Below are 115,343 nucleotides of genomic sequence, written 5' to 3' on the forward strand. Positions count from 1 at the left end.
GCTGTGCCTGTTTCACCATATGGAGGTGCATCACGGGGGCTGGTCGATCCGGATGGTGCACGGGATCCCGGAGTTCATCCCACCCAAGTGGCTGGATCAGGAGCAGGTCCCGATCCGCAACCTCGCCCATGTTCTCCCCCATGAGCAGGCCGCCTGACCGCGACGACCTCGATCGTCATCGCGGCCAGCGGCCCGCCCGGGACCTCTGCCAGTGTCACCCCGGGTCTGAAGCGGTGGCAGTACGGCGGCGTCACCACCGGCGGCGGGGTGAGCAGAGGTTCCATGCCGGATGGGTGTTTTCGCTGCCGCAAGTCTCACCAAGGTGATGCGAGGAGCGAAAATATCCATCCGGACCACCTGAAACCTAACCACCAAAAACCACCACCCAAAGCCGAGCAGAAAGACAGCGCCATCTGCCGACAGATGACACCGCCTTTGCTCGCCGACTTCTTACCCGCCACTGCGTCAACCGAAGATGCCGGCGCCGGGGATGGCGTCCAGGAGTTGCCGGGTGTACGGGTCGGAAGGGGAGCTCAGGACCTCGTCGGTGGGGCCCTGCTCGACGACCCTGCCCTCCTTCATCACCACGACGTCGTGCGCGATCGACCGCACCACCGCCAGATCGTGCGAGATGAACAGGTAGCTCAGCCCCAGCTCGTCCTGCAGCGTGGCGAGCAGGCGCAGGATCTGGTCCTGTACCAGCACATCCAGCGCCGACACCGCTTCGTCGCACACGACCAGCCCCGGTCCCAGCGCCAGCGCGCGGGCGATCGCCACCCGCTGGCGCTGCCCGCCGGACAGCTCGTTCGGATACCGCTGCGCGAGCGACGTCGACAGCGAGACCTGGTCCAGCAGCTCCTGGACGCGGGTACGCCGGGACGTCTTGTCGCCGACGCCGAAGACCCGCAGCGGCTCGTCGATCAGCCGTTCCACCGTGAACATCGGGTCGAGCGAGGCGTACGGGTCCTGGAAGACCGGTTGCATGGCTTTGCGCGCCGCCCGCAGTCGCGCGCCCCGCAGGCCGACGATCTCCGACCCGTCGAGCCGGATCGTGCCCGAGGTCGCCCCGACGAGCCCGAGCACCATCTGCGCGGTGGTCGTCTTCCCGGAGCCGGACTCGCCGACGATCGCCGTCGTCCGGCCGCGCGCCACGGAGAACGACACGTTGTCGACGGCCTTCAGCACGCTGCCGTGCCCCCGGATCTTGTACTCCTTCGACACCCCGTCGACCACCAGAACCGGTTCATCGGCAGGCGCTGAAACGGTTCTGGTCCGGCGCGCGGTGGCGAGTGAGGGAGCCGCGGCCACGAGCCGCCGGGTGTACTCGTGCTGCGGATCGGTCAGGATCTGCCGCGCGGGCCCGGCTTCGACGACCTTGCCCTCGGACATCACCACGAGCTGGTCCGCGCGGTCGGCGGCGAGCCCGAGATCGTGCGTCACCAGCAGCAACGCCGTGCCGAGCTCGTCGGTCAGCTTCTCCAGATGGTCGAGGATCTGGCGCTGCACGGTGACGTCGAGCGCGGAGGTCGGCTCGTCGGCGATCAGCAGATCCGGGCGGCACGCCAGCGCGATGGCGATCAGGACCCGCTGGCGCATCCCGCCGGAGAACTCGTGTGGATACTGCTTCGCCCGGCGGGCAGGCTCGGGCAAACCGGCTTCGCCGAGGATCTCGATGGCACGCTTCGGCGCCTCCCGCCGCGTCGCGAGTCCGTGCACGATCAGGGTTTCCGCGACCTGACGCCCGACGCGCGAGACCGGGTTGAGGTTGGACATCGGATCCTGCGGCACCAGGCCGATCTCCTTGCCCCGCAAGCTTCGCCGCCGTTTCTCGTCGGCATGCGTGATGTCCTCGCCCCGGAACCGGATGCTGCCGCCGGTCACGCGACCGGAGCCGGGCAGCAGCCCGATCACCGCGTGCGCCGACGTCGACTTCCCGGAGCCGGACTCGCCCACCACGGCCACGCGTTGTCCTGGCAGTACTTGGAAACCCACGCCGCGCACGGCGTCGACGGAGCCGAATGACACCGCGAGGTCGTCCAATTCCAGCAGTGGCTCCGTCATCGCTTGCCTCCGGTCTTCGGGTCGAGGGCGTCGCGCAGCGCGTCGCCGAAGAGGTTGAACCCGAGGCAGATCAGCGCGATCGCGACCCCGGGGAACACGCCGGGCCACGCCGTCCGGAAGAGGTACTGCTGGGCGTCGGAGAGCATGATGCCGAGACTCGGGTCCGGCGGCCGGATCCCGAGGCCGAGGAACGACAGGATCGCCTCGCCGATCACCGCGGTCGGCATGATCACGGTGGCCTGCACGATCACCGCCGACAGCGAGTTCGGCAGGATGTGCTGCCCGAGGATCCGCCAGGTCCCCGCGTTCATCGCGTGCGCCGCGAGCACGAAGTCGGATTCCTTGAGCCGCAACGTCTCCGCGCGCACCACCCGGATCATCGTCGGGATGTTCGCGATGCCCAGCGCGATCGCCGCGTTGGTGAGCCCGCCGCCGTTGATCGCGGCCAGGCCGACCGCGATGATCAGGAACGGGAACGCCAGCATCAGGTCGGCCAGCCGCGAGACCACGGCGTCGAGTTTGCGCCAGTAGCCCGACAACAGTCCTAACGGGACACCGACGACGATCGCCAGCAGCACCGAAAGCACGCCGACTTCGAGCGACGCCCGCGCGCCGTAGAGCACCCTGGACAGAATGTCGCGGCCGAGGTCGTCGGTGCCGAGCGCGAAACCGACGGTCGCGGGCTGCTGGAACGGCGTCGTGAAATGGACTTCCGATGGCGAGTACGGCGCGAGCCAGGGCGCGAAGATCCCGGCCAGCGCGACGATCAGGATCAGTGCTCCGCCGAAGACACCCATCGGGTTCCGCAGCAGTTTGCGCGTCACGCGGCCGCGCACGCGGCCCAGGTCCGACGGCTTCGCGACCACTTCGGTGACTGTGCTCATCGGGCCCTCCCGGAGACTCGCATACGGGGGTCGATCACCGAGTAGAGGGCGTCGACCAGGAGATTGATGACGATGTAGGAAGCCGTGATGACGAGCACGACGGCCTGGATCACCGGGTAGTCGCGGGTGAACACCGAATCGAGCGTGAGCTTCCCGATGCCCGGCAGGCTGAAGATCCGCTCGGTCACCACCGCACCGGCGATCAGCCCGCCCAGCTGCAGGCCGACGATCGTCGTCACCACGATCAGGCTGTTGCGCAGCCCGAACCGGAAGATCACCGCGCCGCGGCCGAGTCCCTTCGCCCGGGCGGTGCGCACGAAATCGGCGGTGAGGGTTTCGACCATCGACGCCCGGGTCTGCCGCTGCACGACCGCCGCGTGCGAAAGCCCGAGGATCAACGCGGGAAGCGTCAGGTAATACAAGCCGCGCAACGGATTCTCGAACGGCGAGACGTACCCCGACGCCGGAAACCAGCCCAGCTGCACCGAAAGATAGAGCACCGCGAGGATCCCGAGCCAGAAGTTGGGCACGGACAAGGCGAACAGCGAAAAGCTGTTCGCGCCCCACTCGGGCCAGCGGCCGCGGAACACCGCCGCGAGGACACCGAGGCCCATCCCCAGCAGTACCGCGATCAGCATCGCGAACACGGCCAGCTGCAACGTGACCGGCAGCGTCGCACCGAGCATGTCACTGACCGGGGTCCCGGTTCGGATCGACTTGCCGAAGTCGCCGGTGACCGCGTCGCCGAGGAACTTGAAGTACTGCACGGGCAACGGTTGATCGAGACCGAGCTGGGCGCGCACGGCGGCGATCGTCGCGGCGTCGGCCTCCTCGCCGGCCATGCTCGTCGCCGGATCCCCTGGCAGCGCCCGGATTCCGACGAAGACGACGATCGAGGCGAGCAGCAGCGTGAGCGCGGACTGCCACAGGCGATGGAACAGGTAGCGGGACACGGATCAGCCCTCCCGGCCGGAAACGAAGGCGGCCTTGCCGAGCCGGACCACGCCGTCGGAGAACACCTGGATGCCGGCGACCCCCGCGGTGTGCACGGTGATGTTGCGGATCCGGTAGGTGTAGACGATCGGATTCTCGCGGTGGATGAGCTGCACGGCCTGCCCGTAGAGCTCGGCGCGCTGCGCGGGATCGGTGAGCTTCGCGGACTGCGTGAGCAGTTTGTCGAGCTCCGGTGAGGAGAACCCGCCGTAATTGCCGCTCGACGTCGTCGACAGGAATCTCGACGTGTTCGCGTCCGGGTCGACTCGCCCGGACCAGCCGAGCTGCAGGAGCTCGAAGTCGCCGCGTTTCTGGACGTCGAGCAGGGTCGAGTACTCGACCGGGACGATCCGCAGGTCGAAGCCACCCTCGGCGACGCTGGCCTGGAGCGCCTGCGAATACCTGAGCGCGTCCTGCTCGTTGCTGACCTGCAGCGTCACCGGTAGCGGCACCGGCACGCCGGCTTCGGCGAGCAGCTGACGCGAACGCTGCGGGTCGAAGGCCGGGCAGGCGTTGCTCGCGGGGGAGGCGTACGGCGTCTGCGGGGCGATGGGGGAGCACGCCACTTCGAACCAGTTGTTGAAGACGGTGTCGACCAGGGTTCGCCGGTCGATGCTCGCGGCGAACGCGGCGCGGACGCGCGGGTCCTTCCCGAGCGGGGTATCGAGGGGTTTCGGGGGTTTCCCGGCGCCGTCGACGTTGCCGGTGTTGATGGTGATCCCTTGGTAGCCAAGGGAACTCGACTGGAGCACCCTCAGGTCCGGGTCCTTGATCAGCGCGTCGACGTCCTGCGGGGAGATGGTGTCGGCGACCTGGATGTCGCCGGAGCGGAGGTTCGCCGCGCGGATGTTGGCGTCCGACATGATCCGGTAGGTGATCGTGTCGAGGTGGACGTTCGCGGCGTCGTAGTAGCGCGGGTCGCGGGCCACCGAGATCGACGTCTGCGGGACGCGTTTGACGAACTTGAACGGGCCGACGCAGACCGGGGCTTCGCCGAAGTTGTCGCCCTTCGCGGTGAGGGCGACCGGCGACATGATCATCCCCGCGCGGTCGGCGAGCGCGGCGGTGATCGGCGCGAACGGGCGTTTGTAGCGGAGCACGACAGTGCCCGCGTCCGGTGCCTCGATGCTCGCGATGGGCCCCATTTCGCTGGTGCGCTGGGAACTTTTCAGCGTGAAATGGCGCTCGAGGCTGGTGCGCACGGCGTTCGCGTCGAACGGGCTGCCGTCGGCGAAGACGATGCCCGTGCGGACGGGGATCGTCACGGTGAGGCCGCCGTCGGCGATCGTGGGCAGGCCGGTGGCGAGCTGCGGGACGATCTGGCCGTTCGGATCGAGGTCGTAGAGTTTCTCGCAGATCGACGACATGACGAAGCGCGTGTAGAGCGAACTGGACGTCGTCGGGTCGAGTTTGTCGGGCTCGGCGGACAGGCCCATCACGAGGTCGCCGCCTTGTTCGACCTGCTGACCGGCGAGGGAGACGCCATAGTTGTCGGTATGGTCCCCGCGGGCGGCGGCCTTCTGGATCGGGACGCAACCCGTGAGCAGGACGAGGGCCGCGAGGGCCGCCAGGGTGAACCGGGTACGGAGCAAGAGCATGGACAGCTACTTTCCGTCAGCTGATTGTATGCAGTAGCCGACCCTAGTGGGTTGGTCCGGGTATTTTGTTTCGTTTGCGTAACTAACGGTTAAGGGAGCAAACTGCCGCGGCGGAATGCGAGTGCTAACCTGCAATCTAATTCGGATTAGAATGATTGCGGCAGTTGGAGGAGACGCATGGCGCCCGAAACCGTCGCGAAAGTGCCGGGAGCCAACGACTTCGGGCTTCCAGAGGTCGCGGAGACGCCGGAGCTGCTCGAACGGCGGGCGGCCGTGGCCGAGCTGGGTGGGGAACTCCGCAAGCTCATCGACGCCGTCGTGCGCACCGAAGTGCCTGCCGAAGCCATTCGCCACGCGGCCGAAGCCGTCCGCGAGCTCACCGGGCCACTGACCGAGGATTCCCGCCCGGTCGGGCGCCCGCCCGCCGTCGACAACCTGGTCGGCGGCCTGCGCATGCTCAACCCGGTGATCGGCGAGGGAAACCCGCTCGCGCCGCCGCTGGTCGTGAAGACGACCCGGGGCACCGCCGTGGGGGAGTGCACGCTCGGGCTCGCCTACGAAGGCCCGCCGACCTACGGCCACGGCGGGATCAGCGCGCTGCTGCTCGACCAGGTGCTCGGGCACGCGGCTTCGTCGATCGACAAACCCGGCGTCACCACCGGACTCACGCTGCGCTACCGCAGGCCTGTGCCGCTGGACGTGCCGATCCGCGTGTGGGCCGAGGTGGTCGCCGTCGACGGCAGGCGCACCACGGTCAAGGGCGGGATCACCACGGCCGCCGAGCCCGAGGCTCAGCTTGTCGAGGCCGAGGGCGACTTCCTGCAGCTGCGGCCCGACCAGGCCAAGCGACTGCTCTCGCAGGTGCCCCCGGACGCGGCCCACGACTGAGGCTCAGCGGGCGGTGGTCACCGGTTTCTTCTCGGCCTTCTTTTCGGTCGGTTGTGGGGTCCCCAAACCGTTGCGCACCATGGACTGCGCCGTCCGGCCGACGACGTCGAGTGAGCCGCGGCGCGGGTTCCACCATTCGACGGCCCAGTTGAGAGCGCCCAGCACCAGCATGCGGGCCGCCCCGGCCTCGAGCTCCGGCCGCAGGAGCCCGGCGCGCCCGGCGTCGGCCACGAGCCGGCGCCAGATGTCGCTGTACTTGGTGGCTGCCGCGGAGTAGCGCACGAGGATGTTTTCCGGTACCTGCCCGGCGTTGCGGATCGACGCCGTCGTGTAATCGGAGATCTCCAGCTCGTACCGCAGATGCGCGTCCACCGCGGCGTCGATCCGGCCCATCGGCCCGGTTTCGTCCGGCAGCGCGGCCAGGATTCGGTGACGTGGGTGTGCATCAGCGAAATGCCCGTCCACATGACCTCTTCGATCAGGTCCTCGCGGGACGGGAAGTAGTAGTAGATCGCGGGCGCCTGCAACTTCGCCTGATCGGCGACGTCGGTGAGCCGGGTACCTGCGTAGCCCTTCCGGCTCAGCACGTGGGCCGCGGCGTCCAGGATCCGCTCCCGGGTGCGCGCGGATTTCGAGCCGACGGCATCGTCGGGTTACCTACTCACGATTCGATTATAGGCGCGGCAGTCCGCCCCGCGAGATCAGCTGGCCGATGATGACGTTGCGCTGGATCTCGTTGGTGCCCTCACCGACGATCATCAGTGGGGCGTCCCGGAAGTAGCGCTCGACGTCGTACTCGGTGGAGTAGCCGTAGCCGCCGTGCACGCGTACCGCGGCCAGCGCGATCTCCATGGCGGCTTCCGAGGCGAACAGCTTGGCCATGCCCGCTTCCAGATCGCAGCGCTCGCCCGCGTCGTAACGATCGGCGGCGTGCAGCACCAGCTGGCGGGCCGCGGTGAGTTTCGTGGCCATGTCGGCGAGATGGTTGCCGATCGACTGGTGCTTCCAGATCGGCACGCCGAAACTCTCCCGCTCCTGGGCGTATCGGAAGGCATCGTCGAACGCGGCCTGCCCGACACCGAGCGCCCGCGCCGCGACCTGGATGCGCCCGGTCTCCAGACCTTTCATCATCTGGGCGAAGCCTTTGCCCTCGACGCCGCCGAGCAGGGCGTCGGCGGGGGCGTGATAGTCGTCGAAGGACAGTTCGCAGCTCTCGACGCCCTTGTAGCCGAGCTTGCTCAAGTCGCGGGAGACCGTGAGTCCTTCGCCGTGCTCGACCAGCAGGATGCTGATGCCTTTGTGCCGCGGGCTGGCGTCCGGGTCGGTCTTGCAGAGCAACGCCAGCAGCTGTGAGCGGCGGGCGTTGGTGATCCACGTCTTCGCGCCGTTGATCAGGTAGCCGCCCGCGTGCGGCCGCGCGACCGTGGTCATCGCCTGCAGGTCCGAGCCGCCGCCGGGTTCGGTGAGCGCCATCGTCGCGCGGATCTCCCCGGTCGCCATTTTGGGCAGGTACCGGGTTTTCTGCTCCTCGGTACCGAAGAGCAGCAGTAGTTTCGCCACCACGGTGTGTCCGCCCATCGCGCCGGCCAGGCTCATCCAGCCCCGCGCGAGCTCCTCGGTGACGCCCACATAGCAGCGCGCGGACACCGGTGAGCCGTCGTAGGCCTCGGGCACGGCGAGACCGAAGATCCCGAGCGCCTTCATCTGGTCGATGAGCTTGCCCGGGTACTCGTCGGCGTGTTCCAGTTCGCGTGCGACCGGCCGGACCTCGCGGTCGACGAACTCGCGCACGGTGTCGACGATGGCCCGCTCTTCCTCGGTCAGACTGCTCACGCCGCGCCCCTCTCGTAGATTGAAGCCGTGACGGGAACGTACCTCGCGCGCCGGTGCTGTCTGTCCGTGCCGGGCGGCGATGAGCGCAAGATCGAGCGGGCCAGCGAGTCGGACGCGGACGAAATCGTGCTGGACCTCGAGGATTCGGTGCCGCCGGGCGCGAAGGAAGACGCTCGCGCCGCTGTGGCGAAATGGCTGGCCTCGGCGAGTCGTCCGGGGGTGGCGATCCGCGTCAACGCGCCGCGCACGCCTTGGTGTCACGAGGACATCGTGGCCTGCGCCCAGCCCGGCGGTCCCGAGCGCTCGATCGTGGTGCCGAAGGTCGAATCCGCCGGTGATCTCGCGTTCGTGGACAGGCTGCTCGACGGCGTCGAACATGCGTCGGGGCGGGAAACGCCGGTGACGGTTCAGGCGCTGATCGAGACCGCGACCGGGCTGGCGAATCTCGCGGAGATCGTCACGGCGTCACCTCGGCTGCGGACGGTGATCCTCGGGTACGCCGACCTGGGCGCGTCGCTGGGCCGATCCGCCGCCGCGGGCCTGGACACCTGGCTTCCCGCGCAGCACAGCGTCTTGGTCGCCGCCCGAAGCGCCGGGATCGCGGCGATCGACGGGCCGTATCTCGCCGTCGACACCGGCGCGGAGTTCGCTGCGAGTGTCGAACGGGCCGCGCGGCTCGGCTTCGACGGGAAATGGGCCATCCACCCGCGTCAGATCGAGCCGATCCTGACCGCGTTCACGCCGACAGCGGAGGAGATCGCTTACGCCCAAAGGATTCTCGACGCCCTCGGCGAAGCCCACGGGCGCGGTGTCGGCGCGATTTCGGTGGACGGGCAGATGATCGACGAGGCTCTCGCCGTGTCTGCGCGGCGGACATTGGCACGAGCATGAACACCGCCGAGGGACCGTACTTCGACGAACTAGCCGTTGGTCAGCGGTTCGGCGCTCCGGGCGTCACCCTGACCGGCGGGCACGCGAGCACGCACCAGGCCATCGTGGGGGACAGGCTCAGCCTGCCACTGGATGCAGCGCTCTGTGCCGAGGTCACTGGGACGGCGTCGCTCGCCCATCCCGCGCTGGTCTGGGATCTGGCGATCGGACAGTCCACAGTGGTCACCCACCACGTCAAGGCGAACCTGTTCTACCGCGGCCTGGTGTTCCGCCGCGCGCCCGAACTCGGCGACACCCTGCGGACGTCGACCGAGGTGGTGGCGTTGGGGCAGAACAAACCCCGCGAAGGCCGCTACCCGACCGGGCTGGCCGCGCTGCGGATCACCACGGTGGATCAGCTCGACCGGCCGGTGCTGGACTTCTGGCGGTGCGCGATGCTGCCGCTGCGCGATCCCGACGCGCGGACGGGCCACGACGACGATCTGACTTCCGTGGGCACAGAGGCGGTCTTTTCCACCGCGGCCATCGACGGCTGGGACCTCGACACCTTCGCGCGGCGCGTCAGCGGCCCGCGGTTCGCCGAGCTCGAACCCGGTCAGGCGTGGGAAGTCGGCGGGGGAGACGTGGTGTCGAGCGCACCGGAACTCGCGCGGCTGACGGTGAACATCGCGAAGGTCCACCACGACGGCGCCGCCGCCGGTGGGCGCAGGTTGGTCTATGGCGGGCACACGATCGGGGTCGCGCTTTCGCAGGCCACACGGGCGCTGCCGACGATCGTCACGGTGCTGGGCTGGTACAGCTGCGACCACGTCGGCCCGGTGCACGAAGGCGACACACTGCGGAGCACGGTCATCGTCGAAGCTGTCGAACCGCTGGCTGTCGGCGGCCTGGTGCATCTGCGTTCGCGGGTCTCCGCGGACGGCGTCGGCGAGGTGCTGGACTGGCGGTTCGTCGTCGCCGTGGCTTAGACGGGGACTTCCTCAGTGGCCGCGATGACCTTGGTCAGCGTGGCATGGAGGTCCTTGAGCTCGTCCATGCTCATGCCGAGGCGTTCCACGATCGCGGGCGGCACGAGCAGGGCTTGCTCGCGCAGCTTCTTGCCGCGTTCGGTGAGTTGCACCGACAACAGTCGCTCGTCGTCGGAGTTCCGGCGTCGCTCCAGGAGTTCGGCGCTTTCGAGCCGCTTCAGCATAGGCGACAGCGTGCCCGGGTCGAGCTGGAGAAGCCGGCTGAGCTCGCGGACCGACAGCGGTGCGTGCTCCCACAGCGCGAGCATCACGAGATACTGGGTGTGGGTCAGGCCCATGGGCTCGAGCACCGGCTTGTACAGCGAGACGACGTTCCGCGCGGCGACGACCATCGCGAAGCAGACCTGCTGCTCCAGTGACAAGGGGTCTTCTGGCATTCGTTCTGTGGTCATGGTCCGGTCATCCTTGCCGATAGCGCGCGATGTAGCGTTCGCGGATCTCGGTTTCGACGGCTTCCTTGGCGTCGGCGCGGACGCGTTTGAAGGTGCCGTTCGGGAAACCGTTCTTGAGCAGCCTGTTCTCACCGCTCTCTTCGGCGTAGACGAACGAGTAGAAGTAGCCGACGATCGCCGCCATCAGGCACAGCGCCATGCGCAGGCCGAGCGGGGCGGGGAGCAGGAGCCACCCGAAGATCAGCGGTGACAGCAGCACGGAACTCCGTGCCCCGTGCCGCCACAACCACGTACTGGTCGTGACGTCGTGCAGCACCCAGCTTCGGTGCTTGTCCGGCAGCTTGCCGCCGACCGCGTACCAAAGCCACTGGAAGGGATTGGGCCTCACACGCTTTTCCATGCCCTGAGTGTACGCCAACCATTGGTGTACAAACCATTGGTGTGCGCGCCGCCACGCAACCACGGCTAAGCCCCCGTATGGCCAACCACAAACCCGGTCCACTCTTCGTTCAGAACGTGAGCACGCCAGGTCCCGGGCTACCGCAGTAATCCCGTTGGGCGGCAGGCGAAAAAACCACAGCGCGCAGGGCCGCCGAAAACACAGTGATGCCGCGCCAACCTCAGGACTGGCATGAACGGACCTTTCATCTCAAAAAACGAGATGAAAGGTCCGTTCATGCCACCGGCTAAGCCGGGACGGGCTCGCGTTCCCACAACCAGCCGTGCGAACGTCAACCGGGACGGAACCCAGCCGCGCGCGCCCACGGGATACCCCAATGCGGCGTTGGAGGCACTCAACGCCCCCAACGCCGCATTGGGGTCACATCAGCTCCCAGGCGCCATCTGTCGACAGGTGGCGATCTCTTGGCAACTGAGAGATCACGAGATGGCGACATCTCGTGGCCGGTTAGATGGCGCGTTCGCCTTTGCCGAGGACGACGATGCCGCCGGGGCTGACGTGGTAGCGCTGCCGGTCCCGGTCCAGGTCGACGCCGATATGCGCGCCCGGCGGGACGACGACGTTCTTGTCCAGGATCGCCCGCCGCACCACGGCCCCGGCGCCGACGCGGGCGCCGTCGAGCAGCACCGAGCCCTGCACCACGGCGCCGGTTTCGATCAGGACGTCGGGGGAGAGCACCGAGTCGACGACCTGCGCGCCGGAGATGATGCAGCCCGGGCTGATGATCGACTGGTTCGCCGTGCCGCCTTCGACGAACTTCGCCGCCGCCCGCTGGCCGGGGTGCGCGAGGATCGGCCAGCGCCGGTTGTAGAGGTTGAAGATCGGGTACGTCGAGATCAAGTCGGTGTGCGCGTCGTAGTAGCTGTCGATCGAACCGACGTCGCGCCAGTAGCCGTGGTCGCGTTCGGTCTCGCCGGGGACGACGTTGCCGCTGAAGTCGTAGACGGCCGCATCGCCGGTCTTCACCAGTGCCGGGATGATGTCGCGGCCCATGTCGTGGTGCGACTCGACATTCGTGGAGTCCGCGTGCAGTGCGTCCAGCAGAGCCTGCGTGGTGAAGACGTAGTTGCCCATCGACACGTAGGCCTCGTCGGGCGAACCCGGCAGGCCCGGCGGGTCGGCGGGCTTCTCGAGGAAGGCGTCGATGCGAGTGCCGTCGGTCGTCTGGATGACGCCGAACTCGGACGCCTCCTCGCGCTTGACGCGGATACCGGCAACGGTGACGCCCGCGCCCGACGCGATATGCGCGTCGACCATCTGCCGGGGGTCCATCCGGTAGATGTTGTCGGCGCCGAAAACCGCGATGTAGGCGGGGGATTCGTCGTAGACGAGGTTGAGGCTCTGGTGGATCGCGTCGGCGCTGCCCTGGAACCAGCGCGGCCCGAGACGCTGCTGCGCGGGCACCGGCGTGACGTACTCGCCGGTGATCGACGACAGCCGCCAGGTCGTACTGATATGCCTGTCCAGTGAGTGCGATTTGTACTGCGTCAACACGCAGATCCGCCGCACGCCGCCGTGCACGAGGTTCGACAGCACGAAGTCGATCAGCCGGTGCACCCCGCCGAACGGCACCGCCGGTTTCGCGCGGTCCGCCGTTAGTGGCATGAGTCGTTTGCCCTCGCCGCCGGCGAGGACGATGCCCAGTACGTCCGATCCGTCCATCAAGAAACGCTCCCGCATGACTCGTAGATGGCGACCGTCCGCTCGGCGATCGCGGCCCAGCCGAATTCGCCCACGGCACGGGCGCGGCCGGCGATGCCCATCGCGGCCGCCCGGTCTGGGTTGCCCACCAGTTCGTTGACCCGCGCGGCCAGATCGGCTTCGAAGGCCGTGGTGTCGTTTTCGTCGTAGTGCACGAGCAGTCCGGTCACGCGGTCTTGGACGACCTCGGGAATGCCGCCGACGTCGCTCGCCACGACCGCTGTCCCGCACGCCATGGCTTCAAGGTTCACGATGCCGAGCGGTTCGTATACCGACGGACAGGCGAAGACCGCCGCGTGCGTGAGCAGCTGGACGACCTGCTCGCGCGGCAGCATCTCCGGGATCCAGTGCACCCCGGTCCGCTTCTCCTGCAGCTCGGCGACCAGGCCGCGGAACTCGGCGTCGAGCTCGGGCGTGTCCGCGCCGCCCGCGCACAGCACGACTTGCGTGTTCTCGTCGAAGGCGGCGGCCGCGCGCACGAGATGCGGCACGCCCTTCTGCCGGGTGATCCGGCCGACGAACAGCACGTACGGCCGCGATGGATCGATCCCGTGCGCTTCGAGGACCTCGGTGTTCGGATCCGGCTGGTAGAGCGCGGCGTCGATCCCGTTGTGGACCACGTGGACCCGCTCCGGCGACACCGACGGATAGGCGGCGAGGACGTCTTCGCGCATCCCCTTGCTGACCGCGATGATCGCGTCGGCGTGCTCGAACGCGTCGCGCTCGATCCACGACGAGACCACGTAACCGCCGCCGAGCTGCTCGGCCTTCCACGGCCGCAACGGCTCCAGCGAATGCGCGGTGATCACGTGCGGGATCCCGTACGCCATCTTCGCGAGATGCCCGGCCAGGTTCGCGTACCAGGTGTGGCTGTGCGCGAGGTCGTGTCCGTCGAGGGCGTCGGCCATCGAGACGGCGATGTCCATCGTCTTGAACGCGGGCTGCCGGTAGTCGTGCACGTCGGAATGCCCGTGCGCGTCCGGGCGATCCGGCCCCCAGCAGTGGACGTCGAGGTCGACCAGCGAGCGAAGTTCGCGGGCGAGGAACTCGACATGGACCCCGGCGCCGCCGTAGACGTCCGGCGGGTATTCCCGGGTGAGCAGGCCGACCTTCATGCCTGGAACCCTACGGGCAGTCGCGGCCTGAGTGCAGTCTGGCAGCCGACTCGATCTTGAACTCTGGTGGTATACCGCCGCGTGCTACGTCAGGTCGAACGCGGCCTCGGCGTTGGTGGACATCACGCGGGTCCGGTCCTCCTCGCTGAGCCCGGCCTCCACGATGACGTCGCGCGCCGCGTGCGGGCTCCAGCACGGGTGATCGGTGCCGTAAAGGATCTTGTCCGGGCCGTAGAAGTCGACCGCCGTCCGGATGGTGAGCTCCTGCGGCGCCACGGTGTCCACGAAGATCCTCTTGAGGTATTCGCTCGGCGGCCGGGGCAGTCCTTCGATGCGCGCGTTCTTGTCGATGCGGCCCGCTTGGTAGGGCAGCAGCCCGCCCGCGTGGGTCTGGACGATCTTCAGCCCGGGGTGCCGTTCCATGATCCCGCTGAACACCAGCCGCAGCACGGTGACGCTCGAATCCAGCAGCCTGCCGATCGATCGTTGCAGGCCGTCCGCGTAGCCCGTCAGTACCTCACCGAACGCGATGTCCGTCGGGTGGATGATCAACGGGACGCCGAGTTCGGCGACGCGCGTGTAGAACGGCTCCAGCCGCTCGACGTCGATCTGCTCCTCGCCGGTCATCGCGGGCAGGTTGACCCCGCGCAGGTCGAGGTCGCCGATCGCGTGGTCGAGGACGGCCAGTGCCTGCGCGGTGTCCTGCAGCGGGACGGCGGCGGTGCCGAAGAACCGGCCTTGGTGCGTGCGCTGGGCTTTCGCGATTTCCTCGTTGTACGCGAACGCTTCGTCGACGGCTTCCCGCATCGGCATCTGGTCGAGCAGCCCGGCCAGGACACCGGTGGTGCAGACGACGACGGTGTCCGGCCCGGTCGCGGAATCCGCCACGGCGAACCCGGCGTCGAGGTCGAACCAGACGGCCGGCAGCGGGATGAAGTTGTTGCCATTGTTGAAGTAGTACTTGTAGCCATCGCCGACGCGTTCGGTGCGGGGCTGCCCGGACCGGTTCGCCATGGTTTCGAAATGCGAGCGCGGGAACCAGTGGAAATGCGAATCTACGACGCGCACGGTCTCAGCTCCTCAATCGGTTCTCTTCGAGAATGCCGGCGAAAAGCCGGTCCGCTTCCGGGTGGTATTCGGCGTGCAGGGTGCGGAACAGGTCAAGACAGCGTGCGGCGGGCCAGCCGTCCGGGAGGTGCGCGTCGGGCAGACGCGGGGTTTCCCGGAGCAGTTGCCGCCAGGTCGAAATGAGCAGCAGATCCCGGCCGAGCGCGTCCGCCGCCTGTGGAGCGGGAGCGGGGACATCCCAGTCCCGCAGGAAACTTTCGTAGCGCTCACTGAGTTCTTCGAGTTCCCAAGTCCGCGAGATCATGCCGTGGACGTCCCCGAGTTTCGGATACGCCGTGAACGCTTCGACGTTCTGATCGACGCCCGCCTGCGAAAGCTGTTCCAGGATGTCGCCGAGGTCGTGTTCTCCCGGCGCGATCCAGACCCCGTCCCGCAACAGCCCGAAGCCCTCCCACGCCAGTCTTCGACGCAGCAGGTGCCGTTCCTTCCGGTGTGATTCCGGGAGCGAGAAGCACAGGATCGTCCACGCACCTTCGGGATTGGCCGACTCACCGGCGCCGTGGAAGGTCCGCTGGTCCTGGACGCGGACGACCCGCAGCGCCACGTCGGTCGCGCGGAAATAGGCCGCCCGGCCCTCGCGCAGCCGTTCCAGTAGTCCGCGTTCGGTCATCCGTGACACGGTCAGCCGGGTGGCGTGCGCGGAGACGCCGATCCGGTCCAGCGCGTCGATGTACCCCGCGGTCGAGATCGCCGGGTTTTCTTCGATGCAGTACCGGCCCAGCATCGTCATCAGGACGGTTTGCGGGGTCGGTGCCCGGCTCGGGCCGGGCTGATCGGTGCTCAGGACGAACCCCCAGTTCTCGCGCCGGCCGGCACGGCGCCTTCCAGTGAAGGAACCAAGGTATCGGCCCGCGGTTCCCGGGAAGGACTGCCCAGCAGCGGCAGGAGATATTCGCTCAACGTCGACGGCAGTCCGGCCGGATCCGGATGGAGCAACGATTCCGCCACCGCGTGCGCCTTCTCGTCCCCGAACGATCCCCCCGCGAGGGTGACGAACTTTCCGGTGATCTCGGCTTCCGAGAGCGGGCAGCCCGGGTCGCCCCTCGCGTCGAGCCGTTCGGCGTGGACCGTGCCCGACGACGTGGTGATCTCGACCCGCGCCCCCCATTTCGCCGGGTACGCCGCCGACAGGTCGTCGGCGGTCTCGATCCGGATCTTCCCCGCCAGCGCCAGGAGTTCCTCGTCCCGCAGCGTTGCTCCGTCGAAGTCCGCTGGAGTGCAGCGCCCGCGTAGCGCGGACACCGCCAGCACGAACTGCGCGCTGCCGAGCGCGTTGAGCACCGAACCGAACGGCGGTGGCCGGTCGATGACCTTGGCCAGCTGTGCCGGGAGGTAGCACGTCAAGCGCTCGATCTCGCCGGTCACCTGAGCCCGCAGCGCGAGTACGGCGTCGATGGCGGATTGCAGGTGTTTGGCGCCCGCGTGCGGTTTCAGGCTCGTTTCCGGGAGGAGGTACCCGCTCACGAGCCCGGCGTCGGGGTCCACACGCTGGATGGGGGAGCGCGGATCGTCCAAAATGTCCAGTGGTCCCGTCCACCCGGCGTCGGCCGCGAGCACGGCGGTGACGGCCCGCTCGGCGGCGAAACCGCTGAGCAGATGGCGTCCGTCGGCCCGCTCGGTCGTTCCCGCGATCGCGCCGCCCGCGTGCTGGGCGGCCAGCGCGATCGCCGACGCCGTGCTCTCCGGTGACCGTCCAAGAAGGACGGACACCGCGGCCGCGCCGCCGAGCGGAGCGACCAGCGCCGTCGGCCACCAGCCGCGCTGGATCAGCCGCTCGCCCCGCACCGCGATGGCCGCGGCGAGCGCGACCTCGTACCCGGCCAGGTACGCCCGTTCGAACTGCTCGGTGGACACCGACGGGCAGGCCGGCAGCACGGCCAGCGTCGCCGGGAGCACGATGCAGCCCGGGCAGAGCACCGCGCCGCGGTGGATGTCACCGGTTTCCCAGCAGTGCGCGTACACCCCGCCGACGAACGCCGTCCGCCGCGCGTTGCCCAGCCCGAGACTGTCGGCGAGCCGTTCGACCGGGCCGTGCAGGCTCGTGTGTCCCGCGACCAGTGCCCCGGCCGCGTCGGTGAGGTGGGCCCTGGTCGCGGTCCGCACCGCCGCCGGGATCGGGCCCGCGGCCACGGAGTGCGCGCGGGCGGCGAGGTCACCGACGAGCGACATCTGACCGCAGCTGAAGGGTGGCGGCCTGGTCGACCTCGCCGGCCGCGGAAATCGCGACACCGTAAAGCTCGCGGGCGGCTTCGGCGGATACGAAACCGTCGAGGACGTCCTCGGTGATCTCATCGATCGGCCGGTCGAGCGGGTTGCCCCAGCCACCGCCGCCCGCGGTGCGGAAGGTGACCTTCGAACCGGCTTCGAGCCCGAGCCCGGTGTGCTTCTTGATGTGCTTCGGTTCCCCGCCCGGCTGGACGACGATGGTGTCGTTGACCGCGCCGGGAAGGCCGCCCTGCAGACCCCACGGCGGACAGGTCGTGCGCTCGTTGGCGATATTGGTGAACATCGCCTGCTGCGGTTCGACGTCGATCTCCAGCCCGAGCCCGCCGCGGTGCAGGCCCGCGCCACCGCTGTCGGCGCGCAGCTCGTGGCGGGTGAACACCAAGGGGTAGCGCGCTTCCTGGATCTCGATCGGGATGTTGCGGACGTCACCCTGGCACACTGAGACGCAGGCGCTCGGGCCGTCGCCGGTCGGGCGCCCGCCCCAGCCGCCGCCGTTGATGTTGAGGCAGACGAAGCGCGCGCCGGTCTTTTCGTCGATACCGTGGAAGGTGAACCCGGACATGTCGCCCTTGTGTGCGGCGGGCACCTGCTCGGGCAACGCCGACGCGAGCGCTTTGATGATCGTGTCGACCACGGTGGGCAGCGAGATACTCCATTGCCCGAGCGCTGCCGGGGACTTCGCGTTGAGCAGTTTTCCTTCCGGCAGCACCACATGCAGGTTGCGGAACGAACCCTCGTCGACCGGATGGGTGGGGAGCGTCAGCATCTTGAACGCCACCCGCGCCGCCGCGACGCCGCCGGACTTGCCGGAGTTCAGCGGGCCCTTGACCTGCTCGTTGATGTCGGAGAAGTCGATGGTGAGTTCCTCGCCGGCCACGACCACCTTGATGCCGAGGGTGATGCGCTTGTCGAGGTCCTGGCCGTCGTTGTCCATCCACGACGAGGCGAAGTACTCGCCGTCGGCCATCTGCGAAACCGCGTGGCGCGAAAGGCGTTCCGACTGGTTGCGCATCTCCGCGATGCACGCGAGGACCGTGTCGAGGCCGTAGCGCCCGGCGAGTTCGGCGATACGGCGCTCACCGAGACGGCAGGCCGCGATCGCCGCGCGCAGGTCGCCCATCGACGACTCGGGGATGCGGATGTTGTCGGTGATGATCTGCAGGACGTCCTCGTCCCATTTGCCGGCCTTCATCACTTTGATGGACCGCAGTTGCAGGCCTTCGGAGTAGATGTCGGTGGTGGCCGTGGAGCCGAAGCCGATGCGCGAGCCGCCGATGTCGACCCAATGCGCGCGCACCGCCGGGAACGCGACGACCTTGCCGTCGACGAAGATCGGGGTGTAGACGACGACGTTGTTCAGGTGCTGGCCCGCGACATACGGGTAGTTCATGACGATCGCGTCGCCGGGCTCGAACCCGTCGATGCCGTAGCGCGCGATGCCGTCGGCGACCGAGACACCGAGGTCGGCGAGGAAGATCGGCAGCCCGCCGAGGTTCTGCGCGATGAGCTCGCCCTGGGTGTCGACCAGCCCGACGCAGTAGTCCTGCACCTCGAAGATCATCGGGTTGTAGGCCGCGCGGCGCAGTGCGGTGGCCATCTCGTCGGAATGCGCGACCAGCGCGCAGCGCACCACCTCGAGGGTGATCGGGTCGATCTGGGTCATGCGGGGCTCCCCACGGAGATGACGAGTGAGTGATCGGCGGCGACGGTCAGGACGTCGCCGTCGTAGAAGACGACCGACGAAGTTGCTTCCTGCACCACGGCCGGGCCGGTGACGGTGTGGCCGGGGCTCAGGGTTTCGCGGTCGTAGACCGGGCAGACGACCGGCTCGGGGCCGCCGCCGTGCAGGACCACCGGACGGTTCTCGATCGGCTCGGGAGTGCCGGAAACCGTTGCCACGTCCGTGGTTTCGGCGGTGACGGACTCGGTGTCCAGCGGCATCGAGATGACCGTGCGGACGCCGACGGCTTCCACGGTCTCGGCCGGCGCGTGATGGCCGTAGAGCCGGTCGTGCATCTCGTCGAACAGCGCGCGCACCGACGCGTAGCTGGAGGTGGACAGGCCGTCTTCGGGCACCGGCACCGGGATGGTGAACTCCTGGCCGCGGTAGCGCAGCTCCAGGAAGTGGTGCACGCCCGGCGTCCGGGACGGTTCGCCGACGTCGGCGCGCAGCCGCGTCCACGCCTCGGCACCGAGGGCCTTGAGCGTGATCGCGTACTGCTCGACGGTCGCGGGCTCGAACTTGGCCATCTGCGTCCGCGTCAGGTCGTGGCGGACTTCGGAGGAAAGCATGCCCTTGGCGGAGAACTGGCCCGGCAGCACGGGAATGACAACCGTGCCGAGCTTCAGCTCCCTCGCGATCGACACCGCGTGCAGCGGCCCGGCGCCGCCCGTCGCGACGAGCGCGAACTCGCGGGGGTCCTCACCCTTCTCGACCGACACGGCCCGGACCGCGAGGGACATCTGCGCGTCGGCGATCGTCACGATCCCGCGCGCCGCCGCGATCAGATCGAGCCCGAGCGGCTTGGCGACGTGTTCGAGGATGGCCTTCTCGGCGGCCGCGCGGTCCAGCGGCATCGCGCCGCCGAGGAACCGGCTGGCCCCGAGGCGGCCGAGGATCAGGTTCGCGTCGGTCACGGTCGGCCGGTCGCCGCCGCGCCCGTAACAAGCCGGTCCGGGTGCGGCTCCGGCACTGACCGGGCCGACCTTCAGCGCGCCGACCGGGTCGACCCACGCGATGCTGCCGCCGCCCGAGCCGACCTCGACGATGTTGACCACCGGCAGCGCCATCGGATGCCCGGTGGCGTATCCGCCGATGAAGTACCCCGGGCTGATGTCGACCTCGCCGTCCTTGACCAGGCTGGTCTTCGCCGTAGTACCGCCCATGTCGAACGAGATGAGCTGCGGCATCGCGAGACCCTGCGCGAGCGCGGCGGCACCGATGACCCCGGCGACCGGACCCGACTCCATCATCCGGACCGGGCTGTTCCGCGCGGTCTCGACGGACATGATGCCGCCGTTGGACTGCATGATCAGCAGCCGCCCGCGGAAGCCGCGATCGGCGAGCCGGGTGGTCAGCGAGTCGAGGTAGCGGGACACGACCGGGCCGACGTAGGCGTTGAGGACGGCGGTGGAAGTCCTTTCGTACTCCCGGTATTCGCGCATGATCTGGTGCGACAGCGTCACGTACGCCTCGGGCCAGAGCTCCTCGAAGAGCCGTCCGATGTGGAGCTCGTGCTCCGGGTTGGCGTAGGCGTGCAGCAGGCACACGGCCACGGACTCGACGCCGGATTCCTTCAGCTCCACGATCAGCTCGCGCGCCGCGGCGACGTCGAGCGGGGTCCGCACGCTGCCGTCGACGAGCACACGTTCGGTCACCTCGCGGCGTAACCGCCGTGCTACCAAGGGAACCGGCTTGCCGAAGAAGAGGTTGTAGGGCTCCGAACGGTTTCCGCGCCCGATCTCGTAGACGTCCCGGAAACCCTTGGTGGTGATCAACGCCGTTGCCGCGCCCGCCCGTTGCAACACGGTGTTGATGGCGATGGTCGAGCCGTGCAGGAACAGTTCGGTGTCCGGGAGATGCGCGCCGAGCTTGTCGAGCCCGTCGAGCACTCCTTCGGCGTGGTCGTGCGGGGTGGTGAGGGTCTTGGCCGTGCTGAACACGCCGTGTTCGTCCACGGCGGTCAGGTCGGTGAAAGTCCCGCCGATGTCGGCGGCGATCTGCTTCATCCGGGAATTCCTTCTCTCAAGGGAGGTGCTCGTCTCAAGAAGCGCTAGCGGATGTCGGTGCGCCAGGAGTCGGCGAGACCCTCCAGCCACCGCGCGAAAACGTTGAGGGCGACTCCGGCGACGATGACCACGAACACCGACGCGAGCACTTCGGTGGTGCCGAGGTGACCGGCGACGTAGCTGATGTTGTAACCGATCCCGCCGTCCCCGGCGAAGAACTCGCCGACCACGACACCGACCAGCGCACGCCCGATCCCGAGGCGGAGCCCGGCCATGATCGTGGGGACGGACGCGGGCAGGATCACCTTGCGCAGCAACGCCGTCTCCCCGGCGCCGAAGGAGATCGCGGTCTGGATCAGCTTCGGGTCGACGTTGCGGACGCCTTGGGCGGAGTTGACCACCACCGGCACCACCGACATCAAGAACGTGATGGCGATGACCGTCGGGCTGCCGAGGCCGAGCGTCAAAACCATGAGCGGGAACATCGCCACGATCGGTGCCGAGTACAGCAGCCAGACGTACGGCTCGACGACGTACTCGACATAGCGGTAGCGGCCCATGACCAGCCCGAGCGCCACACCGACGACACCGGCCAGGCCGAAGCCGATGAGCAGCTCCAGCGCGCTCGTGCCGATGCTGCGCAGCATCAGGCCGGAGCCGATCTGCTCGCCGAGCGAACCGGCGATCAGCGCGGGGGACGAGGTGAGGAACGGGTTGACGAGTTCGAGCGACGCGGCCAGCTGCCACACGATTGCGGCGACGACGAGAAAACCGCCGCCCAGCAAGATCGACATCGACTTCTCCGGCAGTTTACGCCGGGAGAGGGCCGTGGTGGCCATGGTCACCTCTTCCACGAAGTGGTCGCGGTGCCGATGGCGCGCAGCAGGCTGCTGACGGCGTAACCGAAGATCGCGACGACGAGGGTCAGGAACAGCAGGGACGCGATGGAGAAGTTCTGCCCGTACGTCGAAATCAGGAGTCCGACGCCTTCCGTGCCGCCGTAGAGCTCGGCGACGATCACCGCGATCACGCCGCGGCCGGCACCGAGCCGGAGCCCGGCCATGATCGTCGGCAATGCGCTGGGAAACAGGACCTTGCCGAACACGGCCCGGTCGTTGGCGCAGAACGCGCGGGCGGCCTGGACGAGTTTCGGGTCGGTCTCGCGGATCCCGGCCATCGCGTTCACCGCGATGGTGATCACGGCTTCGATGAACACCATCGCGATCTTGGAGGCGGTGCCGATGCCCAGTGCCAGCACGACGAGCGGCAGCAGAGCCAGCGACGGCGTGACGTAGAGCGCGACGAGCGCGGGCTCGAAAGTCTGCCGCAGCCGGAGTTTCCAGCCCATCAGCATCCCGACCGGCACACCGATCACCACGGCCAGCACGAGCCCGGTGAAGTACTCGAACAACGTGACCTGCGCGTTGGCCCAGAGCTCGCCCGACTCGATCATGTCGATCCCGGCTTGAAGGATCGCGCTGGGCGTGCTCGTGAACATGACGTCGACGAAGCCTGTCTGCCCGGCCAGCTGCCACAGGGCGAGCACCACGATCACGCTGCCCAGCACGAACCTGGCGCGCACCTTGGGCAGCCACGGACGGCGCTTCCTCGTCACCTGCGCGCGTTGCACCCGGGGAGGTGTGGTCCGCGGCAACTCCTGGACGTCCTGGGTCATGGCGCCACCGGCGAGGCCGTGGTGGCGCCGAAGAGCAGGCCGGCCAGATGCGTGCGGTACTTGCCGAACGCCTCGCTCGCCCGGACGGCGGCGTCACGCGGGCGGGGCAGGTCGATCTCCATGACCTCGACGACCCGGCTCGGGCTGCCGCCCATCACCAGTACCCTGTCGGCCAGGAAGACGGCCTCGTCGATCCCGTGGGTCACGAACAGCACGGTTTTCCGGTCCAGGTCCCAGATCCTGAGCAGTTCGCTCGCCATGAGCTCGCGGGTCTGGGCGTCGAGCGCGCCGAACGGCTCGTCCATGAGCAGGACCGCCGGGTCCATCGCCAGCGCGCGGGCGATGCCGACACGCTGGCGCATACCGCCGGACAACTGGTGCGGGTGGTTGTCCTCCCGCCCGGCCAGGCCGACGAGCTCGACGAAGTGCCGGGCCTTCTCCAGCCGCGTCGCCTTGTCGACGCCCTGCATCTCGAGTCCGAAAGCGACATTCGCGAGGATCGTGCGCCACGGCATCAGCGACGCGTCCTGGAAGACCACACCTCGGTCCGGGCCGGGCTTGGTGATCTTCTTGTCCTGCAGGCGGATTTCCCCGCCGGAGATGGGAAGCAGCCCGTCGGTGGCCAGCAGCACGCTGCTCTTGCCGCAGCCGCTGGCGCCGACGATCGTGACGAACTCGCCCTCTTCGATCTCCGCGTCGAAGCCGTCCACCGCGACGAAGGATTCGTCCTTGCCGGGGTAGGAGATCTGGACCTGGTCGAAGGTGATGTGTGCCATCGGGGTTTTCTCCGCTCAGCTGGTCTTCGGCAGGAAACGGGAGTCCAGCCACTGTGAGTCGGGCAGCCGGGCCTTGAAGACCTTGCCCTGCAAACCCATGTCCCAGAAGGCATCCATCGCGCTGGCCGACGGCATCCGGCCGTCCGGGTAAAGCTGGTCGATCCATTCGGACATGCTGGCCTTGGCGTCTTCCAGTGAGATCTTGTTGGCATTGGCGACGGACTGCGCGGCGACGTCCGGCTGGTCCTTGGTCATCTGCATGGCCGAGGACAGCGTGTCGATGAACCGCTTGGCCCGGTCCGGGTTCGAGTCCATGAACGCCGGCTTGCCCCAGGTGACGTGCATCGGGTAACCGTCGACGAGATCCTTGAGGTCCAGGATCTTGTTGTAGCCCTCTTTTTCGGCGTAGATCGTCTGCGGCTGGGTGAAGATGTTGGCCTGCAGCTGACCGGCCTTCATGGCCGCGAGCCGGGCCGCGGAGGCGCCGCCCTGGACGACCTTGATGTCGCTGTTCGGGTTGAGCCCGGCCTTCGCCGCGGCGAATCGCGTCAGCAGGTCGGTGGACGAACCCAGCGTGGTCACGCCCCAGTTCTTTCCCTTGCCCTCGGCGACGGAGTGGATTTCGGGGATGGCGTACCAGGCGAACGCCGTCATGTCGAAACCGCCGTAGATGACCTTGACGTCCTGGCCGGCTTCTTCGGCCGTCAGCGGGCCGGTGAGGGAGCCGACGGCGACGTCGACATCGCCGGAGAGGACGGCTTTCGCGAGCTCGGCGTCGCCCTTGAAGGTGACCACCTTGACCGTGAGGCCGTGGTCCTTCCACAGGTTCTTGTCGTTCGCGAGGTAAACCGGGGCGAGTGTGGTGGCCTGCACGGGAAGGCCGAGCGTGATGGTGTCACCACCGGAGGCCGAGCCGCTGCCGCTACAGGCACTCGCGGCGAGGGTGACGGCGATCGCGGCGATCGCGAGCCGAGTTCTACGGCTGCGGAACAGTTTTTTCCATGGCACGGGTAAACCTCGTTATCTCCAGAGGGGAGACCGAGTGGGCCGGTGTGCGGGTTCCTGCCTCGGTCTGGATCGGGCGAGGTGATCGACCATGAGAAGCATCGTGACGTGCACCTCTTTGTGCTGTGCCGCAAGTGTTACTCGTGATCCGGACGCGCGTCAAGAACTTGAGAAACAACGAGATCTGCCACTTTTTCGCGCTCGAATTCCGCGTACGACAAATTCCCCGGCGGTCGAATCCCTTGCCCGCCAGGGCTTTCTCGCACACCCCGGGAATATGTCGACACTTTCCCACGGACGCCCCGGGGAATATGTCGACACATTCCCCGGGACGGGGTTCGGGGCCTCCTAGCGGAAGAGGTCGGGGTGGGTGGAGGCGAGGCTGATGAGGCCACCGGCGTCGAGCATGGTGACGAGGAACGGGTCGGCGGCGGCGCCGTGGGTGGTGGCGCCGGTGGTGAGGTTGGTGAACTCGCCGGAGACGAGGTCGACACGGATTTGGTCGCCGTCAGCCGCCAAATCGGGATTCAGGCCGACTTCCAGAGCGGGCAGGCCGACCTCGAAACAGTTCCGGTAGAACGTTCTGGCGAACGTTTCCGCGACCACACAGCCGATCCCGGTCGCCTTGAGCGCCTTGGTGGCGATCGCGCGGCCCGAAGACTGCCCGAAATGCTTACCGGCGAACACGATGTCACCGGGCTGAACTTTGGCCGGGAACTCCGGATTCAGGTCCTCCAGCACATGCCGCACGATGACGTCCATCGGCTCGAACACGTACTGCGTCTTGACGAGCCGGTCGGTCGGGATGTTGTCGCCGAACCGCCAGCATCGGCCTTCGAAGATCACGGCGTCCCTCCTGAGATCGATCCGGCGACCGCAGACGCGGCCACGGTCGCCGAGGACGCGAGGTACATCGACGCCTCGGGACTGCCGTTGCGGCCGGGGAAGTTCCGCGCGTGCGTCGAGATCATCGCCTCGCCCGCCGCCAGCGCGCCCATGTTGTACGCCTGGTTCGAGCCGGTACTGGGCGGAAACCAGGTCGCCCCGGCTTCGTGCAAGGCAAGGACAAGCCCCTCGCGGACTGCCTCGGTGAACACCTCACGGCTCGACGGCACCAGGTTGAACCGGACGTCCGGATGCACTCGGCGGCCATCGAGAATCGATGCGGCCGCACGGAAATCCTCCAGCCGTCCACCGCCGTGGCCACCGAGCTCCGCCCACTGCACGGGCGTCCCGGCGACCTCGCCCACCGGCTTGACGTTGCCCACCGTCGGCGGACACGCCACCTGTACGGAAGCCTCGCCGACGTCGAAACGCAACACTGTCGCCGCTTCCTCGCCGTCGCCATGCACCAGCAAATCGGTGTCAGCGCCGGGAAGTGTCCGCACGAACGCCTCGGTCACCTCGTCCGGCTCGACGAAACTGCATTTCGCCCCGAGATCGACACACAGCAAAGGGAACAGCCATCGGTCCCAAAAGGACAGTCCTCGGACATACGATCCGGCGAACTCCACCGCCCGGTAGTTCAGCTCGCCCTCACCGATTTGGCCGACCAGCCACAGCGCGATGTCCCGCGGCGAGACCCCCGGCTCGGGCGTCCCGTCGAGCTGGACCCGCACGGTCTCCGGGACCTTTAACCACGCCTTCCCGTACGGCAGCACGGTTCCGGCGTGTGAGTCGTTGCCAAGTGCCACCGCCAGCGCGCCCAGCGTCCCGTGCACCGGAGTGTGGCTGTCCGACCCGACGACGATCATGCCCGGCCGGATGAGCCCGTGGCGCACCACGGCGTGGTGCAGGTTGCCGCTCCCGCAGTCGAACAGCGTGATGCCGTGCTTGCGGGCCCACTCGCGGTTGCGCTGCAGCACGTTCGCCTGCTGCTCGGTCGGCGGCGAGAAGTGGTGGTCGAACACCATGATGGCGCGCCCGGGATCCGGGATCGGCGCGTTCACCCGCTTGTCGAACACCTCCGCGGTGAGGTAGCCGCTCAGGTCGTGCATGATCAGCCGGTCCACCTTGGCGATGACGATCTCGCCGGGTTCCACTGTGGACCGCCCGCTTGCCCTGGCCAGTATCGTCTCGACGAGGTTCACGCCACCACCGCCTCGATCTCGCGAGGATCGGTGATGACCCCGCGGATCGCCGAAGCCGCCGCCGTCGCCGGGCTGCTGAGGAAGATCTTCGAGTCGTAGCTGCCCATCCGGCCCTGGAAGTTCCGGTTGGCCGTGGACAACGTCGTCTCGCCGTCCGCCATCGCGCCGCCGTTGCCGGCGCACGCCCCGCAGCCGGGGTTCGTGATCATCGCGCCGGCCTCGATCAGGGTCGCCAGCACCCCGCTCGCCGACGCTTGCGCCATGATCTTCGCCGACGCCGGGGTCACGATGAGCCGGACGTCCCGCGAGACTTTGTGTCCCGAAAGGACGTCAGCCGCGATGACGAGGTCGTCGTACTTGGCGTTCGCGCAGGATCCGATGAACACCTGGTCCAGCTTGGTCCCGGCGACGTCCCCGACCGGCAGGACGTTGTCGACGGTGTGCGGCACCGCGATCTGCGGGGACAGCGTCGCGCCGTCGAGCCGCACGGTGCTGCGGTACTCGGCGCCCTCGTCGGGCAGGAGCACCTTGAGTTCCTCGCGTGGCACCCCGGCTTCGTCAAGGTAGGCGAAGGTGATGTCGTCCGGCGCGACGAACGCGTTCTTCGCGCCCATCTCCATCGCCAGGTTGCAGAAGGTCATCCGCTCCGACACCGACATGCTCTCGACGTACGACCCGGTGAACTCGACCGAACAGTAGGTCAGCCCGTCCGCGCCGAGGTCGCCGATGAGCTTGAGCATGATGTCCTTGGCGTAGATGCCCGAACCGAGCTCGCCGTCGATCTCGATCCGCACCGACTCGGGCACCTTCACCCACAGCTTGCCGGTCACCCACGCGGCGGTGATCTCGCTGAACCCGACGCCGGTGCCGAACGCGCCCAGCGCGCCGTAGATCGTCGAATGAGAGTCGGTGCCGATGACGAACTGTCCCGGCCGGATCAGCCCGTTCTCCATCAGCACGATATGCGCGATCCCGGCGTTGACGTCGAAGAAGTTCTTGACGCCCATGCGCCGCGCGAAGCTCCGGCACAGCGAGTGGTCCGAGGCGGTTTTCGCGGTCATGGCGGGGGAGAGGTGGTCCATCACCATCGCCACCCGGTCGACGTCGTAGAGCTTGTCGACGCCCATCTTCTCCAGCGTCCGGATGCACCGCCAGCTCGCGGTGTGGCTCATGTAGAGGTCGGGATAGGCGTCGACGATCTGCCCGGGGACCAGATCGGGGATACCGGACGCCTGTTCGATCGCCTTCTGGGCGAACGTCTTCGCGGTCATCGAGCGCCTCCACTGTTCGCCATCAGATGGGGGATCAGCCCGCCGTCGGCGAGGATTTCCCGCAGCACTTCGGGATAAGGACTGAACGCGAACGTCTGCCCGCCGGTTTCGACCACGCCCTGGTCGTAGTCGACCCACATCTCGCCGCCGTCCGACGCCGCCTCCGCGGCCGCCGGAGACTCGACCGCGACGAGCCCGGTGTTGATGGCGTTGCGGAAGAAGACGCGGGAGAAGGACGCGGCGACCACCGCCTTGATCCCGGCGCCGATCAAGCAGGTCGCGGCCTGCTCCCGGGCACTGCCGCAGCCGAAGTTGCGCCCGGCGACAACGATGTCGCTCGCTCGCAGCCGGGCCTGCACCTCGGGTCCGAGCGGTTCGAAGGCGTGCTCGGCCAACTCGGCGGGGTCGATGCTGACGAGGTATCTGCCGGGGATGATGACGTCGGTGTTCACGTTTTCGCCGAAGGTGATGACCTTGCCCCCGACGCGATGGGCGCTGCTCATGGGCTCGTCTCCTCCAGGAACCAGTCGGTCGGCACGACGTGGCCGAGTTCGCGTTCCTCGGCCAGCGCCAGCGCGCGGGCGCATACGGCGGCGAACTGCACGCCCATCCCGGTGTTGTTGGCGAACACGGTGATGTCGTCGTGGCTCTCACGCCCCGGCGCGTCCCCGAACAGCAGATCGCCCAGTTCGCGGATGTCTTCCCACTTCAGCCGGCCGCGCTCGACCGGCCCGAGGATGTCGTACTGCTTGTCGTGGTGCACTTGCTCGCGCGACAGCACGGTGATCCGATCGGCCCGGTCGAACGTGACGTCGTCGAGCTCGCGTCGCGTCGCTGTGCCGTCCGGGGAGGTGATCGCCGTGACGTGGGTGCCGGGTTCGAGCCAGTTGCCGTCGAAGCACGGTTCCATCGCGGCGGTCGCGCAGGTGACGATGTGGCAGCCCGCGACGGCGTCGCGCCGCTCGTCGACGGCGACGATCTTGCGCCCGGTGCGTTCGCTCCACACTCGCGCGAACTCCTCGCGGTGTTCGGGTGTGGGGCTGTAGACCCGGACCTCCTCGAGGTTCGGCCGGACCATCAGCAGGCATTCGAGATGCGCCTCGGCCTGCCAGCCGGAGCCGAACATCCCGGCGACCGTCGCGTCCGGATTGGACAGTTCCCGGATACCGAGCGCCGAGGTCGCCCCGACACGCATCTTCTGGATGAAGCTGTCGTGGAGCATGGCGAGCGGTTCGAGCGTGGTCAGGCTGTACAGCGTCACCAGCCCGACGTACTTGCCGCCGGGAGCGGCCGGGATCAGCCGCCGACGCCGCACGCCGCTGGGCAGCGTCTCGACACCCGCGATGTCGGAGGTGATCCGCAACGCCCAGACGCCGCTGGAGACGTTGCCGCCCTCCTGCGATTTGAAGCGGAAGCGGAACCCGGGGTGACGGCTGTCCTCGATGGGGAAGTAGGTGTGGTTCCGCGGCCGGTTCGCGCCCTGCCCGCTCGACAGCTCGCGGTACGCCGTCTCCAGCGCGCCGAGTGTCTCCTCGGCGGTGAGCACCTGCTCGATGTCCTGGTTCGAAAGGATCCTCATCGCGGCGCCCCCGTCAGGTATTCGGGCTCGCCGTCGGTGATCCGCACGGTCTCGGCGACCGCCGCGTGCCCGCCGTCGGCGAACACCACCTCGATCGACACCGAGCCGGTTTCGCCGAGTCCCAGCTGGAAGTCTCGTGGCCGGAACTCGCCGTGGGTGGAGAGATCGGCCTGGTTGATCCAGCGGATCTCCGCGTCCCCTGGAAGTCCGTCGAGTGCCGTCCGGGCGGCTGTGGTCAGGTCGGCGAGGGTGGCGCCCGGCTTCGCCGCGGCGATCGCGGCCGTGAGTGCTGCGCGGAGGTCGCCGGTCCAGCCGTCGTCGCCGACGACCCGGCTGGTGTGGACCCAGCCGGTGCGGTACTGCCCGGTGACGCCGAACGAGGTCACACCGTCCGTTGTGGACAGTGAGTTCGGGTACAGGTCGAGGAAACCGCCATTGCGCAACGCGCGTTCGACGGTCTCCACCCGGCCGCCGGGAGTGGACTCTTCGACGACCGCCTCCGCTGCGGCGTCGTCCAGGATCCGGCCGGCCGCCCGGAGCAACGCGACTTCGTTGTCCGAAGGCACCAGACGTTGTTGCCGCACCAGGCCTTCGAGCGGTTCGACGCGCCAGCCGGGCACGGCCGCGGTGATCTCGTCGACTACGTCCGACGGCCACAGTGCGGCGTCGATCAGGCCGAGCGTGCCGTTCTTCTTGCCCAGCATGAACTTCGCGACCAGATCGGCGAAACCCTTGCCACTGCTGATCTCGGTGACCTTCGACGTCCGTTTCATCCACGGCTGGACCCGCGGCGAAAGCTTGGTGAGGAAGGTGGGTGTCCCGGCGGCGGGAATCGCCAGTACGCCTTCGTTCCAGTAGATGCAGAGGTTGGTCAGGTAGGCGATGTCGTCGGAGCGGGAGACGTCGCCGTAGACGAGGGCGACGTCGGCCCCGTGCTCGGCCATGCTCCGCTGCAGCCCGCCCACCCGCGCGTCCCATTCCTGATCGGGTACCTCCGCGGGGTCGAGTACGACCAGGCCTCGTTTCACGACAAGTCTCCTGTCTCGAACAGCTTGCGTTCGGTGGTGATGAGCACTTCGCAGCCGTCGGCGGTCACGCGGACGGGATCGCCCAGGACGTGGTAACCGGCCAGCGGGGTGAACGTGTTGGGGTGGATGATGAACACGGAGTTCTCCGGCAGCGCGGTGTGGTTGCCTTCGATGATCGGCGTTTCGTCGAGGTGCAGGCCGTGTCCGTGGCCGCGCACGCGGGTGTACTGGCTCGTGCAGTACTCGCCGTAGCCGTACTTGCGGAAGACGTCGTTCTGCGCCACCGCGACCTCGTGCGCGGTGATCCCCGGCCGTACCACGGAGATGCCGGCTTCGACGGCTTCGTTGAACAGGTCGAAGGACTTGCGCTGGCCGTCGTTCGCCTTGCCCACCACCGCGGACCGGCAGATCTGCAGCCAGTAGCCGTTCATCTTCGGGGTGAGTTCGGTGCGGACCATGTCACCGGTTTCCAGCAGCCGGGCCGACGGTGGTGTCATACCGCGCACTTCGTCGCCGCCGGAGGCGATGAGCATGAAATTGTCTTCCGCCCCAAGGTTTTTGATCCGGGCTTCGACCTCGGCGACGATCTGGTACTCCGGCAGCCCGGGTTCGAGGACGTCGACGAACGCCTCCCAGCCGGCCGCGCACACCACCGCGCTCCGGCGCATCCGCGCCAGCTCCCAGTCACTTTTCACCAGCCGGACGGTGTCCAGCAACGCCGTCGCGGGGACGACGTCGGCACTGGGGACCGCGGCCCGGATCGTCTCCATCAGGCCCAGCGGCACGAGCTCGTGATGGGCGATGCCGATCCGCTTCGGGCGGAATTCGCGCAGCGCGTCGGTCAGCTCGGCGGGGTCCGTGGGGTCGAGCCGGCGGGTGCGCTCGACCCAGCCGCGGCGGGCGAAGTCGGTCAGGTCGGACGGCCGCGTCGAGAACGCTATCGGGCCGGATTCGGCCGGGAAGAGCACGAGCGCGGCACTTCCGGCGGGCGTGACATCGCTGAAGTAGCGGATGTTTTCGCGGCGCCAGGCGGGGCCGTAGGCGAGCACGACGTCGAGGTCCTGCTCGGCCATCGCGGCGCGGACCCGTTGGTGCCGCAGGGCGAGTTCGTCGAGATCCTCCGCCGCCCGGCTCGTCGCCGGTTTCGTGGCTTGGTCGATCGTCATGGTGTCTCCACTGGTTCGTGGTGGGTGATGCGTTGAGGCGTCGGGACGGGTTGGGCCGTGATCTCACGGGCGATCTGCTCGACGGTCTTGTCTCGGGTTTCGAAGGTGGCCGCGAGGGCCGCGATCCCGGCGATGATCGAGATGACGCCGAAGAGCAGGAAGAACAGGTAGCGCGAGGTGTTCATGGCGAGGACGAAACCGACGAGCGCCGGCATGATGAGCCCGCCGACCTTCTGCCAGGCCGCCGCCCAGCCGAGCCCGGTCGCACGGCTCGCCGTCGGGTAGAGCTCGCTGGCGTAGGCGAAGAGCGTGCTCCCGGCCAGTCCGCTGCCGAAGAAGCTCGCCGCCGAGCCGAGGATGACCACCGCGGCGGTGGCCGACGCCGTGCCCCACACCAGGCACAGCAGCCCGCTCATCAGGAACGACGCCCCGAGCACGACGCGGCGGCCGATGCGGTTGATGAGCTGTCCGGCCAGGATGCTGCCGGTGACGCCCACCGCGGTGATGATCGCGGTGTAGGTGAAGCTCTTGAGCAGGCCGACACCCTGTTCTTCGAGCACCGACGGCAGCCAGCTCGAGAGCCCGTACAGGAAGGCGCCCGCGCAGACCTCCATCAGCCAGATCGACACCGTGTAGCGGAGGTACGGCCGTGCCACGAGCGTGCGCAGCGAACCTCCCGCGGCGTCCGGGCGGCTGTCCTCGGCGGTGAACACCCCGGTCGAGGCGCGTGAGCCCGGGCAGAGTGAGTCGACGATCTTCCTGGCGTCGTCGGCCCGGCCGCGTCGGAGCAGATAGCGCACCGACTCCGGCAGCGTGACCAGGATCAGCGCGCTGACCAGCACTGGGACGGTACCGACCACGAACATCGCTCGCCACGAGAACGCCGGCACCACGGCCGCGCCGATCGCGGCGGCCGTCGGCAGCCCGATCAGCCAGGCGGCGGTGGCCATGGTGACCAGCGGACCGCGATGGCGTGACGGGACGAATTCGGCGATGTACGGCAGCACGACCGCGATTTCCGCGCCCAGCCCGACCCCTTGCAGGGTGCGGAACACGACAAGGGATTGGTAGTCCCACGCGAAAGCGGCGGCCAGGGAGAACAATGCGTAAATGAGAATGCAGATGGCCAGCGGATATTTCCGGCCGAACCGGTCGGACATCGTGCCCGCGACGGCCGCGCCGACGAGCATTCCCGCGAACAATGCCGACGAAAAGAAACCGGCCTGCTGACTGCTCAGATGAAAGGTGCGGATGATCCCGGGGAGGATCACCCCGGTCAGGTTGATGACGAACCCGCACAGGAAGTGTCCCGCGAGGACGGTCAAGTAGATTGTCAAGTGCCGCTTGGTGAATCCCGAGTCGTCCAGCCGGGTGAGCAGCGAGCTGGAGCCGGATGCGGTCGCCGGAAATGGGGGCATGGAAGGCCACCTCCTTGTGGCTTGAACCCTGTGTCTAGCGCTCTGCGGACCCCCCTTGGGTCTTTCTCCTTGTCGTTACCTGTCGTCCAGATTGCCCTGGACTTCGAAGTAGATCTGGGAAAGCGCGGGGAGCAGTTCTTCGCGCACTTTCGGCGTCAGCCCGGCGGTGATTTCCGAGGTGAACTTGTCGAGTGCACGTCTGGCCGCGTCGCGGGCGTTGACGCCTTTCGAGGTGAGCCCGAGCCGCATGGTGCGCCGGTTCGTGTCGGAGGTGCCGCGGGAGAGCAAGCCCTGGTTGACCATTTTGTCCACGCTCTCGGACATGGTCGACGGGTTCCGATGGGCTAGCTTGCACAACGCCGTCAGCGAGGTGTGCCCGCTCCCGACCCGGGACAGGATGCGGTACTGCCGGATGGTGAGTGGCTGGTCCAGCGCGGCGAGGAGTTCGTTCTGGAGGCGGGTCAAGCGCCCGCCGAGAGCCAGGAGAACTTCCCCGAGGCCGGCTTCCGGGCCGAGTTCGTCGAAGGTCTGGGTGTCTTGCGTGGTCATTTTGGTCCCCGTATGTTCCGGTACCCGAAATAACGTTCGCCGACGACAGTACGTCCGGACGCGGTTTCGGGGAAGAGGCAATTCCGTTACCGACAAAGTCTTTCAGTGGGTGAAAACCTCGATGGCCGCCGCGTGCCCGTGATGGGAACTTCAAAGGGTTCGCATCTGACCGAGGGAGCTCTGAAGCGTCGATGGCAGCGTTTGTCCGAAACCAGTGGTATGTCGCCGCTTATGGCCGGGAGATCGGCCGGGAGCTGTTCGCCAGGACCGTTCTCGGTGAGGCGCTTGTCTTCTACCGCACCGAAGCCGGCGAGGTCGTCGCGCTGGCCGACCGATGCGTGCACCGCCGCTATCCGCTTTCGGAGAGCAGGCTCGACGGCGACAACGTCGTCTGCGGCTACCACGGGTTCACCTACGACAAGGCCGGAACGTGTGTCTTCGTTCCCGGCCAGGCCAGGATTCCGCGCACCGCAAGGGTTTCTTCGTACCCCGTCGTCGAGCAGGACTCGTTCGTCTGGGTCTGGATCGGTGACCGCGACAAGGCCGAAACCACCCCGATCCCGCGCGCGCCGTGGCTCGACGACCCCGGCTACACGACTGTGAGCGGCATGGAACCGCTGGCCGCGCGCTACGAACTGCTGGTGGACAACCTGCTCGACCTCTCGCACGAGACGTACCTGCACGGCGGGTACATCGGCACCCCTGAGGTCGCGAACACCCCGATCACCACCGAGGTCGACGAGGACAAACGGGTCATCTTCGTCAGCAGGCACATGGCCGACGCCGCGTGCCCGCCGTTCTACTCGAAGTCCACCGGCATCGAAGGCCGCATCACCCGCTGGCAGGACATCGAGTACCACCCGCCGTGCCTGTACCTGCTGCACAGCCGCATCGCGCCGGTCGGCCTGCTGCCCAACGACGACGGCTCGGACCCCGACGCCTTCCACGTCGAGGTCGTCTACGCGATCACGCCGGAAACTGAACACAGCACCCACGACTTCTGGGCCGTGGCAAGGGATTTCGCGCTCGACGACCAGGGCGTGTCGGACTTCCTCGCGGAGAACAACCGCACGGTCGTCCTGCAGGACGTCACCGCGCTCGACATCCTCGAGAAGATCATCGAAGCCGAACCCGAGGGCTACCAAGAACTTTCGGTCAACATCGACACCGGCGGCCTGGCCGCGAGGCGCATCCTCAAGCGGATGGCTGAGCCAGCCGAAAAGCTGCAAAAAAACGAAAAGACGACAGAAGCCGAAACGCCGGTGAAGGTCTCGTCGTCATGAGCGAACGCGTCGCGATGCTGCAGGGCGACACCGTCTATCGCATCCACTGGAAACTCGGCACCGACGTGCTGATCGGTGTCTGCCACTGCGGTGCCGAACACGAGTCGGAGGACCCGGTCGAGCTGTGGGAGTGGCTCTTGGCGCATCCGGACGGCCACACCGCCCGCGCGGCGGACGAACCTGCGCGCCGGGAGCCCGTCGCGGCGGGAGTCCGATGAGTGTGGACACCCTCGCGCACACCGACGTCGAACTCGACGTTCTGCTGGAGCGCAAGGAAACGCTGGCGGACGGCGTTGTCCGCCTGACGTTGCGCGCCGCCGACGGCGAGCCGTTGCCCGCCTGGGAACCCGGTGCGCATCTGGACCTGGTGCTGGGTCCCGATCTCGTGCGCCAGTACTCGCTCTGCGGCGACCCGGGGGACCGAACGGTGCTCCAGGTCGCCGTGCTGCACGAACCCGCCGGACGCGGGGGATCCGTGCACGTCCACGAGCGGCTCGCGGATGGTGAGCGGCTGCGCATCCGCGGCCCTCGCAACCACTTCGCGCTGGTGGACTCGCCGCGGTACCTGTTCATCGCGGGCGGGATCGGCATCACGCCGATCGTGCCGATGATCGCCGCGGCGCAGGCCCGGGGCGTGGAATGGCGGCTCGTTTACGGTGGACGGACGCGGGCGTCGATGGCGTTCGCCGACGAGCTCCGCGAACGCTACGGGTCGCGGGTCGTCGTCAGCCCGCAGGACGAGTTCGGCCTGCTCGACCTCGACACGCTGTTCGCCGGGACCGAGCCGGGCACCGCTGTCTACTGCTGTGGCCCGGAGCCACTGCTCAACGCTGTCGAAGAGCGGTGTGCGCCGGGCACCCTGCATCTGGAGCGGTTCACCCCGAAGGCCGACACCGGCCCGCGTGAGGTTTTCGAGGTCGAGCTCGCCCGGTCCGGCACGACCCTGACGGTTCCGGCGGACAAGTCGATCTTGGAAGTCGTCGAGGACTCGGGCGTGCTCGTGTTGTCGTCGTGCCAGGAAGGGACCTGCGGGACGTGCGAGACGGGCGTGCTCGAAGGCGTCCCGGATCATCGCGACTCGGTGCTCACCGCCGAGGAACAGGCGGTCGGGGACGCGATGATGATCTGTGTTTCACGCTCCTGTGGCGCGCGATTGGTGCTCGATCTGTAGCGCCGCGGGTAGCGTGGAGCGATGACGTCGTCGTCCGGCAGCTCCGTGACCAGCAAGGTCCTGGCGCTGCTCGAAGCGTTCACGCCGGACGCGTCCGAGCTCAGCCTCAGCGAACTCGCCCGGCGGTCGGGAGTTTCGCTGCCGACCGCGCACCGGCGGGCCGCGGAACTGGTCGAGTGGGGCGCCCTCGAACGTGACGCCGACGGCCGCTACCGCATCGGGCTCCGGCTGTGGGAGGTCGCCTCGCTCGCCCCACGCGGTCTGGGCCTGCGCGACGCCGCGATGCCGTTCCTCGAAGACCTCTACGAAGTCACCCACGAAAACGTGCAACTCGCCGTGCGCGAAGGCCTCGAAGTCGTCTTCGTCGACCGCATCGCCGGCCGCGACGCCGTCCCTGTCTGGACCCGCGTCGGCGGCCGGTTCGCGCTGCACGCCACCGGTGTCGGGCTGGTCCTGCTGGCGCACGCACCCGGGGAGGTGCAGGAGGAGGTCCTCGGTTCGCCGTTGCACGGGTACACGCCGAAGACGGTTCTGGACCCGGCTGAGCTGCGGCGGATGCTCGCGGATGTCCGGAAGCTCGGGTACTCGGTGAGCGATGGGCAGATCACCGTCGATGCTCTGTCGGTTGGCGCGCCGATTCGGGGGCCTGGCGGGGAGGTGACGGCGGCGGTGTCGCTCGTGGTGCACGCTGGTACTGCGCAGCCGACGGCGCTGGCGCCGCTGGTGCAGGCCGCCGCGCGGGGGATTTCGCGCTCACTGGCGGCTCCGGGCACCGGCCGAGTCTTCCCCAGCGATTAGCGTTCCGGGGTCAGGCGCGTGGGGGTCGTGAGTGTTTACGAGTGCTATTGAGACGGTCGAACGTGGCGCGCTGGGAGTGAGTCTTTGGCGAGAAAGTGCTTCCCACCTGGCCAAGCCCAACTACCGCCATCTGTCGACAGATGGCGAAGGACTGCAACATGAGGGTGTTCCCCCACGACGAGTCCTTCGGAGGATGACCATGACCTACGTCGCTGATCCCCGTGTCGACGCCTATATCGACGGTCTCCCGGAGTGGCAGCAGGCCATCTGCCGCGAGGTTCGTGAGCTGGTGCACGGCGTCGATCCCGAGGTCGTCGAGACCATCAAGCGCACGAATCGGCCGTACTTCGTGCTGCAGGGCAATATTTGCGCCCTGCAGGCGGCGAAGGACCACGTCAACGTGTTCCTCTACGACGGCGCGATCGTGCCGGATCCGGAGGGGATCATCACTGGAGGGCATGACAACAAGACGGCCAGGACGGTGGCTTTCCGCCGGGACGAACCGATCAACAAGCCGGCTCTCGCCACCATGTTCGGGCACATCATCGCCAACAACCGCGCCGGTGGCTGGCGCAAGCTGAAGCGCTGAGCGGCTGTAACGGGGCAGGCTCCGGCGTCGACCCAAGGGATGACGGCGACGCCGGGAGGTTCGGATGTTGGCATTGCGGGCGGCTCGGGGTTTCGACGGTGAGCAGATGCTGGCCGACGGCGTCACGGTGCTCGTGGACGACGGGCGCATCGTCGGGGTCGAATCGGGCTGGCCGGAGGTGGGCGAGCGCTGGCAGGTCCTCGAGTTCGCCGGCGCGACCGTCCTGCCGGGACTGATCGACACGCACGTACACCTGGGTGGTGACAGCGAGAACGGCGCGCTGGAACGTCTCGCCGAGTACCCGGGCGAGAAGCTGGACGCGGTGATCGAAGCGGGGCTGCGGCGGCATGTCGCCGCGGGCGTGACGACGGTTCGTGATTTGGGCGATCGAAGATGGTCCGTTCTCGGCTGGCGGGAGCGACGCCGAGTGGGCGAGGTGGGCTTCGCGTGTCCGACGATCGTCGCGTCGGGGCCGCCGGTCACCAGCGTCGGCGGGCATTGCTGGTCGATGGGCGGGGCGGTCGAGGGGGCGGGCGAGCTCATCGCCGCGGTAGGTGAGCGCGCCGGGCGCGGGGTCGACGTCGTCAAGGTCATGGCCAGCGGCGGCAACGCGACACCGGGCACCGACGTCATGAGCTGCCAGTTCAGCCTGGACGAACTGAAGCTCGTGGTCGCCGAAGGGCATCGTCTCGGATTGCCGGTGACCGCGCACGCGCATGGCCTGACCGCTGTCGAACAGGCGATCGCGGCCGGCGTCGACGGGATCGAGCATTGCAGCTGCGTGACCGAGACCGGGGTGGAAATGTCCGACGCGCTGCTCGGATCCCTTGCGGACAGCCGAATCCTGGTCTGCCCGACGCTGGGCAAGACGCCTGGCGCGGCTCCGCCACCGGTGGTGGTGGAGATGATGCGGCGCACCGGAATGACCTGGGAAGCCAGGCTGCGCTTGATCGGGCGCATGTACGAGCACGGAGTCCGGCTCGTTTCGGGGACCGACGGCGGGATCAGCACGGGCAAGCCGCACGGCATCCTGCCGTTCGCGATCGCTGATCTGGTCGGGGGAGGTGTCCCAGTGGCCGCTGCACTGGCGTCCGCGACTTCGGAGGCGGCGAGCGCGTGCGGTCTTGGCGATCGCAAGGGCAGGCTGCGGCCGGGGTGGGACGCCGACCTGCTCGTCACCGACGGTGATCCTGCGGTCGACATCGCCGCGCTGGGCCGGGTTCGTGCGGTCGCGGTCGGCGGTGTCGTCGAGGGTTAGCCGGGGTGTGTCGCGCCGCGCGCCGGGCTACTTCGTATATTCGGGGAGCACCCGCGGGGGCCAGCTGCCGAGGACGAACACGCCCGTCGAGTAGCACTTGGAAACCAGGGCAGGCCGGTTGGCGACCTTGAACTTCCGCATCAGGGTGGCTACGTGGTACTCGACGCCACCGCGGCTCAGGAAGAGCAGAGCGGCCAGCTGGATGGTCGAGATCCCGGCCGCGACTCCTTCGAGGACCTTGGCGTCGATGGCGGTCAGCACCTTCTTGGCGGAGACCAGCTGGATGCTCGGCTGTGCCCGTGACGGCGCGATCATCACCATGATCATGCCGACCGAGCCGGTCTCGCCGGGCACCGCGACGGCGGTCAGGTCCCCGGTCACCATCGCGCCGTCGGGCCCGGTGGCCACGACGTGGTCGGAGAACCGCGTGTGGCGGCCTTCGGAGAGCCGGGCGAACTGCCGGTCGAGCTTTTCCTGGATGCTCGGGTGGAGGAACTCGGAAAAGGGGCGCCCGCGCACATGGTCGGGGGACCGGCCGAACCGGTGGAAGAAATCGGTGTTCGCTTCGAGGACACGGAATGCGGGATCGAGGCTGGCCATGCACATGCCGGATTTTTCGAACAGCGTCCGGTAGATGTCCTGGTAATTATCCGGACCCGACGCGTCGAGCTGATCTGCTGTGGTTATCTCAAGAACGTTTCCCATTGTTTGGTATTCCTTTTTGCTGGTGCTGAACAGCGGAATTCGGATATTCGGGAGTGGATCTTCAGCTGTGTTCAGCGTAAGAGTGGGGGAATGCATCGTCAACGAAACCGCGAAGATCAACCTTAAGACTGTGGTAGGTGGGCGGTGATGGTGCGGAGGCCAACGGCAAACTCGTCGGTAACCGCGATTATCGCAGGTGAGGGACTATTTGCCGGTGTCGGTAATTTTACCCACACGGGGTAGGTCGGGGAACTCGTCGACGGTATCGGAGGGCAACCGCTTCAGGTTCGCCAATCCGCCTCGGCCGGACACGCCGAGTTTGCGGTAAGCACTTGTCAGATGCTTTTCCACCGTGCGCCGGGTCACCTGCATGACCGCGGCGATCTCCTGGTTCGATCGGCCGTTCACGACGAATTCGACGACAGTTTGCTCGGTCTTGGTCAGCGCGGAAAGCCCGCTCGGGATCAGGCGGGGGACCGGGCCGTGGAATTCTTCGGCACCACCCCCCGGTGCCCAGGAGAAGCCGCCGGCCTCGGCGAGCGCGGATCCCTCCCTGAACCAGGTCTCGGCGTCGGCCCCGTCGGCCGTCCGCAGCCGCCTGCCCAGGTGCACCAGCGCCTTCGACAGTTCGAGCCGGTCACCCGATTCCCGCAGGACGTCGACGGCTTCCCGCAGCAGGAGCATCCCTTCGCGGCCCTCGGTCAGCGCGCCTCGCGCCCGCAGCGCCCGTCCACGTGCGGCCGGGGTGCCCCAGGCCGACGCGTGCTCGAACTCCTGGTTGGCCAGTTCGAGGGCGTTCCCGGTGTTGCCGAGTTCGGTGTGCAGATGGGCGGCCCAGACGCGCCACGGATACAGGCTCGAATTGACCCAGCCCGCCCCCTGCAGCTGCGTGCCGCAGTAGAGAAAACTGTCCAGCGCGGCCGCCAGGTCACCGTGCGCGGACGCGGTGAAACCCCGCAGCATGCGGAGGTGCACGGTCAGGTTCAGGTCGTCGGACACCGGACGTGCCGCCAGGATCCGGTCGGCCAGTTCGACGTCCCGTGTTTCGAGGGCGATCACGGCCAACGCGCTGGTCGACGCCTTGATCGCTTCGTACCAGCTCGGTCCGGTCTCCTCGTAGGCCCGCAGCGCGAGGATCTTCGCCTGGGCCAACCGTCCATTGTGGACGCAGAGGAGGCTCTGTTCGGCGTGGATCAGCGTCTGCGCGACGAGCGAGTTCCGTTGCCGTGCCTGGTCGAGCGCCGCGTCGAGCCAGGCGTCGAGGCCGACGGCGGAGTCGGCGGCGATCAGCGCCGGAACCAGGGAGGCGATCGCGGTGTGCACGTGCTCGGGTGACGGGGACTCCCCGGCGAGGATCCGGTGCGCGAGGTTCGCGGCTTCGCCCGAGGTCAGCCGCCTGGTCACGGTCGCCGCCCACACCAGCGCCGCGCTCAGCTCCCGTTCCCCGCCGGTGGACATCGGGGGGCCGGGGATGAACCCGCGCAACCTGGCGACGGCGTCACTGAGCTGCGCCGCGTCCGCGCCGCCGATATGGCGGAGGCGGGCTTCCAGCCGCAGGGCGGCATCGCGGTCTTCCCCGGTCAGTTCGTCGGCCTTCCCCAGTTTTTCGGCGGTTTTCCGCACCACCGGCGGCAGCATCGGGTTGGCACCGATCATGCCCGGCGGGATGCCCATGGCGGCCGCGGCGCGGTCCGAAACCGACGGCAGCAGCAGGATCGCCTGGGAGATGTGCCGTACCGAGGACACCGGATCGAAGCCACGCTCGGCGGTGGCCAGCTCGATAAGCAACCTGGCCCGGTCCTCGCCGTCGGCGGAACTGCCGAGCAGGGCTCGGTGCAGGTAGCGGGCGGCGGTTTCGGGCGCACCACGGAGAACCGCGGCGTGTGCGGCGGCACGGAACATCCCGATCGTCCAGCTGTCCTGGGCCGAACCGATCGACAGCAGCTGCGCGGCGACCTGCTCGGCCGGACGGCCCGCGCGGTGCAGCAGTTTGGCCGCGGCGAGATGGAACTGCTCGCGTACCTCGGCCGTCATCGCCTCTTCGACCGCGCGCTCCACCGCGGTGTCGACCAGCTTCGCCGTCGCAACGGTCGAGAGCAGGCCGAGCTTGCCGAGCGTCCGCAGGGCCTCCGAGTGCGCGCCGTCGCCCAGCCCGGCAAGCCCGGCGATCAGCTCCGGCTCGGTGCCGGAGAGGACGGCCATCGCCGCGGCGAGTTCACGGACCGGTCCTGGCTGCGCGTTCAGGCAGAACATGCGCTGGTCCAGCAGCAGCGCCGGGCTCAACGCGTGCACGGTGGCCGCTTGGGACGCCGTCGGCGGTACGTCTTTCGCGATCAGCCCGTCCAGCACGGTCGCCAGCGACAACGGGTTCCCGGCCGAAACCTCTTGGCACGCCTGGATGAACTTCGGATCCCCGCGCCGTCCGAACCGCCGGTTCACGAAGGCCGCCGTGCCGGCGAGGGAAAGGCAGTGCAGTTCCATCCTGGTGCCCGCGAGCACGGCGAGTTCCCGGAGCAGCCACTCGTCCGGATGCGGCCACTCCTCCCAGACGGTCACGACGATGACGATGCGCAGGTCGGCGACGAGCTTCGCCAGATACACCAGCAGGCGTAGCGACGGGGTGTCCGCCCACTGCAGGTCGTCGACCACGATCACCACGGTCTGGTCCCGGCTCAGCCGCGCCAGCAATTCGTGCAGCTTGGCCGGGATCGTCGGCTTCATGCTCGCCCACAGCTCGGAGTCCATCGGGTCGGCGCCTTCCGGGAGCATCTCCCGGACCAGGTGGCCGGCGTCGGCGAGCCATTGCGACTCTTCGTCGCCGGGGACACCGCTCACCACCGGGGCGAAAAGCTGGCAGATGATGCCCAGCTCGAAGTCGCGTTCCATCGGTGCCCCGGCGGCCCGGATGAACCGCACGTCACGCGCCTCGGGAAGCGCGGACAGCTGCCGCAGCAGCGCGGATTTGCCGATGCCCAGCGGCCCGGTGAACATCAGCAGCGAGCCGTCGCCGGCGTTCGCGGCCCGCAGCGCGGTGGCCGACGCCGCGAGTTCGGCCTCCCGGTCCAGCAGGACCCCCCGTTTCGCGGGCATGGCTCAGTCCCTCGCTCGCGACGGTGCTCCTGGAGCACTTAGCCCAAGGCTCGTGATGTCGGTGCTCCCTCCTGATCGTCCGGCTCGGGCCGGTCGGAGCCGAACGCCGGGGCCAGTTCGACCCGGCCGCTGATGGCCAGCTTGCGGTAGACGCTCGTGAGGTGGACCTCGACCGTGCGCAGGGCGAGTGACAGCGTGTCGGCGATCTCGCGGTTGGTGGCCCCGGCCGCCGCCAGTTCGCTGATACGCCGTTCCTGGCAGCTGAGCGCGTCGATCGGGCTGCTCTGGACGGCCTGCATCCGCCCGCCGGCGGCCACCAGCAGCGTGCGGGCCTTCCTGGCGAGCGCCCACGCGCCGCAGCGCACCGCCAGGTCCACGACCTGGCGGAAGTTCTTCCGCGCGCCCTTGACGTCGCCGGCTTGGAAGAGTCCCTGCGCCAGCATCGACTTCGCGATGGCGTGCTGGTACTTGGCCGGTGTGCCCGCGAGTGTCTCCGTCGCGGCGAAGAGCAGATCCAGTCCAGGCTTTCCCGGGGTGATGGCGCCTCTGGCCAGCTGGGCGTACCCGGTGCCGCGGGCGGTTCCCCAGCGCGCGGCCAGCTCTTCGCCGTGCGCCACCACGTCTTCGGCCTCGGCGCCCCGGCCGAGCCGGGCGAGCAGGAAGCTGGCGGGGATCCACCACGGCGCGAAGACCGCGTTCTCGATCTGGGCTTCGGCCAGACTCCGGCCGCAGGCCAGCGCGTCGTCCAACGCGTTTTCGTGGTCCTCCCGGTAGGTGTGCAGCGCGGACCTGGCCAGCAAAAAAAGGGGGGCCCAGAAGCCGAACTCCTCGAGCCATCGTGAACTGATCTCGCCCAGCAGCCGTTCCGCGGTGTCGGCCTGTCCCTGCGCCACGAGCGCGTTGGCCAGCGCCACTTTCGGCAGGGCCATGTCCTCTTCGGACGTCAGCCGGATCGCTTCACCGGCGTCGGCGGCGCATTTGGCGATTTCGCCGATCCGGTTCCACGTCCAGGCCCTGGCCGTCAGCACCGTGGCCGCCGCCCACGGTGGCGAGTCCGCCGTGTCGGCTTCGAGCATCTTGTCCAGCTCGCCGAGCGCCTCGTCGGGCAGGTCGGCCAGGCTCAGGACGTAAGCGACCGTCGTGCGGGTCGTGCAGGACGACGCCTCCTCGTCGGTGGCGTTCACCGCGCGGCGCGCGTAGTCCACGGCCAGGTCGGCCGGGCCGCCCGCGGCCGCCCTGCTGATGGCGTACCCGGCGTAGCCCTGCCACTCGGCCCAGTCCTCGGTGGTCGGCCGCAGCCCGTCCCGGTTCGGTCCCCGGCCCCAGCCCACCAGCTGCATGGCGGACTCGGCGTCGGCGAGCCGGTCGACGAGCTGCGCGCGATGCCCGGCGTCGGTGGTGCGCTCCAGCATGTCCTCCAGCACCACGGCGGCGGCGGGGGGATCGATCTGTGCCAATGCGTTCGCCAGTTCCATCCGCGCGCCGAAGTCGTCCGGTTCATCGGTGACGACCCGGCGCAGGTACCGCGCCGCGGCCTGTGGCCGGGCGTCCCAGCGCGCGGCGGCCGCGGCTTCGCGCAGGACCGTGCCCATCCACGGTTCCTTCAGTTCCGGCAGGTGGAGCAGCTGAGAGGCGACGTCCTCGGCGCGGCGGCCCGTGTCGTTGAGGATCCGGGCGGCCCGGTCACGCCAGTTCAGGAGCAGGTCTTCGGGCAGGTCGCGGAGGATCGCCGTCGCTCCGGCGGGGGAGAGCACACCGAGTTCTTGCAGGACGCCGAGCGCGGTGGCGACCGAGCGTTCGGGCACCCCGGCGAGCATGCCGACCGCTTCGCCCCCGGCGTCGCCGAGCACGGCCACGGCCACCGCGACTTCACGGACGTGCCACGGCTGCCCGTCCAGCCGCGCGGCTGTCGAGTCCGCGGTGCTTCCGGGATGCGGGCGCGCGCAGGATTCCGGTGGTGCGGCCATTTCGACCAGCACGCAGCGGTCGTGGGAGAAGATGTCGCTGAGCGGGAACCGTCGCCGCCCGGTCTCCGTGCGTTCCGACAGCAGGATGAACAGCGGCAGGCTCTGGGTGCGGCGCAGCAGGAAGTCCATCCACCGCAACGATTGTTCATCGCACCATTGGACGTCGTCGACGACGATCGCCTGCGGGCCGTCGGACATCAGGTCGACCATGATCCGGGACAGGCCGTGGAGGAAGGGGAGCGCGGGTTGCCCGGCCGCCGGGGCTTCGCCGGCCGGGGCCAGCAGGCGCCGCACCACTTCGTAGCCTTGGTCGGCGGCCGATTCTTCGCAGCGCACGTAGCGGACCTCGATGTCCATCTCGATCCCGCTCGCCGCGAGGGCGTCCTGTAGCACTGCCCGGCCGCAGCCGACCGGCTCGCGCAGCAGGACGGCCTGGGCCGAGCCGTGAAGCGCTTTCTGTAGCCGTTCCGGCAGCGTGCCCCCCTGGTCTGGCATCGGAACCTCCCGTCATCGACGAGTCAAACGTTTGCGGCCGAGCGGGCCGCCGGCAAGTTGCGGATTCTTCAATCAAGCCGTTGAAGCGAGTCGTCATTTGTCCAGTGGTTGTCTTGTCTCTCCCCGGCCACAGTGTCGGGTGCGGGAGCGGCGCCCGCCAGGGTTCCGGACCGATCGAGCGCGTTCGTACGAAGGTTTTGCCCTATCTTTCTCCCGGCCCGGCCACCGTGATACCCGGGGTGACGAGCTGAATTCCCAGTGTTTTCCCTAGTGCGATTCGTGGTCGTCCGGGGTAAGGAGCGGGATACCCGCGGTCACCGAATGGAACTAGGGGAATCCGCAGTGCTCTCCGGAGTAATGTGAACTTCATCATAGTTCCGGTCCGATAAGTCGCATTCCTCCGTTAATGAGCCCGCGTATCCGGGCGAAGACCAATTCGCGTATCCGGTGTCCCGTAAAACATTGTCGTCGGGAAAGGAAGTCCGTCATGACCAGTTTGAAGATCGTCCTCGCCGGTGGTCCGGAACAGCTGTGCGAAATCGGCCGCGTCCGGGAAGTCGGCGACCTGACCGAAACGGTCAAGGTGTCTTACGCGTCCGGATACGAACATTTCGCACACAACGGGGAAACCGCCGAGATCGACGGTTATCGGTTCCCGGTCTTCCAATGGTGCGGCAAGACCCGGATCGCCGAGTGAGTCCGGTGCGGGTGAGCTGTCACCAGCTCGCCCCGGTCGTCGGCGACCTCGGCGGCAATTGCGAACTGATCGCCGAGACGCTGTCCTCGGCCGCGGCCGGCGGTGCGGACGTCGTCGTCCTGCCGGAACTGGCGACGTCGGGCTACGTCTTCGCGTCCAAAGAGGAGGCTGCCTCGGTGGCGCTCACCGCCGCCGACGTCATCGCCCAGTGCGCCATGGCGCTGTCGGGCTCAACCACGGTCGCCGTGGTGGGTTTCTGCGAGCGGGGCGAAGGCGGCCTGCTCCACAACAGCGCGGCGATCGTCGACGCCGACGGCGGCCTCGCCGTCTACCGCAAGACCCACCTCTGGGACGCCGAGAAGCTGGTCTTCACCCCGGGTTCGGCACCGCCGCCGGTGGTACCCACAGCGGCGGGCAAGGTGGGCGTACTCGTCTGTTACGACCTCGAATTCCCGGAACTGACCCGGCAGCTGGCACTGGCCGGGGCCGAGCTGATCGCGGTGCCGACCAACTGGCCGCTGTTCGACCGCCCCGCCGGCGAGCGGCCCGCGGAGACGATGATCGCGATGGCCGCCGCGCGGACCAATCGCGTGTTCGTCGCCTGCTGCGACCGGACCGGCGTCGAGCGCGGGCAGCACTGGACCGAGGGCACCGCGATCGTCGACCGCGACGGCTGGGTGGTGGCCACCCCCGGCGCGGACGGCACGGCGGTCGCGGAACTGGAACTGGAACTGGCGCGGGACAAAGCCATCTCGCCGCGCAACGACGTGCTGGACGATCGTCGTCCGGAGCTGTACCAGGCCGTGGTCCACGGCGGGGAAGTCTCGCAAATTCCCTAGCATATCGGCGATCTGTTGACACCCCTCGGCTGATCCTGCGACTGTCGTGTCGCGTCGTCCGGATGGGTTCTCGCCTGGATTTCTGGTCGTCGATCTGCGTTCGGTGACTGTGTCGCTTGTGGACAGTCAGGACGATTCATCAGTGGCGGAGTAAAGGAGTTTTGGTATGTCCAGGCGCGCATTGATCACCGGGATCACCGGGCAGGACGGGTCGTACATGGCCGAGCACCTGCTCTCGCAGGGATACCAGGTGTGGGGCCTGATCCGCGGACAGGCCAACCCGCGCAAATCCCGCGTCAGCAAGCTCGCGTCGGAACTCAACTTCGTGAACGGCGACCTGATGGACCAGGCGAGCCTGGTCTCCGCGGTCGACCAGATCCAGCCGGACGAGGTGTACAACCTCGGCGCCATCTCGTTCGTCCCGATGTCGTGGCAGCAGGCCGAACTCGTCACCGAGGTCAACGGCATGGGCGTGCTCCGGGTGCTCGAGGCGATCCGCACGGTGAGCGGGCTTTCGGTCAGCTCCCGCCCGTCCACCAGTGGCCAGATCCGCTTCTATCAGGCGTCTTCCTCGGAGATGTTCGGCAAGGTCTACGAGACTCCGCAGTGCGAGACGACCACCTTCCACCCGCGCAGTCCGTACGGTGTCGCCAAGGCCTACGGGCACTACATCACCCAAAACTACCGCGAGTCCTACGGGGTGTACGGCGTCTCCGGGATGTTGTTCAACCACGAGTCCCCGCGTCGTGGCGCGGAGTTCGTGACCAGGAAGATCTCCCTCGCGGTCGCCCAGATCAAGCTGGGGCTGCAGGAAAAGCTCTACCTCGGCAACCTCGACGCGATCCGCGACTGGGGTTTCGCCGGCGACTACGTCCGCGCGATGCACCTGATGCTGCAGCAGGACGAGCCCGGCGACTACGTGATCGGTACCGGCCAGATGAATTCGGTGCGCGACGCGGTGCGGATCGCGTTCGACTGTGTCGGCCTCAACTGGCAGGACCACGTGGAGATCGATCCCGCGCTGGTCCGGCCGGCCGAAGTCGAGACCCTGTGCGCGGACTTCAGCCTGGCGCGTAAGGAACTGGGCTGGAAGCCCTCGGTCAGCTTCGCCGAACTCATGCAGATGATGGTGGAATCCGATCTCCGCCAGGCTTCGCGCGAACTGGAGTTCGGCGACCTTTCCCCGGCCGGGATCTGGTAGCCACGCACCGCCGGATTGCTGGTCAGAGGTTGTGAGTGGCAACAAGTGTTAGAACACTCTTTGCCACTCGCGACCCCACTGCGGCAGCCGACCGATGATGCGCCGATCGTGACCACTAAGGATTTTCCTGCCGTACAGCGACGAAACTGACGGTATGACGCAGCTCGGGAAGCCACGTATTCGGCGGGTGCAGGTACGCCGCCCACCGGATACGTGGCTTCCTCGTTGTGGTGAGACCAACATGCGATGTGCGACGCGGGCACGAATTCGCCCGCCTGCGGCTGAGATGGGTTGAGCTGGAATGGACAACGAACAGAAGCTCAGGGACTACCTCAAGCGGGCCAGTGCCGATCTCCAACGGTCCCGCCAGCGGGTCAACGAGCTCGAGGAAGCCGCGACCGAGCCGATCGCCATTGTCGGCATGAGCTGCCGCTTCCCCGGCAACATCGCCAGCCCGGAAGACCTTTGGCGCATGGTCACCGCCGGCGCGGACGGAATCTCCGGCTTTCCCGCCGACCGCGGGTGGAACTTCGAGGAGCTCGAAACTTCGGGCGGACCCTTGGCGAACGACGCCGGGGGTTTTCTCCATGGTGCCACCGAATTCGACGCCGACTTCTTCGGGATCTCCCCGCGCGAGGCGCTGGCGATGGACCCGCAGCAGCGCGTGCTGCTCGAAACCGCCTGGGAGGCCTTCGAACGTGCCGGGATCGATCCCGCCGTGGTGCGCGGCACCCGGACCGGCGTGTTCGTCGGCGCGATGGCCCAGGACTACCGGGTCGGCGCCGGTGAAGGCGTCGAAGGGTTCCAGCTGACCGGCAGCACGACCAGTGTCATGTCCGGCCGGTTGTCCTACACCTTCGGCATCGTCGGCCCCGCGGTCACTGTCGACACCGCGTGCTCGTCCTCGCTCGTCGCCATGCACCTCGCCGCCCAGTCACTGCGCGCCGGCGAGTGTTCGCTGGCGCTGGCCGGTGGGGTCACCGTGATGTCCAGCCCGGCGACCTTCATCGAGATGAACCGTCAGGGCGGCCTCGCCGTCGACGGTCACTGCCGGTCCTTTTCGGACGACGCCGACGGCACCGGCTGGTCCGAGGGCGTCGGAGTCCTTGTCCTGGAAAAGCTTTCCGACGCGCGCCGCAACGGCCACGAGGTGCTCGCCGTCGTCCGCGGTTCCGCGGTCAACCAGGACGGCGCGTCGAACGGGCTCACCGCGCCCAACGGCCCGTCCCAGCAGCGGGTCATCCAGCAGGCCCTGATCAACGCCCGGCTCTCGGCCCGAGAGGTCGACGTCGTCGAGGCGCACGGCACCGGCACGACACTGGGCGATCCGGTCGAAGCGCAGGCATTGCTGGCGACCTACGGCCGCGACCGTGAGGCCGACCAGCCGTTGCTCCTGGGCTCGGTCAAGTCGAACCTCAGCCACACCCAGGCCGCCGCCGGGGTCGCGGGCGTCATCAAGATGGTGATGGCCATGCGGCACGGCGTGCTTCCCAGCACCCTCAATGTCGGCACGCCGTCGTCCCATGTGGACTGGACCGCGGGCGCGGTCGAGCTGCTGACCGAGCAGGTCCCGTGGCCCGAGACCGGCCGTCCGCGCCGGGCCGGGATCTCGTCCTTCGGTATCAGCGGGACCAACGCGCACACTCTCATCGAGCAGGCGCCCGCTTTCGAGCCCGAAGAAGACGCTGTGCGTGTCGACCCCGGTGTCGTCCCGCTGCCGGTCTCCGGCAAGACGGCCGAGGCGTTGCGGGCGCAGGCCGCGACCCTGTTGTCCTTTGTGGCCGAAAACCCCGATCTCGGACTCGCCGACCTCGCGTTCTCGCTCGCCACTTCGCGTGCGGGCTTCGAGCACCGCGCTGTCCTGACCGCCGCCGATCGTGACGCCGCCGTCGCCGGGTTGGCTGCGCTCGCCGGGGATGGGTCCGCGCCGGGCCTGGTCCAGGGAACCGTTCGGGGCAAGCCGAAACTCGCGTTTCTCTTCACCGGACAGGGATCGCAGCGCCTCGGCATGGGCCGGGAACTGCACGCCCGGTTCCCCGGGTTCGCCGCCGCGCTGGACGTGGTCGCCGCGGCCGTCGACGTCCACCTCGAACGTCCGCTCAAGGACGTCATGTGGGGCGAGCAGGCCGAAACGCTGGAGCGGACCGAGTACGCCCAGCCCGCGCTGTTCGCGATCGAGGTCGCGCTGTTCCGGCTCATGGAAGCCTGGGGCGTCAAGCCCGACTTCCTCACCGGGCACTCGATCGGCGAGATCGCCGCCGCCCACGTCTCCGGGGTGTTCTCGCTCGAAGACGCCGCCAAGCTGGTCGCCGCCCGTGGCCGGTTGATGCAGGCGCTGCCCGCCACCGGCTCGATGGTGTCGCTGCAGGCGACCGAAGCCGAAGTCCTGCCTTTGGTACAGGGCAAGGAAAACCAGGTCTCGATCGCCGCGGTCAACGGCCCGTCTTCGGTCGTCGTGGCCGGGGACACCGACGTCGTCGACGAGATCGCGGAACACTTCGCCGCGCTGGAGCGCAAGACCAAGAAGCTCCGCGTGTCGCACGCTTTCCACTCGCCGCATATCGAGCCGATGCTCGACGAGTTCCGCGCGGTGGTCGCGGGACTCACCCCGCAGGCTCCGCTGATCCCGATCGTGTCCACCCTGACCGGCGAGCCGATGACCGTCGAGCAAGCGACCTCGCCGGACTACTGGGCCGACCACGTCCGCCACGCCGTCCGGTTCGCCGACGGCGTCGGCTGGCTGCGCGAGCACGGTGCCGGGGTGTTCTTGGAGCTCGGCCCGGACGGCGTGCTGTCCGCCATGGCGCAGACCTCGCTCGAAGACGCCGTCGCGTTCCCGGCGCTGCGGGCGAACCGGCCGGAGGGCGAGGCGATCGCCGCCGCGGCCGGAAGTCTGCACGTCCACGGAATCCGCGTCCGGTGGGACGCCTTCTTCGCCGGAACCGGCGCGCGTCGCGTGGACCTGCCGACCTACACTTTCCAGCGCCGCCGGTACTGGCCGAAGGCGATGTTCACCGAGGCCGCCGACCTGCGTGCGGCGGGCTTGGGCGCGGCGCACCACCCGCTGCTCACCGCGGCCGTCGCGCTGGCCGACTCCGACGGCTTCCTGCTGACCGGACGCCTTTCTCTGCAGTCCCACCCGTGGCTCGCCGACCACGCCGTGCGCGGCACGGTTCTGTTGCCCGGCACGGCTTTCCTCGAGCTGGCGATCCGCGCCGGCGACGAGGTCGGCTGCGACCGTGTCGAAGAGCTCACGCTCGCCTCCCCACTCGCCCTGCCCGCCCAAGGCGGCGTGCAGGTCCAGGTGTGGGTCGGCACGCCCGACGAGCCCGGCCGCCGTTCGCTGACGCTCTACTCGCGGCCCGACGTCGCGGATACCGACGACGAGCAGCCGTGGATCCAGCACGCGGCCGGGGTGCTCTCGATCGGGGACGGTCTGGCGGTGTCCGATGTGGACTTCGCGCAATGGCCGCCTACTGGTGCCGAAGCGCTCGACCTCGACGGTCACTACGACCGGCTCGCCGACGCCGGGTTCGAGTACGGCCCGATGTTCCGCGGTCTCACCGCGGCCTGGCAGCGCGGCGACGACGTTTTCGCCGAGCTGGAACTGCCCGAGGGCGCGGACGCCGACGCGTTCGGCATCCACCCCGCCCTGCTCGATTCCGCTTTGCACGCCTCGGTTTTCGCTGACTTGGGCGAGAGTGGCCTCCCGTTCTCGTGGGAAGGTGTCTCGCTCTACGCCACCGGTGCGCCCGCCGCCCGGATCAAGATCACCAAGATCGCCGACGACGCGATCTCCATCTCGGTCGCCGACGCGGCGGGGGAGCCGGTCGCCTCGATCGACTCGCTCGTGCTGCGCGCGGCCGCCGAAGACGGCGGGTCCACCACGGTCGAGCGGGATTCGCTGTTCACGCTCGACTGGAAGAAGGTCCGCACGACCCGCGTCGCCGTGACGGCGTCGGTCGGCGTGCTCGGTGACGATGTCTTCGGCCTTGCCGACGCAGTTCGCGCGTCCGGTGTCGTGGCCGAGGCGCACCCCGGTTCGGTTTGGCCCGAGGGTACTGTCCCCGAGATCGTGCTGGTTCCGTTCAGCGGCAGCGGAACCGACGTCGCGGCCGAGGCGCACACGCTGGCCGCCGACGCACTGGCGCTGGTTCAATCGTGGCTCGCCGACGAGAGAAGTGCCGAGTCCCGGCTGGTGTTCGTCACCCGCGGCGCCGAAAGCGGCGACCTGGCGGCGGCGACGGTCTGGGGCCTGATCAGAGCGGCTCAGAACGAGCACCCCGACCGGTTCGGCCTGCTCGACCTCGACCCGCGGACGGCGTCCACCGCCGAACTCGTCCCCGCGCTCGCCGTGGCCGAGCCGCAGCTGATCATCCGTGATGGCGCCCTGCTGCAGGCACGCCTTGCCCGCGTCTCCCCAGTCAACGCCGAATCCCCGTGGGACGCCGCCGGGACCGTGCTGATCACCGGTGGTGTCAGCGGGCTGGGCGGCGTCTTCGCCCGGCACCTGGTGACCGAACATGGCGTGCGGCGCCTGCTGGTGCTCAGCCGCCGCGGTGCCACGGCCGAAGGCGCCACCGAGCTCGTCGCCGAGCTAGCCGACCAAGGCGCGGAACTCACGATCGCCGCTTGCGATGTCGCCGACCGTGCTGCGCTCGCCGCGGCGCTGGCGGCCATCCCGGCCGAGCATCCGCTGACCGGAGTCGTCCACACGGCCGGGGTGCTCGATGACGGGGTCATCGATTCCCTTACGCCCGAACGCCTCGATGCCGTCCTGACGCCGAAGGTCGACGCGGTCTGGAACCTGCACGAACTCACCCGCGAACTCCCGCTCTCCGCGTTCGTCGTCTTCTCCTCGGTCGCCGGAACGTTCGGCGCCGCGGGACAGGCGAACTACGCCGCCGCCAACGCATTCCTCGACGCTCTCGCTCGCCAGCGCCGCGTGGAGGGCCTGCCGGGGCTGTCGCTCGCGTGGGGTCCGTGGGCTGGAATAGATGGAGCGTCGCGGAGCGACTCCGTTGAGGGTGGTGGTGGGCGACGGGTGGGCGGGATGACGAGCACGCTCACTGAAGCAGATTTGCAGCGCCTTGCCCGCGCGGGCACTCCGCCGGTCACCATCGAGCAGGGTGTCGCGTTGTTCGACGCCGCGCTGACGCTCCCGGACGCGCTCGTCCTCCCGGTCCGGCTCGATCTGCCCGTGCTACGCGCGCTCGGCGACGTTCCGCACCTGCTGCGCGGACTGATCAAGACCTCCGCCCGCCGCTCGGTGATCGCGGGGACGAGCACGGCTTCCGGCCTGGTGCAGCGACTGCTCCGGCTCGACGAAGCCGACCGCGCGGACACCGTGCTGGACCTGGTGCGCGCCGAGGTCGCCGCGACGCTCGGGCACGCCGGAGCGGAGTCCATCGACCCCGCCCGCGCGTTCACCGACCTCGGGTTCGACTCCCTGACCGCCGTCGAGTTGCGCAACCGCCTCAGCCGCGTCACCGGGCTGCGCACCTCGGCCACGGTCATCTTCGACTACCCCACCTCGACCGCGCTCGCGGCGCACGTGCTCGGCGAGCTGATGGAGTCCGAAGCCGCGCCCAGTACCCCGGCCGGGGGTCTCTCGCGCGCCTCGACCGGTGGCGACCCCATCGTCATCGTCGGCATGAGCTGCCGTTATCCCGGTGGCGTGGGCTCGCCGGAAGACCTGTGGCGGCTCGTCAGCGAAGGCGTCGACGCCGTTTCCGGCTTCCCCGTCAACCGCGGCTGGGACCTCGACGGGCTCTACCACGCCGATCCGGACCACCTGGGCACGACGTACACCCGCTCCGGCGGTTTCCTTCACGACGCCGGCGAGTTCGACCCCGCTTTTTTCGGCATGAGCCCTCGGGAAGCGACGTCCACTGACTCCCAGCAGCGCCTGCTGCTGGAGGCGTCGTGGGAAGCCGTCGAGCGCGCCGGGATCGACCCGGTTTCGTTGCGTGGCAGCCAGACCGGTGTGTTCGCCGGGGTGATGTACAACGACTACGGCGCAGTCCTCGCGGGCGGTGACTTCGAAGGTTTCCAGGGCAGCGGGACGTCTCCGAGCGTTGCTTCGGGCCGCGTTTCGTACACGCTCGGACTCGAAGGCCCCGCGGTCACCATCGACACCGCGTGCTCGTCTTCGCTCGTCGCGATGCACTGGGCGATGCAGGCATTGCGGGCGGGGGAGTGCTCCCTCGCGCTCGCCGGTGGTGTGACGATCATGTCGACACCCGCGTCCCTGATCGAATTCGCCCGCCAGCGGGGACTTTCCCCTGACGGCCGCTGCAAGTCCTTTTCGGACACCGCGGACGGCGTCGGCTGGTCCGAGGGCGTCGGTGTCCTCGTACTGGAACGGCTCTCCGACGCGCGCCGGAATGGCCACGAGGTGCTCGCGGTCGTCCGCGGCTCCGCGGTCAACCAGGACGGTGCTTCCAACGGTCTGACCGCGCCGAATGGCCCGTCGCAGCAACGCGTGATCCGCCAGGCCTTGGCCAGCGCCGGTCTGTCCACTTCGGACATCGATGTGGTCGAGGCGCACGGTACCGGTACCAAGCTCGGTGATCCGATCGAAGCGCAGGCGCTGCTCGCCACCTATGGCCGTGACCGTGATGAAGACCGGCCGCTGCTGCTGGGCTCGGTGAAGTCCAACATCGGCCACACCCAGGCCGCGGCCGGGGTCGCCGGGGTCATCAAGATGGTCATGGCGATGCGCCACGGCGTCCTTCCGAGGACCTTGCACGCTGCCCTGCCTTCGTCCGAAGTGGACTGGACGGCCGGAGCGGTCGAGCTGTTGTCCGAGGAAACCGAGTGGCCGGCCACCGACCGTCCGCGTCGCGCCGGGATCTCGTCGTTCGGTATCAGCGGCACCAACGCCCACACGATCATCGAGCAGGCGCCCGCCCCGGCCCCGATGGTGATCCAGTCCGTGGTAGAAACGCGCGTTGACCGCGTTGACCGCGTGGTGTCGTGGCTGGTGTCTGGTAAGACCCGCGACGCGCTGCGCGCCCAGGCCGCCACCCTCAAGTCCTTTGTGGAATCACGGCCCGAGCTCGACGTCACCGATGTGGCGTTCTCGCTGGCCACCACCCGGTCCGCTTTCGACCGTCGCGCCGCCGTGGTCGCCACGGACCGCGCCGAACTGCTGACCGCGTTGGGCGCGCTCGCCTCCGACACTCCCGCACTCGGCCTGGTCGAAGGCGAGACCGGCGGCGGGATGAAGCCCGCGATGGTCTTCGCCGGACAGGGCAGCCAGCGCCCGGGCATGGGACGCGAGCTCGCCGAGCGGTTCCCGGTGTTCGCCGCCGCGCTCGACGAGGTCACCTCCCTGCTCGACGCCGAGCTCGACCGACCGTTGCGTGAGGTCCTGTTCGCCGAGGAAGGCACGCCCGAGGCTGAGCTGCTGAACGAGACCGGCTGGACCCAGCCCGCGCTGTTCGCCCTCGAAGTCGCGCTCTTCCGGCTCGTGGAATCCTGGGGAGTCAAGCCCGCCGCCGTCGCCGGACACTCGATCGGTGAACTGGCCGCGGCGCATGTCGCCGGAGTCCTGACGCTGGCCGACGCCTGCACGCTGGTCGCCGCCCGCGCGAAGCTCATGCAGGCACTGCCGTCCGACAACTCAGCGATGGTTTCGTTGCAGGCCAACGAAGACGAGGTCGTTCCGCTGCTGACCGACGGCGTATCCGTCGCGGCGGTCAACGGACCGGCGTCGGTGGTGATCGCCGGTGACGAAGACGCGGTGACCGCCATCGCCGCTCACTTCTCCGAGCTGGGCCGCAAGACCAAACGCCTCAAGGTGAGCCACGCGTTCCACTCGCCGCACATGGACGCCATGCTCGGCGAGTTCCGCGCGGTGGCCGAAGGTCTGTCCTATGCGGACCCGGTCATTCCGCTGGTGTCCAACCTGACCGGCGGGTTCGCCACCGCCGAACAGGTCTGCTCGGCGGAGTACTGGGTCGAGCACGTGCGCGGGACAGTGCGGTTCGCCGATGGCGTCAGGACCCTGTGCGACTCGGGCCTGACCACCTTCCTCGAACTCGGCCCCGACGGCGTCCTGTCGGCGATGACCGAAGACATCCTGGCCGAACACGACGTGGAGGCCGTCCCGGTCCTGCGCACCGACCGGCCCGAGGAACTCGCGATCACCAGCGCGCTGGCCCGGCTCCACGTGCGAGGCGTGACCGTCGGCTGGCCCGGGTTCTTCGCGGGCGCCGGTGCGCACCGCGTCGACCTGCCGACCTACGCCTTCCAGCACGAGTTCTACTGGCCCGAGATCGTCCCGCTGCCCACCGCGGCCGACCCGGCCGACGAGCGGTTGTGGGCCGCTGTCGAGCGCGGTGACGCCGACCAGCTCGCCGCGTTGCTCGGCCTTCGCGAGGACCAGTTCTCCTCACTCGGCTCACTGCTTCCCGCGCTGACGTCGTGGCGCCAGGGCCGGCACGAGCGTTCGCTGCTCGACTCGTGGCGTTACCGCGTCGAGTGGAAGCCGCTGCGCATGCCGGTGACGCCGTCGCTGAGCGGCACCTGGCTCCTGGTGACCACCGACGCGATCGACGGCGCCGAAGTCTTCGCCGCCCTTGCGAGTCGTGGCGCGAGCGTGCACCGCGTGACGCTCGACGAGTCCTGCACCGACCGCGCTGTTCTCGCATCACGGCTCACGGAAACCGACGTCACCGGTGTCGTCTCGCTGCTCGCCTCGGACGAGCGGGACAACGCCGCGCTGTCGATCGGCTTGGCGTTGACCATCACGCTGATCCAGGCACTCGGCGACGCCGAGCTTGACGCTCCACTGTGGACACTGACCTCCGGCGCGGTCTCGACCGGCCACTGGGACCCGATCACCAGCCCCGCCCAGGCGGCAGTGTGGGGCCTCGGCCGCGTCGCGGCGCTGGAGTACCCGCAGCGCTGGGGCGGCCTGATCGACCTGCCCGCCACCATCGACGAACCCGCCGCCCGGACCCTGGTCAACGTCCTCGCCGGGCTCGACGGCGAAGACCAGGTCGCGGTCCGGTCCGCCGGAGCGTCCGGCCGCAGGCTCGCCCGCTACTCCGTCGACGACCTGCCCGGCGAGTTCGCCGTCACCGGCAGCGTCCTGGTGACCGGCGGAACCGGCGCGCTCGGCGCCGAAGTCGCCCGCTGGCTCGCCCGCAGCGGCGCGGAAAACCTCATCCTGACCAGCCGCCGCGGCTCCGGCGCGCCGGGCGCGGCCGAACTGCGCACCGAGCTGGAATCCCTCGGCGCCCGCGTCGACATCGTCTCCTGCGACGTCGCCGACCGTGACGCGCTGGCGGCCGTGCTCGACAGCGTCCCGGCGGAGCACCCGCTCACCGGTGTGGTGCACACGGCCGGTGTCGGCCAGGCGTCTTCGCTCGACGAGACCGATGTGGACACGTTCGCCGCGATCATGTCGGCGAAGGTGTCCGGCGCGGTCAACCTCGACGCGCTGCTCGGCGACACCGAACTCGACTTCTTCGTGCTGTTCGCCTCGATTGCCGGGGTCTGGGGCAGTGGCGGCCAAAGTGCTTATGGCGCAGGAAATGCGTACCTCGACGCGCTCGCCGGACAGCGGCGCACGCGGGGCCTCGCCGCGACGTCGATCGCCTGGGGCCCGTGGGCCGAAGCGGGGATGGCCACCGACGACGCCGTCTCCGACGACCTCGTCCGTCGCGGCCTTTCCTTCCTGAACGCCGAACCGGCCATCACCGAACTCCAGCGCGCGGTCGCCCAGCAGGACGTCACCGTGACGGTCGCCGACGTCGACTGGGAGCGGTACTTCCCGATCTTCACCTCGCTGCGGCCCAGCCCGCTGCTCGGTGACCTGCCCGAAGCCCGCGCCACCCTCGACGCGGCGCAGGACGGCACCGACTCCGAGTTCGCCACGCGCCTGCAGGGCATGAGCGAACCCGACCAGCGCCGGCTGCTGCTCGACCTCGTCCGCGCGGAAGCCGCGGTCGTGCTCGGGCACGCGTCGGCCGAGGCCGTCACCGAACGCCAGTCGTTCCGCGACGTCGGGTTCGACTCGATGACCGCGGTGGAACTGCGCAAGCGCCTGGCCAAGGCGACCGGCCTGAACCTGCCGACCACCTTGGCCTTCGACTACCCGAACCCGGCCGCGCTGGCGGGATTCCTGCTCACCGAAGCACTCGGCAGCACGGGCGACCTCGTCCCGTCGAGCACCGGCACGCTCGTCGACGACGACCCGATCGTCATCATCGGCATGAGCTGCCGCTTTCCCGGCGGTGTCCGCTCGCCCGAACAGCTCTGGGACCTCGTGTCCCAGGGCGCCGACGCCGTCACGGACTTCCCGCCCGATCGTGGCTGGGACGGCGAAGGCCTCTATGACCCCGACCCGGACCGGCCCGGCGGCACGTACACCACCAAGGGCGGCTTCCTGCTCGACGCAGCCGAGTTCGACCCCGGCTTCTTCGGTATCTCACCACGTGAAGCGCTGGCGATGGACCCGCAGCAGCGGCTCCTGCTGGAAACCGCGTGGGAGGTGTTCGAGCGCTCCGGCATCGATCCCGAGACCGTCCACGGCAGCCAGACCGGCACGTTCATCGGCGCCAGCTACCAGGATTACGGCGCCGGCGCGGATCTCGGTGGCTCTGAAGGCATGATGGTCACCGGGACCAGCCCCAGCGTGCTGTCCGGTCGTGTGGCCTACCTGTTCGGGCTCAACGGCCCCGCGGTCACCGTCGACACCGCCTGCTCGTCCTCGCTGGTCGCGCTGCACCTGGCGTGCCAGTCGCTGCGCAGCGGGGAGAGCTCGCTCGCCCTCGCCGGTGGCGCGCACATCATGGCCAACCCCGGCCCGTTCGTCGCCTTCAGCCGCCAGCGCGCGCTGGCCGCCGACGGCCGCACCAAGGCCTTCGGCGACGGCGCGGACGGCATGATCCTCGCCGAAGGCGTCGGACTCGTGCTGGTGGAGCGACTTTCCGACGCCCGCCGCAACGGGCACCCGGTGCTCGCGGTGGTGCGGGGATCGGCGATCAACCAGGACGGCGCGTCCAACGGCATGACCGCGCCCAACGGCCCCTCGCAGCAACGGGTCATCCGGCAGGCGCTGGCCAACTCCGGCCTGACGGCGGCCGACATCGACGCCGTCGATGGGCACGGCACCGGCACCGCGCTCGGTGACCCCATTGAGGCACAAGCACTTCAGGCGACCTACGGCCGTGACCGCGACCCGGAGAGTCCGTTGCTGCTGGGCTCGATCAAGACGAACATCGGGCACACGCAGTCGGCCGCGGGGGTCGCGAGTGTCATCAAGATGGTCATGGCGATGCACCACGGCGTGCTGCCGAGCACGCTCAACTCCGAGACGCCGTCACCGCATATCGACTGGTCCTCCGGCACGGTCTCCCTGCTGAACGACGCGATGGCCTGGCCCGAGACCGGCCGTCCGCGCCGCGCGGGGATCTCGTCGTTCGGGATCAGCGGGACCAACGCGCACACGATCCTCGAGTACGTCCCCGAAGTTGCACCCGTTGTCGTGCCTGAGGTCCCGGCCGGGATCGTGCCGCTGGTGCTGTCGGGTAAGTCCCCGGCCGCGCTGCGTGGCCAGGCCACCGCGCTTCTGTCCGTTGTGGACGCTGAACGGCCCGCCGATGTCGGCTACTCGCTCCTCACCACACGGACGCTGTTCGAGCACCGGGCCGTGGTCCTCGGCACCGATCGTATCGACTTGCTGTCCGGGTTGGATTCCTTGGGCCGCAACGGCTCCTCGGCCGGCGTGGTCACCGGGACCGCCGATGTCGACGGCCGCACGGTCTTCGTCTTCCCCGGCCAGGGTTCGCAGTGGGTCGGCATGGGGGCCCGTCTCGTCGACGAGTCGCCCGTCTTCGCGGAGCGGCTCGCCGAGTGCGCGGCCGCGTTGTCGCCGTTCGTCGACTGGTCCCTGTTCGACGTCCTGCGTCAGACCGAGGGCGCGCCTTCGTTGGACCGTGTCGACGTCGTGCAGCCCGCGTCCTGGGCGATGATGGTGTCGCTCGCGGCGCTGTGGCGTTCGCAGGGTGTCCAACCGGATGCCGTGGTCGGTCACTCGCAGGGTGAGATCGCCGCCGCTGTCGTCTCGGGCGCACTGTCCCTTTCCGACGGTGCCCGCGTGGTGGCGTTGCGCAGCCAGGCGATCGGCCGCACGCTGGCCGGTCTCGGCGGCATGATGTCGATCGCGCTGGCGGTCGCCGACGTCGAGGAGCGGTTGTCCGGGCGTGGTGCGGGAATCTCCGTCGCCGCGGTCAACGGCCCGAACTCGGTCGTAGTGTCCGGCGAGCCCGAGTTGCTCGACACGCTGTTCGACGAACTCACGACTGCGGAGATCCGGGTCCGCCGGATCGCGGTGGACTACGCGTCGCACTCGGCGCAGGTCGAGCTGCTCGAAGAAGAGCTGGCGTCGGTGTTGTCCGCGGTTCGTCCTGTTGCGTCCGAGGTTCCGTTCTTCTCGACGGTGACCGGCGATTGGCTTGACACCACCGGGATGGACGCCGGGTACTGGTACCGCAACCTGCGGCAGACCGTCGGGTTCCAGCCCGCGATCGCCGAATTGGTGGCTCAGGGCCACCGTGCGTTCATCGAGGCCAGCCCGCATCCGGTGCTGACCACCGCGGTCCAGGACACCGCGGACGCTGCCGGGGTCAAGGCCGTCGTCGCCGGAACCCTGCGCCGCGACCAGGGCACCGCTGCCCGGTTCATGACCTCGCTCGCCGAGGTCTTCGTACGCGGTGTCCGGGTCGAGTGGCTTGGCCGGTTCGACGGAGCCCGCCGTGTCGCGCTTCCTACTTACGCCTTCCAGTATGAGAGCTTCTATGCCGTGCCCGTCGAGCTGGGCCTCCCGTCCACAGTGGACTCTGCGGACACGGAGTTCTGGAACGCCATCGAGGAACAGGACTTCGAGTCGCTCAGCGCCAGCCTCGATGTCGACGGCGCCTCGCTGGCGACAGTCCTGCCCGCGCTGTCCTCGTGGCGCCGCAAGCGTCAGGACAGGTCCACTGTGGACTCCTGGCGCTACCGGGCCACCTGGAAGCCGGTCAAAAGCGTGGCATCGGCGACGCTGTCCGGCACCTGGCTGGTCGTGTCCGCCGAAGACGACACCGAGATCACCGCGCTTTTGGAAAACCACGGCGCTCAGGTCGAACGTCTTGTGCTGGACGAGTCCGATCTGGACCGCGAAGCCCTTGCCGCTCGCCTGACCGAGTTCGCTGGTGTGTCCGGTGTGGTCTCGCTGCTGGCCTTCGCCGAGCAGCCGAGCGACGCGCATCCCGAACTCACCACCGGTCTCGCGTTGACCGTCGCGCTCATCCAGGCCCTCGGCGACGCGAGCTTCGACGCGCCGATGTGGAGCCTCACCCGCGGCGCCGTCTCGACCGGCCGATCCGACCAGGTCCCGAACCCGGTGCAGGCACAGGTGTTGGGTCTCGGCTGGACGGCCGCACTGGAGCACCCGCAGCGCTGGGGCGGCGTCATCGACCTGCCCGAGACGCTCGACCAGCGCGGAGCCGGACGGCTCGCTAGTTTGCTGGCGGGCACCACCGGCGAGGACCAGCTCGCGATCCGCTCGTCCGGCGTGCTCGCCCGGCGCGTGGTCCCGGCCCCGGCCGGCGACCAGGATCCTGACCGCACCTGGACTCCGCGCGGGACCACGCTGGTCACCGGCGGCACCGGGACACTCGCGAAGCACCTCGCACGCTGGCTCGCCGCCCAGGGCGCGGAGCACATCGTCCTCACCAGCCGACGCGGGATCGACGCTCCCGGCGCACCCGAGCTGCTCGCCGAACTGACCGAACTCGGTGCCGACGCCGAGATGACCGCCTGTGACGTCGCCGATCGCGACTCCGTCGCGGGCTTGCTGACCGACCTGAAGTCCGCGGGCCGGACCGTCCGCACGGTGGTCCACACCGCCGCCATCATCGAACTCAGCTCGCTCGACGCCACCGACCTGGACTCGTTCGCCCGGGTCATCCGGGCCAAGGTCCTTGGCGCACAACATCTTGACGAGCTCGTGGACAACGAAGAGCTCGACGCGTTCGTGCTCTACTCGTCCACCGCCGGCCTGTGGGGGAGTGGCCTGCACGCCGCGTACGTCGCGGGCAACGCCTACCTCGCCGCGCTCGCGGAGAACCGCCGCTCCCGCGGCCTGCCAGGAACCTCGGTCTCCTGGGGCATCTGGGCCGACGACATCGAGCTCGGCCGCGTCGACCCCGAGCAGATCCGCCGCAGTGGTCTCGTCTTCATGGAGCCCGCGCTGGCCCTCGCCGGACTCCGTCGTGCGCTGGACGAAAACGACGCGGCCATCGCGATCGCCGACGTCGACTGGGAGAGGTACCACCCCGTCTACACCTCGGTCCGGCCCACGGACCTGTTCGCCGAAGTCCCCGAGGTGCGCCGGCTCACCGAAGCCGCCGAGGAGACCAAGGGCGTTGTCGGGGAAGGGGAGTTCGCCGCCAGGCTGCGCTCGCTCCCCGCGGCCGAACAGGACCGCCTGCTGCTCGACCTGGTCCGCAGCGAAGCCGCGACCGTACTGGGCCACGACTCCGGCGAAGCCCTGTCGGAGCAACGCGCCTTCCGTGACGTCGGTTTCGACTCGCTCACCGCGGTCGACCTGCGCAACCGGCTCGCCACCGCCACCGGGCTGACGCTGCCGAGCACCATGGTGTTCGACTACCCGAGCCCGATCGTGCTCGCCGCGTTCCTGCGTTCGGAGATCGCGGGGGCCCAGGTCACCACGATCGCCCCGACGGCTTCGGGCGCCGACGTCGACGACCCGATCGCGATCATCGGCATGAGCTGCCGTTACCCGGGCGGCGTGAGCTCCCCGGAAGACCTTTGGGACCTGGTCACCCGCGGCGGCGACGTCATCTCCGGCTTCCCCTCGGACCGCGGCTGGGACGGCGACGACCTCTTCGACGCCGACCCGGACAGCTCCGGCAAGACCTACTCGACCCAGGGCGGGTTCCTGCACGACGTCGCCGAGTTCGACCCGGCCTTCTTCGGGATCTCGCCGCGTGAGGCACTGGCGATGGACCCGCAGCAGCGGCTCCTGCTGGAAACCGCGTGGGAAGCCTTCGAGCGTGCCGGAATCGACCCGGCCGCCATGCGCGGCAGCCAGACCGGCACCTTCATCGGCGCCAGCTACCAGGACTACAGCTCCGCCGGCGCCAGTGCCGCGGAGAGCTCCGAAGGCCACATGATCACCGGCACACTGTCGAGCATCCTGTCCGGCCGGATTTCCTACCTGTTCGGGCTGGAGGGCCCGGCCGTCACCCTCGACACCGCGTGCTCGTCTTCGCTGGTGGCACTGCATCTCGCGTGCCAGTCGGTGCGCAACGGCGAAAGCTCGTTCGCGCTGGCCGGCGGTGTCAGCGTGATGTCGACGCCCAACGCGTTCGTCGGCTTCAGCCGCCAGCGCGCGATGGCCGCCGACGGCCGCTGCAAGGCCTACGCCGAAGCGGCCGACGGCATGAGCCTCGCCGAAGGTGTCGGTCTCGTGCTCGTCGAGCGCCTGTCCGACGCGATCCGCAATGGACACCAGGTTTTGGCCGTGGTGCGGGGTTCGGCGATCAACCAGGACGGCGCGTCCAACGGCCTCACCGCCCCGAACGGCCCGTCGCAGCAGCGGGTCATCCGCCAGGCGCTGGCCAACTCGGGACTGGTGCCTTCGGACATCGACGTCCTCGAAGGACACGGCACCGGCACCGCGCTCGGTGATCCCATTGAGGCGCAAGCGATCCTCGCGACCTACGGCCAGGACCGCGAGCGTCCGCTGCTGCTGGGTTCGGTGAAGACCAACATCGGGCACACGCAGATGGCTTCGGGGGTCGCGAGCGTCATCAAGGCCGTCATGGCGATGCGCCACGGCGTGGTCCCGAAGACGCTGCACATCGACGAACCCTCGTCGCATGTGGACTGGTCGTCCGGCGCCATCCAGCTGCTCACCGAGCAGGTCGAGTGGCCCGAGTCCGGCCGTCCGCGCCGCGCGGGTGTTTCGTCGTTCGGCCTGAGCGGCACCAACGTCCACACGCTGCTCGAACAAGCCCCCGCGATCGACGTCCCGGTCACCGCGCCGGCCGGCGGTGTCGTGCCGGTGCTGTTGTCCGGGCGCACTGACCAGGCGTTGCGCGACCAGGCGACTCGTGTGCTGTCACTGCTGGAGACCCAGCCCGACACACACCCGGCCGACCTCGCGTTCTCCTTGGCCACTGGACGGTCCAGCTTCGAACGTCGTGCCACCATGGTCGCCCTCGACCGCGACGACCTCGTCCGCGGCCTGACGGCGTTGCGCGACCAGGTCCCGGCCAGTGGCCTGGTCCAGGGCACCCCGAACCGCGGCCGGATCGCGTTCCTGTTCACCGGCCAGGGCAGCCAGCGGCCGGGCATGGGACGTGAGTTGTACGAGCGTTTCGGTGTCTTCGCCGAGTCTCTTGACACCGCGCTTGCCTGCTTCGACGTCGAGCTGGAGCGGCCACTGCGCGAGATCATCTTCGCCGAGGAAGGCACGCCCGAAGCCGAACTGCTCAACACCACCGGCTACACCCAGGCCGCGCTGTTCGCGCTGGAAGTCGCGCTGTTCCGGCTCGCCGAGTCCTGGGGCATCCGGCCGGACTACCTCACCGGGCACTCGATCGGTGAGCTGGCCGCCGCCCACGCGGCCGGGGTCTTCTCGCTGGAAGACGCCTGCGCCCTGGTCGCCGCTCGTGGACGCCTCATGCAGGCGCTCCCTGAGGGTGGCGCGATGGTTTCCTTGCAGGCCGGCGAAGACGAGGTCACGCCATATCTGATCGGCAGTGTGTCGATCGCCGCGATCAACGGACCCGCGTCGCTGGTCATCTCGGGCGATGAGGAAGGCGTCCTGAGCATCGCCGCACGGTTCGAGGCGGACGGTCGCAAGACCAAGCGGCTCGTCGTCAGCCACGCGTTCCACTCGCACCGCATGGACGCGATGCTGGAGGAGTTCACCCGCGTCGCCGCCGGTGTCACCTACAACGCGCCGACGATTCCGCTGGTGTCCAACGTGACCGGCACCCTCGCGACCGCCGAGCAGGTCTGCTCGGCTGACTACTGGGCCGCGCATGTCCGCGGCACGGTTCGGTTCGCCGACGGGGTGGCCGCGCTGGCCGCCGAGGGCGTCACCGCCTTCATCGAACTCGGCCCCGACGGCGTCCTTTCCGGGATGGCACAGCAGGTTCTCGGCGAAGATTCCGATGCCGTGCTCGTCCCGGCATTGCGCCGCGACCGTCCCGAGGTCTCCGCGCTCACCACGACCCTGGCCCGGCTGCACGTCCACGGCGTCACGGTCGACTGGACCGCGTTCTTCGCCGGGTCGAACGCCCGCCGGGTCGAACTGCCGACCTATCCCTTCCAGCACCAGCGTTTCTGGCCCGAGCCCGGCGAGGCCGAGGTCGCCGAAAGCACCGACCCGGTCGACGCCGAGTTCTGGGCCGCCGTCGAGCGTGAGGACCTCGCGTCGCTGGCGTCCACGCTCGACCTCGACGACGACACGATCACCGCGATGGTGCCCGCGCTGTCCTCCTGGCGACGTCGTCGCCGTGACCAGTCCACAGTGGACGACTGGCGTTACCGGGTCATCTGGAAGCCGTTGTCCGCCAACGCCGAGCGCCCGGTGCTCAAGGGTACCTGGCTGGTCGTCACCACTCCCGGTGCCGACACCGAGTGGATCGACGTCGCAGTTAGCGGGCTAAACGTCGAGACCGTCCGGTTCGAAGCGACCGGTGACCGGAATTCCCTGGCCGAACAGCTGCGAGCGCTCGGCACCTTCGCCGGGGTACTTTCCCTTGCCGCGCTGGACAACGACGTGACGTCGATCGCGACTTTGGTGCAGGCCCTCGGCGACGCCGGGATCACCGCGCCGCTGTGGTGCGTCACCCGTGGCGCCATCTCGATCGGCCGTTCCGAGCAGGTCACCAACCCGGTGCAGGCCGGGGTGTGGGGGCTCGGCCGGGTGGTCGCGCTCGAACATCCCGACCGCTGGGGTGGTCTCGTCGACCTGCCCGAGGAGCTTGACCAGCCCACCGCGCACCGCCTCGCCGCCGTGCTCGCGGGCAGCGAAGACCAGGTGGCCGTCCGGGCTTCCGGCGCCTTCGCGCGTCGCTTGGCCCACCGGCCCACTGGGGGAGACGAAGCCGGGACGTACACGCCCTCGGGCACCGCGCTCGTCACCGGCGGTACTGGCGGGCTGGGCGCGCATGTCGCCCGCTGGCTCGCCGGAGGCGGCGCCGAACACGTCGTGCTGCTCAGCCGTCGCGGCCCGGATGCCCCTGGGGCCAACGAATTGCAGGCGGAACTCACTGAGCTGGGTGCCGAGGTCACGATCGTGGCTTGCGACGCGGCAGATCGCGACGCCCTCGCCGGGGTCTTCGAGCGGTTCCCGATCACGGCCGTGTTCCACACCGCCGGTGTCGTCGAGGACAGCGTCGTCGACGCGCTCACGCGTGAGAAGTTCACCGCGGTCTGGCGTTCGAAGGTCACTTCGGCCCAGGCCCTGGACGACCTGACCCGCGACGCGGATCTCTCGGCGTTCGTCCTCTTCTCCTCCGCCGCCGGCATGCTCGGCTCGGCCGGGCAGGGCAACTACGCGGCGGCCAACGCCACGCTGGACGCACTGGCCGAACGCCGTCGCTCGGTCGGACTCGCGGCGACGTCGATCGCCTGGGGCCCGTGGGCCGACGGCGGCATGGTCACCGACGGACCTTCGCTCGAAAGCCGCATGCAGCGCGGTGGCTTCGGCCTGCTGGCACCGGAACTCGCGATCTCGTCGATGCGGCGGGCGATCGAACTCGGTGACCCGACCGTCGCCGTGGTCGACATCGAGTGGCCCCGGTTCGTGGAGGCTTTCGCCACGCTGCGGCCGAACCCGTTCGTCTCGGATCTTCCCGAGGTCAAGCGGCTCGTAGTGCCCGATGCGTTGGCGTCGCACGAATCGGAGCTGCGTCAGCGTCTCAGTGCATTGCCCGCCGCCGAGCGCGGCGCGGTGGTGCTCGAACTTCTGCGGGCCCAGATCGCCGTGGTACTCGGCCATGCCGATGCCTCCACCATCGAGGCCGACCGGGCGTTCAAGGACCTCGGCTTCGACTCGCTGACCACCATCGAGCTGCGCAACGCCGTCTCCGGCGCCACCGGTCTCAGCCTTCCGGCGTCGATGATCTACGACTACCCGACCGCCGTCGAACTCGCCGAGTTCCTGCTGTCCGAGCTGCTCGGCTCGATCGTCGAACCGGTCGTCCCCGTCGCCGCGACCCGTGCGGTGGCCGACGACCCGATCGTCATCGTCGGCATCAGCTGCCGGTTCCCCGGAGGCGTCTCGTCGCCGGAAGACCTGTGGCTCATGCTCGCCGAAGGCCGCGACGGCAGCACGTCGTTCCCCGTCGACCGTGGCTGGGACCTCGAAGCGCTCGCAGCCGGGGCGTCCGACACCCGCGAGGGCGGTTTCCTCACCGGGGTGGCCGACTTCGACGCCGGGTTCTTCGGCATCTCGCCGCGTGAAGCGCTGGCGATGGACCCGCAGCAGCGGCTCCTGCTCGAAACCAGCTGGGAAGCGTTGGAGCGCGCCGGGATCGACCCGGCCGCCCTGCGCGGCAGCGACACCGGCGTCTTCATCGGCACCAACGGCCAGGACTACACGAGCATGCTGCGCGAAGCGGCCGCCGACGTCCAAGGCCATGTCGCCACCGGCAACACCGCGAGCGTGATGTCCGGCCGGCTTTCCTACACGCTTGGACTCGAAGGCCCGGCGGTCACCGTCGACACCGCGTGCTCGTCCGCGCTGGTCGCCCTGCACTGGGCCACCCGCGCGCTGCGGGACGGCGACGCGTCGCTGGCACTGGCCGGTGGTGTGTCGGTCATGTCCAGCCCGGACTCGTTCGTCGAGTTCAGCGCCCAGAGCGGCCTCGCACCCGACGGCCGCTGCAAGCCCTTCGCCGACGCCGCCGACGGCACGTCGTGGTCCGAAGGGGTCGGAATCCTGGTCCTGGAAAGGCTTTCCGACGCCGTCGCGAACGGCCACGAGGTCTGGGGGGTCGTCCGCGGCACCGCGATCAACCAGGACGGGGCGTCCAACGGCCTCACCGCGCCCAACGGCCCGGCCCAGCAGCGCGTCATCCGCGGTGCGCTCGCCGACGCCGGACTGACCACGCTCGACGTCGACGCCGTGGAAGCGCACGGCACCGGCACGACACTGGGTGACCCGATCGAGGCCCAGGCGTTGCTGTCCACCTACGGCCGGGACCGTGAAGAGCCGCTGCGGCTCGGCGCGGTGAAGTCCAACATCGGCCACACCCAGGCCGCCGCCGGTGTCGCCGGGATCGTCAAGATGGTCATGGCGATGCGCCACGGCGTGCTGCCGAAGACACTGCACATCGACGCGCCGACCTCGCACGTGGACTGGGAAGCCGGTGCGGTTTCCCTGGTGCGCGAGCACGAGGAGTGGCCGGAGACCGGGCACGCCCGCCGCGCCGGGATCTCGGCGTTCGGCGTCAGCGGGACCAACGCCCACGTCATCATCGAGCAGGCGCCCGCTGTGGAGCCGGTCGTCGTGGAGGCCACTCCCGCGATCGTGCCTTGGGTCGTGTCCGGCAAGAGCCGTGACGCGTTGCAGGCGCAGATCGACACGCTCACCGCGTTCACGGCGGATGGGTCCACTGTGGACGTCGCCTACACGCTGGCCACCGGCCGGGCCGCGTTCCAGCACCGCGCGGTGCTGCTCTCGGGTCCGGATGGACTGGCCGAATCCGCGCGGGGCACGGCTTCCGCGGGCAAGACGGCGTTCCTGTTCTCCGGTCAGGGTTCGCAGCGGATCGGGATGGGCCGTGATCTCTACAGCCGTTTCCCGGTGTTCGCCGCGTCGCTTGACGAGGTCTTCGCGCATATCGACGTCGAGCTAGATCGTCCGCTGCGGGAGGTCATCTGGGGTTCGGACGCCGAACTCCTCAACGAGACCGGCTACACCCAGCCCGCGTTGTTCGCGATCGAGGTCGCGCTGTTCCGGTTGCTGGAGTCGTGGGGCGTCAAGCCCGATCACCTCGCCGGACATTCGATCGGTGAGATCACCGCGGCTCATGTCGCCGGTGTGCTTTCGCTGGCCGATGCCGTGAAGCTCGTCGTCGCCCGTGGCCGTCTCATGCAGGCGCTGCCCGCCGGGGGCGCGATGGTGTCGATCCAGGCCACCGAAGCCGAAGTCACCGCGTATCTGACCGAGCGGATCTCGATCGCCGCGGTCAACGGACCGGACGCCGTGGTCGTCGCCGGGGCCGAGGACGAGGTGACCGCGATCGCCGAGCTCTTCGCCGCCGACGGCCGTAAGACCAAGCGCCTGCGGGTGAGCCACGCGTTCCACTCGCCGCTGATGGCCCCGATGCTCGACGGTTTCCGCCGTGTGGTCGAAGGACTTGCCTTCGAGGCGCCGAAGATCCCGCTGGTGTCCACTGTGACCGGTGCCCTCGCCACGGCCGAGCAGGTCTGCTCGCCGGAATACTGGGTGCGCCACGTCCGGGAGACCGTCCGGTTCGCCGACGGTGTCCTGGCGCTGCGTGGCGCCGGCGTGTCCACCATGGTCGAGGTCGGTCCGGACGGCGTGCTGTCCGCGATGGCCGGGCAGGTCCTCAACGACGGTGGCGCCGTCGTGCCGTTGCTGCGCGCCAACCGGGACGAGGAGACGACGATCTCCGCCGCGCTCGGCACGCTCCACGTGCACGGCGTCCCGGTGACCTGGGAAGCGTTCTTCGCCGGGACCGGCGCCCGCCGGATCACCCTGCCGACCTACGCCTTCCAGCACGAGCGGTACTGGCCGGAGTTCTCGGTTTCGGCCACCGCCAAGGCTTCCGCGGATCCGGTCGACGCCGAGTTCTGGGCCGCTGTCGAGAGTGAGGACCTGTCGTCGCTGTCCACGATCCTCGACCTCGACGACGATTCGCTGTCCGCGATGGTGCCCGCGTTGTCGACCTGGCGACGCAAGCGGCAGGACCAGTCCGTTGTGGACGGTTGGCGCTACCGCGTCACCTGGAAGCCGCTCACCGGTTCGCCCAAGGCTGTTCAGGGAAGCTGGCTGGTCGTCGTTCCGGAGACCACCGATTCGTGGCTGGACACGGCTGTCGAGGCGCTGGGCGAGGTCGTCCGCGTCGAACTCGGTGAGAACCTCACCGCACGGTTGATCGAGGCGCACGAAGGTTCCGGTGGTTTCGCCGGAGTCGTCGCACTGACCCAGAGCTCCCCAACCGAGCTTCTGCGAGCACTGTCCGACGCGGGCATCGAAGCTCCGCTGTGGGTCACCACGCGTGGCGCTGTCGCGGTCGGCCGTTCGGAACACCTCGCCAACGCCGATCAGGCCGCGGTGTGGGGACTCGGCCGCGTGCTGGCGCTGGAAAACCCGCGCCGGTGGGGCGGTCTGGTCGACCTGCCCGACACCCTCGACGCCCGCTCGGCCGAGTGGTTCGCCGCCGGACTGGGCGGCACCGAGGACCAGATCGCGGTCCGCGCTTCCGGTGTCTTCGCGCGGCGCTTGATCCGCGCCGCCGAGTCGACCGGCTCGTGGACCCCGGACGGCACCGTGCTCGTCATCGGCGGCACCGGCGTCGTCGGCGCTCAAGTCGCCCGCTGGCTGGCCACGGAAGGCGCCGACCACCTCGTGCTCACCTCCAAGCACGAGAGTCCCGCGCCCGAACTCGGTATTCCGGTCACCGTCGTCCAGTGCGACGCGGCCGATCGGGACGCGCTCGCCGTGGTACTGGACTCGATCGACGGCCTGACCTCGGTCATTCTCGCCGACGACGAGCCCGACGAGACCACCGACGTCGGCTCGGCTGTCGCGGGGGCGGAAAACCTGGACGCCCTGCTCGGCGACCGGCCGCTCGACGCGTTCGTCCTGTTCAGCACGCTCGCCGGGGTCTGGGGCTCCGCCGGACGCGGCACCGAAGCCGCTATCGGCGCCCGCCTGGACGCCCTCGCCCGTCAGCGTCGTGACCGCGGGTCCTCGGCACTCGCGATCGCTTGGGGCGCCTGGGCCGACGGTGTCTCCGAGAGCCTCACCGGGCACCTGCGCCTCAACGGCGTCCCGGCCCTCGACTCCGGCCGAGCGCTGTCCGCCCTCGGCCGCGCGGTCGCCGATGCCGCCGACTCCTCAGCGTCGTCGGTAACCATCGCTGACGTCGTCTGGGACAAGTTCGCCCCGGCCTTCACCGCGACCCGGCCGAGCGTCCTGTTCGGCGAGCTGCCCGAAGCACGGGCTGCGATCGAGCCAAAGAAGGACGTCGAGTCCGAAACCCTGCTCCGCCAGAAGCTGCGCGGCCTGTCCGAAGCCGGACGCGTCGCCGAGGTGCTCGGCCTGGTCCGCGAGAAGGTCACGGCCGTGCTGGGACACGCCAGTGTGGACGCGGTCGAGGTTGACGTGGCGTTCAAGGATCTCGGGTTCGACTCGCTGACCGCGGTCGACCTGCGAGACCAGCTCACCACCGCGACCGGCCTCGAACTGCCCGCGACACTGGCCTACGACTACCCGACGCCCACCGCGCTCGCCGACCACCTGCGGTCCGAGCTGCTCGACGAGCAGGCCGACACCGACCTGCCGGTGGCGAACGTCCGTGCCACCGACGACGACCCGATCGTCATCGTCGGCATGAGCTGCCGGTACCCCGGCGGCATCCGCTCGCCGGAAGACCTGTGGCGCGCGATGTCCGGCGAGGTCGACGCCGTCGGCGTGCTGCCGACCGACCGGAACTGGGCGCTCGACACCCTCACCGGCGACGGCGAGGGAAGCACCATCGCCCGCGGCGGCGGTTTCCTTTACGACGCCGGCGACTTCGACCCGGGCTTCTTCGGCATCTCGCCACGTGAAGCCATGGTGATGGACCCGCAGCAGCGGCTCGTGCTCGAAGCGGCGTGGGAAGCCTTGGAGCGCACCGGAATCGACCCGGTCGCGCTGCGCGGCACCGACGCCGGGGTGTTCATCGGTGGCGGCAGTGGCGACTACCGCCCCAACGCCGACGAGGACGGCCAGTGGCAAACAGCGCAGTCCGCGAGCCTCCTTTCGGGTCGCTTGGCCTACACCTTCGGTCTGGAAGGGCCGACGGTCTCGGTCGATACCGCGTGCTCGTCTTCCTTGGTGGCGCTGCACTTGGCGTCCCAGGCTTTGCGGACGGGCGAGTGCTCGATCGCGATCGCCGGTGGCGTCACGGTGATGTCCACGCCGACGAACTTCATCGAATTCGGTGACCTGGGCGCGCTTTCCGCCGACGGCCGCTGCAAGGCGTTCTCCGAAAGCGCGGACGGCACGGGCTGGTCGGAAGGCGTCGGCATGCTCGTCGTCGAACGGCTTTCCGACGCCCAGCGCAACGGACACCAGATCCTGGCCGTGGTCCGCGGCTCGGCGATCAACTCCGACGGCGCGTCGAACGGCCTCACCGCCCCGAGTGGACCCTCGCAGCAGCGGGTGATCCGCAAGGCGCTGGCGAACGCCGGGGTCGGCACCACCGACATCGACGCCGTCGAGGCGCACGGCACCGGCACCGCGCTGGGCGACCCGATCGAGGCCCAGGCGCTGCTTGCGACCTACGGGCAGAACCGGGAACGGCCGCTGCTGCTCGGCTCGGTCAAGTCCAACATCGGCCACACGCAAGCAGCTTCGGGTGTCGCAGGAGTGATCAAGATGGTCCTCGCGATGCGCCACGGCGTGCTGCCGAAGACACTCCACGTCGACGCGCCATCGTCGCATGTGGACTGGACCGCCGGTGCGGTCGAACTGCTCACCGAAGCCACGCCGTGGCCGGACTCCGGCCGTGCGCGCCGCTCCGCGGTGTCGTCGTTCGGGGCCAGCGGGACCAACTCCCACATCATCTTGGAGCAGGCACCCGTTGTGAAGGACACCGAGCCGGTGCGCGAGACCGGGGTCGTCCCGGTGACGCTGTCCGGCAAGACGTCGGCGGCGCTGCGGGCCCAGGCGAGCGGACTGCTCGCCCGGCTGCGGACCAGCCCGGATGTCTCGCTCACCGAGCTGGCGTTCTCACTGGCCACCACCCGCTCCGCGTTCGAACACCGCGCCGCCGTCGTCGCGAACGACCTCGACGAGCTGCTCAGCGGGCTCGCGACCATCGCGGACGGCGACACGTCGTCGATCGCGCTGCGGGGGGCCGCCGGGCGCAGCGGGAAGCTCGCCTTTCTGTTCTCCGGCCAGGGTTCCCAGCTGCCCGGGATGGGAGCGGCGCTGTACCGCCGGTTCCCGGTGTTCGCCGAGGCCTTCGACGCGGTGCTGGCGCACCTGGAGGCCGACCTGGACCGGTCGCTGCGTGATCTCGTGTTCGCCGAACCGGCGACCGAGGAAGCCGAGTTGCTCGACCAGACCGGTTACACCCAGCCCGCGCTGTTCGCCGTCGAAGTCGCTTTGTTCCGCTTGGTCCAGTCGTGGGGCCTCGAACCGGACTTCGTCGCCGGGCATTCGGTGGGTGAGCTCGCGGCGGCGCATGTCGCCGGGGTGCTGTCGCTGGCTGACGCATCGAAGCTGGTCGCGGCACGGGGCCGTCTGATGCAGGCGCTCCCGACCGGAGGGGCGATGGTGTCGCTCCAGGCCACGGAAGACGAGGTCACGCCGCTGCTCACCGAGGGGGTTTCGATCGCCGCGGTCAACGGCCCGAAGGCGGTGGTGATCGCCGGTGACGACGACGCGGTGACCGCGATCGCGGCCCGATTCAAGGCCGACGGGCGAAAGACTAAGCGTTTACGAGTGAGCCATGCGTTTCACTCACCTCATATGGACGCCATGCTGCAGGACTTCGACCGGGTCGCCCGGAGTGTCTCGTACGCCGCGCCCGTGGTGCCGCTCATCGCCAACCTCACCGGGGAAGTGGCCACCGCGGAGCGGGTCTGCGACCCGGGCTACTGGGTCGAGCACGTTCGCCAAGCGGTCCGGTTCGCCGACGGTGTCGGTACGCTCGCCGCGAACGGTGTCACCCGCTACCTCGAGATCGGCCCGGACGGGGTGCTGTCCGCGATGACCCGGGACAGCCTCGGCGAAACCGACGCGCTGGTCATCCCGTTGCTGCGCAAGGACCGCGACGAAGAGGCGACAGCCGTCGCCGCACTGGCCAGGTTGCAGGTCAACGGCGTCAGCCCGTGGTGGCCCGGTTTCTTCACCGGGACCGGCGCCCGCCGGGTGGACCTGCCGACCTACGCCTTCCAGCACGAGCGGTTCTGGCCCGAGGCCTCGACCAAGGCGGCCACCGGCTCCGACGACGTCGACCGCGACTTCTGGGCCGCGGTGGCGAGCGAGGACTTCTCCTCGCTCGAAACGGCGTTGAACGTCGAGGGCGACGCGCTCTCGAAGGTGCTTCCCGCGCTGATGGACTGGCGACGGCAACGCGCCGACAAGTCCCTTGTGGACGGTTGGCGTCACCGCATCGGCTGGAAGCCGCTCACCGCGGTTCCCAGTGGTCTGACCGGCACTTGGCTGGCGCTCGTTCCAGCCGGTAGCGACGACGAGTGGATCCCGGCGGCGACCGAGGCACTGGGCGAGAACGTGGTCCGCGTCGACGTCCCGGCGGATCAGGATCGGGCAGCACTGGCCGAATCGCTGCCCACTGGGGCCTTCGCCGGTGTCGTCTCGCTGCTTGCTTTGCAGGACGCCGAAGCGGGCGTGCTTTCCGGGGTGACGCTGACCGCGACGGCGCTGCAGGCACTGGGCGACGCGGGCATCACCGCTCCACTGTGGTGTGCCACCCGTGGCGCGATCTCCGTGGGCGGCAACGAATCGCCGGTCCGCCCCGATCAAGCGGGTGTCTGGGGTCTCGGCCACGTGGCCGCACTGGAGTACCCCGAGCGCTGGGCCGGTCTCATCGACCTTCCCGAGACCGTGGATTCCCTTGCGGCGGACCGGTTCGCCGGAGTGCTCGCGGGGCTCGACGGCGAGGACGAGGTCACCATTCGCTCTTCGGGCATGTTCGGCCGACGCCTGACCCAGGTCCCCGCGCACGGCTCCGCCCCGATCTGGGAGCCCGGCGGCACGGTCCTGGTCACCGGGGGCACCGGCGCGCTGGGCGGGCACCTCGCCCGCAAGCTGGCCCGCGACGGTGCCGAGCACCTGCTGCTCGCCAGCCGCAGCGGCCTCGAAGCCCATGGTGCCAAGGAACTTCGCGACGAACTCGCCGCGACCGGCGTGTGCGTCACGATCGCCACCTGTGACGTCGCGGACCGGACCGATCTCGCAGCCCTGATCGCGGCCATCCCAGCGGACTACCCGCTGACCGGGGTAGTCCACGCGGCCGGTGTCCTCGACGACGGTGTGCTCGACGGCCTCACCCCGGACCGGTTCGAAGCGGTGTTCCGCTCCAAGGTCACCTCGGCCCACTTGCTCGACGAGCTGACCCGGGAACTCGGCCTGAAGGTGTTCGCGCTGTTCTCCTCCGCGTCGGCCGCGGTCGGCAACCCCGGCCAGGCCAACTACGCGGCGGCGAACGCCGTGCTCGACGCGATCGCCGAACGACGCCGTTCGCTAGGCCTCGCCGGGACCTCGATCGCTTGGGGTGCCTGGGGTGGCGGCGGCATGGCCGTCGGTGGCAAGGCCGAGGACATGGCCCGCCGCACCGGAATCGGCGCGATGGACCCGGAACTCGCCTTCGCCGCGCTTCGGCAGGTCGTCACCGAAGACGAGCCGACGGTCCTGATCGCCGACGTCGACGCGGGACGGTTCACCGCCACCGCCCGGCCGAGTGCGTTGCTGCGGGAGATGCCGGGCTACGACGAGCTCGTCGCTTCGGCGGCGGCCGCTCCCGACGCCGGGATCGCGTTGCGCGCCAAGCTGGCCGACCTCACCGCCGGCCAGCGGTTCGAGACCGTGCTCGACCTGGTCCGGTCCCGCGCGGCGGAGGTACTGGGCTACACCGATGTCGAGCTGGTCGGCGCGGAGAAGGCGTTCCGGGACCTCGGTTTCGATTCGCTGGGCGCGGTCGAGCTGCGCAACCAGCTCAACGCCGCGACCGGGCTGAGCCTCGGCTCGACGCTGGTGTTCGACCACCCGACCCCGGTCGCGCTCGCCGAACACATCCTGGCGGGCCTGTTCCCGGACGGGGCGGTCGAAGAGCACGACGGAGAAGACGGGGACGAGATCGACGTCCGGGCCCTGCTGGGCTCGGTGTCCCTCGAACAGATGCGTGAGATCGGCGTCTTGGAACCGTTGCTGCGGCTGGCAGGACGCACCGCGGCGGCACAGATGTCCGAGCAGGAAGCCGGGGACTCCATCGACGCGATGGAGATCGACGACCTGGTGCAGGCCGCACTGAATACCCAGTCCGACCGGTCGTACGACTGACGGAGTTGATGATGACATCGCCCAGCGAGAAGGTAGTCGCAGCGCTCAGAGCTTCCCTCAAGGAGGCGGATCGGCTGCGGCGGCAGAACCAGCAGCTCGTCGCGAGCGCGGCCGATCCGATCGCGATCGTCGCGATGAGCTGCCGGTTCCCCGGTGAGGTGAACTCACCGGAGGACCTGTGGGAGCTCGTGGCGTCGGGGTCCGACGCCATCTCCGGCTTCCCGGCCGATCGTGGCTGGGAGCTGGACGCGCTCGATGGCGCCGAGGTCGACGCGCGGGGTCACGGAGTCAGCCAGCAGGGCGGTTTCCTCAACGGTGTCGCGGAATTCGATCCCGGGTTCTTCGGGATCTCCCCGCGTGAGGCGCTTTCCATGGACCCTCAGCAGCGGTTGCTGCTGGAGACGTCGTGGGAGGCGATCGAGCGTGCCGGGATCGACGCGACGCGGTTGCGTGGCACCAGGACCGGGGTGTTCGTCGGGACGAACGGGCAGGACTACGCGTATCTGATGGTCCGGGCGCCCGCCGAGTCCACTGGGGACGTCGGGACGGGGATCGCAGCGAGCGCCACTTCCGGCCGGTTGTCTTACACGCTGGGGCTCGAAGGGCCCGCGGTTACTGTCGACACGGCGTGTTCGTCGTCGCTGGTCGCGCTGCACCTGGCCGCGCAGTCGTTGCGCACGGGGGAGTGCTCGCTGGCGCTGGCCGGCGGGGTCAACGTGATGTCGACGCCCGGCTCGCTCGTCGAGTTCAGCCGTCAGGGCGGACTCGCGCAAGACGGGCGTTGCAAGGCGTTTTCCGACGACGCCGACGGTACCGGTTGGGCCGAAGGGGTCGGAGTCCTTGTCCTGGAACGGCTTTCCGACGCCCGGCGCAACGGGCACGAAGTCCTCGCGGTGGTCCGCGGCTCGGCGGTCAATTCCGATGGCGCGTCCAACGGTTTCACCGCACCGAGCGGCCGCGCCCAGCGCCGAGTCATCCGGCAGGCCCTGTCCAGCGCGAAACTGACCGCGGCTGACGTGGACGCCGTCGAGGCGCACGGCACGGGAACCCCGCTCGGGGACCCGATCGAGGCACAGAGCCTGCTCGCGACCTACGGCAGTGACAGCGAACGCAAGCAGCCCCTGCTACTCGGGTCCATCAAGTCGAACTTCGGGCACACCCAGGCCGCCGCCGGGGTCGCCGGCGTCATCAAGATGGTGATGGCGATGCGCCACGGCGTGCTGCCCAAGACGTTGCACGCGGATACGCCGACGTCCCATGTGGACTGGTCGCAGGGCAAAGTGGACCTGCTCACCTCGCTGGTCAAGTGGCCGGAGACGGGAAATCCGCGCCGGGCGGCGGTTTCTTCGTTCGGTGTCAGCGGTACCAACGCGCATACGATCCTGGAGCAGGCTCCGGCTGTGGAACCCGGGGAGGAAGCCCCACTTCCCGCTGTCGTTCCGTGGATCCTTTCGGGCCAGACCGAAGCCGCACTGCGGGATCAGGTGACCGCGTTACTGTCCGCTTTGGACGGTGACGCGCGTCCCGCCGATGTGGCGCTGACCCTCGCGACAGCACGAGCGGTGTTCGAACACCGGCTCGCCGTGACCGCCGATGATCCTGCCGAGCTGCACGGCCTGCTGACGGCGTGGAACGCTGACGGCGTCGCGCCCGGTGTAGTCCAAGGTGTGGTCACCCGGCGTACCAAGCTCTGCGCGTTGTTCTCCGGACAAGGCGCCCAGCGCGCGGGGATGGGAAAGGAACTCTACGAGACCTTCCCGGTGTTCGCCGAGGCGCTGGACGCGATCTTGGCGCGGTGGGACGACTCGGTGCGCAAGGTGCTCTTCGCCGAGCCCGGCACGCCTGACGCCGCTCTGCTCGACGACACCGGCTACACCCAGCCCGCGTTGTTCGCGATCGAGGTCGCGTTGTTCCGGTTGTTCGAGGCCTGGGGTGTGGTCCCGGATTTCGTGACCGGGCATTCGATCGGCGAGATCGCCGCGGTCCATGTCGCCGGGGTGCTGTCACTGGAAGACGCGTGCGCCCTGGTCGCGGCGCGAGCCCGGCTGATGCAGGCGCTGCCCGCCGGTGGGGCCATGGTTTCCTTGCAGGCCAACGAAACCGAAGTGCTCCCGCTGCTGACCGACGCGGTGTCGATCGCCGCGATCAACGGCCCGAACTCGGTCGTCATCGCCGGTGACAGCGAAGCCGTCGCCGCGATCACGGCACATTTCACGGCGCTGGACCGCAAGACCAAGAAACTCGCGGTGTCGCACGCCTTCCACTCACCGCTGATGGACCCGATGCTCGACGAGTTCCGCCAGGTCGTCCAAGGACTGACTTTCCGCGCCCCGAAGATCCCCGTGGTCTCGAACCTCACGGGCCAGGTCGCGACGGCGGACGAGGTGTGCTCGCCGGAGTACTGGGTGCGGCACGTGCGGGAGCCCGTCCGGTTCGCCGACGGCGCGCGGACCGCGCATACCGCGGGAGTCACGGCATTCCTCGAGCTCGGCCCGGACGGCGTGGCTTCGGCCATGGCTCAGGACACCGTCGACGGCTTGGTGGCCGTGCCCGCGCTGCGCAAGAACCGCGGCGAGCAGCCCGCGATCGTCTCGGCTCTGGCACGACTGCACGTCGCCGGCGTCCGGATCGACTGGGCGGCGCTGTACGCCGGAACCGGCGCGCGCCGAATCGACTTGCCCACTTATGCCTTCCAGCACGAACGGTTCTGGCCCGAACCCGCCGTGGCCGAGGTCGTCGAGCCAACGGAAACCGTGACGGACGCCCGCTTCTGGGACGCCGTCGAACGAGAAGACCTCGAAGGACTCGCCGCCGACCTCGGTGTCGACGGACCTTCCCTCGGCGCGGTGATGCCCGCGCTGTCGGCCTGGCGCCGGAAGTGCCGCGATCAGTCCACTATGGACCTGTGGCGGTACCGGGAGTCCTGGGTCCCGCTGGCCGGATCGAAGGCCAGTCCCGAGGGTTCTTGGCTCGTCGTCGTGCCGCGGTCCCATGCCGAGGACGCCTGGATCACCTCCGTGGTCGACGCCATGGGCTCCGGCGCAGTCCGGCTCGACGTCGACAGCACCGAGCGTGCCGAGTTGGCTCAGCGGTTGCTGACGGCTCCCGACGGACTCGCCGGCGTGGTGTCGCTCATGGCGTTCGCCGCGTCCAGCGCCTGCGCCACCACGGAACTGCTGCAAGCACTGGGAGACGCCGGAATCACCGCGCCCACCTGGGCGGTGACCAGAGGCGCCGTGTCGACGGGCCGTGCCGAACGGCTGCAGAACGTCGACCAGGCAGCGGTCTGGGGCCTCGGCCGTGTGGCCGCGCTGGAATTCCCGCACGGCTGGGGCGGGCTGATCGACCTCCCCGAGATCCTCGACGAACGCGCGGCCCGACGGTTCACCGGAGTGCTCACCACCGAAGAAGACCAGGTCGCCGTCCGCGCCTCGGGAGTGTTCGGCCGCCGTCTGGCGCCCGCGCCCGCCGGGGACGACCTGACGACCTGGGCACCCACCGGAACCGTCCTGATCACCGGCGGTACGGGCGCGCTCGGTGCCCATGTCGCCCGCGATCTGGCCGCGAAAGGCGCCCCGCATCTCGTGCTGGCGAGCCGTAGAGGGCTCGACGCTCCTGGCGCGGCGGACCTGCGCGACGAGCTGACCACTTTGGGCGCGAGAGTCACGATCTCCGCTTGTGACGTCTCGGATCGCGAGTCTGTCCAAGCTCTGCTGGCTGGTATCCCTGCCGAGTTCCCCCTGACCGCGGTCGTGCACACCGCGGGTGTCCTCGACGACGGCGTCCTCGACGGCCTGACCCCGGACCGCTTCGACGCGGTGTTCCGCTCGAAGGTCACTTCGGCGCACGTCCTCGACGAACTGACCCGCGACCTCGGCCTTGACGTGTTCGCGCTGTTCTCCTCGGTCGCCGGTTCGGTCGGCAACCCCGGGCAGGGCAACTACGCGGCGGCCAACGCCGTGCTCGACGCCATCGCCGAACGCCGTCGCTCCGACGGTCTCGCGGGCACCTCGATCGCCTGGGCCGCGTGGGCCGGCGGCGGCATGGCCGACAGCGCCCACGTGGAGGAACGCTCCCGCCGCGTCGGCACTTCCGTGCTGGAGCCCGGCGCCGCGCTCGCCGCCCTCGGTCACGCCGTCACCGAACCCGCGGCCACCGTGGTGATCGCCGACCTGCAGAACCCGATGCTGCTCGCCGCCCTGCTGGGCCTGCGGCCGAGCCCGCTGCTCGCCGACCTGCCCGAAGCCCGGCGCATCCTGTCCGTAGCCACGCAGCCCGCCGACACCGGCTCCACCGCGTCAGAACTGCGTGAGCGGCTGGTGAAACTGCCCGAAGCGGATCGGACCGGCGTGCTGCTGGGGATCGTCCGCACCCACGCGGCGGCCGTCCTCGGGCACTCCGCCGAAACCGCCATCGGTGCCGAAAAGGCGTTCCGCGACCTGGGTTTCGACTCGCTGACCGCCATCGAGGTCCGCAACCAGCTCGCCACCGCCACCGGGTTGAATCTTCCGTCCACTGTGGTCTTCGACTACCCGACACCGGCCGTGCTCGCCGAGCACCTACTGGGCGAACTGCTCGGCCGCGAAGCCGAGATTCCCGAGTCCACCAGGGACACCTACACCGCCGACGAGCCGATCGCGATCGTCGGCATGGGCTGTCGCTTCCCCGGCGGGGTCACCTCACCCGAGGAGCTCTGGCAGCTGCTCGCCGAAGGCCGCGACGCGATGTCGGACTTTCCGACCGACCGCGGCTGGGAGCTCGAAGCCCTCGCGGGCGACGGCCGCGGCACCAGCGTCACCGGACAGGGCGGGTTCGTCTACAACGCGTCCGAATTCGACGCCGGGTTCTTCGGCATCTCGCCGCGTGAGGCCATGGCGATGGACCCGCAGCAGCGCCTATTGCTGGAGACGTCCTGGGAGGCCGTCGAGCGCGCGGGCATCGATCCCGCGACCCTGCGCGGCAGCTCCACCGGTGTCTTCATCGGCACCAACGGCCAGGACTATTCGAGTCTCGTGGTGAGTTCGCGCGAAGACGTCGAAGGCCACGCCAGTACCGGTCTCGCGGCGAGCGTTGTTTCTGGCCGCATCTCCTACACGTTCGGTTTCGAAGGCCCGGCCGTCACGATCGACACGGCTTGCTCGTCGTCGCTGGTGGCACTGCACTGGGCCGCGCAGGCGCTGCGGACCGGCGAGTGCTCGATGGCGCTGGCCGGCGGGGTGACCGTGATGTCCACGGCCATGGGCTTCGCCGGGTTCAGCCGCCAGGGCGGGCTCGCGCCGGACGCCCGCTGCAAGGCGTTCTCCGACGACGCCGACGGCACGGGCTGGGCCGAAGGCGCCGGCGTCCTGGTCGTCGAACGGCTCTCCGACGCCGAACGCCACGGCCACCGGATTCTCGCGGTCATGCGGAGTTCCGCGGTGAACCAGGACGGCGCGTCGAATGGGCTGACCGCGCCGAACGGCCCAGCTCAGCAACGCGTGATCCGCCAAGCACTCAGCGGCGCCGGTCTGTCCACTTCGGACGTCGACGCCGTCGAGGCGCACGGCACGGGCACGGTTCTCGGAGATCCGATCGAGGCTCAGGCGATTCTCGCCACTTACGGCCAGGACCGCGAGATTCCGTTGTGGCTGGGCGGGATCAAGTCGAACATCGGCCATACGCAGGCCGCAGCGGGTGTCGCCGGGGTCATCAAGATGGTCATGGCCATCCGCCACGGCGTGCTCCCCGAAACGCTGCACGTCACCGAGCCTTCGTCGCATGTGGACTGGTCCGCGGGCGCTGTTTCCCTGCTGACCGAGCAGACTCCGTGGCCTGAGGTAGGTCGCCCGCGTCGCGCCGGTGTTTCCTCCTTCGGGCTCAGCGGCACCAACGCTCACGTCATCCTCGAACAAGCCCCGCCGGTCGCCGAGCGGGCACCGGCCGCTTCCCCGGCCGTGGTGCCGTGGCCGCTGTCGGCCAAGTCGGAAACCGCGCTGAACGAGCAGATCCGGCGGATCAAGTCCTTCGCGGAGCTCAACCCCGAGCTCACCGCAGCCGATCTGGGCCGTTCACTGGTCACCGGCCGCGCGCTGTTCGAGCACCGGGCCGTCCTGCTGACCGGCACCGACGGACCGCCGCTGGTCAGCGGTGTGGCGGGGGAGCGGTCGCTCGCCGTGGTTTTCTCCGGCCAGGGCAGCCAGCAGCTGGGCATGGGACGTGAGCTGTACGACCGGTTCCCCGTCTTCGCTGACGCCTTCGACGCGGTTGACCACGAACTCGCCGTCCCGCTGCGCGAGATCATGTGGGGCACCGACGCCGAGCCGCTGAACCAGACCGGCCACGCCCAGCCCGCGCTGTTCGCGATCGAAGTCGCCCTGTTCCGCCTGATCGAATCGTTCGGTGTCCGGCCGTCCCGAGTGGCCGGGCATTCGATCGGTGAAATCGCGGCGGCCCATGTTGCTGGGGTTCTGTCATTGTCCGATGCCTGCACCCTGGTGGCGGCCCGCGCGCGGCTCATGCAGGCGCTGCCCGCTGGTGGGGCGATGGTGTCGGTCCGCGCGGCCGAGGCCGAGATACTGCCGCTGCTGACCGGCGAGGTGTCGATCGCCGCGGTGAACGGCCCGGACACGGTCGTGCTGGCCGGAGCCGAAGACGCCGTGCTCGCGATCGCCCAGCAGCTGCAGGACTCGGGTCGCAAGACCAAACGGCTTGAGGTGTCGCACGCGTTCCACTCGCCGCTGATGGAGCCGATGCTGGCCGAGTTCGCCCGCGCGATCGAAGGTCTGTCGTTCCAGGAGCCGCGGATCGCGGTCGTGTCGAACGTGACCGGGCAACCGGCGACCGCCGAGGAACTGTGCGCACCGGGGTACTGGGTGCGGCACGTGCGGGACACCGTCAGGTTCGCCGACGGCTTGCGCACGCTCGTCGCCGAAGGCTCGGACACCATCCTTGAGGTCGGTCCCGGTGGGGTGCTCGCGGGCCTCGCGCTCGATATCGTCGATCCGGCGGCCGTGACCGTGATTACCGCGCTGCGCAGGGGGCGTGGCGAAGAGGCCACGTTGGTCGCCGCGCTCGCCGAACTGCACGTCACCGGCGTGCGGGTCGACTGGAAGCCGCTGTTCACCGGCTCGGAGGTCGGTGTCGACTTGCCGACCTATCCGTTCCAGCACGAGCGCTACTGGCCGACTCCGGGCATTCCCGCTGCGGATGCGGCCGGACTGGGCCTGCTCGCCTCCGGACATCCGCTGCTCGGCGCGGCGACCGCGGTGGCCGGGTCGGATAACGTGCTGCTGACCGGCAGACTCTCGGTCGCCACGCTGCCGTGGCTGGCCGGCCACGTCCTCAACGGCGTGATTTCCCTTCCCTCGGCCGGATTCGCCGAGCTCGCCATCCGCGCGGCGGACCAGGCCGGCTGTGACCGGGTCGAAGAACTGACCATCACCGCGCCATTGCCGCTCGGTGCGCAGGACGCCGCCTTGCAGGTGTGGGTCGGTGACCTGGACGAAACGGACCGCCGCACGATCAAGATCTACTCGTGCCCGGCCGATTCCGACACTCCTGAATGGACGCTGCACGCGACCGGAATCCTGGCCACCGGAACGGTTTCCGCCGAGTTCGGCACTGATACCTGGCCGCCCGCCGACGCTACCGCGCTCGACCTCGACGGTCTCTATCCCGAGTTCGCCGGGGACGGCCGCGAATACGGCCCGGCTTTCCAGGGACTCCGCGCGGTGTGGCAGCGCGGCGAGGAAGTCTTCGCCGAAGTTGCCTTGGCCGAAGGCGCCGAGGACGTCGACGCGTTCGGGATGCATCCGGCACTGCTCGACGCGGCCTTGCACGCGGTGAACTTCACCGGCCTCGCCGAAGCCGAGAACGGGCTCGACGCGGTGTCCTGGAACGGGATGTCGCTGCACGCGGGCGCCGCGTCGGTCCTGCGCGTGCGGCTCACCGGCACCGGGGACGACACCGTCTCGCTGACCGCTGTCGACGCCGAAGGCTCGGCGGTGTTGTCGGTGGAATCGGTGCTGCTGCGGCCGTTCAGTGCAGAAACGCTCGACACCTCTTCCGTGGAGCAGGGTTCCCTGTTCCAGCTCGGCTGGGTCCCGCTCGCGGCCGAGCTTCCCCCGGTGGCCCCGGAAATCACCTGGGCCGTGCTGGGCGCCGATGAACTCGGCCTCGGCGCCGCGGTGAAGGCCGCCGGGCACACCGTGGCCGTTTCCGGTGAGACCTTCGCCGAACTGGATACCGTGCCGGACTTCGTGCTCGTCCCGATCGCGGGGGAGGATGGCGACGACGTCCCCGCCGCGGCGCACGCGACGACGTCACGCGTCCTGAAAGTCCTGCAGGACTGGGCTTCGGACGAAAGGTTCGCTGCTTCCCGGCTACTGTTCGTGACGCGGAACGCCGTCAGCGGGACCGACCTCGCCGCCGCACCGGTGTGGGGGCTCGTCCGAGCTGCTCAGCTGGAGAACCCCGGCTCGTTCCTGCTCGCCGACCTCGACGGCCAAGACGCTTCCACCGCGCTGGTACCGAAGCTTCCCGGGCTGCTGACGTCGACCGAGACACAGGCCATCGTATGCGACGGCGTCATCAGCGTGGGACGCCTGCAGCGCGCGGCCACCGAAACCACCGGCCGGGCCTGGGATCCCGACGGCACGGTCCTGATCACCGGCGGTACCGGCGGCCTGGGCGCGCAACTCGCCCGGCACCTGGTCACCGAACGCGGCGTCAAGCATCTGCTGCTGGCAAGCCGCCGTGGCCCGGACGCGCCTGGTGCGGCCGAGTTCCACGCGGACCTCGTGGCCCAGGGCGCCGAAGTGACCATCGCGGCCTGTGACACCGCCGATCGTGACGCCGTCGCGAACCTGCTCGGCACCGTCCACACCGGACACCCGTTGACCGCGGTCGTGCACACCGCCGGTGTGCTCGACGATGGTGTCATCGGCTCACTGACCCCGAAACGCCTCGCCACGGTCACCCGGCCGAAGGCGGACGGCGCCTGGCATCTCCACGAACTCACCCGGGACAGCGACCTCGCGGCGTTCGTCCTGTTCTCCTCGGTCGCCGGGGTCATGGGCAGTCCGGGGCAGGGCAACTACGCGGCGGGCAACACGTTCCTCGACGCGCTGGCCCAGTACCGCATGCACCACGGCCTCGCCGGCACCTCGCTGGCCTGGGGACCGTGGACGCAGGACAGCGGCATGACCAGCACGCTGAGCGGCACCGACCTGCGCAGGATGGCGGGTGCGGGACTGCCGCAGTTGTCGTCCGAGCAGGGCATGGCGCTGTTCGACCAGGCCACCGCGTCGGGAGAAGCGTTGCTCGTGCCTCTCGGGCTTGGTGCCGGGTCGATGCGGGCGCAGAGCGAGGTCCCGGCCGTACTGCGGAGCCTGGTGAAGACGACCCGACGCACGGCGGCCGCCGAGGCTGCGGTGTCGCAGACCGGATTCGCCGGGCAGCTCGCGGAAATGCGTGAAGGCGACCGGCAGCGTTTCCTCGTCGACCTCGTGCGGAACGAAGCTGCCGCGGTCCTCGCCCACGGTTCGCCCGAAGCGATCGGCGCCACTCGCGAGTTCCGCGAGCTGGGCTTCGACTCGCTGACCGCGGTCGAGCTCCGCAACCGCTTGACCATCGCCACCGGGCTGCGCCTGCCCGCGACGCTGGTCTTCGACTACCCCACGCCGACGGTGCTCGCCGAGCATCTCGGCACTGAACTGCTCATCGACGGTGACGCCGACACGGGACCGTCGCTGTTCGCCGAGCTGGACCGGTTCGAAGCGGCGCTCGCCGCGAGCGACCCCGACGACGTCACGCGCGGCGGGATCGCAGTGCGCCTCCGGCAGCTGGTGGCCGGCTGGACCGGCGCCGAGGCCGAAACGCTCGACGTCACCGAGAGGATCCAGTCGGCCAGCACCGACGAGGTCTTCGACTTCATCGACAGGGAACTCGGCCGGCTCAAAAGCTAGGACCCGTGGCCGATCACGGACAGGAAGGTTCACTCACGATGCCGGACGACAAGAAACTCGTCGAATACCTGAAGTGGGTCACGGCTGACTTGCACCAGACCCGTCAGCGCCTGGAGGAGGTCGAATCCGGTAAGCAGGAGGCCATCGCGATCGTCGGCATGGCCTGCCGGTTCCCCGGTGGCGTCAGCTCGCCGGAAGGGCTCTGGGATCTCGTCGCGTCCTCTTCGGACGGTATCGCGGCCTTCCCGACCGACCGAGGCTGGGATCTCGACGTCCTCGCGGGCGACGGCCAAGGCCACAGCGCGACCACCGAGGGCGGATTCCTCGACGACATCACCGAGTTCGACGCCGGGTTCTTCGGGATCTCGCCGCGGGAAGCATTGGCGATGGACCCGCAGCAACGCCTGCTGCTGGAGACGTCCTGGGAAGCTGTGGAGCGCGCCGGGATCGACCCGGCCACCGTGCGCGGCAGCCGGACCGGCGTTTTCGTCGGCACCAATGGTCAGGACTACGCGAACCTCGTGCTCGCCTCCGGCGAAGACGTCGAAGGCCACGCGGGCACCGGTCTCGCGGCGAGTGTCGTGTCCGGCCGCATCTCCTACACGTTCGGTTTCGAAGGCCCGGCCGTCACGATCGACACGGCGTGCTCGTCGTCGCTGGTCGGCCTGCACCTCGCCGCGCAAGCGCTGCGTGCCGGTGAGTGCACGATGGCGCTGGCCGGTGGCGTGACGCTGATGTCGACCGCGCTGGGCTTCGCCGGGTTCACCCGCCAAGGTGGGCTCGCCCCGGACGGCCGCTGCAAGGCGTTCTCCGACGACGCCGACGGCACCGGTTGGTCCGAGGGCATCGGCATGCTGCTGGTGGAGAAGCTGTCCGACGCCGAGCGCAACGGGCACCGGGTTTTGGCCGTGCTGCGCGGTTCCGCGGTGAACCAGGACGGCGCGTCGAACGGGCTGACCGCGCCGAACGGACCGGCTCAGCAACGCGTGATCCGGCAGGCGTTGGCCGGCGCCGGTCTGTCCACATCGGACGTCGACGCCGTCGAGGCGCACGGCACGGGCACGGTTCTCGGTGACCCGATCGAGGCTCAGGCGATCTTGGCGACTTACGGCCAGGACCGTGAGATTCCGTTGTGGCTGGGTGGGATCAAGTCGAACATCGGGCACACGCAGGCCGCCGCCGGGGTCGCCGGGGTCATCAAGATGGTGATGGCCATTCGCCACGGCGTGCTGCCGGAGACGCTGCACGTCGCCGAGCCTTCGACGCACGTGGACTGGTCGGCCGGTGCTGTTTCCTTGCTGACCAAGCAGACGGACTGGCCGGAGGTCGGACGTCCGCGTCGTGCCGGGGTTTCGTCGTTCGGGATCAGTGGTACGAACGCCCATGTCATCCTGGAGCAAGCACCCGAGCCCAAGGCTCTTGAAGAGGCACCGATGCACACCGGAGTGACCCCGTGGGTTGTTTCCGGTAAGGGACAGCAGGCGCTGCGTGACCAGGCCGCCAGGATTCTGTCCTATGTAGACGCGAACCCGGGTGTGGCTCTCGCTGACATCGGGCTTTCGCTTGCTTCGGCACGATCGGCCTTCGACCGGCGTGCGGTGGTGCTGGGGGAGACCCGCGACGAACTGCGGGCCGAGCTGTCCGAGCTTGCCACCGGTGGAGCCGCCACCGGCATCGCGGACGTCGAAGGCCGGACGGTCTTCGTGTTCCCCGGCCAGGGTTCGCAGTGGGCTGGCATGGGAGCCCGCCTCGCCGCGGAATCCCCCGAGTTCGCCGAGCGCCTCGCCGAGTGCGTGGCCGCGTTGTCGCCGTTCGTGGACTGGTCGCTGCTCGACGTCCTGCACGAAGCCGAAGGCGCGCCGTCGTTGGAACGCGTCGACGTCGTGCAGCCCGCGTCCTGGGCGATCATGGTGTCGCTGGCCGCGTTGTGGCGTTCGCGCGGTGTCGTTCCCGACGCCGTGGTGGGTCACTCGCAGGGTGAGATCGCCGCGGCTGTCGTCTCGGGTGCACTGTCCCTTGAGGACGGTGCGCGAGTAGTTGCTTTGCGCAGCAAGGCGATCAGCCGCAAGCTCGCCGGTCTCGGCGCCATGATGTCGATCGCGCTGCCGCTGGCCGACGTCGAGGCGCGGCTCGGTGAGCGGGCGATCTCCATCGCCGCGGTCAACGGGCCGAAGTCCGTGGTCGTGTCCGGTGAACCCGCCGCGCTCGACGCGTTGTTCGACGAGCTGACGGCCGAGGAGGTGCGTGTCCGCCGGATCGCGGTGGACTACGCCTCGCACTCCGCGCAGGTCGAGCTGCTCGAAGAAGAGCTCGCGTCCGAGCTGGCCGCGGTCCGCCCCCAGGCCTCGGAAATCCCGTTCTTCTCCACGGTCACCGGCGACTGGCTCGACACCACCGGCATGGACGCCGGGTACTGGTACCGCAACCTGCGCCAGACCGTCGGGTTCGAGCCCGCTGTCCGCGAGCTGCTGAACCAGGGTCATCGCGCGTTCATCGAGGTGAGCTCGCACCCGGTGCTGACCGGGAGCATCCACGAGACGATCGACGAAACCGGTGGCGTGGCGGTGGTTTCGGGCACCCTGCGCCGGGACGCCGGTGACCTGCGGCGCTTCCTGACGTCGATGGCGGAGGTGTTCGTGCGTGGCGTCGGCGCCGACTGGGCGTCGGTGTTCGCCGGAACGAGTGCGCGCTTGATCGATCTGCCGACCTACGCCTTCCAGCACGAGCGGTACTGGCCGCGGTCGGTGCCGCCGCGCTCCGACGCGTCCGGCCTCGGGCTGGTTTCCGCCGAGCACCCGCTGCTCGGTGCCGCGGTCAGCCTCGCCGGATCGGACGGGCTGCTCCTGACCGGGCGGTTCTCCGTGGCGACCCATCCGTGGCTGGCCGACCATTCGGTCGGTGGGGTGGTGCTGTTCCCGGGCACCGGTTTCCTCGAGTTGGCGATCCGCGCCGGGGACCAGGTCGGCTGCGACCGCGTCGACGAGCTGACGCTGTCCGTCCCGCTGATGCTCCAAGACGAAGAAGCGGTGGCGATCCAGGTCCGGGTCGGCGCGCCCGACGACACGGACAGCCGTGATCTGCAGATCTTCTCCCGCCCCGCCGACGCTCCCGCTTCGCAGGAATGGATCGAGCATGCCACCGGTGTGCTGTCGTCGGGCGAGCGCGTGGCCACGTTCGACGTGGGTGTCTGGCCGCCTCGGGGCGCGGAGGCCATCGACCTCGACGGGTTCTACGACGGCCGCACCTTCGGCCCGGTGTTCCAGGGCCTGCGCGCGGCTTGGCAGCACGAGAACGCCGTCTATGCCGAGGTTGCCCTGCCATCCCAAACCGAGGACGCCGACCTGTTCGGGATGCACCCGGCCCTGCTCGACGCGGCCCTGCACGCGGTGTCGTTCGTCGATCCCGAAGCCTCGGGCAAGAGCCTGCTGCCGTTCGTGTGGAGCGGGGTTTCGCTGCACGCCGGTGGCGCTTCGACGCTGCGCGTCCGGCTGACCGGTGTCGGCACCGACGCGATTTCGCTGGCCGCGGTCGACGTCGCCGGAGCGCCGGTGCTGTCGGCGGATTCCCTGGTGCTGCGATCGGCTTCCGCCGGTCTCGCCGCCGGAGCCCGGGGTGAGCAGCAGTCGCTGTTCCGGATGGAATGGACTCCTGTTTCGCCCGCGGTGGCTTCGGGTACGCGCTGGACGATCGTCGGCGGTGACGAGTTCGGGTTCGCCTCCGCGGCGAGCCTCGCCGGCGACACCGTTGTGTCCTTTGTGGACTCTCCGGCCGAGGTGACCAGCGGCGCGCCGGACGTCTTCCTGTTGTCGGTCAAGGGAGATCTCGCGACCGGTGGCCCGGCTTCGGTGCACACCCTGACCGCGAAGGCTCTTGTCAGGATCCAGGAGTTCCTGGCCGAGGACCGGTTCGCCGAGTCCCGCATGATCGTGGTGACCCGCGGCGCGATGGCGGAGGGCGGCCAAGACGTCACCGACATCGCCGCGGCCGCTGTCTGGGGCCTGGTGCGCTCGGCGCAGACCGAGAACCCAGGCCGGTTCCTCCTGGCGGATCTCGACGAGTCCGAAGCGGCGATCGACGTCGTCCCGGCGCTCGTGAGCCTGTTCGCCGAAGGGGAGTCGCAGGTTGTGCTGCGGGGCGGCGCTGTCCACGCGGGACGGCTCGCCCGGCTCGTGCCCGGCGACGGCCTGCTGCCGCCTGCCGGTGACGGTCCGTGGCGTCTCGACAGCAGCCACCGCGGAAGCCTCGACAACCTGACGCTGCTGGCGTGCCCTGAGGTGCAGGAACCGTTGGTCGGCCGCCAAGTCCGCTTGCGGATCGGCGCCGCGGGGGTCAACTTCCGGGACGTCCTCAAGGCGCTGGGCATGTACCCGGGCCGTGATGGGCTGATGGGTGCCGAAGCCACCGGTGTGGTGACCGAAATCGGCCCCGAGGTGACTTCGCTGAAGCCCGGCGACCGGGTCCTGGGCATGATCGACGGTGGGTTCGGGCCGGTCGCGGCTGTCGACGAGCGTTATGTCGGCCTGGTGCCCGACGGCTGGTCGGACGAGCAGGCCGCGTCGGTCGCGCTCGTGTTCCTGACGGCGTATCACGCCTTTGTGGACTTGGCTGAGCTGCGCGCCGGTGAGACCGTGCTCATCCACGCGGGTGCGGGCGGGGTCGGCATGGCCGCGATCCAGCTCGCGAAACACCTGGGCGCCGAGGTGTTCGCCACGGCGAGCGAAGGCAAGTGGGACGAGTTGCGCGCCCTCGGTGTCGCGGACGACCACATCGCGTCTTCGCGGACGACCGAGTTCGAACAGCGTTTCCTGGAGACCACTGGCGGACGCGGTGTCGATGTCGTGCTCAACGCCCTCGCCGGGGAGTTCGTCGACGCGTCGCTGCGGGTGCTCGCGCCCAAGGGCCGGTTCCTCGAGATGGGCAAGACCGACATCCGCGAAGGTCTCACCGACGTCGACTACCACGCGTTCGACCTCGGCACGGTCACCGCGGAACGCATCCAGGAGATGCTCGCTGAACTACTGTCGTTGTTCGCTTCCGGTGCGCTCGAACCGTTGCCGGTGACCAGCTGGGACGTCCGGCGCGCGCGGGACGCGTTCCGGTACATGAGTCTCGCGAAGCACGTCGGCAAGATCGTGCTCACCGTCCCGCCCGCCTGGAATCCTGACGGGACCGTCCTGATCACCGGCGGTACCGGGGTTTTGGCCGGGCAGCTCGCGCGGCATCTCGTCGCCGAGCGCGGGGTCAAGCATCTGCTGCTGGCCAGCCGTCGTGGCCCGGACGCGCCGGGAGCCCTTGAGCTGCAAGCGGAACTGATCGCGCACGGCGCCGACGTCACCATCACCGCCTGCGACACCGCCGATCGCGACGCCACCGCCGAGCTGATCGCGTCGGTCCCGGCGGACCACCCGCTGACCGCCGTGGTGCACACCGCCGGCGTGCTCGACGACGGTGTCGTGGCGTCGCTGACCCCGGACCGGCTCGACACTGTGTTGCGGCCGAAGGTCGACGCGGCTTGGTACCTGCACGAACTCACCGCGGGGATCCCGCTCGCCGCGTTCGTCCTGTTCTCCTCGGTGTCCGGCGTGACCGGCAGCCCGGGACAGGCCAACTACGCTGCGGCGAACGTCTTCCTCGACGCGCTCGCGCAGCACCGGCGGGCGCACGGCCTTCCGGCGACTTCGCTGGCGTGGGGGCTGTGGGAGCAGGCGAGCGAGATGACCAGCGCGTTGTCCGGCAACGACGTCAAGCGGATCTCGTCGGCCGGGCTGCCGACCATCGGCACCCGGCAGGGCATGGCGATGTTCGACGCCGCCATCGCTTCGGACGAAGCGCTGATCGTGCCGCTGAAGGTCGACGCCGCCGGGCTCAGCAACCGGGGCGAGGTTCCGGCGCTGCTCCGCGGCCTGGTCCAGGTGAGCCGACGGACTGCCGCTACTTCCGCCGTCTCCACCGCGACGCTGCAAGACCGGCTTCGCGGACTCGCTGCAGAGGAACAGGAGGAAGTTGTCCGGACACTGGTGGTGGACTACGCCGCCACGCTGCTCGGGCATCGCGATTCCGGCGCGCTCGACCCGGACCGGGCCTTCCTCGAATCGGGCTTCGACTCGCTCATCGCGGTGGAGCTGCGCAACAAACTCGCCGAGACCGTCGGGCTGCGGCTGCCGTCGACGATCGTCTTCGACAGTAAAACGCCCGCGCAGCTGGCGAAATGGCTGTGCGGCGAGATCGCGGGCACCCTCGAAGACGCTCCCGTCAGGAACGGGAAAGCCGTGGTGCGGGACTCGAGCGACACGCTGGAGAAACTGTTCTTCGGTGCGCTCGACTCGGGGAAGGTCCAGGAGGCGATGCTGCTCCTCAAGGCCGTCGCCGCGCTGCGCCTGACCTTCGAAACCCCGGCCGAGCTGGACGAACTGCCGATCCCGGTCACCCTTTCCGACGGGCCGGAAGAGCCGCGGCTGATCTGCATCAGCTCGCCGGTGGTGACCGGCGGTGTCCACCAGTACGCGCGCATCGCGGCGCAGTTCCGCGGCAAGCGCACCCTTTCGGCGTTGCCGCTGATCGGGTTCGCGACCGGGGAAGCCCTGCCCGCCACCGCCGCGGCGGCGTCCAGGGTGATCGCGGAAAGCGCGCTGAACGCCAGTGAGGGCAAGCCTTTCGTGCTCGTCGGGCACTCGTCGGCCGGCGCGCTCGCGTACTCGGTCGCCGGGGTGCTGGAGAACACCTGGGGCATCAAGCCCGAAGCGGTAGTCATGCTCGATACCCTGAGCCTGCGCCACCGCGCCGGCGAGAGCGTCGACTTCGGCGAGATCACGCGGAATTACCTGTCCGGGCTGGAAACGACGTCGGTGACGCTGAACAGCGCGCGGCTGTCCGCGATGAGCCACTGGTTCAGCATGATGGCCGACCTGGAGCTCCCGCCGACCACCGCGCCGACCCTGCTCATCCGCTGCAGCGTCCCGCTCGTCGGCGATGCCACCGGCTCCGAAGTGCCCGCCGACACCGTCCGCACCATCGAAGCCGACCACTTCTCGCTCGCCATGGAGGACTCGGCGACCACCGCCTCCGTCATGGAGGAGTGGCTCACCTCCCTCGTCCCCGCCCACTGAGGTGGGTGGGGTCGAATGGCGTCACGGCGTTCCCGGGGTCCGTTGGGGCGTTTCTGCTGGGTGGGTGGGTCTTGAGTGGCTACGAGTGTTCTAACACTCGTAGCCACTCACGACCTCCGACAAAGTGTGTGTGACATCTGGTTGGCGAATTTCCTCCACCATTTCCGTGAACCGCGGAAAGGGTTCTCATTCGTCCACTCAAACCCGTCCGGACTGCCTGTCCTCCGACGCCGTCCGCGCGATCGCGGCGACTGTTTCCGCGAGGCCACGCCGCACTTCGTCGCCGTCGGTCCGTTCCGTGTGGAGGATCACGGTGATCTCGCAGCTCTCGGCGTCCGACGCGCCGATGTGGAGCTCACCGTGGTAGTCGTCCTCGTTTTCCGTGCCCCAGGAAAGGGTTCGGAGCTGGGCGTCGGTGTGGAGCCAGGCCCTCCCGGGCCCGCGTCTGGCCTCCAGTTCGGCTTCGACGCGCACTTCGTCACCACCACCGGGCTCGGCGACGGCCAACCGGGGGAAATAGCGGGGAAGATTCCGCGCCTCACTCAGAAACGCGAACAGGTCGTCTGCGGGAATGTCGGCGCGCGCCGAATGACGGTAGGTGGGCATAGGATTCTCGTACCCAGCTGACGAACGGCGCAAACCCGCCATTCGGAGTAACGCGTGTTGATCCTTTTACCACGTGATCGGCCAAGCGCTGCCGTTTTCCCTCCACCGTGGGAAACTCCCGGTATGACTTATCCGGAAAACGATCCCCGGTATCCGGTTCGGCCCCCGCACGGCTACCAACCCGATTCCCCGGTGGAAGAGATCGTCGAGCGGCCCGCCGCGCGCCTCCGGGTCATCCACGCCGTGTGCGCGCTCATCCACACCGCGTGTGGCCTGTTCGCGATCGTGCTGGCCATCCACATCGTGCTGGTTTTCGGTGAGGCCAACGCTTCCAACGGCTTCGCGGGATTCATCGACACCTGGTCTTCGAGTGTTTCCCTTGGCCTGCGCAACTTGTTCACCCCCGAGGGCGTCAAACTGCGCACCTTCCTCAACGACGGTCTCGCCGCCGTGCTGTGGCTGGTCATCGGCGCGGTGCTGACCGACGTGATCGCCCGCATCGGGCTGCCCGGACCGCGCCGCGTCTGGTACCGGCGTACCGTCCGATGAGCCTGACCGTAGGGGTGGAAGAAGAATTCCTCCTCGTAGACGAAACCGGCCATCTGTCCCGCCAAGGCCCGCCCGTGGTCGAAGCGGCACACAAGGACGAAGGCGAACTCCAGCAGGAACTCACGCGCTGCCAGGTCGAATCGGCGACCGGCATCTGCCACACCGCGGACGAGGTGTTCGGCCAGCTACGCGACCTGCGCGGCGAACTCGCGACGGTGGCCGCGCGCCGGCGATTGCGGCTCGTACCGAGTGGTTCCCCTTTACTACGCGAGGAAAACCCGCCTGAGCTGACCCCGAATCCGCGCTACCACAAGATGGCGGACCACTTCGGCGCCACCGCGACGAGCGTGGCGACCTGCGGCTGCCACGTGCACGTGGCGATGGACGATCGGGAGACCGGCGTCCAGGTGATCAACCATCTGCGCCCGTGGCTGCCGATGCTGCTCGCACTGACGGCCAATTCGCCGTACAACGACGGCATCGACACGAGCTACGCCAGCTGGCGCCATCAGCTGTGGACGCGGTGGCCCTCCGCCGGGCCGCCACCGTACTTCAGCTCGCTGGACGAGTACGAGTCCATCGTCGACGGCATGCTCCGTTCCGGGGCGATCCTCGACCGCGGGATGATCTATTGGCACATCCGGTTGTCGGACAACCAGCCCACGCTGGAGACCAGGGTGAGTGACGTCGCGGCGACGGCGGAAGAGGCGACTCTGCTGGCCGTGGTCATCCGCGGTCTCGTGACCACCGCGCTCGAAGCCATCGCCGACGGCCGTCGCGCCCCACGGCAAACCGGGGAGCTGTTGCGCGCCAACCTTTGGCGGGCCGCGCGTGACGGCCTGGCCGGCCAGAGCCTGCACCCGGTGACCGAGCAGCTGACGCCGTTTTCGGCGCAGCTGGTGGATCTGCTCGACCACATCGGGCCTGCCCTGCGAGCGGGCTCGGGCGATCTGGAATACGCCACCGAGGGCGTCGCGAAACTGCTCGAGAAGGGCGGCGGCGCCGAACGTCAGCGCGCCGCGTTCGCCCGCCGCCACAACCTCGAAGACGTACTGGAGTATCTCGCGTTGAGCGCGGTTCAAGCCGACCGCGTTTGATCACCGCGGTTTGCGGGCATCCCCGGTTAGGTCCGGAACGCACATTCCGGACCTAACCGGGAAAGGGGATTCCGATGATGTTCGCCACGGCACTCCGCTGGCTCGGCCTCGACGAACCACCGCACGCGACCACCATTGAACTGGCCTGCGGCGGTCGCGTCTCCTTGCAGGACAGCGACGGCAATACCGTGCTGTCCGTGACGACTGCGCCCGACGCCAACGGCCAGACCCACTCCGTCGCGCTCCCCCTCTCCCTCGCCGAACGCGCGGAAATCCACCACGCCCTCGACGCCAAACCCGTCCCGCACGGATAGGGAGCTACGCCGAACCGACGGGCCGTGGCATCTTCCACGGCTGCGGTCTGGCCGCGTAGTCGGCCAGGCGTTCACCGAGACCGTCGTCGGCGCCGCGGATGCGGAAGTACGGCGGTTCCGGCACCTCCACCAGCGCGCCGGCGAGCAGTTCGTCGACATGCCGGGCGATCAGCCGCGGTGCGGGCAGGACGTCGTTGCCGAGGTAGGCGACGATGATCAGATCCTCGGTGGACGCGGTTTCGATCCCGGCCGCCCACCCGTTGCGCGCGTCCCAAAGCAGGGCCACGTCCCGGCCGGGATACCGGGGAAGCCTGCCCTCGATCGCGATGTACGCGGTGGGCCGGGCATCGACCTCGCAGCACCAGGCACTGGGTCCCGAGCCCACCACTTCCGCCACCAATTGCACATAGCGGCGCAGTCCGCGCGCCGCGGATTCAGGCCATTGCTTGTCCACCGGAGCCGCCATCCTCATCGTCGAGTTTCGCGTCGGTTACTCCGCCACCGTGTTTTCGGCCGTGGCGTCTTCAGCGGGGCCCTGGGCTTCTTCCTTGCCAGGCACGGAATCCGTGGTATCGGATCCCGGCGGCTCGCTCGGCACCGTGGTGCCGTGGTGCTCCCGGCACCACCGGCCGTACCGCCTCGCTCCCGCAGTCATAACCCTGTCCTTTTCCGCCCTGTCCAATTCGGCCGGGGCGTGTTCTGGTGTTGCGCAGCCAACATCATTCTATGTCCGATTTGACGGCGTCGGCGAGTTTTTCCGATGGCGTAGTTGTTCTTCGCCCGCGATGGAACGGAGTCGTGTGGGTCTCGGCCCGCATCCGTTCGACCATATGGGGGTAATGCAGCTCGAATGCCGGTCGTTCGGAGCGAATCTTTGGCAGTTCAAGGAAATTGTGCCGCGGTGGCGGGGACGTCGTCGCCCACTCCAGCGAGTTGCCGAAGCCCCAAGGATCGTCGACCTCCACGGGATCGCCGTAACGGTAGCTGCGCACGACGTTCCACAGGAACGGCAGCACCGACAGCCCGAGCAGGAACGCGCCGACGGTGGAAATCATGTTGAGCACAGTGAAGCCGTCGGTGGCCAAGTAGTCGGCGTAACGCCTTGGCATGCCTTGGTCCCCCAGCCAATGCTGCACGAGGAAGGTCGTGTGGAAGCCGATGAACGTGGTCCAGAAATGCAGCTTCGCCAGCGGTTCGTCCAGCATGCGACCGGTCATCTTGGGGAACCAGAAGTAGATCCCGGCGAAGGTGGCGAAGACGATCGTCCCGAACAGCACATAGTGGAAATGCGCGACCACGAAATAGGTGTCGGTTACGTGGAAGTTAATGGCGGGAGCCGCGAGGATGACTCCGGTGAGACCGCCCAGCAAAAACGTCACCATGAACCCGAGTGACCACAGCATCGGCGATTCGAAACTCAGCTGCCCCTTCCACATCGTGCCGATCCAGTTGAAGAACTTGACCCCGGTCGGGATGGCGATCAGGAAGGTCATGAACGAGAAGAACGGCAGCAGCACCGCTCCGGTGGCGAACATGTGGTGGGCCCACACCGCGAACGACAACGCCGTGATCGCGATCGTGGCGAAGACCATCGTCTTGTAGCCGAACAGCGGTTTCCGGCTGAACACCGGCACGATCTCGGTGACGATGCCGAAGTACGGCAGCGCGACGATGTAGACCTCGGGATGGCCGAAGAACCAGAACAGGTGCTGCCAGAGGATCGCGCCGCCGTTGGCCGGGTCGAAGACGTGGGCCCCCAGATGCCGGTCCGCGGCCAGCGCGAACAACGCGGCGGTGAGGATCGGGAACGCGGCCAGCACCAGGATGCTGGTGAACAGGATGTTCCAGGTGAAGATCGGCATCCGCCACATCGTCATCCCCGGCGCACGCAGGCAGAGGATGGTCGTCACCATGTTGACCCCGCCGAGGATCGTGCCCAGCCCGGAGACGATGAGGCCCATGATCCACAGGTCCGCGCCGATCCCCGGCGCGTGGATCGCGTCGGACAGCGGCGTGTACGCCGTCCAGCCGAAGTCCGGCGCGCCGCCGGGGGTGAAGAACGACGAAAGCACCATGGTCCCGCCGAACAGGTAGAGCCAGTAGGCGAACGCGTTCAACCGCGGGAAGGCGACGTCCGGCGACCCGATCTGCAGCGGCAGGATGAAGTTCGCGAAACCGAAGACGTTCGGTGTCGCGTAGAGCAGCAGCATGACCGTGCCGTGCATGGTGAAGAGCTGGTTGTACTGCTCCGGTGAGAGGAACTGCAGGCCCGGGCGGGCGAGCTCCCCGCGCATCAGCAGCGCCATGACGCCGCCGGTCAGGAAGAACGCCATCGACGTCGTCAGGTAGAGCAGGCCGATCTGCTTGTGATCGGTGGTACGGAACAGCTTGAGCAGCACCGAACCCTTCGGCGCGATGATGGCAGGCGGGTGTGCCGGTGGCACGGGTACAGGTCGCCTGACAGGAGAGTCCACCACGGCTGTCACCTCCGGTTCTTCCGCAAAACCGGGTACCCACCGCGCAGCAGAATACTCCTCTCGTGGTGAAAAGGCGCTGACCAGCACCGGACGACCGAAAGGGCGACTCCTCTGAGTTACCCCGAACGGCTGATTGAGTTACGACGGTTCGGGTACCCCACCGGCGGGCCGGCGTAATGCCCTGGGGTTACGGCGGCCAAGGCTCCGGGGTTTCTGACCACGAGACCCCGGGGCCGCTTATTTCTTCGCCGCGGCCGCGGCCTCGTCGACGAGCCAGCGGGCCACTTCGTGCAGCTTCAGCTGGGACTTCTGCGAGGCGTCGACCATGATCGCGAACGCGCGGTCTTCGTTGACGCGGTGCCGTTCCATCAGGATGCCCTTGGCCATCCCGATCAGGTCCCGGCTGTCGAGTGCGGCGAGCAGGTGCGACTCCTGCTGCGATCCCGCCAGCGCGATCGCGGCGTGGACCGCGAACAACTCCCCGATCTGCTGCGCGTTCACGTCGAACGCGTCGCGCTCGGCGGAATAGAGGTTCAACGCGCCGAGAGTGTCCTCGGCGGTGAACAGCCGGAACGACAGCATCGACAGGACGCCCATCGTGGCCGTCTCCTCGCCGAAGCGAGGCCACCGGGATTCGGCCGCGAGGTCACCCGTCCGGTAGGTGCGGTGGTCGGTGATGGAGTTGACGCACGGGCCTTCACCGAGCTGGTACTGCAGTTTGTCGATGCGGTTCACGATCTCGCCGGACGGCGCCATCGTGCGGATCGTGCCCTTTTCGAGCAAGGAGATCCCGGCGTGGTCGGCGCCGGGGATGTTCTCCATGGCGGCCGCCACGACGGCCTTCAGGGTACCTTCGACGGTCTGCTCGGATTCGAGCGTGCGAGCGACCTGTCCCAGCGTTTCCGCGATGTCCGGGGGCAGTGAGGGCCCGGCTGTTGTATCCACGACGAACTCTCCTCCTCTACCGGGAGTTCCACCCTGGCCCATCGGGCACCGGAAGACCAGTCCTCTATCCGCGGTGCTCCATCAGCAGCAACGCCCCCTGCGACACCCCGGCCGTGGTCCGCAACGCGCTGCACACCAGCCGGACGTCGATCTCGCGGCCCCGGCGGTTCACCGCGCTCACCTGGACGTCGGTGGTGAACGACGGGTCGGCGAGCGCGCTGCCGAGCATCTGGCGAAGGTCTGCCAGCGGGAAACCGACGTCGAGGCTCAGCAGGTGCACGCCGTCGACCTCTTCGCGGCGCAGGCCCCACAGGTCTTCGGCGCCACGGTTCCAGACGGTCACCCGCATCTCCTGGTCGACCACGATCACGCCGGCCCGGATCGAGGTCAGGATCGACTCGAGGAAGTCGTTCACCCCGTCGAGCTCGACACTGCGTTCACGCAAGGTGTCGTTGATGGCTTGGAGCTCGTCGTTGGTCGACTGCAGCTCCTCGTTCATCGTCTCGAGTTCTTCGTTGGTGGACTGGAGTTCCTCGTTGGTGGTCTCCAGTTCCTCGACCGTCGACTGGAGTTCTTCGTTGGTGGTCTCGAGTTCCTCGTTGGTCGACTGCAGCTCTTCGTAAGCGGCTTCGAGCTGCCGATTGGCGTGTTCGAGCTCGTCGAGCAGCGCGCGTGAAGCGGTGACATCGTGGAAGACGATCGACACACCGATGAGGGCCTTGTCCTTGCTGACCAAGGGATTCAGGTGGATCTCGAACCACGCCGGATCGTTGGCCGGCCGTCGCCATTCGACGTCCTTGACCCGCACGGCGTGCCGCTCGAGCTTGGCCTGTTCCACGTAGGCCCGCAGTTCGACCGGCCGGTAGGAGAGCTCCAGATCCCGGAGCAACCGCCCGGTGTCGCGGTGCGACAACCCGAACAGCTGCACGGCCTGCTGGTTGACGAGCGCGATGATGTCGTCGGAGGTCACCACGACCTGCGCGACCGGGCTCGCCCCGAAGGCCAGCTCCTGCAACTCGCCGAGTCCCCCGACTTCACCGTGCCGTTCGGTGACGATGGTGTCGCCGTTGAAGCGGTCGAGACCGCTCACCAGCCCGGTGGTCTTGCGGAACACCCGGCGTTTGAGGTCGAACGGGTCGAAGAGCCGGGCGTGGCTCAGCAGCATCTCGGCGCGGCCGAGGAAGAGCAGGCCGCGCGGCGCGAGCGCGAAGTGGAACCGGTTGAGGATCTTGGTCTGGGTCTCGGCGTTGAAGTACATCAGCGTGTTGCGGCACACGAGCAGGTCGATCCGGGAGATCGGGGCGTCCTGGACGAGGTCGTTGCGGCCGAAGATCACCGAGCGCCGCAGATCCTGGCGGAACAGGTACCGGCCGTTCTGGTGCTCGAAGTACTTCTCCAGCAGTTCCGGTGGCAGTCCCCCGGCATCGGCCGGGTCGTAGGACGCGTGGCGCGCTTCGCCGAGCGCTTCGTCGTCGACGTCGGTGGCGTAGACCTTGACGCGCTGGCGGAACTGCTCGGGGCCGAGCGCTTCGGCGAGCACGATCGCGAGGCTGTAGGCCTCTTCGCCCGACGCGCAGCCGGCGCTCCAAATCCGGATCGGCGCTTCCGGCCCGCGCTCCGCGAGCAGCATCGGTACGACGTCGTTCCGGATGAAGTCCCAGGCGTCCGGGTCACGGAAGAACGCGGTGACGTTGATCAGGATGGTGTTGAACAGCGCCGCGAACTCCTCGGAATTCACCTGCAGGAGATCGATGTACTCCCCGAAGTCGTCGATGCCGATCTGGCCCATCCGGCGGCGCACCCGGCGCATGAGGCTGGTGCGCTTGTAGCCGGTGAAATCGAAGCCCCTCGACTCCTTGAGGTAGCTGAGCAACGCCTCGAAAGGGTCGTCCTTGATCGTGTCGTCGGGCCTGGTCACTGCGGTACGGTACCCCTTGCGGTGGGACGGCCGAGCCCTGGTTTCCCGGTGTCCAGTACCGCCCAGACGATCTTGCCGCCGTTCGTCGACGGCGTGCAGCCCCACGCTCTGGCCACCTGTGCCACCATGACCAGTCCGGACGCCTGCGGGCATTCGCCCGCGCGCTCCCGGGGCACGGCTCCCCGCGGGTCGTCGTCGGCGACGGCGACGGTCAGCGAGCCGTTGCGCAGTTCAAGGCGCAGCGTGAGATCGGAAACGGTGTGCCGGACGGTGTTCTCGACGAGTTCGGTCGCGACCAGTTCCGCGTCCCTGAGAACGTGGCCGAGCTTCGCCAGGCCCCAGTTCCCGCCGATCTCCCGGACAAGGCGCCGGGCCTCCCGCGAGCTGGAGCGCCGGCCCGCCAGTTCGATCAGCACCCGGCGGCGCGGCGGCGGCTCCCCGACCGCGCCGAACGCCGCGTCGAGGTCTTCGAAGCACGGGACCCACTTGCGGACCGCGCTCTGCCGCACGGTTTCCCGCTGCGACTCCTGCCGGGCGACCAGCATGATCGGCACCCCCGGCCAGTCACCGGTCCGCATGGCGACCACGGAGAACACGCTGAGCACCACCGTCGACGGGATGACCAGCGGGCCGAGGTCGACGATCACCGCGGCCGGCTCGTCCACCACGCATTTGAGCAGGGTGTCCCGCATGACCGGGTAGGTACTCACATCCAGTACCCCGACCGGGCGGACGACCGTGCAGCCATCGAGGTCGTCGAGCTCGATGGCGAGCCGGGAAGACATGATCATGTCGGCGTACCTGCCCCACTGGGTTCGTCGCTCTCCTGGGTGTGCAGGTTCCCGAGGTGGTCCCGCAGCGTTTCGGCGGCATAGGTGGTTTCCTCGGCGGCGCGCCGGTAGCGCTCGGCGATCTGGAGGTTCCGCCGGTCGGTCGCTCTCTCGCACATGCGCTGGGCCAGCATGATCTTTTCGTCCAAGCTCCGCAACGCCGCCCGCAACGCGCGTTCGACCGCCGCGCCCCGTACCCGCAGGAGGGAGTCACCGGACCAGGCGTGCCCGACGCGGCAGCGGTACCGGTGCGGTCCCAGTTCCATCAGCGAGCCGTGGCAGTCGGGGCACATGTACCCGGACGGCGGGCCGAGTTCGGCGGAAGCCGCGATCGGGGCGACCGGCAGGCCGTGGGCGATCCGGTTCTCCAGTTCCAAGAGCGCGTCGAGTTCGCCGCCCGCGTCGGGGTCCACCTGTTCGGCCGTCAGCTTTCCCAGCAGGGCGCCGATGTCCGCGACCGGAAGCACATGGTCCACGGCGACTTCCTGCAGCGCGTTCTCCGGCATGGCCGGGTAGAGCGCCTCCGCCGGGGACTGGACGACGGTTTTGCCGCCGCGACGCGCTATCGCGCGCAGGCCGGCGACGCCGTCGTCGAGGTTCCCGGAAAGCTGTACCCCGATGGCCCGCGGCCCCACGCTGACCGCGACCGAACGGAACAGGGCGTTGACCGCCGGGCGGTGCCCGTTCTCGGGGGTACCGACGCTCAGCACCACTCGGTTGTCGTCCACCAGGAGGTGGTGATCGGGGGGCGACACGTAAACGACACCGCGCTCGAGTTCGGCGTCGTTGCGGGCGGTCACCGCGGGCAGGGTTCCGGAGCGGGCGAGGATCGAGGCGAGTGCGCTGGTGCCCCCGGCGGGCATGTGCAGCACGACGAGCACCGAAGCGGGCAGATTCACGGGCAGCGAACCGACCAACGCCCGCAACGCCTCCACGCCGCCGGCCGAAGCGCCGACCACGACTATGTCTCGTGTACTGGGTGGCGTCTGCAGTGCGACCACCTCTTCCGGTTGACCCGGTCTCCGACGGTACAACGTTGGGGTTCCCCGATGTGCCTTATTCGCCATCAGAAAAGAAACCGGAAGGCGGAACGCGGGTGTGGGCGGCCTCTTTCCTGGGTATCCGGCCCTTGAAAGCGACGGCGCCCCGCCGGATATTCGCGACCCAGTGGAGTTCTGATGATCCAAGTCGATTCCGCCGGCACGACCCGGACGACTCCGGCCGGTCCGGTCGAGCTGCAGGTACCCACCGAGCTCGACCGGCTGGCCGTGGTGCGGACCGTGGCGGAGGCAGTGGCGGCAAGGGAAAACCTGGATCTCGACTCGGTGGCGGACGTCAAGCTGGCCGTCGACGAAGCCAGCGCCTGCCTGATCAGCCGGGCCATCCTGGGCGCCCGGCTGGACTGCCGGTTCCGCATGCTCCCCCACGCGCTCGAAGTAGTCGTTTCCACCACGACCTCCGCCCCCGGCTTCCCCAACAAGAACAGTTTCGGCTGGCACGTCCTCACCACGCTCACCGACACCGTCACGGTGGAACACCGTCAGGTCGCTCCCGGCGTTTACGCCACCGCGATCTGGTTCACCAAGAAAAGGACGGGCGGGGCGTGAGCGACCAAGCCACTTCCGTGTCGGTGGACGGTTACCTCGAAGTCCGGCCACTGTTCCAGCGTCTGGCGAAGCTGGCCGCGGACGACCCCGAACGCACCGCGGCGCGCGACGAACTCGTCACGCGATGCCTGCCGCTCGCCGAGCACATCGCCCGCCGCTTCAACGGCCGTGGCGAATCCCGCGAGGACCTTCTCCAGGTGGCCAGGCTCGGGCTCGTCAACGCCGTCGACCGCTTCGACGTCGACCGCGAAACGGAGTTCATCTCCTTCGCGGTGCCGACGATCATGGGCGAGATCCGCCGCTATTTCCGGGATTCCGGCTGGGCGGTCCGGGTTCCCCGCCGGCTCAAGGAACTCCACCTCTCGATCAGCAAGGCGACCGGCGTGCTCGCGCAGCGGCTCGGGCGCGCGCCCACCACGAGTGAACTCGCGGCGGAACTCGGTATCGACATCGACGAACTTTCCGACGGGCTCGTGGCGGGCAACGCCTATCACACGATTTCGGTGGAAAGCACGATCAGCGACAAGTCCGAAGACCTTTCCCTGCTCGACACCGTCGGCGACTACGACGCCGACCTGGAAAAGGTGGAGAACCACGAAACCCTGAAACCGTTGCTGGACCAGTTACCCGAACGCGAGCGGACGATCCTGATGCTGCGGTTCTTCGGCAACCAGACGCAGACCCAGATAGCCGAGCAGATCGGGGTGTCACAAATGCACGTGTCGCGGCTGTTGTCGCGCACGCTGGAATACCTGCGGGAGAAACTGAGCGAATGACCGGCAGCATTCCATGCGACTGAAACGAGCCGATCCGGAGTCCCCCGGTCTCACCAGGCGGCGACGCGGGCGCGGTTTCGGCTACCTCGGCCCCACCGGCGAACCGGTCACCGACCCCGAGCTCCTCGAGCGGATCAAGGACCTGGTGATCCCGCCGGCCTGGCGGAAGGTGTGGATCTCCCCGGACGCGAACGGGCACATCCAGGCTGTCGGCGTCGACGCGGCCGGGCGGCGGCAGTACCTGTACCACGCCGAGTGGCGGCGAGCCCGTGACGAGGAAAAACACGACAGGGTGCTCGCGCTCGCCCGGCGCCTGCCGGAGCTGCGCGCAGCGGTGGCGGCCGATCTCGACGGCCGCGGCACCGGCCGGGAGCGAGTGCTCGCCGTCGCGCTGCGCATCCTGGATCTCGGTGTCTTCCGCACCGGCGGCGAGGAGTACGCGGAAGAGAACGGCACCCACGGCCTGGCGACCCTGCTGCGTGAACACGTGACCGTGCGCGGCTGCGAGCTCGTGTTCCGCTATCCCGCTAAAGGCGGCATCCAGCGTGACGTCAGTATCCGCGACGAAGAACTCGTCAAGGCGGTGAAAGCATTGCGGCGGGCGGCACCGAAAGCGGAGCGGTTGCTCACCTATCGTGAAAACGACGGATGGCATCCCGTGCACGCCGAGGAGATCAACGAACGGTTCAAGGAACTCACCGGTGCCGAATTCACCGCGAAAGACCTGCGTACCTGGAACGCGACCGTACTGGCCGCGGTCGCCTTCGCCGATGCCGACCGGCCGTCGAGCGAACGCGGGCGCAAACGCGTCGAAGCCGCCGTCATGCGGGAAGTGGCCGAAGGACTGGGCAATACCCCGGCGGTCGCGCGACGCTCCTATGTGGACCCTCGGGTCGTGACGGCCTTCGGTGAGGAACGCACGATCGGTAACGCGGTGCGGCGGGCCCGTGCGGTGGAGGACGAGCACGAGTCCCGGGCGCTGATCGAGCGCGCGGTGGTCCGGCTGCTCCGCGCTTGAGGCCGTTCTCACCCAAGCCGTGCTCACACAACGGAAACTCAGGTGCCTGAGCGCGACGGGAGTTCCGGCGAAGCCGTGTCCAGCGGCACCGCGGACGAACGCACCAGGCCCAGCTGCACGGACTGGCGGCCCAGGGTCGCGTCCATCAGCCAGTCGACCGCGGTGCGGATCCGGTTTCCCGGCATGGTCATCAGGTGGTAGGCCCGCGTGACGGTCTTGGCGGGCAGTCCCGAAAGCGGGATGCGCAGCGGGTTCGCCGCAGCGTGCTTACCGCCCAGATCGATCACGAACCCGAGGTCGTGGTGCTTGTAGCGACGCTTCTGGCCGTATCCCAGTGACGCGGCGACGTTCTTGCCCGCCAGTTTCCCCTGCCGCGTCGCGTGCTGCGCCGTCATGGCGGTGACCTCGCCGGGCCGGGTCAGGTCCGGCACCGCGGCGGCGTCACCGCAGGCGAAGACCTCGGGATGCCCGGGCACGGTCAGATCCGACTCCACCACGAGCCGTCCCTTCCGCGTCGGCAGGTCCAGCTCGTCGACCAGTGGATCGGGACGGACCCCGACGCACCACACCAATGAGTGCGTCGCCACGAACTCGCCGTTGGTCAGCTTGACGCCGTCCGTGGTCGCTTCCTCGACCGAAGTCCCCATCCGGACTTCGACGCCACGCTCCCGCAGCACGCGATCGGCCGTCTTGGACAGTCTCGGATCGAGCTCCGGCAGCACCTTCGGCGCCACGTCGAGCAGGATCCACCGCATTTCCTGGTCCTTGAGCACCGGATGCCACTCGGCCAGCGCCGCGGTGAACAGGGGGCCCTGCGCGGCGACCTCCGTCCCGGTGTATCCGGCCCCGACCACGACGAACGTGCACCGCGAGTCCCGTTCTTTCCGGTCGTCGGTCCCGGCGGCGAGCTCGACCTGCCGGATGACGTGGTCACGGAGGTACAGCGCCTCGGGGACGCCCCGGAAACCGTGGGCGTGCTCCGCGACTCCGGGAATGGGCAGGAGCTTGTTCACACTGCCGGTCGCCAGGACGAGCCGGTCGTACCCGAGCGTGTGCTTGCCGCCTTCGGGATCGGTGTAGTCGACCTCGCGGTCGGTGACCCGCACGGCATCCGCTTCGCCCAGCGCGAGCCGGACGCGGGGCAGCGTCGCCGGCAGTGACACGGTGACGCGGCGGGGATCGAGGACGGCCGCGGCGACCTCGGGCAGCAGCGGCAGGTAGAGGAAGTAATCGGTCGGGTTGACCAGTACGATTTCGGCGGCGGAATCCGGGAGCGCGTGGCCGAGCGCGCGAGCCGTCTCATGGCCCGCGAAGCCGCCGCCCACGATGACGATGCGAGTTCGGGTGGTCATCTTCGTGGGTTACCCACAGCGGGCCGGCCGAAACAGCGGCGGTTTGCGACCGCGGGTGACCGGGTAGTACAAGGCGAACCGGGAGAACGGAGACCGAGATGCCTGAGCAGTCGTGGAGCGGCAAGCGGGAACGCCAGTACAAGCACATCAAGTCCTCGCAGAAGAGCCGCGGCTCCAGCGAAGAAAGGGCCGAAGAGATCGCCGCGCGAACGGTGAACAAGAACCGCGCGCAGGCCGGGGAATCGCGTCAGGCCAGCAAGAGTTCGGTCAACGACATGTCACCGCAGAAGCGCGGTGGCAAGCGCTCCGGAAACCGCCAGGGACCCGGCGGGCCGACGCGGGACCAGTTGTACAACGAGGCCAAGAAGCGGAATATCAAGGGCCGGTCCACAATGACCAAGAAACAGTTGCAAGACGCACTTGGCCGATGAATCCTCACCCGGTCTTGGCGTCCCTGAGAGGGCGAAGCCGGTGAGCGAGGAATGCCGCACCGCGGCTGTCAGTGAAGACGAACTGAGCGCAGGCGAGATCGAGGTCCGGATGCGGGTGGCGGACGCCCGGGTCGCCACTGTGCGCGCGATAGCCGCCGACATCGCCATCCACGAGGACTTCGATCTCGACTCGCTCGCCGACCTCAAACTCGCGGTCGACGAGGCGTGCGCGACGGTACTGGCCAAAGCCCGGCCCGACGGCCTGCTCGTCTGCCGTCTCCTGGTGACCGCCGAACGCGTCGAAATGCGGGCGACGGCGTCGACCGACAACGGTCAGCCGCCCGGTAACGAAGCGCTCGGCTGGCACATGCTCCAGGTACTGACCGACTCCGCCCGCTGCTGGGTCACCGGTGACGGCGACGAAGACCGCCACATGCACGTCCTGTTCACCATCGACCGCTAGGCGGCCAGCGGGCGCAGCCAGGTCGGGATGTCGTACCCGATCTCCTCGCAGATGTCGAGCAGCTCGAGCGTCCAGCACAGGGTGTGCACGAACACCAGGCCCAGCTCGGACGGCCCGGCGGAGGCGGCGACGATGTCCAGCTGGAGTTCCGCGTCGTCCGGCCGGTCGTTGGCCAGCGCGAGCATGATCCGGGTCGCGGCCCGCTGTGAGGGTTCGAACTCGTCGATGGGCACCGGCTGCCCGTCGTCGTCCTGGCCGTCCACGGCGAACTCCACGGCGTCGGTCGCGACCCCGGCGACCGAGGCGTGCAGCATTTCGACGTTCGCGCCCACCAGCTCGAGCACGCTCTCCCGCATGACCGGCTCTTCGGCTTCGGTCAGCTTGGCCAGGCGCGTCACCGCGTGCTCCTGGTTCCCGCCCCGCACGGTGGCGACGGCGCGGGCGATCTCGTTCCTGAGTGCTTGCCTGTCCGTCATCGGGCCACTCCCCCGTTAGTCGGGCGTTCTCACGCAGGCGAGGTGCCCATTACGAGCCCAAGGCAAACGCGATTGACGACCGCGCCGAGCGGGTACCTCGATCGAATGAGCATCGAGTGGGAACGCAAGTTCGAGGTGACCGCTGATTCCCCGATCCCCCGACTGACCGAAGTGGGCCCGGTGGCCGAGCAGAGCGAGCCGACGGAGTCGCAGCTCGACGCCACTTATTTCGACACGCGCGACTTCCGCCTGGCGCGGGCGGGGATCACCCTGCGGCGCCGCACCGGCGGGCACGACGAGGGCTGGCACCTGAAACTCCCGGTCGCCCCGGAGCAGCGTGAAGAGATCCACGTCCCCCTCGGGGAGAATCGCACGAAGGTGCCGTCGAAACTCGCCCGGCTGGTGACGGCCTGGAGCCTCGGCGAGAAGCTCGTGCCGATCGCGCACATCGCCACGGTCCGGTTCTCCTCGGACCTGCTCGACGCCGAAGGCAAGGTGCTCGCGACCCTGGCCGACGACCGGGTGACCGCCGAGGCGGGCGGCGACACCGCGCGGCTGGACGCCTGGCGTGAGCTGGAGATCGAACTCGTCAACGGTTCCGATCCGCGGCTGCTGGACGGCGCCGAATCGGCGTTGCGCAAACTCGGCGCCCGCCCGGCCAAGAGCTCGTCGAAGCTGGCGCGGGTATTGGGCGACCGGCTTCCCGTCCCGGAGCGGCACGGGAAGAAGAAGTCCGCCGGGTTCGTGGTCGGCGAGTACCTGCGCGCCCAGGCCGAACTGCTGCGGACCCACGACGTCGGCGTCCGCACCGGCAAGGACGACGCCGTGCACCAGATGCGGGTCGCGAGCCGGCGCCTGCGCAGCGCGTTGAGCAGCTTCCGCCGGGTGCTGGACCGCGACGCCACCGGGGAGCTGGCCGGCGAACTACGGTGGCTGGGCCGGAAACTGGCCCCTGCCCGCGACACCGAGGTACTCGAAGAACTGCTGAACGAGCAAGTCGACTCCCAGCCGGGTGAGCTCGTCATGGGCCCGGTGAGGGCATCGTTCACGGCGTACTTCGCGCGGGAGGAGGCGAACGCGGGCAAGAAGGCGTTGTCCACTTTGGACAGTCCGCGTTATCTCGCCCTGCTGCGATCCCTGGACCGGCTGCTGACGGATCCGCCGTTGACCGGCAAGGCCTCCCGGCGCGCCGCTCCCGAACTCGGGAAAGCACTCCGGCGCGCGAGCAAACGCTTGCGGCGCGCGGAAAACGCCCTCGCGAGTGCGACCGACCGAAGTGCCGCGCTCCACGAGGTCCGCAAGAAGGCCAAGCAGGCGCGCTACACCGGCGAGGCCGCCGCGCCCGCGTTCGGCAAGCGGCTCGAGGCGTGGACGAAGAAGGTCAAGAAGATCCAGAGCACTCTCGGCGACCACCACGACCGGATCGTCGCGCGCGAGCTCGTCCGGCAGCTCGGCGTCCAGGAGCATCTGCTGGCGCACAACGCCTTCACCTACGGCCTGCTCCACCGGCACAACACCGCGGAAGCCGATCAGCTCGAAGCCGCCTACCGCGCCCAGTGGTCCAGCCTCGCGTCGATGTCCCGCCCCCGCTGGCTCACCAATTGACCACGCGTGTCCCCCGTTCCTGTAGGTGTGTTGGCGATCTGCGCGCAGGTCATCGGCGGCTGGCGATGGGCAGCGGCGCTTTCTCGCGAAAGTGCGCCAGCCGGAATGGCACCGAACCACGCCACATTCCTCTAGGGTGCCGATCATGCCCTGTGCGTCGTCGCCGCGATGCCGCGTGTCCTCCCCGGGCGTCCTCAGCCGACGTCCGAGCCGATCCAGCAGACCTATCACGTCGAGCGTCGGCTGACCGTGGGCGGTGAACCGGCGCACATCCCGAGCCGGATCTACCACGACCCGATGGCCCCGTCCGACGTGCTGACCGCGCTCTTCCTGAAGCCGGTCCAGCGGACAATCCTCGCCTGCCTGTACACCCGGCACCACGACGGCCGGGTGCGCCAAAACTGGCTCCGCACCATCGCCGCCTCCACCGAGCCCTGGGTCGCCCCCTTCGTGGTGAACCCGAACGCACTCTGTGCGCACCTAAGTGCAATCCACGCGCACCCGAGTGCAGGCTGTGTACGTCGACCACCGGTTTCGGCATCTTTACCGCACGCAATAAAAAAGGGGCCCTCACGGCGAGGGCCCCTTTTTTCAGCGTTTACCCGTCACGGGAAGTTGGCCAGGTTCGAGACCTGATGTCCCGTGTTCGCCACTTCACCGGTGTTGTTGACGACGCGGTTGATCGTGCCCTGTCCACCGAGCGAAACCGTCACCATGGAATGGAGCTTCACCCCCGGAGTCGCCGGGACTTCGAAAGCGCGGTCCGCCACGACGGCCGGGTTGGTGTTGAAGAAGCAATAGCTTCCCAGGCCCCACGCTTCATGACTGGTGACCGAGTTCCCGACCTTGTAGGCCGCGTATCCCCGGGTCGACCCGTTCATCCACGCCGCCTGGTTCGGCGGGTCGTACGGCATTTCGTTCTGGTAGAAGTACGTCCGGCCACCGTTGCCGTTCCAGACCGTCTGGTACTTCTGATAATGCTCGACGAACAGGCCGTACATCGTGACGTTGGCACCGTTCACGATCAACCCCGTATCGGCGGTGTTGACGTTCCAGCCGACGCCGTCGGTGTGGTCGGCACGCCAGATCCACAGGTGGTCACCGATCACGTTCGGGCTGTTGACCACCACACTCGTGGTCGCCTTGCCCACCGCGCCGCCGCCGATCCGGACGAAGACGTCGCTGATCGAAGTCGGATTGGCCGCGTGGTTGTTCGAGGAGCCGTTCGGGCCGACCTCCATGAGCAGCGGCGAGTTCGTCGCCCCGGCGTCGATCATCAGACCGGCCAGCTTGACGCCGTCGACGTCGGCGACCGAGAGGGCCATCGCGCCGTTGGTCGGGGCCAGCGTGGCCAGCCCGAGACCGAGGACGACCGTGTTCGGGCGGGTGACCCGGATCGGCTCGTTGACGCTGTAGACACCCGGGGTGAACAGGAGGTCCTTGCCCTGCGCCAGCGCGGTGTTGATGGTGGCCGCCGACATGCCCGGCTTGGCGACGAAGAACTGGCTGATGGGGAGCGAGTCCCCAGCCTGCGCGCCGTGCCCCCAGGTGGTGCCCTGCGAGTTGTTCCGCAGCGCCGGCACGAAGACCTTGTAGGCGCCGGCCTGGTCGATGTAGAGGAACGGCTTCTCCCGGACGACCGGGGTCTGGTTCACCGCGGTATAGGGCGGGGCCGGGAAGGTAGTCTGCGGCGCGCCGGTGTTGCCGACGAAGACCATGTTCCAGTTGGACCCGTTCCAGCTGCCCATTTCGCTGTTCCTGGTGAGGAACTGCTGCTGCGAGCCGGAGCGGATCTGGCCGTCGATCTTCGAGTCGGAGATGAACCCGCCGGAGGACCAGCCGCCGTCGTCGAGCTGGAGGTTGCCGCGGACGTGCATGCGGCGGTACGGCGCGGCCTGCGAGACGGCCCACTTGTCGGTGCCGCCTGTCGGGTTGACCGACATGTTCTCGGCCGACCGCCAGAAGTTCTGGGTGGCGTTCTGGTTACCGAGCCAGTCGGCTTCGACGTGCACGGAACCGTTGATGGTCACGTCGTCCGGGGACAGGCCGAGACCGGCCACCTGGGTGAAGAAGCCGACGTTGGCGTCGACGTTGTAGGAGCCCGGCTTGAACAGCAGCGCGTACCGCTGCGGGCCGAACTGGTTGCGCTCCTGCTGGCTGAACACCGTGTTCAACCGGTTCTGGATCGTCGAGGCCGACATCGACGGGTCGAAGATCGACACGTTCGGGCCGAGGTCCGGGTTGCCGGCCGTGGGCGGGGTCGTCGGGTCGCCGCCGCCGACCGGGGTCAGCGTGAACGACTGCGCGGTGGTGGCGTTGCAGGTGTACTGGGTCAGCTGGGTGCTGTCGGCCGTGGAGGCGCTCGGCACGTCCAGGCACTTCCCGCTGTTACGGCTCACGAAATGGAACCGGCCACCGGCCTCTTCCACGGGAAGCCATTGCTGGTTGTTCCCGCCGCCGTAGGTCCACAAGTGAATCAGTCCTCCGTCCGCGGCGGAAACGTCGGCGACATCCCACACCTGGGCGGGATTGTTGCGGGTGTTGACCCGAAAGTACCCGTTGGATGTGGCTTCGAACTGCCATTCCTGCGACGTTGTGCCGTTGCACGCGTATTGCTGCACGACCGTACCGTTGACAGAGGCCGCGGCGCGCGCGTCGACGCATTTTCCGCTGTTCTGACCAGCCACCGTGTACCACCCGCCCGGGGTGACCGCGGCGCTCGCGGCGGGCGCCACGGCGGCGAGGTAGCCGGCGGCGATGGTCATGGCCGCCAGCGCCAGTGCGGCGGGTCGGCGACGTCTCCGGCGACCGGAACCGCCCGGCGTTTCCTGTGCTGCAATCACGAGACTCTCCTCTGCCGCAGCATTGCGGCGTCGCCAGCCGACGTGTCCATAGCCGGCTCGACCCCGCGTGATGGGGACCTGAGGAGCGGACGACACGTCTGGTATCCGTCGAACGGGTCGTCGAAATGTTAGGGCGGTCACAGGCGGGCGTCAATACACGTCTAAAAATAAGTCCTGAATCCAGGACGGCGACGGTCGGCTCGTTAACAGGCTTTGACCAGGGAATTCACTAGTCCGGAGCGGTCTTCGAAGGGGCGTGTGACGGGCTCGGTCCTGGCGTCGAAAGGTCTAGACCGCTGCCATCCTGGCCCCCTGGCGGGCGATCTTGGGAGCGGCCGCGCGGCGGGCCCGGACCGGGAACCGGTCGTTGAGCGCGACGAGCAGCGGGGCGAGGGCCATCAGCGCGAGCAGGAGCAGGCCCAGCGCGGTCCCGATGGTTTCGACGATCGACATGACTTCCTCCTGAACTGCGTGGCCACCTCGTGCGACCCTCTGACTACGAGTCTCGTGGCCGGTGGCTTTCCGCAGATCAGCCGAATGGCCGGGGCCGATCGGCCGGGAGGCTGGTTTCGCCCCGCCGGATGGCGCTGCCTACGGTAGGGGCCATGGTGATCGACTTGACGCGGCGCGGGCCGGAGTTCGCCGGGTTCTGGACCGAGCGGCACCTCAGCACGCTGAGCACGGTGCGCGAGGACGGCACGCCGCATGTCATCCCGGTGGGAGTCACGCTGGACGTGGCGACGGCGACCGCGCGGGTGATCACCTCCGGCACGTCGTACAAGGCCAGGCTGGTGCGCGCGGCGGGGGCCGAGGGGGTGCGCGTGGCCGTCTGCCAGGTGGACGGCCGCCGCTGGTCCACTTTGGAGGGACTCGCGGTGCTGCGGGACGACGCCGAAGCCGTGCTGGACGCCGAACGGCGCTACGCCCTGCGTTACCGGACTCCGCGGCCGAACCCGCTGCGGGTGGTACTCGAGATCGCCGTCACCCGGGTACTAGGGAACGCCTAGCGCTCGGGCGTCGAGTACGGCGCCTGGTAGTCCAGCGCCGGGCTGACCACCGGGCCGCTCTGTGACTGGCCGGGGACCGGCGTGGTGGCCGGGCCGCTGCCCGGACGTGCCTGATCGTTCGCCACGGCACGGCTGGTCACGATCGTCTCGTCGACCTGTGCGTCACGGATCCTCGACAGGATGCCGATGGTGAGAGCGTGCGCGATGGCGAGCACGAGCAGCATCACCCCGAGCCTGCCGACCACGCCCTGGATCGAACTGCCCCCGAGGTTGATCGTGGACAGCAGCGCGAGCAGGCCCAATACCGCCAGGTGGAACAGCACGGTGACCATCCGGGCCATCGACGCGCCCGCCGACGGGTCGCCGTAGGACCCTTCGAGGTACCTCTTGCCACTGCGGTAGATGACCTGGCCGTCGGCGACGACCAGCAGCACCCCGATGAGCAGGAAGACCAGGTAGGCGTTCGTTTCCATGAGGAGCGTCCTTTCAGCGGCGTCTCACGATGGGTACCCGGGTGCTCGCGGGGCGAAACGCCGCCATCCGGACGAACCCCGGCACCCCGGCCAGGCCGGGACCCGGCCCATTCAGGCATATGAACGCCCATTCCCATTCACCGGCAATACCCGTGTTAATGGCCGGACAATTCACAACCATGAACGCCTACGATCGCGGGTGTACAAGGAGTTGCCGTTGTGTAAAAATTCCCGGGCCTTTGCAGTATTTATCCCGTGAGAATGGCGGACACACCTTGAGTCTCACCCGACGCACTTTGCTGACCACCGCCGCCGGGGCGGCCGTCGCCGCCGGAACACTGGGCGCGACCAACGCTTCCGCGGCCGATATTTCCGCTCCCGCCGGCGCAATAGGAACCAAGGCAACGTTCCAGGCGACCCTCGATTACGCGCTGGCCAAATTGCGCGTGGTCGGCCCTGCGATCACGCAATTCCCGGTGATCACGAAGTTCGAAAAGTGGACTTTTTCCGCCGACGGCGACTGGGTCGGCGGTTTCTGGCCCGGCACCCTCTGGCTTTCCTATGTCGCGGGTGGCGGCGAACAATTCAAGACCCTCGCCGCCACGTCCTCGCAGAACCTCGCACCGCGGCAGACCGACACCGGCACCCACGACCTCGGGTTCCTGTTCTACCCGTCCTGGGTCACCGCGTGGCGGCTCACCGGCGAGGAGAAGTGGCGCGCGGGCGCGATCAAGGCGGCGGACTCGCTGATCCAGCGGTACAACCCGCAGGGCCGGTTCATCCGCGCCTGGGGTGCGCTGAGCAGTCCGAAAGACGCGGGCCGGGTCATCATGGACACGATGATGAACCTCGACCTGCTCGCGTTCGCCACGCAGCAGACGGGCGACCCGAAGTACCTGAACATCGCGATCGAGCACGCGAAGACCACGCAGAAGAACTTCCTGCGCCCGGACGGCTCCACCCCGCACGTCTTCGACTTCAACGCCACCACGGGCGCGCCGATCGGGCCGAACACCGTGCAGGGCTACAGCCCGACGTCGGCCTGGTCCCGTGGCCAGGCGTGGGCGATCTACGGGTTCACCACGATGTACCGCAGGACCGGGGACCCGCAGTTCCTCGCCACCGCGCGGAAACTGGCGGACTACGCGCTGAGCAAGCTCACGCCGGACAACGTGCCGGTGTGGGACTACCTCGCGCCGCAGGCACCCAACGACGTCAAGGACGCTTCGGCGGGCGCGATCATGGCCTGCGGGCTGATGGATCTGGCCAAGGCGTCGAAGCGGAGTTCGTACCACGACAGCGCGCTCAGGATCCTGACGGCGTTGTCGGACACGTGCCTGACGACGAAGTCGACACGCGCGGAAGCGATTCTCGCGCGGAGCACCCGTAACCGGCCCGCCGAGGACGGGATCGAGGTTTCGGTGCCCTACGGCGACTACTACCTGATCGAAGCCCTGCTGCGGGTGCTGAAGCCCCAGGAACTCGCGAAGGCCATCGGCCTGTAAGGCGCTGGTCTTCCGGAAGGCCTGAAACAGCGCGGCCCGATGGTAGGTTGGAAAGACGAATGGAGGTACCCCGCATGCCGGCGACGCCGAGGGAATGCTCGATTGCCAACGCTTTGGG

The 115,343-nt window shown here is 68.8% G+C and carries 70 protein-coding genes and 2 pseudogenes (1 of these 72 running past the window's edge); 27 read left to right on the forward strand and 45 right to left on the reverse strand.

Translation table 11 applies throughout. The features are described 5' to 3' along the window. Positions 1-465: 465 nt before the first annotated feature. The 4 genes from VGP60_RS31085 to VGP60_RS31100 are packed head-to-tail and all read right to left on the reverse strand — an operon-like array spanning position 466 to position 5,536. Positions 466-2,061: an ABC transporter ATP-binding protein gene (locus VGP60_RS31085; RefSeq protein ID WP_327551708.1), complete on the reverse strand. Its 1,596-nt coding sequence runs from the start codon at positions 2,059-2,061 to the stop codon at positions 466-468. After that, positions 2,058-2,945 (reverse strand): ABC transporter permease, encoded by an 888-nt coding sequence (locus VGP60_RS31090; RefSeq protein ID WP_327551709.1) that lies wholly within the window; start codon positions 2,943-2,945, stop codon positions 2,058-2,060. Before VGP60_RS31090 ends, VGP60_RS31085 begins: the two co-directional genes overlap by 4 nt. Next, entirely contained in the window at positions 2,942-3,898 is a 957-nt protein-coding gene (locus tag VGP60_RS31095) for an ABC transporter permease (protein ID WP_327551710.1), read from the reverse strand. Before VGP60_RS31095 ends, VGP60_RS31090 begins: the two co-directional genes overlap by 4 nt. 3 nt (positions 3,899-3,901) lie before the next feature. After that, on the reverse strand, positions 3,902-5,536 hold the full coding sequence (locus VGP60_RS31100; RefSeq protein WP_327551711.1) for an ABC transporter substrate-binding protein: 1,635 nt from the start codon (positions 5,534-5,536) through the stop codon (positions 3,902-3,904). A 177-nt stretch (positions 5,537-5,713) separates the two neighbouring features. On the opposite strand from VGP60_RS31100, the gene VGP60_RS31105 reads away from it, so the two are divergent. Next, positions 5,714-6,424, forward strand: a complete 711-nt coding sequence (locus VGP60_RS31105) for a PaaI family thioesterase (RefSeq protein WP_327551712.1) — start codon at positions 5,714-5,716, stop codon at positions 6,422-6,424. A 3-nt stretch (positions 6,425-6,427) separates the two neighbouring features. Here VGP60_RS31105 and VGP60_RS31110 read toward each other — a convergent pair whose 3' ends face one another. The 3 genes and pseudogenes from VGP60_RS31110 to VGP60_RS31120 all read right to left on the reverse strand — a co-directional run bounded on the left by VGP60_RS31110 (position 6,428) and on the right by VGP60_RS31120 (position 8,257). Then, positions 6,428-6,889, reverse strand: coding sequence for a TetR/AcrR family transcriptional regulator (locus tag VGP60_RS31110; RefSeq protein WP_327551713.1), 462 nt, complete (start codon positions 6,887-6,889; stop codon positions 6,428-6,430). 62 nt (positions 6,890-6,951) lie between these two features. Then, positions 6,952-7,011, reverse strand: a pseudogene (locus VGP60_RS31115) (TetR/AcrR family transcriptional regulator); the annotation flags it as partial. A gap of 85 nt (positions 7,012-7,096) precedes the next feature. Beyond that, positions 7,097-8,257 carry an acyl-CoA dehydrogenase family protein gene (locus VGP60_RS31120; protein WP_327551714.1) on the reverse strand — a complete coding sequence of 387 codons (1,161 nt, stop codon included), beginning with the start codon at positions 8,255-8,257 and terminating at the stop codon, positions 7,097-7,099. Positions 8,258-8,284: 27 nt separating this feature from the next. On the opposite strand from VGP60_RS31120, the gene VGP60_RS31125 reads away from it, so the two are divergent. Then, positions 8,285-9,148, forward strand: a complete 864-nt coding sequence (locus VGP60_RS31125) for a CoA ester lyase (RefSeq protein ID WP_327551715.1) — start codon at positions 8,285-8,287, stop codon at positions 9,146-9,148. After that, positions 9,145-10,116, forward strand: coding sequence for a MaoC family dehydratase (locus VGP60_RS31130; protein WP_327551716.1), 972 nt, complete (start codon positions 9,145-9,147; stop codon positions 10,114-10,116). The genes VGP60_RS31125 and VGP60_RS31130 overlap by 4 nt, the downstream gene beginning before the upstream one ends. Here VGP60_RS31130 and VGP60_RS31135 read toward each other — a convergent pair. The 22 genes from VGP60_RS31135 to VGP60_RS31240 form a co-directional block, all read right to left on the reverse strand. Then, positions 10,113-10,568 carry a MarR family transcriptional regulator gene (locus VGP60_RS31135; RefSeq protein WP_327551717.1) on the reverse strand — a complete coding sequence of 152 codons (456 nt, stop codon included), beginning with the start codon at positions 10,566-10,568 and terminating at the stop codon, positions 10,113-10,115. The genes VGP60_RS31130 and VGP60_RS31135 overlap by 4 nt on opposite strands. Before the next feature lie 7 nt (positions 10,569-10,575). After that, a complete protein-coding gene (locus tag VGP60_RS31140) occupies positions 10,576-10,968 on the reverse strand; it encodes a DUF5313 domain-containing protein (protein WP_327551718.1) in 393 nt (130 codons plus the stop codon). Positions 10,969-11,475: 507 nt separating this feature from the next. Next, positions 11,476-12,690: a glucose-1-phosphate adenylyltransferase gene (gene glgC, locus VGP60_RS31145; RefSeq protein ID WP_327551719.1), complete on the reverse strand. Its 1,215-nt coding sequence runs from the start codon at positions 12,688-12,690 to the stop codon at positions 11,476-11,478. Then, positions 12,690-13,844: a glycogen synthase gene (glgA, locus tag VGP60_RS31150; protein ID WP_327551720.1), complete on the reverse strand. Its 1,155-nt coding sequence runs from the start codon at positions 13,842-13,844 to the stop codon at positions 12,690-12,692. Before glgA ends, glgC begins: the two co-directional genes overlap by 1 nt. Positions 13,845-13,928: 84 nt before the next feature. Beyond that, complete coding sequence (locus VGP60_RS31155) at positions 13,929-14,912, reverse strand: amidohydrolase family protein (protein WP_327551721.1); 984 nt, start codon at positions 14,910-14,912, stop codon at positions 13,929-13,931. Positions 14,913-14,916: 4 nt separating this feature from the next. After that, a complete protein-coding gene (locus VGP60_RS31160; protein ID WP_327551722.1) occupies positions 14,917-15,702 on the reverse strand; it encodes a PaaX family transcriptional regulator C-terminal domain-containing protein in 786 nt (261 codons plus the stop codon). Between the two features lie 50 nt (positions 15,703-15,752). After that, complete coding sequence (locus tag VGP60_RS31165; protein ID WP_327551723.1) at positions 15,753-17,141, reverse strand: MmgE/PrpD family protein; 1,389 nt, start codon at positions 17,139-17,141, stop codon at positions 15,753-15,755. Then, entirely contained in the window at positions 17,125-18,861 is a 1,737-nt protein-coding gene (locus VGP60_RS31170) for a hydantoinase B/oxoprolinase family protein (protein ID WP_327551724.1), read from the reverse strand. The genes VGP60_RS31165 and VGP60_RS31170 overlap by 17 nt, the downstream gene beginning before the upstream one ends. After that, positions 18,858-20,927, reverse strand: coding sequence for a hydantoinase/oxoprolinase family protein (locus VGP60_RS31175; protein WP_327551725.1), 2,070 nt, complete (start codon positions 20,925-20,927; stop codon positions 18,858-18,860). The genes VGP60_RS31170 and VGP60_RS31175 overlap by 4 nt, the downstream gene beginning before the upstream one ends. A gap of 44 nt (positions 20,928-20,971) precedes the next feature. Further along, positions 20,972-21,766 (reverse strand): ABC transporter permease, encoded by a 795-nt coding sequence (locus VGP60_RS31180; protein WP_327551726.1) that lies wholly within the window; start codon positions 21,764-21,766, stop codon positions 20,972-20,974. A gap of 2 nt (positions 21,767-21,768) precedes the next feature. Further along, on the reverse strand, positions 21,769-22,602 hold the full coding sequence (locus tag VGP60_RS31185; protein WP_327551727.1) for an ABC transporter permease: 834 nt from the start codon (positions 22,600-22,602) through the stop codon (positions 21,769-21,771). Further along, a complete protein-coding gene (locus tag VGP60_RS31190) occupies positions 22,599-23,378 on the reverse strand; it encodes an ABC transporter ATP-binding protein (RefSeq protein ID WP_327551728.1) in 780 nt (259 codons plus the stop codon). The genes VGP60_RS31185 and VGP60_RS31190 overlap by 4 nt, the downstream gene beginning before the upstream one ends. 15 nt (positions 23,379-23,393) lie before the next feature. Continuing rightward, positions 23,394-24,386, reverse strand: a complete 993-nt coding sequence (locus VGP60_RS31195) for an ABC transporter substrate-binding protein (protein WP_327551729.1) — start codon at positions 24,384-24,386, stop codon at positions 23,394-23,396. 345 nt (positions 24,387-24,731) lie between these two features. Then, on the reverse strand, positions 24,732-25,229 hold the full coding sequence (locus VGP60_RS31200) for a 3-isopropylmalate dehydratase (RefSeq protein ID WP_327551730.1): 498 nt from the start codon (positions 25,227-25,229) through the stop codon (positions 24,732-24,734). After that, positions 25,226-26,473 carry a 3-isopropylmalate dehydratase large subunit gene (locus VGP60_RS31205; RefSeq protein WP_327551731.1) on the reverse strand — a complete coding sequence of 416 codons (1,248 nt, stop codon included), beginning with the start codon at positions 26,471-26,473 and terminating at the stop codon, positions 25,226-25,228. The genes VGP60_RS31200 and VGP60_RS31205 overlap by 4 nt, the downstream gene beginning before the upstream one ends. Continuing rightward, positions 26,470-27,744 (reverse strand): aconitase/3-isopropylmalate dehydratase large subunit family protein, encoded by a 1,275-nt coding sequence (locus VGP60_RS31210; protein WP_327551732.1) that lies wholly within the window; start codon positions 27,742-27,744, stop codon positions 26,470-26,472. Before VGP60_RS31210 ends, VGP60_RS31205 begins: the two co-directional genes overlap by 4 nt. Further along, positions 27,741-28,247: a 3-isopropylmalate dehydratase gene (locus VGP60_RS31215; RefSeq protein ID WP_327551733.1), complete on the reverse strand. Its 507-nt coding sequence runs from the start codon at positions 28,245-28,247 to the stop codon at positions 27,741-27,743. Before VGP60_RS31215 ends, VGP60_RS31210 begins: the two co-directional genes overlap by 4 nt. Further along, positions 28,244-29,323 carry an ornithine cyclodeaminase family protein gene (locus tag VGP60_RS31220; RefSeq protein WP_327551734.1) on the reverse strand — a complete coding sequence of 360 codons (1,080 nt, stop codon included), beginning with the start codon at positions 29,321-29,323 and terminating at the stop codon, positions 28,244-28,246. The genes VGP60_RS31215 and VGP60_RS31220 overlap by 4 nt, the downstream gene beginning before the upstream one ends. Further along, positions 29,320-30,351, reverse strand: coding sequence for an aminopeptidase P family N-terminal domain-containing protein (locus VGP60_RS31225; RefSeq protein ID WP_327551735.1), 1,032 nt, complete (start codon positions 30,349-30,351; stop codon positions 29,320-29,322). The genes VGP60_RS31220 and VGP60_RS31225 overlap by 4 nt, the downstream gene beginning before the upstream one ends. Further along, complete coding sequence (locus VGP60_RS31230; RefSeq protein ID WP_327551736.1) at positions 30,348-31,517, reverse strand: Xaa-Pro peptidase family protein; 1,170 nt, start codon at positions 31,515-31,517, stop codon at positions 30,348-30,350. Before VGP60_RS31230 ends, VGP60_RS31225 begins: the two co-directional genes overlap by 4 nt. Next, positions 31,514-32,935 (reverse strand): MFS transporter, encoded by a 1,422-nt coding sequence (locus tag VGP60_RS31235; RefSeq protein ID WP_327551737.1) that lies wholly within the window; start codon positions 32,933-32,935, stop codon positions 31,514-31,516. The genes VGP60_RS31230 and VGP60_RS31235 overlap by 4 nt, the downstream gene beginning before the upstream one ends. A 75-nt stretch (positions 32,936-33,010) precedes the next feature. Beyond that, positions 33,011-33,484: a MarR family winged helix-turn-helix transcriptional regulator gene (locus VGP60_RS31240; protein ID WP_327551738.1), complete on the reverse strand. Its 474-nt coding sequence runs from the start codon at positions 33,482-33,484 to the stop codon at positions 33,011-33,013. A 191-nt stretch (positions 33,485-33,675) separates the two neighbouring features. On the opposite strand from VGP60_RS31240, the gene VGP60_RS31245 reads away from it, so the two are divergent. From VGP60_RS31245 to VGP60_RS31270, 6 genes are all read left to right on the forward strand, one after another. Beyond that, positions 33,676-34,767: an aromatic ring-hydroxylating dioxygenase subunit alpha gene (locus VGP60_RS31245; RefSeq protein WP_327551739.1), complete on the forward strand. Its 1,092-nt coding sequence runs from the start codon at positions 33,676-33,678 to the stop codon at positions 34,765-34,767. Beyond that, positions 34,764-34,985, forward strand: coding sequence for a hypothetical protein (locus VGP60_RS31250; protein WP_327551740.1), 222 nt, complete (start codon positions 34,764-34,766; stop codon positions 34,983-34,985). The genes VGP60_RS31245 and VGP60_RS31250 overlap by 4 nt, the downstream gene beginning before the upstream one ends. Next, the gene (locus VGP60_RS31255; protein WP_327551741.1) at positions 34,982-35,938 is read left to right on the forward strand and encodes a PDR/VanB family oxidoreductase; all 957 of its coding nucleotides are present in this window, start codon (positions 34,982-34,984) and stop codon (positions 35,936-35,938) included. Before VGP60_RS31250 ends, VGP60_RS31255 begins: the two co-directional genes overlap by 4 nt. A gap of 21 nt (positions 35,939-35,959) precedes the next feature. Beyond that, positions 35,960-36,736: an IclR family transcriptional regulator gene (locus tag VGP60_RS31260; RefSeq protein WP_327551742.1), complete on the forward strand. Its 777-nt coding sequence runs from the start codon at positions 35,960-35,962 to the stop codon at positions 36,734-36,736. A 199-nt stretch (positions 36,737-36,935) separates the two neighbouring features. After that, positions 36,936-37,325: a DUF1801 domain-containing protein gene (locus tag VGP60_RS31265; RefSeq protein ID WP_327551743.1), complete on the forward strand. Its 390-nt coding sequence runs from the start codon at positions 36,936-36,938 to the stop codon at positions 37,323-37,325. Between the two features lie 64 nt (positions 37,326-37,389). Continuing rightward, the gene (locus tag VGP60_RS31270; protein WP_327551744.1) at positions 37,390-38,583 is read left to right on the forward strand and encodes an amidohydrolase family protein; all 1,194 of its coding nucleotides are present in this window, start codon (positions 37,390-37,392) and stop codon (positions 38,581-38,583) included. 27 nt (positions 38,584-38,610) lie between these two features. Here the strand turns inward: VGP60_RS31270 and VGP60_RS31275 are convergent, their stop codons facing one another. The 3 genes from VGP60_RS31275 to VGP60_RS31285 all read right to left on the reverse strand — a co-directional run bounded on the left by VGP60_RS31275 (position 38,611) and on the right by VGP60_RS31285 (position 44,840). Beyond that, positions 38,611-39,288 (reverse strand): helix-turn-helix transcriptional regulator, encoded by a 678-nt coding sequence (locus VGP60_RS31275; RefSeq protein WP_327551745.1) that lies wholly within the window; start codon positions 39,286-39,288, stop codon positions 38,611-38,613. Between the two features lie 204 nt (positions 39,289-39,492). Beyond that, positions 39,493-42,378: a helix-turn-helix transcriptional regulator gene (locus VGP60_RS31280; protein ID WP_327551746.1), complete on the reverse strand. Its 2,886-nt coding sequence runs from the start codon at positions 42,376-42,378 to the stop codon at positions 39,493-39,495. A 38-nt stretch (positions 42,379-42,416) separates the two neighbouring features. After that, the gene (locus VGP60_RS31285; protein WP_327551747.1) at positions 42,417-44,840 is read right to left on the reverse strand and encodes a LuxR family transcriptional regulator; all 2,424 of its coding nucleotides are present in this window, start codon (positions 44,838-44,840) and stop codon (positions 42,417-42,419) included. A 487-nt stretch (positions 44,841-45,327) separates the two neighbouring features. Between VGP60_RS31285 and VGP60_RS31290 the strand changes: the two genes are divergently transcribed. From VGP60_RS31290 to VGP60_RS31315, 6 genes and pseudogenes are all read left to right on the forward strand, one after another. Then, the gene (locus tag VGP60_RS31290) at positions 45,328-45,537 is read left to right on the forward strand and encodes a DUF5988 family protein (protein ID WP_327551748.1); all 210 of its coding nucleotides are present in this window, start codon (positions 45,328-45,330) and stop codon (positions 45,535-45,537) included. Further along, positions 45,534-46,376: a nitrilase-related carbon-nitrogen hydrolase gene (locus VGP60_RS31295; protein WP_327551749.1), complete on the forward strand. Its 843-nt coding sequence runs from the start codon at positions 45,534-45,536 to the stop codon at positions 46,374-46,376. Before VGP60_RS31290 ends, VGP60_RS31295 begins: the two co-directional genes overlap by 4 nt. 166 nt (positions 46,377-46,542) lie before the next feature. Next, on the forward strand, positions 46,543-47,577 hold the full coding sequence (locus tag VGP60_RS31300; RefSeq protein WP_327551750.1) for a GDP-mannose 4,6-dehydratase: 1,035 nt from the start codon (positions 46,543-46,545) through the stop codon (positions 47,575-47,577). A gap of 301 nt (positions 47,578-47,878) precedes the next feature. After that, on the forward strand, positions 47,879-75,883 hold the full coding sequence (locus VGP60_RS31305) for a type I polyketide synthase (protein WP_327551751.1): 28,005 nt from the start codon (positions 47,879-47,881) through the stop codon (positions 75,881-75,883). Next, positions 75,880-85,827 carry a type I polyketide synthase gene (locus VGP60_RS31310; RefSeq protein WP_414640433.1) on the forward strand — a complete coding sequence of 3,316 codons (9,948 nt, stop codon included), beginning with the start codon at positions 75,880-75,882 and terminating at the stop codon, positions 85,825-85,827. The genes VGP60_RS31305 and VGP60_RS31310 overlap by 4 nt, the downstream gene beginning before the upstream one ends. A 38-nt stretch (positions 85,828-85,865) precedes the next feature. After that, a pseudogene (locus VGP60_RS31315) lies at positions 85,866-92,933 on the forward strand (SDR family NAD(P)-dependent oxidoreductase); the annotation flags it as partial. 198 nt (positions 92,934-93,131) lie between these two features. Here the strand turns inward: VGP60_RS31315 and VGP60_RS31320 are convergent. After that, positions 93,132-93,539, reverse strand: a complete 408-nt coding sequence (locus tag VGP60_RS31320) for an SRPBCC family protein (RefSeq protein ID WP_327551754.1) — start codon at positions 93,537-93,539, stop codon at positions 93,132-93,134. Positions 93,540-93,662: 123 nt separating this feature from the next. Between VGP60_RS31320 and VGP60_RS31325 the strand changes: the two genes are divergently transcribed. From VGP60_RS31325 to VGP60_RS31335, 3 genes are all read left to right on the forward strand, one after another. Continuing rightward, positions 93,663-94,088: a hypothetical protein gene (locus VGP60_RS31325; RefSeq protein WP_327551755.1), complete on the forward strand. Its 426-nt coding sequence runs from the start codon at positions 93,663-93,665 to the stop codon at positions 94,086-94,088. Then, complete coding sequence (locus VGP60_RS31330; RefSeq protein ID WP_327551756.1) at positions 94,085-95,185, forward strand: glutamate--cysteine ligase; 1,101 nt, start codon at positions 94,085-94,087, stop codon at positions 95,183-95,185. The genes VGP60_RS31325 and VGP60_RS31330 overlap by 4 nt, the downstream gene beginning before the upstream one ends. A 74-nt stretch (positions 95,186-95,259) precedes the next feature. Then, entirely contained in the window at positions 95,260-95,499 is a 240-nt protein-coding gene (locus tag VGP60_RS31335; protein ID WP_327551757.1) for a hypothetical protein, read from the forward strand. A 4-nt stretch (positions 95,500-95,503) separates the two neighbouring features. On the opposite strand, the gene VGP60_RS31340 is transcribed toward VGP60_RS31335, so the two are convergent. From VGP60_RS31340 to VGP60_RS31370, 7 genes are all read right to left on the reverse strand, one after another. After that, a complete protein-coding gene (locus tag VGP60_RS31340; RefSeq protein WP_327551758.1) occupies positions 95,504-95,953 on the reverse strand; it encodes a DUF6292 family protein in 450 nt (149 codons plus the stop codon). A 36-nt stretch (positions 95,954-95,989) separates the two neighbouring features. Next, entirely contained in the window at positions 95,990-96,154 is a 165-nt protein-coding gene (locus tag VGP60_RS31345) for a hypothetical protein (protein WP_327551759.1), read from the reverse strand. Positions 96,155-96,218: 64 nt separating this feature from the next. Beyond that, positions 96,219-97,943, reverse strand: coding sequence for a cytochrome c oxidase subunit I (gene ctaD, locus VGP60_RS31350; protein WP_327551760.1), 1,725 nt, complete (start codon positions 97,941-97,943; stop codon positions 96,219-96,221). Positions 97,944-98,213: 270 nt separating this feature from the next. After that, a complete protein-coding gene (locus VGP60_RS31355) occupies positions 98,214-98,921 on the reverse strand; it encodes a GAF and ANTAR domain-containing protein (RefSeq protein ID WP_327551761.1) in 708 nt (235 codons plus the stop codon). Between the two features lie 64 nt (positions 98,922-98,985). Then, entirely contained in the window at positions 98,986-100,839 is a 1,854-nt protein-coding gene (locus VGP60_RS31360) for a CheR family methyltransferase (protein ID WP_327551762.1), read from the reverse strand. Beyond that, complete coding sequence (locus VGP60_RS31365) at positions 100,836-101,630, reverse strand: STAS domain-containing protein (protein ID WP_327551763.1); 795 nt, start codon at positions 101,628-101,630, stop codon at positions 100,836-100,838. Before VGP60_RS31365 ends, VGP60_RS31360 begins: the two co-directional genes overlap by 4 nt. Beyond that, the gene (locus tag VGP60_RS31370; protein WP_327551764.1) at positions 101,627-102,628 is read right to left on the reverse strand and encodes a chemotaxis protein CheB; all 1,002 of its coding nucleotides are present in this window, start codon (positions 102,626-102,628) and stop codon (positions 101,627-101,629) included. The genes VGP60_RS31365 and VGP60_RS31370 overlap by 4 nt, the downstream gene beginning before the upstream one ends. A gap of 219 nt (positions 102,629-102,847) precedes the next feature. On the opposite strand from VGP60_RS31370, the gene VGP60_RS31375 reads away from it, so the two are divergent. The 3 genes from VGP60_RS31375 to VGP60_RS31385 are packed head-to-tail and all read left to right on the forward strand — an operon-like array spanning position 102,848 to position 105,070. Next, positions 102,848-103,276 (forward strand): ATP-binding protein, encoded by a 429-nt coding sequence (locus VGP60_RS31375; protein WP_327551765.1) that lies wholly within the window; start codon positions 102,848-102,850, stop codon positions 103,274-103,276. Beyond that, positions 103,273-104,052 (forward strand): SigB/SigF/SigG family RNA polymerase sigma factor, encoded by a 780-nt coding sequence (locus VGP60_RS31380; protein ID WP_327551766.1) that lies wholly within the window; start codon positions 103,273-103,275, stop codon positions 104,050-104,052. The genes VGP60_RS31375 and VGP60_RS31380 overlap by 4 nt, the downstream gene beginning before the upstream one ends. A 13-nt stretch (positions 104,053-104,065) precedes the next feature. Then, positions 104,066-105,070, forward strand: a complete 1,005-nt coding sequence (locus VGP60_RS31385; RefSeq protein ID WP_327551767.1) for a DNA topoisomerase IB — start codon at positions 104,066-104,068, stop codon at positions 105,068-105,070. Positions 105,071-105,108: 38 nt separating this feature from the next. Here VGP60_RS31385 and VGP60_RS31390 read toward each other — a convergent pair whose 3' ends face one another. After that, a complete protein-coding gene (locus VGP60_RS31390) occupies positions 105,109-106,422 on the reverse strand; it encodes an NAD(P)/FAD-dependent oxidoreductase (RefSeq protein WP_327551768.1) in 1,314 nt (437 codons plus the stop codon). 98 nt (positions 106,423-106,520) lie between these two features. Here VGP60_RS31390 and VGP60_RS31395 point away from each other — a divergent pair, with 98 nt between their 5' ends. Both VGP60_RS31395 and VGP60_RS31400 read left to right on the forward strand, forming a co-directional pair. Next, positions 106,521-106,853 (forward strand): plasmid stabilization protein, encoded by a 333-nt coding sequence (locus VGP60_RS31395; RefSeq protein ID WP_327551769.1) that lies wholly within the window; start codon positions 106,521-106,523, stop codon positions 106,851-106,853. 40 nt (positions 106,854-106,893) lie between these two features. Beyond that, positions 106,894-107,316, forward strand: coding sequence for an ATP-binding protein (locus tag VGP60_RS31400; protein WP_327551770.1), 423 nt, complete (start codon positions 106,894-106,896; stop codon positions 107,314-107,316). Here VGP60_RS31400 and VGP60_RS31405 read toward each other — a convergent pair. Beyond that, the gene (locus tag VGP60_RS31405; protein ID WP_327551771.1) at positions 107,313-107,792 is read right to left on the reverse strand and encodes a hypothetical protein; all 480 of its coding nucleotides are present in this window, start codon (positions 107,790-107,792) and stop codon (positions 107,313-107,315) included. The genes VGP60_RS31400 and VGP60_RS31405 overlap by 4 nt on opposite strands. 105 nt (positions 107,793-107,897) lie before the next feature. On the opposite strand from VGP60_RS31405, the gene VGP60_RS31410 reads away from it, so the two are divergent. Further along, positions 107,898-109,397, forward strand: coding sequence for a CYTH and CHAD domain-containing protein (locus VGP60_RS31410; RefSeq protein ID WP_327551772.1), 1,500 nt, complete (start codon positions 107,898-107,900; stop codon positions 109,395-109,397). Between the two features lie 605 nt (positions 109,398-110,002). On the opposite strand, the gene VGP60_RS31415 is transcribed toward VGP60_RS31410, so the two are convergent. Together VGP60_RS31415 and VGP60_RS31420 are read right to left on the reverse strand one after the other, a co-directional pair. Next, positions 110,003-112,162: an RICIN domain-containing protein gene (locus tag VGP60_RS31415; protein ID WP_327551785.1), complete on the reverse strand. Its 2,160-nt coding sequence runs from the start codon at positions 112,160-112,162 to the stop codon at positions 110,003-110,005. A 366-nt stretch (positions 112,163-112,528) separates the two neighbouring features. Then, positions 112,529-112,693 carry a hypothetical protein gene (locus VGP60_RS31420; RefSeq protein ID WP_327551773.1) on the reverse strand — a complete coding sequence of 55 codons (165 nt, stop codon included), beginning with the start codon at positions 112,691-112,693 and terminating at the stop codon, positions 112,529-112,531. A 152-nt stretch (positions 112,694-112,845) separates the two neighbouring features. Between VGP60_RS31420 and VGP60_RS31425 the strand changes: the two genes are divergently transcribed. Beyond that, positions 112,846-113,247, forward strand: coding sequence for a pyridoxamine 5'-phosphate oxidase family protein (locus VGP60_RS31425; protein ID WP_327551774.1), 402 nt, complete (start codon positions 112,846-112,848; stop codon positions 113,245-113,247). On the opposite strand, the gene VGP60_RS31430 is transcribed toward VGP60_RS31425, so the two are convergent. Then, positions 113,244-113,720 carry a hypothetical protein gene (locus tag VGP60_RS31430; protein ID WP_327551775.1) on the reverse strand — a complete coding sequence of 159 codons (477 nt, stop codon included), beginning with the start codon at positions 113,718-113,720 and terminating at the stop codon, positions 113,244-113,246. The two genes, VGP60_RS31425 and VGP60_RS31430, sit on opposite strands and share 4 nt — an antisense overlap. A gap of 275 nt (positions 113,721-113,995) precedes the next feature. Here VGP60_RS31430 and VGP60_RS31435 point away from each other — a divergent pair, with 275 nt between their 5' ends. Together VGP60_RS31435 and VGP60_RS31440 are read left to right on the forward strand one after the other, a co-directional pair. Continuing rightward, a complete protein-coding gene (locus VGP60_RS31435; RefSeq protein WP_327551776.1) occupies positions 113,996-115,225 on the forward strand; it encodes a glycoside hydrolase family 88 protein in 1,230 nt (409 codons plus the stop codon). A gap of 74 nt (positions 115,226-115,299) precedes the next feature. Continuing rightward, on the forward strand, positions 115,300-115,343 hold the 5' portion of the coding sequence (locus tag VGP60_RS31440) for a helix-turn-helix domain-containing protein (protein ID WP_327551777.1). 385 nt of this gene lie beyond the right edge of the window; 44 of the gene's 429 nt are visible here — the first part of the coding sequence; the start codon lies at positions 115,300-115,302; its stop codon lies beyond the right edge, outside the window.

This window comes from Amycolatopsis sp., from assembly GCF_036008905.1.
GTDB lineage: Bacteria > Actinomycetota > Actinomycetes > Mycobacteriales > Pseudonocardiaceae > Amycolatopsis.

Bases quoted from the DNA above. Each gene is read 5' to 3' on its own strand.
- VGP60_RS31085 (WP_327551708.1), bottom strand. From the start codon at position 2,061: ATGACGGAGCCACTGCTGGAATTGGACGACCTCGCGGTGTCATTCGGC.
- VGP60_RS31090 (WP_327551709.1), bottom strand. From the start codon at position 2,945: ATGAGCACAGTCACCGAAGTGGTCGCGAAGCCGTCGGACCTGGGCCGC.
- VGP60_RS31100 (WP_327551711.1), bottom strand. From the start codon at position 5,536: ATGCTCTTGCTCCGTACCCGGTTCACCCTGGCGGCCCTCGCGGCCCTC.
- VGP60_RS31105 (WP_327551712.1), top strand. From the start codon at position 5,714: ATGGCGCCCGAAACCGTCGCGAAAGTGCCGGGAGCCAACGACTTCGGG.
- VGP60_RS31130 (WP_327551716.1), top strand. From the start codon at position 9,145: ATGAACACCGCCGAGGGACCGTACTTCGACGAACTAGCCGTTGGTCAG.
- VGP60_RS31135 (WP_327551717.1), bottom strand. From the start codon at position 10,568: ATGACCACAGAACGAATGCCAGAAGACCCCTTGTCACTGGAGCAGCAG.
- VGP60_RS31140 (WP_327551718.1), bottom strand. From the start codon at position 10,968: ATGGAAAAGCGTGTGAGGCCCAATCCCTTCCAGTGGCTTTGGTACGCG.
- glgC (WP_327551719.1), bottom strand. From the start codon at position 12,690: ATGGACGGATCGGACGTACTGGGCATCGTCCTCGCCGGCGGCGAGGGC.
- glgA (WP_327551720.1), bottom strand. From the start codon at position 13,844: ATGAAGGTCGGCCTGCTCACCCGGGAATACCCGCCGGACGTCTACGGC.
- VGP60_RS31160 (WP_327551722.1), bottom strand. From the start codon at position 15,702: ATGACGATGCTGGGCCGGTACTGCATCGAAGAAAACCCGGCGATCTCG.
- VGP60_RS31165 (WP_327551723.1), bottom strand. From the start codon at position 17,141: ATGTCGCTCGTCGGTGACCTCGCCGCCCGCGCGCACTCCGTGGCCGCG.
- VGP60_RS31170 (WP_327551724.1), bottom strand. From the start codon at position 18,861: ATGACCCAGATCGACCCGATCACCCTCGAGGTGGTGCGCTGCGCGCTG.
- VGP60_RS31175 (WP_327551725.1), bottom strand. From the start codon at position 20,927: ATGAAGCAGATCGCCGCCGACATCGGCGGGACTTTCACCGACCTGACC.
- VGP60_RS31180 (WP_327551726.1), bottom strand. From the start codon at position 21,766: ATGGCCACCACGGCCCTCTCCCGGCGTAAACTGCCGGAGAAGTCGATG.
- VGP60_RS31185 (WP_327551727.1), bottom strand. From the start codon at position 22,602: ATGACCCAGGACGTCCAGGAGTTGCCGCGGACCACACCTCCCCGGGTG.
- VGP60_RS31190 (WP_327551728.1), bottom strand. From the start codon at position 23,378: ATGGCACACATCACCTTCGACCAGGTCCAGATCTCCTACCCCGGCAAG.
- VGP60_RS31210 (WP_327551732.1), bottom strand. From the start codon at position 27,744: ATGACCGCGAAGACGTTCGCCCAGAAGGCGATCGAACAGGCGTCCGGT.
- VGP60_RS31215 (WP_327551733.1), bottom strand. From the start codon at position 28,247: ATGAGCAGCGCCCATCGCGTCGGGGGCAAGGTCATCACCTTCGGCGAA.
- VGP60_RS31220 (WP_327551734.1), bottom strand. From the start codon at position 29,323: ATGAGGATCCTTTCGAACCAGGACATCGAGCAGGTGCTCACCGCCGAG.
- VGP60_RS31230 (WP_327551736.1), bottom strand. From the start codon at position 31,517: ATGACGATCGACCAAGCCACGAAACCGGCGACGAGCCGGGCGGCGGAG.
- VGP60_RS31235 (WP_327551737.1), bottom strand. From the start codon at position 32,935: ATGCCCCCATTTCCGGCGACCGCATCCGGCTCCAGCTCGCTGCTCACC.
- VGP60_RS31240 (WP_327551738.1), bottom strand. From the start codon at position 33,484: ATGACCACGCAAGACACCCAGACCTTCGACGAACTCGGCCCGGAAGCC.
- VGP60_RS31245 (WP_327551739.1), top strand. From the start codon at position 33,676: ATGGCAGCGTTTGTCCGAAACCAGTGGTATGTCGCCGCTTATGGCCGG.
- VGP60_RS31250 (WP_327551740.1), top strand. From the start codon at position 34,764: ATGAGCGAACGCGTCGCGATGCTGCAGGGCGACACCGTCTATCGCATC.
- VGP60_RS31255 (WP_327551741.1), top strand. From the start codon at position 34,982: ATGAGTGTGGACACCCTCGCGCACACCGACGTCGAACTCGACGTTCTG.
- VGP60_RS31260 (WP_327551742.1), top strand. From the start codon at position 35,960: ATGACGTCGTCGTCCGGCAGCTCCGTGACCAGCAAGGTCCTGGCGCTG.
- VGP60_RS31265 (WP_327551743.1), top strand. From the start codon at position 36,936: ATGACCTACGTCGCTGATCCCCGTGTCGACGCCTATATCGACGGTCTC.
- VGP60_RS31270 (WP_327551744.1), top strand. From the start codon at position 37,390: ATGTTGGCATTGCGGGCGGCTCGGGGTTTCGACGGTGAGCAGATGCTG.
- VGP60_RS31275 (WP_327551745.1), bottom strand. From the start codon at position 39,288: ATGGGAAACGTTCTTGAGATAACCACAGCAGATCAGCTCGACGCGTCG.
- VGP60_RS31280 (WP_327551746.1), bottom strand. From the start codon at position 42,378: ATGCCCGCGAAACGGGGGGTCCTGCTGGACCGGGAGGCCGAACTCGCG.
- VGP60_RS31285 (WP_327551747.1), bottom strand. From the start codon at position 44,840: ATGCCAGACCAGGGGGGCACGCTGCCGGAACGGCTACAGAAAGCGCTT.
- VGP60_RS31290 (WP_327551748.1), top strand. From the start codon at position 45,328: ATGACCAGTTTGAAGATCGTCCTCGCCGGTGGTCCGGAACAGCTGTGC.
- VGP60_RS31300 (WP_327551750.1), top strand. From the start codon at position 46,543: ATGTCCAGGCGCGCATTGATCACCGGGATCACCGGGCAGGACGGGTCG.
- VGP60_RS31305 (WP_327551751.1), top strand. From the start codon at position 47,879: ATGGACAACGAACAGAAGCTCAGGGACTACCTCAAGCGGGCCAGTGCC.
- VGP60_RS31320 (WP_327551754.1), bottom strand. From the start codon at position 93,539: ATGCCCACCTACCGTCATTCGGCGCGCGCCGACATTCCCGCAGACGAC.
- VGP60_RS31325 (WP_327551755.1), top strand. From the start codon at position 93,663: ATGACTTATCCGGAAAACGATCCCCGGTATCCGGTTCGGCCCCCGCAC.
- VGP60_RS31330 (WP_327551756.1), top strand. From the start codon at position 94,085: ATGAGCCTGACCGTAGGGGTGGAAGAAGAATTCCTCCTCGTAGACGAA.
- VGP60_RS31335 (WP_327551757.1), top strand. From the start codon at position 95,260: ATGATGTTCGCCACGGCACTCCGCTGGCTCGGCCTCGACGAACCACCG.
- VGP60_RS31345 (WP_327551759.1), bottom strand. From the start codon at position 96,154: ATGACTGCGGGAGCGAGGCGGTACGGCCGGTGGTGCCGGGAGCACCAC.
- VGP60_RS31365 (WP_327551763.1), bottom strand. From the start codon at position 101,630: ATGATCATGTCTTCCCGGCTCGCCATCGAGCTCGACGACCTCGATGGC.
- VGP60_RS31375 (WP_327551765.1), top strand. From the start codon at position 102,848: ATGATCCAAGTCGATTCCGCCGGCACGACCCGGACGACTCCGGCCGGT.
- VGP60_RS31385 (WP_327551767.1), top strand. From the start codon at position 104,066: ATGCGACTGAAACGAGCCGATCCGGAGTCCCCCGGTCTCACCAGGCGG.
- VGP60_RS31390 (WP_327551768.1), bottom strand. From the start codon at position 106,422: ATGACCACCCGAACTCGCATCGTCATCGTGGGCGGCGGCTTCGCGGGC.
- VGP60_RS31395 (WP_327551769.1), top strand. From the start codon at position 106,521: ATGCCTGAGCAGTCGTGGAGCGGCAAGCGGGAACGCCAGTACAAGCAC.
- VGP60_RS31405 (WP_327551771.1), bottom strand. From the start codon at position 107,792: ATGACGGACAGGCAAGCACTCAGGAACGAGATCGCCCGCGCCGTCGCC.
- VGP60_RS31410 (WP_327551772.1), top strand. From the start codon at position 107,898: ATGAGCATCGAGTGGGAACGCAAGTTCGAGGTGACCGCTGATTCCCCG.
- VGP60_RS31415 (WP_327551785.1), bottom strand. From the start codon at position 112,162: ATGACCATCGCCGCCGGCTACCTCGCCGCCGTGGCGCCCGCCGCGAGC.
- VGP60_RS31420 (WP_327551773.1), bottom strand. From the start codon at position 112,693: ATGTCGATCGTCGAAACCATCGGGACCGCGCTGGGCCTGCTCCTGCTC.
- VGP60_RS31425 (WP_327551774.1), top strand. From the start codon at position 112,846: ATGGTGATCGACTTGACGCGGCGCGGGCCGGAGTTCGCCGGGTTCTGG.
- VGP60_RS31430 (WP_327551775.1), bottom strand. From the start codon at position 113,720: ATGGAAACGAACGCCTACCTGGTCTTCCTGCTCATCGGGGTGCTGCTG.